This window comes from Anaerobacillus sp. QJM3NY_17 (assembly GCF_056173665.1).
Window position 1 is genome coordinate 3681003 of the sequence record NZ_CM149685.1, and the last position, 115343, is coordinate 3796345.

Sequence of the window (115343 nt, forward strand, 5' to 3'; positions counted from 1 at the left end):
GCTTTAAATATGACATTGGGAAACCTGCTCTACAAAATCTATATTTGATAAAACAAATTAAATGCACTTTCCCAATATACATCGTTTCCAGAATACGCTATACTTGAAACTGTAGTCATTTTTCGACAATTTTTAATTTTTTATGACTTCGTTTTCTTATTTTTATATGCTACTAATCGTACGAGAATGGCAAAATCATTGAAAAATGATGACGCAAAGCTATAGGGACTTCGCGGACTGATTTCCGACAGTCAGCCAGCTGCCGAATACGGCCTCCACTGCGATTGTTGCAAGAACCAAGGGGGATATGAATGATGAGAGAATCATGGCTAACGCCAGAGGAAATCCAGTACAGACGACAACGTAAAGAGAAGATGGTTTATCTTCTTCTACCCGTTTCAGCTATTGTGATTGGAGCAGCTATTGCTTTCCTTACACAAATGACATATTAAAACCGGGGAAGGGGAGCGAATCGTAGCTCTCCTATTTTATTGATCTTTTTTGAACAAAATAAAAAAGACAACCCTCACTTCAGGTCATCTACTTCGCATCGCTCTTATTTGTTACTGATTTACGTAGCTTTTTTATTCCAATTAAAATAAGGCGTATGGCCACATATAGTATAAATAACACAATAAAGCCCTGCAGTCCAACAACAGCGTCTGCAAACTCCATATTTCCTCTTCCGGTGATTTTCTGTTGAATTTCAATGGCAAAAACGACTACAAGCAATACAGTTACCGTATAAATAAACGAAATCGCTGTGATACTCCAATTTGCAAGTATACGGAACAAGAATTGCACAACAATAAATCCTCCCATCCCTAGTAAGCCAATCACCCAAAAGTGTAGTTGTTTATCTGTGACGGAAAAGCCTAGGCTATACATTAACATAATGACAATATCATGAAGCTCATTAACAATGGCAACGATTAACTTGATAAACTCTCCCATATCACACTATCCTTTTAAGTCGAATATTCATTATTCTAGGCGTCTTTCATTCAGGTGACAAGTACCACTAACCATCACCCAGAGCTTTTCACGCAAAGCTCGTCCTAAAGAAAATAAGTAGGTCCATTATAGGTTATTTCTTCTCTACTACTGCCTTATAAAGGTAGTCCTCATTGTTCACTTGAATTTCCGTTAAATCTTTTCCACAATATGGACAAATCCATTCTCCTTGATAATTACTGCTATAAGAAGGTTTTTGACATTTATCACACGTTTTCTCTACCATTTCACCACTCCATTCAATCTTTTTTATTTCATTCAGAAATCCTAGTTGTCTCCATAAAGTGTACTGACAAACATATTTTACCAAAGTGGATGGTTTTTTCAAGTAAAAATATTCTGAACTCGAGATATTTTTGATCTGTTATTAAAATTTCAAGCTATGTTATCTTACAAATTTAGATCTCGATTTTTGCTCATTTGAGTAAAATTTTTGTATAAAGAAGCTTCCTGGAGCGAGCCCCCCTCCCCTCAGTAAGAATGTTTACGTAAATAGCTCAATATAAAAAGTTCAAAAAAAATTCGACGAACAGCTAAGGCTGCTTTGTCGAATTATTAAACCGTTGAAGAGACTTGTAATTGATTAATGGTGGGCCGACCTATAGAGATATAGTGTAGTGGATATTTCGCCGTATCTTCTAATGAATAACAATTCCTTCCGTCTATCACAATGGGAGAAGTCATTCGTTTCACATATACATCTAAATCTAGCTCTTTAATTTCTTTCCATTCTGTTATGATGAGTGCCGCATCTGCTCCAGTTAAAACCTCTATTAAGGATTCTTTAAAGATCACTTCTTTAGGCAAGTGGCCTTTAGCATTCGATATCGCAATGGGATCAAAAGCAAGAACTTCTGCTCCTTCTTCTACTAAAGAGCGAGCAATTGGGATAGAGGCCGCCTCACGCATATCGTCTGTATTAGGTTTGAAAGCTAAACCGAGTAACGCTACTCTTTTCCCTTGAAGTGGTCCAACTACCTCTTTCGCTTTTTGAATAAGCTTATTTTGCTGAGTATTGTTGACCTCGATAACAGATTTCAACAACTGAAAGTTATGTTGGTTATTACCTGCAATTTGTACTAGAGCGTTTGTATCTTTTGGAAAACACGAGCCCCCATAGCCAATCCCAGCTTGTAGGAATTGATCCCCAATTCTCTTATCCTTTCCCATTCCAAGAGCCACATCATCTACATTTGCCCCAACTTTTTCACAAATAGCTGATATTTCATTTATAAAGCTTATCTTCGTTGCTAGAAATGCGTTAGACGCATATTTAATTAGTTCAGCGCTTTTCCGATCCGTATGATAAATTGGAATGCCAAAAGGCTGATTAATGTCTTCTAATACTGCGGCGGCTGTTTTATTCTCTGATCCAATAACAATTCGATCTCCATGAAACGTGTCATATACAGCTGAACCTTCTCGTAAGAATTCTGGATTTGAAACAACTTCTATTTTAATGTTCGACCTTAACGTTTGCTCAATCCACTTTTGTATCAGTTCATTTGTTCCTACGGGGACCGTACTTTTCGTTACAACGATACTATCCTGCTGAAGTGATGTCCCAATATGTCGGGCAGCTTGCTGGATGTATTGAAGGTCGGACGTTCCATCAGATCGTTGTGGTGTACCGACCGCAATATAGATCACGTCCACCGTTGCCAATGCTTCCTGATGAGCTGTTGTAAAGTGAAGCCGATCATCCAATAAATTTCTTTTCATTAACTTCTCTAAATCAGGTTCGAAAATAGGCGAATAGCCGTCAGTCATCATCGCAATTTTCTTGTGGTCGACGTCAACGCACGTTACTTGATGGCCGATTTCAGCTAGGCATACTCCTGTTACTAGACCGACATAACCGGTACCGATGACAGCAATCTTCATCTTATATCTCCTTTCTCTTTCATCTATTTTCTATTATAAGTGAGCAGAAATAATTTCAGATCCCCTTCACTCGATCAACACAAAATCTTAATATTTCTTTGGAAAACCACTCCCTATTATGCACGAAATTCGGTATGATAGGGACTAAACTGCTTAAGAAAGAAAGTGGAAAATGCATGAAATGGTTCGGTAAGCGAAAATGGCTTAGCCTCGCACTCTTAATGATGATCATACTTTTCATCTCCTCTAATACCCCTTATCAAAAACAGGATATGAAACCGTTCTTTAAAGGAATGATTTCGATCCAAGAAGAGGATTTACCCCCAATTGAATTCACCTATGATGGTGCACTTGTTACACCTTCAGCGCCATATCAATATGTTGAATTTTTTCTTAGGAAAGGAGCCCATGTTGCCTCGTTCGGTTTACTAGCTTTTTTATGTATCATGGCATGGAAAGAAAGCAATCGAAAAGCATCCCTTATCCTAGGCTCATTAACAGCTTTTCTCTATGCATTATTTGATGAATACCATCAAAGTCTCGTTGAGGGTAGAACGGGACATTTAATTGATGTGCTTGTACCAGACTCATTAGGTATAGTGCTTACGTTTATGGCCTTTGTCATCATCTCACAAAGAAAAAGTAAAGCTGCACGCTGAAAAGCCCCGCTCAATTTGCGGGGCTTTTCAGCGAAATTATAGAAAGTTAAAGATCCTGTCTCGCCTCAGAGGACTGTGATTTATCGGTCATTTGCTCTTCGTTCTCAATATCTTTCCCCATCCCTTTCAAAAAAGTGATTAGAATGGTTAAAGATCGATTAATCTCCGGATCTTTTAGTGCGCGAAGAAGACTCAGATAACTAGTCTTCTCGTTGTCTTCAGAATGCTCAGCAACATTCTCAATACCTGAGTTTACCTTTAAAAGCAATGGCTCAAGATCCTGAACATTAATCTTTCCTGCTGCTCCAAAGAGAAGCATCAGATTTTTTAACGCCGTTGTATTTTCCGGAACATTTAATAGATCGACGATGACCTTCAGAACGCGGTCGCCTTCTCCAAAAAGACCGTTTAAAAGCGTTAAGATGCCTCGATCTTTCATCCCACCTACAACGCTTAATGTTTCAAGAAGGGCATCTTTATTTTCAATCAAAGCATCTTCAATCTCTCTAAGATCACTCGCGCGTTTCTCTTCTTCAGAAACTTCAATACGTTTGATTTGCTTAATGGCTTTTGCCATAGTTAATGCCCTCCTTTTTCACCATATCTCCAGGGAAGAGATAATCTTTTCTAGCCCATTTCCGCTCAACCATGACCCCTTTTTGAGGCTGTGGATTTCCATAGCGATGATTGATCTTTGGAAGTGGTGAAGTCCCTTTGTCTTTCAAAATTTCCATCTTCGCTTTCACTTCTTTATAAACAGGTGTGTCAGTATCTTTATCCGCCTTGCTACTTGTAAGTAAGTTAATCGCCGCATCATCTTGATCATTTAGCGGAATGTATACTTCTTTTCCTTGCACACGGTCTGTTACAAGACATTTAATCTTAACAGCTCCATATGGTGACACAAGTCTAACTAACGTTCCGTCAGATAACCCTCTTTCTTCTGCTAATTCAGGAGAAACTTCAACGAACGTACTTGGTGTTTTCGATTTAATGCCTTCATTTCGATACGTCATATTTCCTTCATGAAAATGCTCTAGCAAACGCCCATTATTAACATGAAGATCGTACTGCTCATCGTACTCGAGTGGTTTTGTCCATTCGACTGGGAATAGTCTTGCTTTTCCATCCGGAAACGGAAATTCTTCTGTAAAGAGTAGTGGTGAATCCGTGCCATCTGCCGCAACTGGCCACTGCTGACTCTTATATCCTTCAAGACGTTCATAAGAAACCCCAGCAAACATGTCAGCAAGCTGAACAGCCTCAGCCATAATGTCACTCGGACTGTCATAATCCCAACCTGCTCCCATTTCGTTTGCGATTTCCATGATGATTTTCCAGTCGGGTTTCGAATCACCAAGTGGTTCTAGTGCCTGATAGAGACGTTGAAAACGGCGTTCCGTGTTTGTAAACGTTCCTTCTTTTTCAAGGCTTGGACTCGCTGGAAGTACGACATCTGCAAACTGCGCTGTCTTCGTAAGGAAAAGATCTTGCACGACGAAGAAGTCTAGCTTCTCAAATGCAGCGTGAACATGGTTAATGTTAGAATCGACAATTCCCATGTCTTCTCCTTTTAAATACATCGCTTTTAATTTTCCTTCATGAATATGTTCGACCATTTCATGATTATTTAAGCCGACTTCTTCAGGAAGTGGCGTTCCCCATGCTTTTTCATACTTATCACGCACTTTTTGATCGGTCACATTTTCGTAACCAGGCATTTTATCAGGCATGCTTCCAAAGTCACTCGCACCCTGGACATTATTATGACCTCGAAGTGGATAGGCACCTGCTCCTGGTTTGCCATAATTTCCAGTAACAAGAAGTAAATTTGAGATGGCAGTACTCGTATCTGACCCGCCACTATGTTGTGTGACGCCCATTGCCCATAGCGCTACAGTTGTCTTTGCTTCATGGATCATTTCAGCGATTTGGATTAATTCCGCCTCTTTAATCCCTGTTACTTCAGATGCATAGCTCATAGTGTACTTCTCAAGACTGGCGATATAGTCATCAAGACCATTCACGCGATCCTTCAAGAAAGCCTCATCAGCCCACCCCTGATCAATAATATACTTCGTTACGGCAGAGAGCCAAACAAGATCAGAACCTGAAGAAGGACGAATAAATAAATCAGAGCGTTCAGCCATTTCATGTTTTCTCAAATCGGATACGATGAGTTTTTGACCGTTCAATTTATTCGAACGCTTTACCCTTGTTGATAAAACAGGATGAGATTCCGAAGTGTTCGATCCAATAACAATGACAAGCTCAGACATTTCGATATCTTTTATCGATCCAGCATCACCACCGTGGCCTACTGTACGGAATAACCCTACCGTTGCTGGAGTTTGGCAATAGCGAGAGCAGTTATCAATGTTATTTGTTCCAATGACACTTCTTCCTAGCTTCTGCATTAAATACGATTCTTCATTTGTACACTTGGAAGAACTAATAAAGGAAAGAGCATTTGCACCATAATCTTTTTTCACCTCAAAAAACTTTCGGCTAATGAGTTTAAGTGCCTCTTCCCATTCTGCTTCTCTAAATGAATCACCTTCTCGAATAAGTGGTTTTGTTAAACGTTCTTCACTATTTACGTAATCCCAGCCAAATTTCCCTTTTACACAAGTAGAAATCCCGTTCGCTGGAGCTTCTACTTGTGGCTCTACTTTTAAGATATCTCTCCCTTTTGTCCAAATGTCAAAACTACATCCTACACCGCAATACGTACATACGGTTTTTGTTTTTTTAATTTCATTTTCACGCATGGACGATTCCATATCAGATATCGCAAGAATAGAATTATACCCAGTTTCCACGTTTTTTGTTAATTCGATCATAGGGCGAAGCGTATCCTGTTGAATACCAGTTAAAAAGCCAGCCTCACCTTCCATGCCTTTCTCCATCATGGCATTACAAGGACACACGGTTGAGCAATGTCCACAAGAAACACAAGAAGATTCATTAATATCAACGTCATTATCCCAGATGACGCGCGGACGTTCTCTCTCCCAATCAATTGTTAACGTCTCTGTTACCTGCACATCCTGGCAAGCTTCGACGCAGCGTCCGCAAAGAATACACTGATCTGGATCGTATCGATAGAAAGGATTTGAATTATCAACAGGGTCTGGTTTTTGTTCAAAAGGAATCGCCTGATGATTCATCTTCATTTGTTTCACCGTATTATGTACTTCACACGTGCCGTTATTGTAATCACAGACAGTACAATAAAGCTCGTGATTATGAAGAATACGATCCATTGCAATATTCTGAGCTTCCTTTACGTGAGAAGCTGTTGTGTTAATGCTATCTCCATTTGAGAGAGTCGTTGAACAACCTCTTACAACTTCTCCGTTTACTTCCACCATACATGTGTCACAAGTTTCGATAGCTCCAAGACTTGGATGATAACATATGCTCGGCAAGTCTAGATTATGATCATTAAGTGCTTGAAGCACACTTTTCTCACTTGAAATCTGTTCACTTTTACCATTAATCGTTACATGGATGGAATCCGACAAATGACATCACCCTTTATCATAATTTTCAGTATTACTAATTATTTCTTTCCCTACTTATTATTGGTTTAGACAATATTTTCTAAAAAATATTTATTAACCTATTAAAATATTTAAATGCTCTTGCTTTTCGTAAGATATTAAGGCTTCTAGTGTTGATTATCACATTTAAGTAAAATCAAAAAAACACAGCTCATATCGAGCTGTGCTTCAGTTGATTTTTTAAATGATGGAGAAAAGAATCTTTCATTGGTAAATCAACTTTTCCAGTTACGCCATCCACCATATAAACTTCTCTTCTATTTCCTTTGATATAGCCTACCCAATAAGGCAAATACAGTTTGGATGGTTCCTCTAAAGAAATGTTGATCTGTTTTTTCTTTTTTTCTTTTCCAAACGCTTCCCAATATAACGCATGTTTTGCTTTATCTGGATCTGGAGAACAATGGGTAAACATTTCCCCAGGAACCTTCCCTTCTTTAAGAGGGTAGTCCACTGGTAGAATAGCTGCTTGTTCAGAGATTGACTCGATTGCAATTCTTCCGGTAATTCCTTCTTTTAATGAGGTTGTTTTTAGATGATACTCATACATCCAAAAAGGGAGATAAACGAGTTCACTCGATTCAATCCTTTTTTTATTTTCAACGATGCGCAGCAGCAGACTAGAGGTATATTGTTTCATCGCTTTCAAAGCTTTCTGCCGATCAATTGTTGGTTCAATATAATAAGTCATCTTCTATAACCTCCTTTAGATCAGGCCTATGAGATAGAGCACAATCATAACGACAACGAAATACCCAACTAAATAAATCGGCCATCTTGACGTACGGCGTTCTTCTTCAATTTCTTCATCACTTAGAGACGACGCTGCTTCAGAACGTGCTTTTAACACTTCTTGTATATCGTCATCTAAATCAAACAGCGTAAGCCCTGCTAGTTTCTCAGCTTTAGGTTTTGCTCCAATAAAGCTAACAACATATCCAACCCCTACTGAAACAATCGCCCCTACGAAATTATTGTATAACCATGATACTTCAGCAAACTGAGTAACGCCCCAAACAGAAAGCATCCCCGCTATAATACCAGTCACTGCACCTACGCCGTTTGTTCGCTTTGTAAAAATGGCGAGGATAAACACACCCAGAAGTGCACCATAGAAATAGGAGCCTATCTTATTTACAGCTTCAATAACCGGACCAAGATTAGCTGCAAAGAAAGCGAAAATTGTTGCGTAAATTCCCCAAAAAATTGTAGCCCATCGCGATGCTTTTAAATAATGCTGATCCGATGCATTCTTTTTAACGAATTGACCATAGAAATCTCGAATCGACACGGCTGACAATGAATTAAGAGCAGAGTCCAGGCTAGACATAGCGGCTGCAAACACCCCTGCAATAATAAGACCCGAAATTCCTGCTGGTAATTGGTTTACAACGAATAGTGGAAATAGTTCATTCAAGTTATCAACATTTGGGTCACCAAATGTTTGATAGAATGCAAACAAAAGTATACCGATAAAAAGGAAAAGCAGCATTTGCGGGATTAATAGAACTCCACTTAGAACGAGTGAAAGTTTACTTTCGCGTATTGACTTACTTGTTAAAACACGCTGAATTTGACTTTGGTCTGTTCCAAAGTAAGCAGCATGAAGGAAGAAGCCGCCAATCACACCAGCCCATACGCTATATTCAATGGAAAGGTCAAAGGAGAAATTGAGCGATTGGAGCATACCTGCGTCTGAAGCGCTGGCAAGAATACTAGTCATTCCGCCCGGAACTTTCACTAAAATAACTACGATACTAATAGCCGCACCTAACCATAATACGAACATTTGGATTACGTCAGTCCAGATAACGGCACTGATCCCACCAAGCACGGTATATGATACCGCTATCACAGCCATTAAAATAATCGTTATCTTAATATCCCATCCAGTTACAACGGATAGTACTAATGCTGGGGCATAAAGAACGACACCTGTCGCAAGTCCTCGAGCCACTAAGAAGAGGGCGGCGGATAATGTTCGTGTTCCCGTTCCGAAGCGTCTCTCTAAATACTCATAAGCCGTATAAACTTCTGCTCGATAGAAAAAAGGGACAATTGTAGCGATAAGAAAAGCCATTGCAAGCGGCACATTAATAAACGTGTTAATGCGCTCTAGTCCACCTTCATATCCCCAACCAGGTGCACCTATAAATGTGATCGCACTCGCTTGTGTTGCCATAACTGAAAGCCCGATTGCCCACCACGGAATGCTTCTTCCGCCAAGAAAGTAATCCTTTGTCGTGTTTTGATTCTTTCCAAAACGCGCTCCAAACCAAGCAATCCCAAGAATATAAACAACAAGAACCACGTAATCTAGCATTGTGAATTGGCTCATTTTCTATTCTCCCTTCCCCTCATTAATCCATTGATAAAGCGTCATAAAGCGCTTGCTTGCACGGTACAATAACTCTGGTCCTCGAGTCATGGCTTCTTTCAATTCCATTGGCTCATCAATAATAGGTAGAACGGTCATAATGCCCATCTCCCTATCTTCTAGAATCGTAGAAGTACCAGCGAAAGCGATCGCAGGAACATTAACAGATTTAGCTAGCCGAGAAATACCCGAAGGCACTTTACCATATAACGTTTGGGCATCTAGCTTTCCTTCTCCCGTAATCACTAAGTGACTCGACTTCATTTGTTCTTTTAAACAGCTATGCTCAGCAAGTAAAGAGAAGCCGCTCATAAAAATTGGATCTAAGTAGGCTAGTAGGCTAAAACCAAACCCGCCAGCTGCTCCGCTTCCATCGCTGTTCTCCAGATTCATGCCAAATTTTTCACTCACTCTATTCGCATAGTTTTTCATTCCAGCTTCAAATCTACTAATATCGTTTACACCCTTTTGTGGACCGAACACAGAAATAGCGCCTTCCTTCCCAAGTAAAGGATTCGTTACATCAGACGCTACTACAACTTCTACGTCATTCAGACGAGAATCTAATGCTGTAAGGTCGATAGAAGAAATACGAGCAAGAGATGCTCCATCTGCCTTTATTCTTTCACCTTTCTGATCGAGAAACCGAACCCCGAGCGCTTCAAAACAACCAGTTCCTGCATCAACAGTTGCGCTACCACCTAAACCGAGTATGATTTTTCGTGCCTTCTTATTCAGAGCATGCTCAATTAACTGTCCTGTCCCATAAGTAGAGGCTTGATGCGGATCGAGTTCACTTTCTTTAAGAAGAGGGAGACCTGAAGCAGATGCTGTTTCAATAATCGCAGTAGATGTTGATTCTAACCAACTATATGTCGCCCTAATTGGCCGGCCAAGAGGATCACTGATGCCTTCAACGGCGATCTCTTGCCCATTAAGAATAGTAGCTAATGCATCTACTGTTCCTTCTCCACCATCTGCCATTGGTATGAGAATCGTTTCTGCATCAGGAATAACTTCCTTTATCCCACGATTAATGGCGTGGGCGGCATTAAGACTACTCATAGATCCTTTAAAAGAATCAGGAGCTATAACGATTCTCATTCACTCACCTCCGATGTTGCACACACCCAAAGAACTTCATAAGGAGATAACGTTATATTCGAAGAAATTTCACACTCGGAAATGAGATCGAAAGCAGTACCATCAAAATAAAGATCAAGTATTTCTCGTTTGAGCGTAACGGTGTCATCCGAAACATTTGTAATCGCTACAACTCTGTCTCCCGTCTGTTCATTCGTACGAACAACAGAGAAAATGCGCTGATCCATTTCCAACACTTCTTGAGAAGCATTGGGATGAAAAGCTTTAGTTGATTTGCGCGTTCTGATAAGCTTCTTAAGATCATTGAAAACTAGATTCCGTAAGCTTCCTTCCTTTTGAAGTTCATCTTCAAGCGTTGATCGTGTTAGCTTCTCTCGATTAATCGAGCGGTATCGTCCTGTTTCATCGACGCCACTTTGATCATTTTGAGAGCCTAGCAAACTATGAACGTAGATACCAGGTACGCCCATCAATGAAAGCAGGACTGATTGAGCTGCAATAAACCGCTTTGCCTTTTTCTCATTCGATTCTCCATTATTTGAAATCGCATCTAAATAATTAATGTTCAATTCATATGGACTCTTTGTTCCATCACCATTATTTTTATAAGATACGTAACCACCATTCTCTTGAACTTTATCCGCCATTCTCTGCACTTCAGATGCTGATAGGATACCTTCTACAGGTCGAACACCTACTCCATCATGGGAAGCTAAAAAGTTAAAATAAGTGGTTGTTTCCGTAGTAGCTTCAAGGGATTTGGCCCATTTCGTTAACTCCGATGCATCGCCAGTTTGAAAGGAATGGAGCGTCAATGGAGGTAAAGGGAATTGATAAACAAGATGGGCTTCGTTTGAACCGTCCCCAAAATAACTAATGTTATCTTTATGGGGAACGTTGGTTTCTGTAATTACGATCGTTCCCGGTGCTGCTTCTTCAAGTACTTCTCTCATAACCTGCACTAGCAAATGAGTTTCCTCCAGGTGAATCGATGTCGTACCTAGTTTTTTCCACATAAAGCCAATCGCATCTAATCTTAAAAAGCGTGCTCCTTTCTCAACATAAGTGAGAAGAATATCAAGGACTTCAAAGAGCACACGATCACTTTCGTAATTTAAATCAATTTGATCTTCACTAAACGTCGTCCAAATGTGCTTCTCTCCATTGTTCGTTTCAACTTTTGTTAAAAGAGGAAGTGCGCGAGGACGCGTCACTTTGCTATAATCCGCTTCAGGATCAGCTTCAATAAAGTAATCCTGATAAGCCTCGTTTCCTTTCAAATATTCTTTAAACCAATTACTTTCACTTGAAATATGATTTATAACAGCGTCAAACATTAGATCCGTTTGATTAGAAAGCGCTTGAATATCGTCCCAATTACCAAGCTCTTCATTTATTGTTTTATAATCCATTACTGAAAATCCGTCATCGCTCGTATAAGGATAGAAAGGAAGAATATGCACCGCATTGATTTCATTAGTAAGGTGATCAGATAAAAATTCTCGAAGCGTTCTAAGAGGAACTTCCCCCTCTTCTTTTATAGAATCACCATAAGTAATCATCATAATATCTTTTTCATCTACCCATTTTTTCTCAGGCTCTATTTGCTTTCGCTTATATGATTTAATTAGTTCCATTACTTCAGATGTCACAGAAAGCGCTCTTTGTTCTCCGTATAGTCGCTCTAACTTGTTGTATATGCTCCCTTGAATTGATGTTCTCATCTGTTATGCCTCCCGAATTATGTTCTACTATTAGTTTATTAAATCTCACGAAAGCTTTCTATGTTACAGAGAACTAAAAAAATGCGTATTACACATATGTTTTTAGTACACATAATAAAAGACACTTTTTTCAAAGTGTCTTTTACGTAGGGTTGGATTTATAAAAAGCAAGAGCTACTTGCAGAAGAACAGCATCCTCATAATTTCTAGGGTCATATCCAGTAAATTCACTAATTTTCTTTAAGCGGTACTGAAGAGTGTTCTTATGGATATATAAATCACTCGATGCTTTTTGAATGGAGCCATTTGCTTTATAGAAAGCTTCAAGCGTTTCAATCATTTGATCTTTTTTCTCTAATTGTTCTAAAGGGAGAACCCGTTCAACAAAATCTAATCTCACTTCTGGGGCGAGATCATACACAAAAGATTCAATGCCAAGTTGATCATAGAAAAACAAATTACTCTGCTTTCTGGAATGAAGCAAGGCTTTCTCTGCTTCTTGTACAGACCTTGATATTTCTCGTGGCGTTGTATACATCCTTCCAATACCCGCAGCCATTGTGAAGGGGTAAGAAGATTCGATAGCTTGCTGGATTTGTTCCAGTCGAAATTGAATCTTTCCTTTACGATTCACCTCGGCCACTTGATCATTAACGGATAATAAAAGAATATAACGTGTACTTCCTGTTGGTATGATCACATGCTGACTATTGGGTGGAAACCTCGATTGAATCTCTTGAAGAATATCTCGACGAAAACGCTGAATTTCAAGTTCTCCTTTAACATCAGCTTGGTAGCTTGATAATTTATTATAAATAAGATCATTCATCCCGATCATATCAAGAATGACAGCGACTCTCGGAATATGGACATTGATGCCAAGAATCCATCCTCTTGATGCAAATAATTTATCATTTTCCCACTTTCCATCGATCCATTCATCAATAAACGCTTCTTTCGCTCGATCTTCTAGTTCGAGCTGTTCATCAAAGTAAGCTTCCTTTACAAGAATTTCAGTCATTTTTTGGATTACCTCGCCCATCTGTTTGATTTCTTCAGGGGCTCCGGTAATACCGATCACACCAATAATCTGGTCATGCAAAAAAACGGGGAGGTTTATGCCTTTTCTCGTTCCTTCTAACTCATCATCCTCTTCGATCACTAAACTTTGTTGCCGTTGCAGAACATTATAGGCTCCTTCATGGAAGTGCCCGATACGATTTGGATCAGTACTAGCAATAATTTTTCCTTCACTATCCATAAAATTAATATTGCGACTAATGATCCTCTCTGTTTCTTCTACGATTGATTGAGCTAGCGGAGGTGAAATAATCAACCATTGTCGCCTCTTTTCTGTTTGATTAGCGGTAAAGGTATCGCTTAAGAAAAAAATATCTAATAAACAAAACCTTACATGAATGCTACTACTATTTCCATGCTTTCAAGCTGTTTTAGTGATGGAAGAATTTCTAATATAAAAAACGGGCAGCTTCTTACCCGCTGACCCGTTCTTCTAGATTCTTTACACCTACACTAACGTTAAGCGTGTGAGCTCCGCCGATATATACCCCTTTTAGAGGAGAAATATCACGATAGTCTCGGCCTACTGCAATCCGAATGTGCTGTTCGCGAGCTACGGCATTATTCGTTGGATCAAGGCCAATCCAGGCTAGGCCCGGCACTTTTACTTCAAGCCACGCATGAGTTGCCGCGTCCCCACGGTAAGCGGAATTCTCCCCAATATAAATATATCCACTAACATAGCGAGCTGGAATTCCTCGATGCCTACAGAGCGCAAGCATTAGATGAGTATAATCCTGACAAACGCCTGTACGATGAGTGAGAATTTTTTCAGCGGTCGTTTCAACATTTGTGGCTCCTGACACGTACTCCATCGTGTTATAAATATGTTCATTAAGCTTCACTGCGAAGTCAAGTTCATCTCTAGCATTTGCCCAAAGCTCTCGCGTTTCTTCTTCCATCACGTGCTTGGAGATTGTCGTATAATCCGTTTCGATCATATATTCGGCATGTGCTTGCTTAAAAGATTCTGAATGAAGTTCAGCTAGCTGGTTATCCGTAAGTGGTAAAGTAACATCCAGCGCAAGTGGATGAATTTCAATCGTTGAAATCGTTTCAATTTCAAGATCTTGATGTTCACCCCATAGATAGAACGTTTCAACATAGTTGCCCCAATAGTCGGTATGTCCGTAAGTCTTACTTTCAGGTTGGATGCGAACGCGATAGTCATGAAGCGTTTGTTGCACATCATGAAGTGGTCGCAATCTGAACTGATTAATACTCTGCCTTACTGGCAGCTCATAGTGATAAGTGTTCGTTTGGGTAACTTCATATTTCATGGTATCACAACTTCCCCCAGGTAGTAGGTTTTCGTAATGTGCATGCCGATCGTCATACATCTGTGTTGAAAACTCTGAAGAAACGCATGAGCTCCTTGATTCAAAATTTCTTCGATTGAAAAATCATAAAGATCATTGGCAAGGTGCTCGAGCTCTTGTGCAAGTGATTCTGAATAATGTTCGACATGACCATCTTCAAGCGCGACAAATGCATTTCGCACTTTTTGAATACAGTACATCATTGACCTCGGAAACTCAGCATTTAAAATGAAAAACTCAGCGACATTGCGACTTTTAATCAACGGTCGATACGTTTTAATGTAAGCTTCATGTCCACTCACAGATTGAAGAACTGACCACCAGTGATGATACTCCACAATTTCTGTATTCTGGTAGCTCTCTAAATTTTTGTGATAATAAACATCTAATATGCGAGCTGCCTTCTCAGCTCTTTCCAGGTGTTTACCCATCTCCATGAAAAGATAAGCATCTCCTCGCGGCATTGTTGCTTCAACAATCCCCTGAAATAGAAGAGATTCCTTCTTAACAAATTCACAAATATCGCTAACTTCTTCCATCGTCCATGGCGTGTGGCTTTGTTGCTTTAATTTTAAATAAAAAGAATTAATACTTTCCCATAGTTCATTGGGAATAATTTCTCGAACGGCGCGTGCATTTTCCCTAGCAATAGTTATTGTATTGAGTACTGAATTAGGATTTTTTCCTGAAAACAGTAGAAACTCCATCACATTTCGATCCATCGATCGATCATGTTCTTCATCAAAAACTTCTTGAAATCCGCTTATTTCAATCAGTTCATACCAGTTCTGATTCGTCTCTTCGATTGGATTGGCATTCTCAAGACGACTCGTTAACTTAACCGCGATCAATCGCGCATTATTCTCTGCTCGTTCGACATTTCGGGTTAACCAATAAAGCGAATCAGCTACTCTGCTTAGCATGGTTGTCACTCCCCCCCGTTACAATTGGATTCTCTTCTAGTACCCACGTATCTTTCGCTCCGCCTCCTTGTGAAGAATTGACAACAAGAGACCCTTCCTTGAGAGCGACACGTGTTAACCCACCAGGAAATACGTGAGTCTTCTCTCCACCAAATATAAACACGCGAAGATCAACGTGACATGCAGCAAAGCGGTCTTCTTTAAATGCTGGGAGGCGAGATAATTTAATTGTCGGTTGAGCAATAAATTCAGATGGATTTTTTAAAATTTGCGCTCGATAGGCTTCAATCTCCTCTTCCGTAGCATGAGGACCGATGAGCATGTTATAACCGCCTGAAGCGTTCGTGTGTTTGACGACTAACTCTGACAAATGATCAAGAACATATTCCAACTGATCGTCATATCTCAGAAGATATGTATCGACATTTTTCACTAGTGGCTCTTCCTTTAAATAATAGCGAATCATATCAGGAACAAAATGATAGATCGCTTTATCATCGGCAACTCCATTACCAATACCATTTAATATCGAAACATTTCCCGCACGATACACATCAATGAGCCCTGGAACCCCAAGAAGCGAATCTTCACGAAATTCCAGTGGGTCAAGAAACTCGTCGTCTATTCTACGATAGATCACATCTACCTTCTTCAATCCACGAGCAGTTTTCATAAACACCTGTCGCTCCCTCACAACAAGGTCTCTGCCTTCTACGAGTTCAATTCCTGTTCGCTGAGCAATAAAAGAGTGGTCGTAGTATGCTGAATTATGAACACCAGGTGTTAATAATACAATCGTCGGTGATGTGCTATCATCAGGAGCAAGCGAGGCCATTGCTGAGTGAAGATATGAAAATTGCTGTTCAAGAGATTGAACAGAATATTGATTGAAAAATTCAGGGTAAACTTTTCTCATTACATAACGGTTTTGAAAAACATAAGAGAGGCCAGAGGGATTACGAAGATTATCTTCTAGAACGCGATACTCCCCATTATCATCCCGAATTAAATCAATTCCTGCCATAAAAATATGCTGCCTTCTCGGAAGATCAATCCCTGCCACTTGTTCGAAAAAATGCTGGCAATTGACGATCAGATCCCGTGGAATAATGCCGTCTTTAAGAATGTTTTGTTCGTGATAGACGTCATCAAGAAAAGCATTGAGCGCATCAAATCGCTGCATGAGTCCTCGCTCAAGATGTTGCCATTCGTCTGGTGGAATTATTTTGGGAACAAAATCAAATGGCATTGTCCGTTCTGTACCCTCATTGTCACTATAAACGGTAAACGTAATGCCCTGGCGAAGAAAATCGCTTTGCGCTAGTTCATACCTCGACTGTAATTCTTCCGGAGCTACCTCGTTTAATTTCTCATGGAACGGTTTGCAATGTCCCCTTGGTTTCTTGCCTTCTTCAAGCATTTCATCAAAGTAACCATCTACTTTATACGAATGAAACATCAGCACTCCCCCTCCACTATTATAAGATCACTTATTAATTTTACCATTTTTCTAACTATTCTAACAAATTTCAAGATAAAGCATCGAAATCCCTCTATTTAAGACACTCATTCAAATAAAAATAGCAATGTTATCTCATGATGTTGTTTTCTCGATTTTTGAATCATCCATGTGAAAGGTCATCACAGAACGTAAATGAGTAAAAAAAAGAACAGCATGAGCTGCTCTTATCAAAAGTGGATTTCACCCTTTTACTGATCCCGCAAGTAATCCTTTTACAAAAAACTTACCTAAGAAAATATAAACGAGTAGAGTTGGCAGTGCAGCAAGGAGTGCACCTGCCATTTGTACATTCCATTGAACGATTTGACTGCCGGATAAATTCTGAAGAGCAACCATAACAGGTTGTTGATCAGATGTTGTGATCGTGACAGCAAATAAAAATTCATTCCAGATGTTCGTAAACTGCCAGATTGCGACTACAACAAACCCTGTAATTGATAAAGGCATCATGATGAAACGGTAAATTCCGATAAACCCTGCCCCATCTATTTTGGCAGATTCAATCATCGAATCAGGAATGCTAGCATAGAAATTGCGAAACATAAGTGTCGTAATCGGAATCCCATACACAACGTGAACAAAGATAAGCCCTGCAATAGAATTATATAATCCGATTTCTCTAAGAAACTGAATGAGCGGGATAAGGATACTTTGATAGGGTATAAACATTCCGAACAAAATAACCGTAAATAGCGTATTTGCGCCTTTAAACTTCCACTTTGAAAGTACGTAGCCGTTAAGTGATCCTAATAACGCTGATAGCAATGTAGCTGGGATAACAAGATAGAAACTATTTAATAAGTTTGGAGCAAGCTTCGTAAACGCTACTGAATAACTACTAAAATCAAGTGTTGAAGGTAACTGCCACATTTGACTTAAGGTCACTTCTTCAAGAGGCTTCAGGCTCGTTATGATCATGACGTAAACTGGCATTAAATAAAAGCATGATAAAGCAATAAGGAGAGCATAAAGAAGCGGACGGGTGATCGTTCTAATCGCCATCAAGTTTCCCCCTTTCGACTCGACCACAGATATGGAACGATAAAGATAGCAACAGCGAGAAGCATGACCACAGCAATGGCTGCTCCGTTTGCGTAATAATTACCACGGAACGTCGTTTCGTACATATATACACCTGGAACATCGGTTACAAAGTTCGCTCCAGGACCTGTCATTGCGTAAATCAAATCGAAAATTTTAAGTGAAATATGAGCCATAATAATAATGACACTAACCGTAATCGGGCGAAGGATCGGCATGATGATTTTCCAATATACTTGGAATTCATTCGCTCCATCCATTCTCGCTGCTTCTCGCACTTCTTCAGGCACCCCACGTAAACCGGCAAGATACATGGCAACAGAGAAGCCCGTCATTTGCCATACTGCAGCAATCACAACGGCAATCATCGCTACCGGAATCCCGAATTCAATCTTTCCCCATCCAATTGCAGGGAAAATGGTTGTATCCGTGTACCATTTTGAATCAAGACCAATCTTTTCAAGAAATAGGTTAACACCTGTCGAAGGGTTTAATAGCCATTGCCAAACTACACCCGTTACAACAAACGAAAGCGCCATCGGAAAGAAAAAGATATTTCGAAAGAGTGACTCCTGCTGGATTTTTTGATCAAGAAGAATGGCAAGAAACTGCCCCACCACAATCACGACTAGAATGAAGAGAATCGTAAAAAATAGTGTATTTCGTAAGTCAGCTTGAAAACGAAAATCACTAAACAAGTAGATGTAATTTTTCAATCCAACAAATGAAAAGTCTGGTACAAGTGAATTCCAATTACTCAAAGAGACATAGCCAGTCCATCCGATAAAACCATAAACAAAAACACCTACTAATAGGATGGATGGAATAAGGAATGCAATGGCGATTATGTGATCTTTCGTAAGTGAACGTCTTTTTCGAGTTGTTACAGCTTTAACAGATTGGTTTATCATTGTTTCAGTCTTCATCCTCATCCCCCTTACGATAGAAAAAGGGAGAAGAGCAATCCCTCTCCCCCCATCCTCTTTTACTTAAGATCGCCTGAAGCATCTTCTAGCGAACTAATAAATTGATCCACATCCTGCTGTGTAACAAAGATATTAATCGCCTGGTTCACTTTTGTGACAAAGCCTTCAGGTGCAGCCGATCCGTGGGCAAGACTTGGAGCAAGACTAGCATTTTTAAAGTCTTCAATTGTTTCTTTCCCATACTCATCATAGTTCGAGAGATCGGCATCAACACGAGCTGGAATAGAGCCTTTTAATGGGTTGAACGCATCCTGTCCTTCAACAGAACCAAGAACAGATAAGAATTTCTTAACGTCTTCAGGATTTGAAACTCCCTTTGGTAGACCAAATGTATCTGTAATGACCATAAACATACCGTCTGTTCCAGGTGTTGCCACCCAACCAAAGTCTTCTTTCACCTTTAAGTTAAGGTCGTTCACAAAATAACCCTTTGCCCAGTCTCCCATAACGTTCATCGCCGCTTCTCCATCTGCAACAAGCTGGGAAGCATCCTGCCAATTTCGTGAGCTATGGTCTTCATTCACATAGCTGAGCATCTTCTTAAAGTTCTCAGCGGCTTCCTTTACTTTCGGATCACTAAACGACATTTCTCCAGTGAAAAGCTTTTTGTAATCATCTGCTCCAAGCGTTCCTAAGAGCGCAGTCTCAAACAAATGAGTTGCTGTCCAGGGCTCTTTGTCTCCAAGAGCAAGCGGCGTAACACCAGCTTCTTGTAATTGGTCAGCAGCAGCGAAGAATTCATCAAACGTCGCTGGCGGCTCGACACCGTTCTCTTCAAAAATGCTCGTGTTATACCAAAGAACATTTCCGCGATGAATATTCACAGGAACCGAATAGATATCTCCATCTTTACTAACAAGATCAATTAAATCTTCAGGAAACTTATCTCCCCAACCTTCGGATTCATACAGGTCGTTAAGCGTTTCCATTTTGTCAGCCGCAACCCATCCATCATTCAATTCAGAACCACCATGAACCTGGAACGTTGCTGGTGGATCATCACCCTGCATGCGACTTGCAAGCACGGCTTTCGCGTTCGTTCCTGCTCCGCCCGCAACTGCTGCGTTTTCTACTTCAATATCAGGGTATTCTTCTTTAAATAAGTCAATTAGCGCATTCAATCCATCCTCTTCACCAGCACCTGTCCACCAGCTAAAAATATCAAGCGTTTCTTCTTTACTAGCACTTCCTTCACTACTGCTATTCGTTTCCCCAGAGTTTGAACAAGCAGAAAGTGGTACAAGAGCGAGGACAAGAACGAGAATCCATCCCGTAAGTTTTTTCAACGTTCCCTTCATACAATCAATCCCCCCGTTTCTTTTATTACATTTACTTTATCAAATTGAATGGCTCCCAACCCATGTAAGCGCCTTCATATTTTTGTTGTTATCTTCACTTTTTTGTGGTCTTGCTCATAAGCTAGTACAGAACTACGAAAGAAAGGATCTCTTGATTAAAAGGAGAAGAGAGTTACTAAGAAATGTCCTAACGAGGTGAAAGAGAAATGATGTTTTCTGAAGTTAATCTGGACAATCTCTCAAGGCAACAAATTACTTCTTTCATGTTCGATAGCATTGTAGATGATGGAAAAGATGGAGAGTGCATTCTCGTTTTTGGTGCAAAAACGATCCATCGCGTTCAAAAAGCAGCCAGACTATATCATAACGAGCGCGCTCCAAAAATTTTAGTTTCCGGATCTGCAGCAAGATGGGGTAAAGAAGAAGAGTCAGAAGCCATTTGGATGAAAAACCACTTACTTAACTTTGGCGTACCCGAGGAAGATATTCTTCTCGAACTCGAAGCAGCGAATACGACAGAAAACGTCATTGCTTCACTTATGGTACTTCAACGCTCATTTGGGCTGAATCACATCAATAGACTTCTGATTGTGAGCTCCCCCTATCACATGAAAAGGTGTCACTTAACTCTCACCACCTATATGCCGGACTGGATCTCCTATACTCTCTGCCCCGATGACAGAGAATCTGGACAGGGAGACAACTGGTGGAAGAATGATAGAGAAAACGCTAGAGTCATGAAAGAACTTCACTCCATGCAGAAGTATATACAGAAAGGCATTTTGAAGGATCTACCATTCCAATAACAAAAAACCGCTAGTCGGTTTCTTTTTTTGTCATACGTGCAATTGTTCACGGTACTGAGATGGTGAAAAACCTGCTTTTCGTTTAAACACTCGACTAAAATAATTTGGGTCCTTATAACCAACATTGAAACAAATTTCTTTCAAGCTCTTTGAAGGATCAAGCATTTCTCGTTTCGCTGCTGTAATTCTAACTTCTGTAACATAATCTATAAACGTCATACCACTTTTGTCTTTAAATAATTTACTTACATAATAAGGACTAAGATCAACATGCTCAGCTGCTTCTTCGAGTGTTAGCTGCTCATGATAATGTGTGTGAATGTATTGCTTCACCTGTTCAAGACGATCTCCTCCATGAAGCGAACGCCATGTTTGCACACTCTCATTCAATTTCCGAAGCTTTGCTCTGGCTAGATTTCTTGCCTCATTTTCGCTTTCCGCTTGAATGTACTTGTAGGAAGTTAAGAAAATTCCGTTATTTTGTAAAATTCGTTCTGCAACAAGAAAGAGCTCGTTCACCTTTTGAACAAATATAGCAGGCTGTTCACCTGAGATCATACCAAGATACACTTCAAGTTCTTGCATCGCTTTGGTGAAATCACCATTATTAATGGCGTTGATCACGATAGACTCCTGCTCCTGAGTTCCGCTCTGGCGCGGTACGTTAGGAATCTTGCTTTCTTGATAAAAGGCATATGTGACCTCTCGTTGAAAGTCTAGTGTGTTTACAGCATGAAGCGCTTCGCGATAAGATTCAACAAATTGATCAGCTTTCTGATAAGGTCTGCCAACGCCGATACATACGACCTCTCGGAAATCCTGATAAAATTCATGAAGAAGTTGTCTTAACGTAGGCTGTAACTTCGCTTTTAATCGTTTATCCTTCTCCAGAAGATCTTCACTAAAAAGAAAGCAGGGTAAATACGTATCATCCCTCACTCCAATCATCGCCTCACCAGGCACGTTGGATTTCATTTTTTCTTTTACCCACTGAACCATTTCATTGACGATCGCTTTTCTTTCCTCAGGAAATTTAAAGATAACCGCATACCCAACTGTCGTCTGAAAGCCTAACAGCTCACTCCACTCTGAAGGACTAAACTCTGTGACGTGATCCATTAGGATCGCGTTCATCCACTCTCCTTCTAGAAGATGAACAGCTTTTGTCAGCTGTGCTTGTACATGATCTTGCTTCTCAGCTTCTACTCGTTCATTTTCAATTTCGGCTGAGAGACGGGTAATGGCGGAAAAGATCTCTTGCTTTCCCCCTGGCTTTAGTAAATACTCTTTCACTCCCTGCTTCATCACTTCGCGGGCATAGTCAAACGTATCGAACGCGGATAGCATGATAAATTTTATTTCGGGTTGATTTCTCTTTATCGTTTTCACTGCTTCTACCCCATCGATACCTGGCATTTTAATATCCATAAAGACAATCTCGGGCTGAAACTTTTCGGCAAATTCAATGGCTTCTCGTCCATTTTTCGCTTTCTGAATGGTGACTTGATCTCCATATTCTCTTTTAATCATCAATTCGACCGCTTCACGCTCTAACTGCTCGTCATCTACAACCATAATCCTAAGCAAGCTGTTCATCTCCTCTCATCTTCGTATAAGGTAAATTCAGACGAACGGTCGTACCTGAACCTTTTGTGGATTCCACCGTCATCGTGCCTGTTTCCTGATAGTATAATTCAATTCTTTTTTTTACATTTTGCATGCCAAGCCCCGTCGAATGTCCTTGTCTCTTCTCAGAAACCGATCGGCCGTCATTGAAGAGAAGCTGTGTTAGTCTTGCTTTATCAATTCCAACACCATTGTCTGCCACCTCCACAACAACATCATTTTGATCAGAATAGACCCGAATGACGATTTCTCCCCCTTCTTCATACGACTCCACTCCATGTATAAACGCATTTTCCACGATCGGCTGAAGCGTTAAGACAGGGATCATGCAATCAAGAACCTCTTCATCTGCCACTACGTTAAACGTAACCCTTTCACCAAATCGTGACTGCTGGATAAAGAAATATTCTCGAACAATATTCAGTTCTTCTTTTAATGTGACATCCTTCGCTAAATTTCCTAGATTGTAACGAAGAAGTGCGGCAACAGATTCAATGAGCTCACTCGTTTGATCCGCGCCTTCGATATAGGCACGTCTCGAAATCGTATTTAGCGTATTAAAAAGAAAATGTGGGTTGATCTGACTTTGAAGACTTTTGAGCTCCATTTCTTTCAACAGCTGATCTAACTCTGATTTCTGTTTTATCTCTTTAATTAATCCTCGGATGTTCTCTTGCATGCGATAAAAAGTATCCGCTAGTAGCTGTAGCTCATTTCTAGATCTCACAACTACTCTATTCGCCGTAAAGTCCCCTTTCGATAGCTTCTTAGCTGCTGCTGCAAGCTCGTGTATGGGCCTTGTGATACCTCTTGAGAACCAAAATGCCATCAACAAACTAAATAAAATCATCGAAACGAATAATGATATGCCCATCCACTGCAAATACGTACTCTTTTCCTCCATCTGGTTGTAAAACATGCGATAATCCGTTAGCTCAGAATTAATTAATGTTAGCGTCGTTTCTTGGATAAATGCTGAGATTTGGGCTGCTTCATTTAAATGACCTGAATATTGATTAATATCCTGTCGTTGAAAAGCTTGCACTGTAATATCACATTCAAGCAGGAAGCTTTCGATCATCTTTTCATAATTCGTGACGGTTTGATCGTTCGCTTCATTTTTTACCGAGCTAAGAAGCTCGTCTTTTTCTTCAGAGAGAATCTTTCTCTCCATGGCGTATGCTTCTAATTCTTTCTGTGTCCGTTCTGTTAGAAAGGTATTCATCGCCTCATACACTTTATTTGTTTGCTGTGATATTTCGTTCAGCACGATAAAGCGTTCAAAGCTCGTATGGTAATCATCAATAGTTCGTTGACTGCTATGAAACAAATAGAAAGCGACACCATTCATTAAAATGACGAGCATGGTAAAAAAGAGAATAAATTTGCCCTGGATTTTCATGGTAGTTTAATCCCTCCCGGCGTCGTTCTTTCTAGTTGCTTTAAGTCTTTTTTTCTCAATACTTCTGTCATCGTATGATGATACGTTGAAACATCCTTTCCTTCGATAATTTGTATCATTAATTCCACCGCGCTATATCCCATCTCATATGGCTTTTGTTCAACTGTTGCTTCTAACTTTCCATCTTTAAGTAGTTGCATCGTCTCAGGAAGTACATCAAAACCAATAACATAAACCTGGTCGGTCATCCCGATGCTTTCAAGAACCTGCACGATACCGATCGCATCAAGAGCGCTCGTCCCATAAAAAGCATTGATTTCAGGATGTGCTTTTATCATTTCGTACGTTTTCTCCGCTGCTTGTATTCGCGTAATTTGTGAGGCATCGATGGCAACAACATCGACGCGATCGCTATTTTTAATAGCATCTTTAAACCCTTCTACACGAAGCTTTTGATTCGCTGAATCAAACCTTCCCGTAATAATCCCAACCTTTACTTCGTCATTTGTATCTTTAAGAAGCGCCTGACCTGCGAGAAATCCAGCGTAATAATTATCTGTGCCTACATATGCCACACGCTTACTATCAGGAGCATCTGTGTCCACTGTGAGAAAAGGAATTCCTTTCTCTGTGACACTATTGATAATTGTCGCGGATACGTCTTGATTTAATCCCTGTGCCATAATGCCATCAGGTTTAGATGCCGCTGCCATCTCAATCGTTTTGATATGTTCTTCAAGGTTCGCTTGTTTTGGCCCTGTGTATTCAAGTGAAACATTGTAGTTTGTAGCCGCTTCCCGCGCTCCTTCCTCCACAAGTCGCCAGTAATCGTTATCGATCTCCTCCGTTACAAGAACGAAACGATAATCCGGTGCTTTATAGGAGGCAGAAGGGCGATCAGGCGTAATATTGAAAGCCCTTACAGAATAGAAGATAAAAAAAGAAAATGACAAAATCACTAAAAAACCCCCAACAACGTAAATCCAGCGTGCCATCGCTCAACCTCCTTTTTTTGATGGGGGTCAGGTACGTACCTGACCCCCTCAAAAGACACCTGTCCTCGCTCACGAGACTCTCTTACCTTTACGTCATTATATATCGTAGTAGCTTCATAGAATCAACTTGTTTTTCATATAAGATTAGCAGCAAAACAAAAAACTGCCTCTATAAACGGTTCTAAAACACGTTGATAGAAACAGCTTTTGTTCTTTAACGCCATTGCTTCCACTTTTCCATAAACTGTTGTTTTTTTAACTGAAGTAGTGTATTTCCTTCTTTATCTTTATTTTGCTTCTGCCATTCGTAGAAACTTGCAACAGTAATGAGTGTAGCTCCTGCGATTAATAGGTAGGCCCACCATGGCATATTCCCCCAATAAGGTCGCGTTTGCAGAAGAAGGTTCAAAAGAAGAACGCTACATCCGATGACAAAGTATGATTTAATGCGATAGTAAAAACCTGCAAGCACGGAACCAAGGGATAGCCCACCAGCTATGATCGCATCATATATTGTATTACTCATCAAAGCATCACCTACAAGAACTGCTGCTACGATTGAAAGAATGCTCCATTCTATGAAACTCATGATTTGCTTGCTTTGATTCCACGTACGCTTTGATAAATAAATCGTTAACGCAATCCATGGCAATACATAAACTTCTGTCACAATATACTTATTGATTTCAATGTGATGAAGGAGCGTGTAATAAGGGACTAATAATGACAGGGCAGTAATGCTTTTCATTACTTTTGCAGCCAAACCAGTCGGCACTCTCCTTACTTGAAGTGCGAAAAAAACAAAGATAAACAGTGCTCGTAACTCATCAGCCCAGAAAGAGTCGAATGTAAGCTCTTGATAAAGATTAAGTACGGTTAAAAGAGCTGTTACGGAGTACCAATCAATATGCTTTTCCTTCAGTTGCTTTACTCTAAAGGAATAGAGCCTTTTATGAATAAGGAAGCCCGCAGTTAACATCCCTACTGCCACTCCTACAAAAAGAAGCGTTCGCATCTCCATTGTCTCAACGGGGAGAAGAAATACCAGCGTTTGAACGAATAGGAGAGGGATAATCGTGATGATCTGCCAATCAGATTGGTGAATCAAGTAAAGCAGCAGAATCGCATAGAGTAGACCAACACTAAAAGGCACAGAACTGATTTCACTGTATTCGGTTATAAAAGGAAGAAATCCTAAGATAGCAAATGGAACCGCATACCACTTAATCCTCTCTTTCCACCTTCCACCAAGGAAAAACCAAAGCGCAAACATAATGATACTTGATGCAAATCCTGTATACGTGTATGCCTCACCGTCTAAATCAAAAGTATCAACTAACGCCATGTAGAGAAAAGGAAGAACGGTAAAACCTGCATAAAGAAACGTTCGAACCTCCCATTCGATTTTCCTTGTTAGAACGGAATAAGCATAAACGAAAAGGCCAACGATATATAAGACTGGCTCATTCCCCTGCTCTAAAATGGTATAAATGAGAGCGATCGGCAAATAGACATGTCCTAAATAAAAATAACTACGCTGTATAACAACGTCTTTTTTTCCAAGCGTGTCAGCAATCAGGATCAGCAGAACCGCCCCGATAATCCACTGAAACATTCCTTGAATAGGAAATGCTTCCGCAACAGAAAGATAAGCACCCAAAGTAAATACACTGATCACTGGCCATAACGTCTCTTCCTCTGTGCGCTTAAAGATCAGATAGAGTACGCCAATAGCTCCTACCAACAGTCCCGAGCGAACAAATAATTCCTCTACCGTCGCGCCGAACAAGAGAAGCAATGCCAATCCATAGAAGCTGACACCGGTCCAAAAAGCCATTTCCTCCAGGTCTTTTACATTCCTTTTTTGCCAAATAAAATGAGTACCGATAATGAGTAGCGCTGCAATCGCCGTATGGAATGGCGCACCCAAGCTATCTTCATAGAAATCATTTTTCGCCAATAAAGGATAAAGCGCCAACAGCGCAGTTCCCCATGAAATAGAATGCAGTAACGCTCCCGTTTGACGAAGCCATTTCCACTTCCCTTTTCGATAGATCGATAGATGAACAATTCCTAACATGAATAATAGTATACTTTCTAGCCACCATAGCTCGCTAAGAAGACCAAGCAATAGGGAGAGCATCATAGGACCTAAAGAAACGAAGAGCGATCCAGTTTGAATTCTTTTTGTCGCGCTCCATGTATTCAAATAATAGCCACCCACATATATCGTTACGCCAGTAAAAAACAAATGAAGCATCACTGTTTCAACCGATGGATTCGTATAAAGTAAACTTATCGCATACAGTCCTGCAGCAGCTAGAAATAGTGGAGCCAAAAAACCAAAAATTCGATAGCGTGATAGATTAGCAAGGTATATATAATTAAGACTAATGAGCAAGTAACCAAACACAAGCAGCCAGGACGGATCATCAAAGCGCAAAATCAAGCCTTTGTATGTGATAAAAAAGAATGCACATAGTGATACAGCACCACTTGTCAGTTGGAATGCTTTTCTCATATATGGATTTTGAAGACGATCCACCGACTGTAAGCCAATAAAAATAAAGCCGACAAGTGCGTATAACATAACGTCCGCAGCTTCAAGGAACGAGTGCTCAATAAGCTGATAAATGCCATACACAAGTAAGAACGTAAAGACAAAATGATATTCCTTTTGTTTTCCAATAAAAATCATAGAAAGATAAAGAAAAGCCGTCACGATCACATTAAAACTATAAAAAACGTCACTTTCATAAAAGAATAGTAGGAGCAGCGTTGAGAGAATAAGATTCCCCTGCGCATAGATAGGAAGTTCTTTCGTAAAAAGAGCGAAACTCTTTATATTTTTTGTTTGAGCATAGATTAGGAGCAACAGTCCATTAAAGATCACGATTCCAAGATAAAAGAGATCTACATGCGGGTTGAATACCTGGATAAAAAAGGCCGCACCGAAGCTTAACGTCACAAAAGAAAACCAAACAAATAAACGTGATTGTTGCCGATTTGCTTGCAGGAAATAGAGAGGCAAACAAACCAAAACACCAATAAGACCAAGCACTTCATTCCCATCGCCTCTCACAGATAACCAATCTCCAAAAAGTTGAAAATAACCTGCTGAAAATACGACGATAGGCAGAAATAGGCTTCCGAGAACTAAAAAGGAGAAGGCAGTCTTCTCAATGCGAAGCTTATGTCCACTGAGCCAGCTAATCCCAAAGAACACAGCCGCAATTCCGCCAATGAGCGCGGTCTTCATGATCGATGTCATCACATCCCACGTACTAGTGGCAAGTACCAGCGCACCAAGTAACAAGAACACCACACCAATAACCAGAATCCATGTTAAATTTCGATCTCTAAGCTCCTGTGTTGATTTCACTTTCTTTTCTTTTACAGGATTTGGCGCCTCTGACTTAGTTGGAACTATTTCTCGTGGGACAATTACTTCCTCATGCTTTTCCTCCGCTTCTATAGCCTCATCCATCATTTTTTGATACGCGTTCGAAACAGTACCGTATGTCTGCTCTGATATGTAATCTTTCACCCTGAGCTTTTGCAGCTCAGATTGAAATGCTTTTTCCCTCTCTTCCTCATTCATTTTTCACACCTCCAATGATTAACAACATTTTCCTAATTTGTTTCTTGCTCTTAGTTTACTCATACTCATTTCTTTCTTGCAATATGATTCCTTCTATTTTTCTGTTTATTCACAAAACAAAGCGATTGTCCATGTATGGTGGACAATCGCTTTGTTTTATCTTTGAGTGGGGTCAGGTACCGACCTGACCCCACAAATAACCTTTCTGTTCTAACAATTCCTCATGTGTGCCCTTCTCAATGATTTCACCATGATCGAGGGCGATAATTTGATCAGCTCGTTGAATCGTATTCAGGCGATGCGCGATAATGAAGCTCGTTCTACCTTCCATTAACGCCCAGAGCGCCTTTTGAATTTGAATTTCAGTTCGTGTGTCAATGCTGCTCGTGGCTTCATCGAGAATTAAAATCGCTGGATCGGCAAGCACCGCTCTTGCGATGGAGAGAAGCTGTCTTTGACCATGACTAATTCCCCCTCCATCCTGGTTCAATACAGTATCATATCCTTCTGATAACCTGGAAATAAACGTATGAGCATTAGCAACTTGAGCTGCTTTTTCTACTTCTTCATCGCTTGCATCCAGTCTCCCGTAGCGGATGTTTTCGCGAACCGTTCCGTTGAAAAGAAACGTGTCCTGAAGAACGAATCCCATATTTTGCCGCAAGCTTTCTCTTGTCACTTTCGTAACATCATGATCATCTACTTCAATCTTGCCACCATTCAGTTCATAGAAACGCATCAATAAGTTTACGATGGTGGTCTTTCCGGCACCAGTTGGCCCAATAATTGCGATCGATTCACCTGGCTTCGCTTCAAAAGAAATATTCTTAAGCGTCGAACCTTCTTTATCATAGCCAAATGAAACATTTCGAAACGCCACTTTTCCCTTTACCTGTTTCATTACTACTGCATTTTCCTCATCCGGACGCTCTTCTTTCTCATCCAAAATAGTAAAAACACGCTCTGCACCTGCAACCGCGGATAGTATCGTATTAAACTGATTTGCAAGATCGTTTAGCGGTCTCGTGAAAAGTCGAGAGTATTGGATAAAGGCTACAATCACACCGATCGAAACCATCCCTTTAATAGACAGCCAACCGCCTGCCGCTGCTATGAGTAAAAAACTTAAGTTATTTAACACGTTCATCAATTTAGGTATAAAACCAGAATAGGTCATCGCCCAGAATCCTGAAGTACGTAGCGCTTCATTTTTTTGATCTAACTGCTTTAGCACACGCTTTTCTTGAGAAAATGATTTGATAATTTGCTGTCCAGAGAGCGTCTCTTCAATAACACTGTTCATCTCACCTAGATTACGCTGCTGTTCTTTAAAATAATGTCCTGTTCGGTTCGTGATCCACTTCATTCCGAGAAACATAAGAGGAATGATAGTGAACGTAATTAAAGTAAGCAGCGGACTTAACCACAACATCAGCCCTACCGTACCAACAAGAGTGAGCACACTTGAAAAGATCTGGATCACAGAACTATTTAACGTTCGACTCACATTTTCTATGTCATTTGTTAATCGGCTCATTAGCTCTCCGTGCGTCTTCTTATCGAAGAATGGAATCGGCAAACGATGCAGGTGATGAAATAAATCTTTCCGCATTCGATAGACCGTTTCTTGTGCAATCCCAATCATCCAGTAGTTTTGGAGAAAGGTAGCTGCTGATTGTAATACGTACACCCCGACTAATAGTCCGAGAATGAGCAGTAATCCATTTAAATCAGCTGGTACAAGATATTCATCAATTGCAATGCTCGTTAGATAAGGCCCTAGAAGACTAAATCCTGAACTAAAAAGAACCATCACAATGACGAGGAAAAGCAATCCTTTTTGCATCGATAAATAGCGCCAGATGCGCGCAACAGTTCCCTTCAAATCATCTGGTCGCTTTCTCGCTTGTTTATTAGAGGGTTTGTTGTTTGAACTCATTGGACGCCTCCTCTCCGTACTGAGACACATAAATCTCACGATAAACGTCATTGTTCCGAAGAAGTTGCTCGTGAGTCCCTTCTCCAATAATTGCGCCATCTTCAAGCAAAATAATTTTATCCGCCTCTTTAATTGAACTGATTTTCTGAGCAATTAATAAAATCATGCTTTCACGATGCCTTAACGCTTTTTGTAACTCAGCTTCTGTTTTTAGATCAAGTGCACTTGTACTGTCGTCAAGAATAAGGATTTCCGGATTACGGATAAGGGCACGCGCAATCGATAAACGCTGTTTCTGCCCTCCAGAAAGGTTAATTCCTTTTTGTCCAAGTACCGTTTCATATTGATTAGGAAGCGTCTTAATAAACGAATGGATTTGGGCTGCTTTAGCCGCTTCTTCAACCTCTTTTGCGGTAGCATCTTCCTTTCCCCAGCGAATATTCTCAGCAATGGTGCCGCTGAATAACACAACTTCTTGAGGAACCACTCCCATACGGCTCCTTAATTCATCAATACCGATATCCGTCTCATCCTGTCCGTTGAACGTAATGTGACCTTCTACAGGTTCATACAATCTTGGAATAAGCTGAACCATGGATGACTTACCTGAACCTGTCGCACCCATGACACCAATGAATTGTCCTTTCTCTGCAGTGAAATTTATATCTCGCAGCACATCGTCCTCTGAATCGGGATAACGAAAGCTCACATGGTGAAACTGAAGTTTCTCTAACGCTAATGGCTGAACACCTGATGCTTCTTTGGAAGACGTATTTGTATCCAACACTTCCTCCATCCGATAGGCAGAAGCTCTTGCTCGTGAAAGAAGCATCAAAATAAACGAAAACATGGTTAGCGCTACTGTAATCCGTGTGCCATATGTAATGATGGCTGAAATTTCACCAACCTGAGCTGTTCCACCGACCACTTTCACTCCGCCAAACCAGATTACGGCAACAATTGCCACGTTCATAAGAATCAACAGTACCGGCGTAGCAAGTTCAATCAAGCGAAGAGATGTTACCGTTTGATTCATTAAATTCTCGTTCACTTTTTTAAACCTTTGTTGCTCATGCTTACTTCGAAGATAAGCTTTAATGAGTCTAACGCCAACTAGATTTTCTCTCATCACTCCATTAACTCGATCAAGTTTTTCCTGTACTGAGCTGAAAAGCGGAACTCCCTTTTTCATCACAAAATAAAGAAAGACAATGACTAAAGGAATCGCTGCTGTTAAAAGAAGGGCGAGCTGTACATCGACAACAAAGGCCATGATTACCCCACCAACCACAAGCAGCGGGGCTCGAACCATAATACGGAGTCCCATAAATACTACGAGCTGCACCTGATTCACATCATTCGTTAGTCTTGTTAAAAGAGATGAAGTGGGGAAGCGGTTAAAGTCAGCAAAAGCGAAAGACTGTACCTTTTCAAAGAGAGCTTTTCTGAGGTCAAAGCCGAAATGTTGACTAACGTATGAAGCAAGGTAAGTATTAACGATCGAAGCAATAAATGAGACAACCGTTAAAACAAGCATCCAGATCCCCAGTTCAGTAATGACACTAAGGTTTTCCTTCGCAATACCGTTATCAATAATATCCGCCATAAATAGCGGTAGCCAAAGTTCAACGGCTAATTCAACAAGCATTAAAAGGGCCGCTACAATCGCCGCCACCTTGTATGGTTTAATAAAGGATAGTACTTTTTGCATGGCATCCTCCCTCATCCTACATCCTTTTTCTTAATTTTATATTATACAGGATATTTAGGGCCTCGAACAAAAATGAGCTTTTTCATAATCCCTACGAATATTCATCGGAAATAATAAAGGCCAGCTCACTTTCGAGCTGGCTTAGAACTATGCTTTATTACTTTTAGAAACAATCATTTCAAGATCGCCTTCTAGCTTACAATCTTTCATTGTGGCAGGGATGATTAGATGGTCTCCCTGCTTAACAGAGTGAGAGGTTTCTGAAGATATAATCATGCCTTCTCCACTCAGCACACTAACAAGTAAATAAGGATGATCTTGCGAAAGAGAATATTCTCCATCAAGTTCCCATTTATAAACCGTGAAATATTCCGATGATACAAGCTCAACCTGGTTTAATCCTTCTTCTTCCGTTACGACAGGTGAGAACGGCGGATCTTCATGCGGAATCGTGGATACATCAACCGAGCGTTCAATATGAAGCTCACGTGTGTTTCCATTTACGTCTGTACGATCATAGTCGTACACGCGATAAGTTGTGTCAGAGCTTTGCTGAGTCTCAAGAATCATCGTTCCGGCACCGATTGCGTGAATGGTTCCGCTTGGTACAAAATAAAATTCACCTGGCTCAATCGGAACACGACGTAGTAAACTGTCCCATTCACCCTTTGCAATCATTTCTTCAAAAGACTCTTTTGACTGTGCATGATGGCCAAAGATCAGTTCTGAACCTGGATCACAATCAATAATATACCAGCACTCGGTTTTCCCATAGGCTTCACCTTCTACTTCTCTTGCATATGTATCACCAGGGTGAACCTGAACAGAAAGATCACGATCGGCATCCAGAATTTTAATCAAAAGTGGAAAATGCTCTCCGTCTTCATTCCCGAACAATTCACGATGACTATCCCAAACTTCATTTAACTTCTTTCCTGCAAGCGGACCATTTCTTACCTCACTTGGCCCATTCTGATGAGCTGAAATTCCCCAGCATTCTCCAGTCGTTTCTGTTGGAATCGTATAGCCGAATACATCTCTCAGTTTTGTGCCGCCCCAAAGACGATCCTTAAATTCTGGCGTTAGAAAAAGTGGTTCATGTTGGTACATACTATGTGCCCCCTAATTTTCTTTATATTTTTCATTTTCAAAATTCTGCCGGCCATGCATAGCGGCACCAATTATCCCAGCCTTATCATGCAGATGTACTGGTTCAATCTCTATTTTCCCACGTAGTCCTTCGTATACATAAGAATCTACTTTTTCTTTAAGAAGTGGTAGAATCATATCCTTTGCCTGCATCACGCCACCGCCAAGTATAATAACAGATGGATCAATAGAATGAACGATGTTCGCAATGCCTATCGCTAGTGCATCCATAGCTTCGTCAATAATAGCAACAGCTTCCTCATTTTCTTGTTCCGCAAGCTCAAAAACTTCTTCAGCACCATCCGAAATTTCAAGTCGTGCCTTACCTTCTCTTGCAATCGACGTCCCAGAAGCAAGTGCTTCAAGAGATCCTGCGTTCATGTTGGCATGCTTTTGACCTCCAGGCTTAATTATCATATTACCGACCTCAGCACTGTAGCCATGCTCGCCTTGAATAAGGCGATTATTTTGAACGTAACCCCCACCGATCCCCGTACTTACAGTTATGTAAAATGAGCTTTCGCGACCCTTTCCTCCTCCATACAATGCTTCACCAAGAGCAGCAGCGTCAGCATCATTCACAAGATACGTAGGGATACCAATCGCTTCCTCTACCATTACTGTAATCGGAACATCTTGCCAACCTGGAAGATTAGGCGGTGATACAACAACTCCATCAAAAGGATTAAGCGGCCCGGGTGAACCAATCCCAATAGATACAGCTGAATACGCTTTTTTTACTTCTTTTATTAGTTCAACCATTCTAGTTATAATCGATTCGTAACCTAAGCTTGCCTCTGTAGGTATTTGTTTTACTTGTAGTATTCGTCCGCTCTCGTCTACGAGACCGACGCGGAGATTTGTACCGCCAAGGTCAACTCCTATATATACATTTTCCAACATCCTACCTCCCAAACTTTCTTTTCTATATATTATCACGAATTTTCACTTTATAAGAAACGAAACAGAGATTACGATAGAATCTCCAATTTTAGATATGAAAGAACTAGAATGAAGACAAAGTTATAAGATGGCTATATCAATGATCCAAGCATTAAGAAATCAACAATATTAACGCACCTATTCTAACAGATTGGAAATCAATATATTATTTCAGAAAATTCTTCCTAATCATCCAAACCTCTGCTAAACTATTAATAAAACTACACAAATCGGGTGACTCAATGGTTTTTGACGGCATTTTATTATCTATTCTTGTCGGGTACTTACGCAAAGGCAGCTTAAAAGGCTTTGCTTTTCTTTCCTTTAAAGCAGGTTGGATCTTCCCCCTGTTACTTCTTATTGAAATTGGCATTTTCACATTCCAATCTTCCTATTCCTGGCTCGGCACGCTGAGCGCACCACTCTTTATGGTTATTTATATTGTAGGACTCATTTTTCTTTGGTTAAATCGTAAAATGAACATCGGCATTATGCTTCTTTTCATAGGAGTGCTCCTTAACTTTATCGTAATGGCGATCAATGGAGGGCGAATGCCGGTATCACTTGAAGCGGCAAACATACTTGATCCCGCATATGCAGAAGCCATCAAAAATGGTCTCTATGGAAAACATGCAGTCCTAACCGACAGTACTGCCTTTGGGTTTCTCGGTGACATCATTCCTATTACTGATCCTTATCCAAAAGATCAAGTCATTAGTATTGGCGACATCATTATGAACATTGGTATTTTTATTTTCATCCAGCGCGTTATGGTTAAGTCCAAACATCCAGAAGACCTCATCAAATCACCTGCGCCTCAAAAAGGAATATGAAGGGAGGTGACGTTCATGGAACGTAAAGAGGGCATTAAGCTAACAGGCATCCTTGTGAATATCGCTATCATTACTACTGCTGTTATCGCACTAACTTCTGGATTTAAATTGGTTTAATCAAGATGGAGAGGCATTGCTTCTCCTAAAAAACTAAATTTAAATGAGAGTGATCGAGACATGAAGGGCATATTTCAGAAATTCACTAATGTTGTAAGCGTGTATATTACACTGGCATCTATCACAGGGATTTCTTTATTTCTCACTCAGTACTTCTTGACATATACACCTCTTAACTGGAGTCTGGCCTTCACGTTTGTAGCGGCAATTTTACTATTGAATCACTATACAATTCTATTGCCACCAAGCGGCAATTCCCTATCAATGGATTCAGCGATCTATTTGGCAGTCCTATTTGTATTTGGTATTCATATGGCGCTAACCATCTTGTTACTAACCTCGATCATCTATGCTCTTTATAAAAAAAGCGTTGTTTGGTGGAAGCATTTATTTAATTTCTCTATTTATAGCATCATGATTATTGGAACGTATGAAGCTTTCTTTCTATTTGGTGGAACTATCGGAACACTATCATTTTTTAATGTAACTTCGTATATGCTTTCGCTTAGCGTTTATTTTCTGCTGAACGTGTTATTCATTGGGTTTTTCTTTGTTTTAACCGCCACCGAGAATCTTCTTCAAATTGTTAAAGGAATGTTAAAGGAAACCATCTCAAGTTATTTAATCACGTTAATTCTTTCCTTGAATCTTGTCCTACTCATGAAGCAGCAAATTATACTTGGCGTTCTATTATTTCTAACTGTAGCCGTGCTACTCTCCATTTCCTTCAAACAATATTTTGAGCTCTATCAAGAAGTATCCCAAAAAGCGGACATTGATCATCTAACAGAACTATACAATCATGGCTATTTCAAATCTCTTATGGAAGAAGAAATCAAAACAGCAAAACTAGCAAATCAGCCTCTATCAATCGGTTTGATCGACCTTGATGACTTCAAGAAATACAATGATCAGCACGGGCACCTTCAAGGAGATAAGCTTCTTAAACACTTCGGAGCAGAATTGAAAAAGAGTGCGAGCGACGCGTTTACAGCTGCTCGCTATGGAGGAGAAGAGTTTGCACTGCTAATGCCTGGTAAGACGGAACTCGAAGCCTATCAATTCATCAATCATTTTCGAAAAGACATCAATGATCAATATTTCGAAGGAGTCGAAGTGCTTCCACACGGCTGTCTCTCGTTTTCTGCAGGAATCATCCAATACAACCAGGACATGTACGATTCCTCAGAAGTCCTTGAAAAAGCCGATCAAGCGATGTACTATGCCAAGACTAAAGGAAAGAACAACGTTTGTATTTTTGACGCTGATAATGTACCTGCTAAAACCTTTTATAATAACAAAGAAATGGAATTATTGGAGCAGCAGCTAAAAATCTTTCTTTATAAAGATGTGTACACGTACAAACATAGCAGAAGAGTTTATGAATATGCGATTGAGTTCAGCAACAAGCTTAACTTGAATAGCAATGATCAGAAAATACTTGTCATGGGAGCACTCATTCATGACATCGGAAAGCTTGAGATTCCTCGTGACGTTATCAACAAAAAAGGAAAGCTTACGAAGGATGAGTGGGAGATGGTTCAGAAACATGTCATTTGGGGGAGGGAAATTGTATCAACAAACCGCGAGCTAGCTGATCTTCTTCCACTCGTTGAACTTCATCACGAACGTTATGACGGGAAAGGCTATCCGTACGGATTAAGCGGACAAGAAATCCCTCGACTTGTTCGCATGTTAACAATTATCGATTCCTTTGATGCCATGACGACTGAGCGCCCCTATCAAAAAACAAAGTCAATTAGTGAAGCGATAGACGAATTACAAAAATGTGCTGAAACGCAGTTTGATCCCGAACTTGTTCATGCGTTTATTGAGGTGATTCATTCAAGTCCACTGCACAAGCATTCAATTGAACAACCAAACAAAATCAGCATTTAAAAAAGCGAATGTGGCCGCATTCGCTTTTTTGTTTCCGTTAGAAACGCTTCACATTTTATTTTCGCTACCATAACGGCTCATTATGATCAGTTACTTCAAAAAAATATGGAAGAATGAAGACCGTACCAACCGCCATCACGACTTCGATTGGGATAATGACTGAAATGGGAACTTGGAATGCGATCATTGGTAACCATAGAAGCGCAACAATACTTGGAATAACAGATAAGTTATTCCTTGCCCGACGTGTTAAATACTGTTCCCTATCACAATAGGGACAGACAACAGCTTTTTTAAACGAAAACAACATAAGGAACGATTCTTTCCACGTCCACTCCGAATGACATTGCTGACAAGTTGTCATTTTTATGACCCCCATACTACTTATACGAACTCAACGTCATGAGAGTTTCAAAATTCTGTTAATCTCCTTCTAAATCCGATAAAGCATGAATCATAATCTTAATGGCGTCTCGTATGCTAGTGAACGGAAAACCAGTATGTGCTGAATGATGGAGCGTCATCTCGAATGTAGGTGGAACATGAACGAATCCTGCTGGGATATCGATGTCTTTTTGTTCAAGTGCATACAAAACGCTATACATCACGTTGTTACATAAATAAGTTCCAGCTGTATTGGATATTTCTGCAGGTATACCATTTTGTACAAGTGCCTCAGTCATCTTTTTAATAGGAAGAGTTGAGAAATAAGCTGCCGGTCCACCTTCCACGATTGGCTGATCTTCCGGCGCACGCCCCACATTATCTTCTACACTATCATTCACATTAATTGCAATTCGCTCAGGCGTTACTTTTGTTCGGTCAGCGGCAAGTCCAAGCATGATCACAGCAATCGGTTCACATTGTTCAACATACTCAATCAGCATTTCTGATGCTCGCTCATAATCAACAGGAAGAACACGTGAGATAATTTCATAGCCTCCTATCACTTCCTCATCCAATTCCTTGACGATTTGCTCAGTTGGATTATGACGATGTTCAAGAAAAGGCTCAAAACCAGTCAACAATAGCGGTCTCATTCTCTTCTCCCCTTTCGCTTAATAACAAATTACTCCAAATAATCTGAACACTTATCTTTCTATTACCTCTTTCAAACCGGTTTAACCTTCAAATTATAGTCATTTTTTACCACCTTTTCATTTTCTTCACAAGCGTTGAATGATCAATCCTTAATTCCTTAGCTGCAGAACGAAGAGATGGATGTTGTTGAATCGTATCTAATATGATTCTCTTTTCAAAACTTCCTACTCGCTCTTTCAATGAAAGTGGTTCGCTCCCTTTTATACGATAATCCGTAATATGGACTGGTAAATGATGCGGTTCAATAGAGATGGTAGGAACAGATACGACAAGGCTTTCAATCATATTTTTCAGTTCTCGAACGTTTCCAGGCCAGCGATAAGTAAGCAAGGCGCTACGTGTTTCCTTAGTCATCCGTTTTTCAATATGATATTTCGAACAGAAATAAGAAAAGAAATGATCTACCAATACTTCAATATCATGGACACGATCAGCTAACGGAGGAATAGAAATCTCAATAACTTGAAGCCTGTAATAAAAATCTTCGCGAAATGAACCTTTCTCGATTTCTTCTAACAACTGTTTATTTGTAGCAGAGATGATCCGAATATCAAGTTTAATCGGTTTATTTCCACCAATCCGATAAAACTCGCTCTCTTGTAAAACTCTGAGAAGTTTCACTTGGAGTGAAACAGGCATCTCCCCTACTTCATCAAGCATAACCGTCCCACCCTGGGCCAATTCGAGCAAACCGATTTTTCCTTCCTTACGCGCTCCAGTGAACGCGCCTGACTCATAACCAAATAACTCTGATTCTAATAAATGTTCAGGGATAGCTCCACAGTTCACTTTAATAAAAGGCTTGTCCTTCCGATCACTTTCATAGTGAATTAAATTAGCCACAACTTCTTTACCTACGCCTGATTCTCCAGTTAATAATATGCTTGTAGGGTATGGAGCTACCTGTTGTACTTTCTCGTAAATGAGGCCCATTTCTTTACTTCGAAAAACAACCTTGTCAGCTACCCCTTTCAATTGAAGGGAATACCTATTTTGATTCAACTCGGAGAAAGTTTTGGCACGATCAAGCTCAGAGCGCAAACCGTTTAATTGTGTGATATCTCTTACGCTTGTTACCACCAATTCGATCTCGTGATTCTCATCAAAAACCGGACTTCCCGTCACGATAACGTCCTTCTTACCCCCGATTTTTTGTAGAATGGACACCCGCTCTTTTTCTTTTAGTACAAGCAAAGAAACGGACTGATCGATATACCCTTCTTGCATTAAATCTTTCATATGTCGCCCAATTAATTCAGAGCGCGGAAAGCCGGTCATTTCTTCATATGCTGAGTTAACGTAAATCGTCGTTCCCTCTTTATCCACAACATATAATCCGTCTGTCGAAAACTCAATAATTGATTCAAACTGTCGCAGCAAATCGCGGTAGTGTTTCACTTCCGTAATATCCTGAATGATACTAATGACGCCAATAAGCTCTTCGTCCTGATATAGAGGCGTTCGATTGACAACACATTCACGATCAAACAGATGCAGACGTTCACCTATTAAACTATGCTCGTTTTCAAGTACTTCGCTGATTCTTGAATTTGGAACGAAAGCACGAATAGTTGCCCCTTTCCAATGCTGTACACGAAGAAGGTCTTCAGCTGATCCATTCATGTAAATAATTCGTTCTTCTCGATCTATCATAACAACCCCATTGTGTAAGGAAGAAAAGACCTCTTCCCAACCAGTTGTTTTGGCTACATTCAGCATAAAACCCACCTTTCAAATGGTGAAATTTATCAACTTATGGTGAACTACGTCACCACTTTATATTCAATCTATTCAGACAAATACCTGCCTACTGGTGAAAAAAATCACCTAACAATTGATGATTTGTCTAAAAAGGCTATGTTGTCAGCTTTTAAAAGTTGGCACCAAACTTGCATCACTAAAAGTCGTAAGGAAAGAGCTAACTGTGCTATCTGAACGCACCCACACCAGACCATTACTTAAGAAAGAAGTATTCCAAAGATCATCTGTATGGTCTCAATACCCTTAGCGTTAAAAAGCTAGCGTCTCAGCCCTTGAATGAAATTTTTCACAATTTATACCAACATAATAGGAGGAATATGAATGAACATTATTAACAAACACCCGAAATTGTACGTAATGGATAATGGGCGTATGAGTATGGATAAAAACTGGATGATTGCGATGCACAATCCCGCTACGATTACGAATCCCAATGCCCAAACTGAATTTGTTGAATTCCCTATTTACACAGTTCTAATCGATCACCCGGCCGGCAAGATCCTTTTTGATACAGCTTGTAATCCAAATTCGATGGGACCAGAAGGCCGTTGGACAGAAGCGACACAGCAAACTTTCCCCTATAAAGCTAGTGAGGAATGCTACCTTCATAACCGCCTGGAGCAGCTGAATGTACGTCCTGAAGACATTAAATTCGTTGTCGCTTCTCATCTCCACCTTGACCATGCAGGATGTCTTGAGATGTTTACGAACGCTACCATTATTGTTCATGAAGATGAATTGAACGGAACCCTTCAGTCCTATGCGCGTAATCAGAAAGAAGGCGCCTATATTTGGGGGGATATTGATGCATGGATTAAAAACAATCTTCAGTGGCAAACCATTAAGCGAAATGAAGACAATGTGCAACTTGCAGAAGGTATTAAAGTATTAAACTTTGGCAGTGGACACGCCTGGGGAATGATTGGTCTGCATATTCAGATGCCGGAAACCGGTGGAATCATTCTCGCCTCAGATGCCGTCTATACAGCCGAAAGTTTTGGGCCACCTATCAAACCACCTGGCATTATCTATGATTCTCTCGGCTACGCAGCATCAGTAGAAAAAATCCGACGACTCGCAAAGGAAACGAATAGTCAGGTATGGTTCGGTCATGACTCAAACCAGTTTAATAATTTCCGTAAATCAACAGAAGGCTACTACGAATAAAAGGAGGATTTGAATGACTTTTTCCAAACTCGTCTTCACCCCACTAAGCTACACTGGCTGGGGATCACTTGCACAGCTCTTACCTGAAGTTGAAAAGTATGCTGTAAAGCGAATTTTGGTCGTAACTGACCCTGTATTAAATGATATCGGTATCGTAGATCGCGTCAGCATTCCTTTAAAAGAGGCCGGATATTCAGTCGATATATATACTGATATACAGCCAGAGCCACCGCTTGCCATCGGCGAAAGACTCGTCAACTATACGAAAGAAAATGCATTTGACCTCGTTATAGGACTCGGAGGAGGAAGTGCGCTAGATCTCGCGAAATTAACAGCTGTTCTGTCAGTACATGAAGGTTCTGTTTCTGACTACCTCAACTTATCAGGAAGCAGACAGATAACCGATAAAGGTTTGCCAAAAATATTAATTCCAACAACTGCCGGTACCGGGTCAGAGGTTACAAATATATCTGTTCTTTCACTCGAAAGCACAAAAGATGTCGTCACACACGACTATCTTCTAGCTGATGCAGCCATCGTTGATCCCGAGTTAACCGTTTCCGTTCCAGCAAAAGTGACCGCAGCAACCGGTGTCGATGCGCTTACCCATGCGATTGAGGCTTATGTCTCGATTAACGCTAGCCCGACAACGGATGGCCTCGCTCTCCAAGCAATTAGGTTAATTAGTCGCTCGATCAGACGTGCTGTTTCGGATGGAGAAGACCGCGAAGCACGAATCGATATGAGTAACGGAAGTTATATCGCTGGCCTTGCCTTTTTTAATGCTGGCGTAGCAGGAGTTCATGCTCTTGCCTATCCTCTTGGCGGGCAATTTCATATCGCTCATGGTGATTCCAATGCCGTTCTTCTTCCTTACGTGATGGGATATATTCGAAAAAGTTGTACGAAACGAATGGGAGATATTCTGAATGCACTTGGCGGTAACTCACAATTCCTTTCAGAAGAAGAAGCCTCGTATGAGTGCGTACGAATGCTAGAAAGACTCGTTCAAGACGTTGGCATCCCCAGTACTCTTGGTGGATTCGAAATTCCAGCTAACGCCCTGGAGTCCTTAACAGAAGATGGCCTGAAACAAAAAAGACTGCTTGCAAGAAGCCCTCTTCCTCTTCATAAGGATGATATTCGCGCAATCTATCAATCAGCATTTAAGGGAGAAATTGTTGAAGCATCCCCTACTACTATTCAACATCCATAAAGTCATTCAATTATAAAGCCCGCTTACGCAGCGGGCTTTATGATTGATTTCACCTTTCATAGGGAACAACAATTAAAAACGAATTAGGTGGTGTCACTCTTGGGTTACTTTTTACTTCTTATTCTATCAGTTACCATCATGATTTTTCTTATACGAGTACCGCTAACCGATCGCTTCCCTCCTGCTATTCGCAAAATGGGCGTGATCTTTCTTGGATTAATCTCGATTATCTTTCTCGCATTATTGATTGCTTCATTTATTTGATGATCAAAAAGGCGAAAGTGTCCGCTGTGAGTGGACACTTTCGCCTTTTTTGTTTGTAGTGGGGGTCAGGCTCGCGCCTGACCCCCACTTTATACAAACGTCGTCGCTAAATAAATGACCACCGGCATCGTCGCTAAGCTCGACACGGTGGAAACAAGCGTTGCGCTTGAAACGTTTTGGGGTTCAGTATGAAACTGAATCGCGTACATTGTCGTGTTCGCGGCAGTTGGGGTAGCAGCCATTATTATCATAATTTGCTTTGTCAATGGATCAACAGGCATAAGAAGCACAATGCCAGCGGCAATCAGCGGAGCAACCATAAGCTTAAGTGATAATGCCGTTGATAGCTTGCGCCAGTCAATCGCCCGAATACGAATGTTCGCAAGCTGCATACCAAGCGTCACCATAATAACGGGAATAGCCGCATCCGCAATTAAATCCACGCCATCACTTATTGTACCCAAAGGAAGATGTAACCATTGAAACAACAGCCCGACAATGGCGCCGTAAACCATCGGCATTTTCCTAACAGCTTTTAAAGCTGCCTTTATCCCATCGTGGTCCGGACTTCCCTTTGCGGCATAATATACGCCAAGTGTGCTCATTAACAGTTGCTGCAACACCATTAAAACAATCGCTGTTTCCATCCCGACTGCCCCAAACAGAAAGAGAACAAGCGGAGTTCCGTAATTTCCGTTATTCATAAACGCGCTCGATAAAACCAATCCGCATCGTTCTGATTCGGTATAGCCATATAGTTTTGAGAGAATGCTCACGATCCCAATAAGCGCAAAGCAAAGTCCAAGCATGTAGATCGACAAATAACCATAGGAGGAATCAATTTCTTGCTCATAAAATGTTCGAAAAACGAGAAGCGGAACGAGGACATATAAAGCGAGGTTTGAAAGCACCCTTGTCTCCAAGTTAAGAAAACGTTGCGCAATATATCCGACTCCAAATACGAAGAAGATCGGCAGCAATATGGTTATGATCGACATCTTCATTCTCCTTCAGCTTCTTCAAAGGATAGCGTGCCCTGGAATACGAATAAAACAGGATGAAAGGGAACTGATAAAATCAGCCCCCTTTCTTCGCTTATCCGTTAAAAACGATAATTTTTTCTTCTGTCATTTCTTCAATCGCATAGCGTGGACCTTCTTTTCCTGTTCCGCTTTTCTTCACACCACCATATGGCATATGGTCAACGCGATAACCTGACGTATCGTTAATAATCAGTCCACCCACATGTACCTCATTGATCGCTTTTAACGTAAACGCTAGGTCGTTCGTGAATAGGCCAGCTTGAAGGCCATATTCCGAATCATTCACTCTCGCAATCACTTCATCGGTGGAACGGTACGTGCTTACGGCAACGACTGGTCCAAAAACTTCCTGGCGACATACTTTCATATTATCATTTACATTCGAAAGAATAGTAGGTTGGTAGAAGACGCCATTTCTTTCTCCGCCTGTTTCAACAGTAGCTCCCTGCTCAACCGCTTCGTTCACCCAACTTTCTACACGAATGGCTTCACGCTCAGCAATCATCGGCCCAACATCGGTTGCCTGATCCATTGGATCTCCTAAAACAAGGCCTTCTGTTACTTCCTTCATTTTTGCAAGGAACGGCTCATAAACATCTTCATGAACATAAACGCGTTGAACAGAAATACAAACCTGGCCAGCGTTATTAAAACTTTTCTGTGCGGACTGAGTAGCAGCTGTTTCAACATCTGCATCGTGATGCACAATTGTTGCGGAGTTATTTCCTAACTCAAGCGCTACTTTACGTAAACCAGCTTTTTCGCGAATATGCTGACCAACGCGAGGGCTTCCCGTAAATGTAAACATGTTCACGTCCTGGTTAGATAGAAGCCATTCACCTACTGTAGCCCCGTCCCCAGTGACAAGGTTCAGGCGGCCTGCCGGAAGACCTGCTTCTTCCATAATCTCTGTTAACAGAATCGCACAAACCGGCGTAACTTCAGCTGGTTTTAGTACAACGCTATTCCCGGCGGCTAGCGCTGGGCCAATTTTGTGGCAAACAAGATTTAGCGGCACGTTAAACGGCGTAATCGCTGCGACAACACCAATCGGAAATCGTCTCGTGTAAGCTTGACGCTGTTCAGACCCTGGCGCTGACTCCACTGGGATTCCTTCGCCGTGGATCCGTTTGGCTTCCTCTGCTGAAACTTCCAAAGTTAAAGCAGCTCTTCCTACTTCACCCTTACACTCGGCTAATGGCTTACCAACTTCTTTCGCCAGCACTTCACCTAGTTCATCTTGACGAGCTCTGAGCACTGCAGCTGCTTTAATAAGTACCGTATATCGTTCATAAGGAGAAAAAGTGGTTTTCAAAGCTTCTTTGGCAGCTTGGACCGCATCTTTTACATCTTGTTCTTCAGCGGCAGCCGTTTTGGCCGTTATTTCTTGGGTATATTTATTTAGCACATCATCCGTTGTCGTTTTATCTCGCCATTCTCCGTTAATGTATAATCCGTACGTTCGTACTGAAGTTTGCGTTGTCACTTTAACATCATCCTCCCTTTTTATAACGTTACTACCTTTTTCTCTGACAAAAGTTCTTCTGCTTTTCCTTGACTTCCAAATACGCGAATTTTTTCTTGTACTTTTTCCTTCATTCGTAAACGGCCAAGACCAAGTGAGCTCGCGAGCACAATGTCATTTTGATTTTCGCCAAAAGCTTCTTGCACGCCTCTAGTGAAAGCTTGACGTAGCTCAGTATCAACATTGATTTTCGCAATACCTAGAGAGATCGCGCGCTGTACTTGCTCATCTGGCACATCTGAACCGCCGTGAAGAACGACAGGGCGCTCGACTGCCGCCACAATTTCTTTCAGTCGTTCGAACCGAAGATTTGGCGTTTCTTTATAAATACCGTGTGCTGTTCCAATTGATACAGCGAGATAATCAACATCTGTCGCTTCTACAAAAGCAACAGCTTCTTCAGTAGTTGTAATAAGGGCGTCCTTTTCATCAACGGTAATATCATCTTCCGTTCCACCGATTTTACCAATCTCACCTTCAGAACCAATGCCTAGTGCTCTTGCAATGTCGACCACTTTCCTCGTTGTCGCCGTATTTTCTTCAAACGATAAACCTGAACCATCGAACATAACGGATTGGAAGCCCATTTGAACAGCTTGCATCGTTTGTTCGAACTGACGACTATGATCAAGGTGAATCGCAACAGGAACATCAAATTCTTTTTCGTACGTATCAATTAGACCTTTTAATGCTTCCATACCTAGCGTTTGAATCACCTTTTGTCCAACTTGAATCATAATTGGTGCTTTTTCCTCAGCAGCTGCTTCAAAAATTGCTAGCACTGTTTCCGCATTATGGGCGCTAAAAGCACCTACCCCATATCCGTTTTGAAAAGCATGATCCAGCATTGTTTTTCCGTTAATAAATGGCATAACCATTTCTCCCTTCTATCGCTTCAATTCAATATTGTAGTGGTACTGATCACTTCGGTATTTCGTTTTGGTGTATTCTATTAGATGGTCATTCAGTCCATAGCTGAGACGTGTCATTTCCAGTAGCGCTTCACCCGGCCGTATCGCCAAAGAATCCGCTTCATCCAACGTCGCATTAATCGCTGCAATTCGCTCCTGTGCTTTGTTTAAATAAATTTGATAGTTTTCGAGTATTTCATAGTATTTCGCTTCATTTAAATCATGTTGAATTAGTAGCTTGCCAATCGATTCTGGCCAGCATGTGCGTTCAAGCGCAACTGGCGTCTCATCAGCAAATCGTATTCGTTCTACAAGTAGAATCGGTGACCCCTCTGCCACTTGAAGCATTTCACTTTCATGGAAAAGGTTATACTTGAATTCAGCTCGGATAACTTTTGACGAAGGAACTTGACCTTTTTCCATTACTTCTTCCGCAAAACCTTTCAGCTGCCCAAGATTCCCAACCAATTGATGAGGCTTGACTATGGTCCCATGGCCCTGCTTTTTCTCAAGCAGTCCATTCTGAACGAGAATCGTAATCGCCTGACGAATTGTTGTTCGACTCACACCGAATTCCTTAATGAGCGCTTGCTCTGTTGGAATGAGCGTATTCGATTTCCACGCACCAGTCTGAATGCGCTCAATAAGGACATCTTTGATTTGGAGGTAAAGAGCATCCCCATTTGGATCTATCTGATTAATCGACATAGATCTCATTCCCCTTTATAGGTGGTGGATACGTCGCAAGATCTTCTCCAATGAGCGGCTTCAACCATTCATAGTAAGCCTTCTTATTTTGAATGAACGCATCAGGCAACACACGTTCACCAGCTGCGACAACTTTTTCAAGTTCAATCGGAAGCATTCTCACCGAATAACGATGATGAGCATTCCTTTGAATTGAAACCATAACGTTTGATAATCCTTCACGAATCCATTCAGCGCCAACTCTTCCAACCGTATAAGCTTCTTCTCGATCAACATCTGATATGACTGCGGAGAAGCTTCGCTGATTCATTCCTAGGAGTTCAGCCCTTGTCATAACGCTTAGCTCATTTTTTAAAAAGTGAGCCACTTGACTTGAAATGCCACCCAGTATTGTTCTGCCATCCACATTTCCTCTCTCAACCTGACCACTATTCCCAAATAAAACACCTTCACTTACAACGACTGTTGCGTAACCAAACCGGTTCAAAGCCGTATTTACATTCTCAAGAAGGACTTCTTTTTTTATAGGGCGCTCAGGTATAGCGATAAAATGAGGGCCTTCTTCTTCATATTCTTGTAATAACCCTGACGCTGCGGAAAGCCAGCCGGCATTTCTTCCCATCGTTTCAAGAACCCTGACCTTTTCAAAGTTCTGCATCGACGCGAGATCCCGGCTCATATCTCTTGTGGCCTGGGCGACATATCGTGCTGAGCTTCCAAAACCTGGCGCATGATCCGTCCCTCCAAGGTCATTATCAACCGTTTTAGGGAGTCCAAGAACCTGAAGCGAAACGTTTTGCCTTCTCGCTTCGGCTTCTACTTTGGCTAGCGCCTCCATCGTTCCATTACCACCGATAAAAACAAGCACATCGACACCCTGCGCCTGAAGCAAGCGCACACCATTTTCAATATGCTCATCTGTTAACGGAAAGCGTCCAGAACCAAGGCACGCACCCGGGACATCCTGATGTAGATGAACGCGACTAAGCATCGCACTATCTCCGTCAAGATACATTCCGTGCGCCAGTCCTTCATAACCATTTTGAATAAAAAGCAGGGCATGATCTCGTTCGATTTCCTTCACAAACCCTGCGAGGGTAGCATTAATGACGGCCGTAGGTCCCCCGGCCTGGCCAATGGCGACCTTTTTCATGCAACTGTCTCCCTTCAGTTCTTCGTATAGATCGTCGTCTCAAGCCCAAGCTGCTTACCAAGTTCAACAAGCTCATCCGCAACATCATCATAAATAATGGCGTAATGTGGTTCGAAGCCCTCTTCCATTAAGCCGTATAGCGTATCATTTATTTCCGTTTCCAGTTCCACTTCGACAGACGTACCATTGAAGCGCTGCGGCGTATCCAATGCGTTCCCCCTCATAACCAACAAGCGATAACCTTCTGGCGTATAACCAACTCGGAACATCGTTACGCGACCTGGCTTTAAACCGAATTCCATCGTAAAGCCGAGCTTACGGTTTGGATGAACGCCAGGTCGAGCGCCTTGATCAGGATGTGCAAGCGAATACGCGCCTGCGCCGCAATGCCAGAACACAACTGAATTACTCGCCTCGTTCACGTGAACCATATCACCAAGGTATGGGGCGCTTCCTGTTAGCTGCTGAAGAATAAACATCGAAACGGAACCATGAATATCCGATTCACACGATGAAACCACACCGTCTTCTGTAAATTGAGAAAGAGTTGAGCATGCTGCAGCGCCAAGTTCATTGAAAAAGTCAGGCCAACAACGTATCGCAAGCGCCGAAACATCTTCCGCATCAATTTGCTCCTGCACGTACGTTGTAAACTGAGCAAATCGCTGAACGGTTTCTTCGTTACGATTTAGGCCAATCACCTGCTGCTCCGCTCGTTCAATCGCGCCTTCCCATCTTTCCCGAGGGAGCTTCACACATTCCTCAAACGCTTTGTTTAAATCAAAGTTTTTCACTGTCACACCAAGCTGTTTTTGCAAGGCTTCTTCATCCGTTCCTGAAAAGAAAAAGCCTGGAGGATGCTCCCCGATCACACCAATGGTGAGACCTTTGAGATCTTCAATCACCTTTTGAACCTTTAGCTGAATCTTGATTCTCTTTTGCACCTGCGCTTCATCGCCATTCCCAAATACAAAGCTAAATGGATGATTCGCACATCGAAGCACATGACTTGTGCTATTGCCGCCGGTTAAGGAGTTTAAGCGAAGTCTCCCGCCAACACTTGGTTCACGAACGGACCAGACGATCACTGGCGCTTCTACTTTTTTAATGAGGGCCTCAATGAATTCACCGTCCGCAAACGTGACGCTTTGATAAATACTAGCAACAATGTCTTCGCTGTTAACGTTTTCAAGAAAAGCTTCTAGATCTTCAGGTGATGTGATGATCTCTTCAGGCTCAATCACATTTGCCGTCACACTATGAAGAAATTCTGAACTTTTCTTTCTTTGTAGTTCCCCCGCTTCAAGATCAAACGTTTTTCTACCAATTGGTACATATAGAATGCTTGTTTTAGCCACGATTGGTCACAACCTTTCTCCTCTGTTTGTTACAAATACTATATCATACATTATTATGTTTTAAAATAGGTAGTAACCTTTATATTTACTTTCTTATTTTAACTCAAGGGCTGCTTTTTGGAATACGTCTGCATAAGAAGAACCCTTTCGATAGAAAACAGGAGTTTCTCCGATTGGAGCCTTTACTTCAACTTGTCCTCCACCCATCTCTTTGCCACTCCATAAATGAACCCATTCATCTTCAGGTAAGTACACGGACCAGTTTTCTTTTCCTTCTTCATAAACCGGGGCGACAACCATATCTGATCCAAGCATATATTGATATTGAATGTCATAAGAGGCTAGATCATTCTCATATTCCATAAACAATGGACGTTGCATCGGTATTCCTTTTTCAGCATTTTCTTTGCTCAGCTCTTTAAGATAAGGCTTAAGTGCTGTATAAACGTTCGTCATTTTGACAAAATGCTCAAGCGTCTCTTCGTCTTGATCAAACTGGAAGCAATCGTCAGGACGGTTGCCTTCGTGCGTTCGCATGACGGGAGTGAATGCCGCCATATCAACCCAGCGAAGCAACAGTTCTTTGTTCCGCTTGTTCCCATGAAGACTTGTATATCCGCCGATATCACTATGGTGAACGCCATTCCCGCTCATTCCAGCAGATAAAGCGGCTGGAATAACAGATGCAAGACCATCGTCAAGGCTCCAATCGACACTTTGATCACCAGCCCATAGAAGTGGACAATACCCCTGACTTCCTGAGTATCCTGCGCGCATAAAGTAAACAACATCGCCCCATCGTCCAGCTTTCTTTACAGCATTGTGATTCACTTTTGCCCACATCACTGGCCACGCATTGTGCATTTTTGTAGCAGATTCACCATTGTGAAGTTTCAGATCAGTCGGCAAGTACTCACCAAAATCGGCCATCCATCCGTCCATACCAAAATCAATCATGTTCTTTTGAATGACATCTTCGTACCATTCACATGCTGCTTCGTTTGTAAAGTCGACCACGCCGCAATAAAACTCACCAAAGTCAACGATATAATCACCGCCATCTAACGCTGTAGCAAGATAGCCGTTGTCATAAGCTTCACGGTAAAGATCACCTTCCACAGCGACATAGGGGTTAATATAGCCCATAAAACGAATCCCTTTTTGCTTCCATTCTTTTACTTTTTGGTCAAGCTCCGGGTATTCCTCCGGATTCCATTTCCAATTCCACATCAACCGCTTACCGAATGACGTCACACGCTTTCCCTGCCAGTCCTGACACCAAACAGCACCGATTTTCAATCCTTTTTCAATAGCACGATCAAGCTTATTTTGTACTCGTTCTGTTCCTCCTTGCATTCCGAGCCAGATGCCATTATACGTCCACTCGGGAAGCTCGGGCTGTCTACCGAGACGAGAAGTTAGTTTTTCAACGAGATCCTTATATGTTTGTCCCGTTTCAAAAAGAATCGAGGCTGGCGCTTCCCAGATATGCAGCTCATGAAAATCGTCTCTTTGAAAATCAAAGTCTGCAAATGCTGTTGTCTCTACATGGCAATAATATTTATTCGTAGATACATAGGTTGGTTGCGGATAATTCGTATTGTAATAGTCACCACCAGCTTGATCTTTCACGTCGGCCTGCCAAGTTGTATACGTAGATTTATTCCGCCCCACACCAGGTTCAGATGTCCATAAAGGGAAATTCTTTCCCCTTAAATTAAAGTAGGAAAGCTGTTCCCCACAACCATAAATCTTCTCATCTGCATCGGCTACAACGCGAACCCAGAAGCGATTAAAGAGTGGATCGACGAGCTCGAAAGAAACGCGAAGTCCATCTTTGTCCTGCTTTAATACCATTGTTAGTAATTCATGATCATGAGAGAAGTGACGAAAGCCAATTCGACACGTCTCTCCTTCATACCGCACTGTGGCATAACGAAGAGCTACTCGTTCCACTACATAATCCTTTATTTTAAAATTCCCTCTATACATATCAATCGTTTCTTCACCGCTACCAATGAAAATAAACGGGCGGGCAGGTGAATGCCGAAACAATAAGCGACGGTCAAAATAAACTTCGAATTCTTCTCCATTTTGCTTCGCTTCAAAACCAGGTTTAGTCTTTAGTGTATTCAATGTAATTCCCCCTACGTACTTTTTGTTTAAGCACTTCTAAATTTTTTCTCAGCGTTTACCGCTTCTTCATGTTTTCTTGTTACAAAACCTGAGTATTTTTTATTCCAGGATTTTAATGCGAAAAGATAACAAAGCGTTCCGACTACAGCCGCACCTAGTATTGATGGCCAGAACCATGCTGAAACCATTCCACCCGCATAAGCAAGTCCAATAGGTGAGAATAGGATATAAACCATAACAACTAGACTAATCAGAACAACAGAGACTGGAATCGTAAACTTCCATGGAACCATATCAACCTTAGGGTTTGCTCTAAATTCATACGCTTCAGGAAGAGGACTAATGCGACCGACGACCATCATGATAGCGACTTCAATAAGGAAAAGAATCGCCGAGATATGAATAAAGTTCATCGTAATCTCAATGCTAAATAGCTGGTTTAATCCCCATACAAGCATGTAGTACGTAATCACATGGAAGATAATCGCGATTTTTGCACCAAGCGCAGGAATGCGTTTGGAAACTATCCCCACAAGAACAATCGCAATGATCGGTATGTTAAAGAATCCTGTAAAACGGCGAATCAAATCCCATAATCCATCAGGTGCGTTCATCAGCATTGGCGCAATGAAAAAAGAGACAAGTGCGAGAACGCTTCCAAAATACTTACTGACATTGATTAGTTGTCGATCTGTTGCATTTTTATTAATACCTGCTTTGTATACATCAAGCGCAAACATCGTAGCCGCACTATTTAATAGAGAGTTAAAACTTGAGAACACGGCACCAAGAAGCACAGCTAGAAAGAGTCCAGACATAAATGTAGGTAGCAAATTTGATACAACCGTTGGATAAGCTAGATCAACAGGATCCATTGAACTGCCATAAAGGTGAAAGGCAATAACACCTGGAATCATCATCATAAACGGAACAGTTAATTTATAGAATCCTGATAAAAGAACTCCTTTTTGTCCTTCAGCAAGGTTTTTCGCCCCAAGCGTTCGTTGAATCACGTACTGGTTTGTTCCCCAGTAGAACATATTCATAAAAATCATACCGGTAAAAATCGTTGAAAACGGAACAGAATCCGTACTTGAGCCAATTGCATTTAATTTCTCAGGGTTTTCTGTCGTAATGGTTTTTATCCCATCTAACATGTCGCCATTTCCAAGTGCTATAAAACCTAGTACTGGAACAATTAATCCAATAAAGAGAAGACCAATTCCGTTCAGGGTATCGGAGACTGCCACCGCTTTTAATCCTCCGAAGATCGCATAGATGGCACCGATAATACCAATAACCCAAATCACGAGCCAGACAGAGGATTGAAAGGAGATACCGAGTAGCTCTGGTACATCAAAAAGTCGAAGAATAGCAAGCGCTCCTGAATACAGTACTGATGGAATGGTTACAAACATATAACCAAGCATAAACAGAATAACTGTATACCTGCGAACGCTTTCATCGTATCGTTTACTTAAAAACTCAGGTAATGTTGAGAAGGCTCCGCCAAGATAGCGCGGCAGCAAAATTAATGCCATAATGACAATTGCAAAAGCCGCCGTTACTTCCCAGGCCATGTTGGAAAGATTTGTTCTATAGGCCTGTCCATTCAAACCAATTAACTGTTCTGCTGATAAGTTTGTGAGCAAAAGAGATCCTGCAATAAATCCTCCTGTTAACCCACGACCTGCGAGAAAGTAACCATCCGAGTCATTAACTGAATTTCTTGTTTTTAAGTATGAAACCCAAGCAACAAGTGCCATGAAAAAGACGCACGATACTAATGTGAATGTAATACCAGACATGAGCTTGTCCTCCTTTATAGCTTGCTGTAAGCAACTGTTATATTTTCACCGACTATTCCTTCGTGTGCGCCCTGTGCCATAAAACGTTCATGTTCACGATGAGCAAGAAGCCATTTATTTTTCATGAATAGAAGCGGATCGTGCCCTCTTTGCGATTGCGCTAATGGTAAATTTGTGCCTTCAGGTAAGATCACCGTACATTTAAATCCTTCATCACTTACTTTACAAGGAGCAAGGTGAAGCGTCGTTTGGTACATTTCAATCGCGGTGCCCTCTGGAACATAAAATACCTGGATGTTCTTCACATCGTATGTATGATCCACAACGTCATTCATATGTCCTAGTAGGAGCACAAAATCCGTCACTGCCACGTTTATCTCGCTGCCCTTATGAAACTCAAGTCCTCCAAGAGAAGAATTATTCCCGTTGCAGTACCCAATTTGGACCGGCATCCCTCCATAGTAGCTGTTCTCGATGAACTTTTTGATACGATCATCCTCAAGTTCTTCTTTTGAAGGAACGTACTGATTTCCTTGTTCAGGAATAACCGTTTCCCTCATTAACTCCGACATCTGTTCATATGGGAAATCATGAAGAATTCTGCCATACGTCTTAAAAGCTGCCGAGTCAACCGACTGCACATCCAGATTTGGATTCCGTTCCTTTACTATTTCAATCATAGCCGAACCTCCGATATAAGTAGTAATGTTTATTTAAACATCATAACCTTTTATAACATTATATTGTAAACGTATTCATGATTGCAATGGTTTTTTTGAAATTATCAGTAATTTATATCACAGAGGTGGTCAGGTACGCGCCTGACCCCCTCTGCGATACCACTTTAATATACCACAGCATTTGTTAAATCGATGTTATTCACTTCTTCTCGACTATCAATCAACCATTCCCCTCCGCTTTTTACAAGTTTATAATGAAACGCACTTGAGGTTACCTCTGTCTTCACATTGCTCTCGCCTCGGTCATGGTTCGCTGAATCCATCGTAATGAGAACGTCGATTTCTGCTTTCTTTCCGGAAGAATCGATGTAGAGGCTGTCGAGGTCAAAAGCTGCTTCTAACACTTCTCCCGTAAAGGCCGCATTATTTTCTTTCACAGAAATAAAGCGATCTTCAAAATACGAATTTAGCTCAGGTGTTAGATTTGAAAAGTAGCCCGTATCTAAATTCTCATAAGCCATTATCCAGTCATATAAATACGTGTTTACTGCCGCTATTACTGCATTCGACTCATCATGATCAGTCTCTGGAACATCGATTGCCACTTCCTTCTCGATCACTACAGGCTCTTGTTCACTATAATCAATAACGAAATAAACATCATCACCTTCAAATTGAACGGAAGGACTTTTAACTACGCCAGCTTCGAAGTTTTTTTCTGCATGCATCACAACCGAACCGTCTGTTGGATAGGGACCTATTTGACCGGTTTTGCTAATCGTTTCCCCGGTATCTTTCCCATTAATAAACAAGCGAGCATCCTCATAATTGGAATCAGGTGTTAGAAACGCACCGTTTACAGGAAGGTCCACTTCTAAATGTTTGCCCGGTTTAATCAATTCTACTTCCGCTTCTCCCCGCATCTTATAACCTTCATTTTCTAACTTTGTTTCAAAATGATAGTCCCCTGGAAGGAACGGACCCATTTTCTTCCCCTTTTCTCCAATTGTGCCGCTATCTTCTTCGTTAATAAATAGAGCTGTTTTAGAGAATTGTGTATGAAGCTGTACGTAAATAGGTACAGGTGAAATGACATAATCATTGAAAAGATAAAAAGTTTTCCCTTCCTCTACTAATTCCAATTGGATAAGCAAGTCTTCGTTCCGACTCAGGAGTGTATGGTCCTCTATCGCTCTTGCTTGTCGTTCTAAATCTTGAAGCAATAGCGTCCGTTGATCTGGATGATTCTTTAATAACGATACAAAACTCGCAATCTCAGCTTCATGCGAAAGGACAGGATTAACCTTTGGAATAGCTTCCCCGATCGCTTCATAATCCTCTTGCAACAGAGCCTCTCGAAATTGATCAACTGCACGTTCAGGAGAAGATATCCAACTTAATGTAAAAAAACTGCCTATTAGTACGATCATAATTCCTACAACGATTGCTCCCCATAACAGCCACCCATTTTTCTTTACCTGTGCAGGAGCTGTTCTTGTTACCTTTTGTCCACATTTTACACAAAATGCACCGGCCTCTTCCCTGTTGCAGTGATGACACCAATTCATCTTCCCACCTCCACCCATTATTCCAAATCATATGGGAGAGATTTCTAATTATGACCACTTTTCCCTACTATTTTCCTATGCATTTTTTAACATGATTAAGGACTTTGTACATAACTATGAAAAAGTACGTGAAAAGCACAAGCTCCCTGAAAATCCTGACAAGAAACTTTTATTTCACTTAATAAGGAGGAATGATAATGTCAGATTTGCAAACTAAAATAGGCGGAGGACTATCAAAACTTCAAGATGGTCTTCAGCAAGGAAAAAGCAAGCTTCAAACAGCTCAGGAAGTTTCACAACTTAAGAAAAACGCGAGCGATGCTGCCACAAACCGAACAAGAATCATTAGTCAGCTTGGCGAACTCACCTATCGTTTGATCCGTAAAGGGGAGATCCAACAACCCGAATTAAATGAACAAGCTGAGCGCCTTCTTCAATATGATCTAGAACTCTATCAAGCGAACAGAGCTTTAGAGAGTCAATTGCGAAAGGAACCGGGTGGTGACGTATGTGAGTGCGGAGCAGCCGTTAATGAAGAGGATACGTTTTGCGGCAGCTGTGGCAATCGAGTTCAATTATCAGAAGCACCAATACCAGTACCGACAGTTCAATGTACCACCTGCAAGGAAGAAATCCCTGAGACGGCTTTATTTTGTGGGTGTTGTGGTTCGAAAAACGGCTAGGAGGTGATCAAAGTCATGTACTGTACAACGTGTGGTAACGAAGTTCCGTTTGGTGATAATTATTGCCCCTTTGATGGGACATTTCAGCTTCACACAGAACATCACACCGTCACGACTGCATCACCAAAGTTTTGTTCAGATTGTGGTACATCGAATACTTGTGATCATCCCTACTGTATTCAGTGCGGTTCTTTTCAACTCACTCTCATTCCATTTAAAGTAGAACGCGTAAAAGAAAAAGTAGCAGCTCCCTCGCACGCGATACCAGATCTTAGCGCCATTAATAAAAAGCTTGCGATACTATGCGGTTTTCTCGCATTTCTAGTTGTTGGTATTATGTCGTTTATTGTATCGGAGGGATTTCAGCAACAAGCCGCTACTTTTCAGCAAACCCTTGAAGAATTCACTGAGTTAGGTCCAACGGAAGTAATCAATGATTTTTATTATTACTTTGGCAACGAAAATTCCCAGTTAACTGTAGAACCTTTTTATGGAATGACAGACTACTGGATGTCAGCTCACCTTCTCAATTCAACCCTTTCTTTCAACACGCAAGGGGCGGGAAATTTATTGAGCGGAGAGATCGAACTCCATTCAGGAATGCTCATTCTTTTATTACTACCTCTCGTTGCACTACTGCTTGCTGGATATATGTATGGACGAAAAACAACGTGTACCCTCCAGCAATACTGGCTTTCTTCACTTCTTATCGGAATGATTTACGGATTACTGACAGCGATGATCGCTCTTTTCGCTGGATTCAACTTTGAAGCTTCTGCACAAGAGGGTGGAATCGTTTCGAGTTTATCAATTGAAAATAACTATCCGCTTTTGAAAGCTTTATTTGGTGGTTTATTCCTTGGAACAATCTTTTCGTTTATTGGTAGTTTGTACGGCAGTCGTTCAATGAAAGAATTAACTTCTTCTCCCCTTAAAGAAGGAGTGCGCACACTCACACTAGGGGTCTCCATCTCAATCGTCTTGATGATTCTCTTCCTTTATCGCTTTATGTTCGAAGATAACTCACTTATTAGCTTTCAAGATATTCCGGCGAGTTATTTTCTTATCATCGTTTTTCAAGGAGGGTTTCTTCTATGGAACACACTGAACCTTTCTTCCCTTACCTTCGATATAAATATTCCAGGCGAGAAATTTCAAATGATCTATTCAGTACTTGGTGGGATGAAGATCGAAACAAATGAATCTATTTCTATTTTCACCTACTTATTTAGCGACCCAGGTAACACGAAGATCTACATGATGATTGGTTTGCTGATTCCACTATGTTTATTCATTTCGGCAGGTTATCGGATGCACCAGGAAGGAGCGATTCAGTTCCACCGCATGATTATCTTCGGCTTGCTATACGCCTTTATGATGTCGCTATTAGCAGCAGGCTTGAATACAGGATTCACCTTTAATTTGGAGAGCTTCGCCGGAGAAATTAGCGACATAACAGAAGTCCCGTTTCTATTCATTGGTTTCTCGGCAATTGCTACATTTTTTAAGTGCTTTATCTACTCAACTCTCCTAGCCATTTGTGGCGCCTATTGGAAGAGATACCGAACACAATAAAAAGGGACTTTCTTTCGTTCCTATTCAGTCCTCTGAGGGTGGACATTTCCTTCTTTTTGTCTTTTTAGGGGGTCAGGCTCGCGCCTGACCCCCTTACATTTTCCCCTCACTCATATCCATTCGGATTATTTTGATGCCAGCTCCAGGCATGAGATACAATCTGCGCGAGCTCTGGGTATACTGGCTTCCAGCCAAGTGCGCTCATTGCTTTCGACGAAGAGGCTATCAGTGTCGCTGGATCTCCGGCACGGCGTGGCGCTACTTCTGCTTCGATCGTTTTTTCTGTCACGATTCGACACGTATCAATCACTTCTTTAACCGTAAACCCTTTTCCATTTCCAAGATTGTATACGCCGCTCTCATTCGTTTCTTTCATCTTTTTCAAAGCAAGGTAGTGAGCCTGCGCAAGGTCAAGCACATGAATATAATCGCGCACACACGTGCCATCCTTCGTATCATAATCATTACCGAAAATAGATACCTTTTCTCTTTGACCAAGTGCAGCTTGTAGAACAATTGGTATAAGATGAGACTCGGGTTGATGATCTTCCCCAATTCTTCCTTCCGGATCAGCACCAGCAGCATTAAAGTAGCGAAGAGAGGTTGATTTAAGCCCATAAGCATCATCACACCAGCGAAGCATCTTCTCAATCGCTAGCTTTGTTTCGCCATATGGATTTGTTGGATTGGTAGCGTCACTCTCTTGAATCGGCGTACGTTCTGGATTCCCATAGGTGGCCGCTGTCGAAGAGAACACAATGTACTTTACATCGTGTTCAACTAACTTTGAAACAAGCGCCTGAGAACCCGCTACGTTATTTCGATAATATTCAAGCGGATTCGAAACACTTTCTCCAACTAGCGAGCTCGCAGCAAAGTGAATGACAGAATCGATCGAATGATCGGCGAAAATTTGATCAATCACTTTCCCATCTGTTAAGTCCCCTTTATACAAAGGAACGTCAAGCACAGCTTGCTCGTGACCTTTTGTTAGATTATCCAGCACGACTACGTCTTCTTTTTGCTCACGCAAGTACATAACCGTATGGCTACCAATATAACCGGCTCCACCAGTAACTAAAATCGCCATGTTATTCCCTCCATTTAGTAAAACTTCGTCGATATCCATCGTTATTTCCCGGAAAATACTAATTAAGCTTTAGTACAGACGATCCAAGCGGTTTAATAGACATTTCTCCACTAAATTCATCATGAGAAACGGCATCTACCCAGGTTCCTTTCGGCAATGTTAGCGAACCTTTTTCGTCCGTCGAATGATTCACAACACATAAGAATACCGCCCCGTCTTGTCCTGTACGTGTGACAGCTTCTACGTTTTCACTTGAACCGATCGTTGTTACGTCTGTTTCTTGGAAAACTTCTGCATAAAGAGCATCCATTATTTCCTCTTGGAGTGCAGAGCCAATGTAATAGACCGTGCCTTTTCCATATGTGTTTTTTGTAATCGCCGCCGTTTTTTCGTAGAAGCAAGAGCGATATTCAGCAAGTACTTCCGCAGTTGTCGGCTCAACAAGATCACACCAGATGGAAGCAACGGAGCTCATACCTTTCATTGCACCTTGAACGCCTTCAACCTCGTTGTTTTGTCCGAGCTGAAGTGATTCATATTCATTAATTTCTACTCCTGCAAGCTCACGTAATGCGCCTGGCAACGTATCTTCTACAACAAAGTTATTCTGTTCCTTCACACCGGCGCGATAGGATAAGATCACCGTTCCACCTTGCTCAGCAAAACGTGAAATTTTGTCGTTTACAACTGGGTCTGTAAGGAAATAAACCGGTACAACGAGCACTTTGTACCCATCCAGCTTGCTTTCTTTCGTCACAATGTCCGTCATGGCATTCATACGGTGCGCAGGGCTATAGAAGCGGAGGAATTCTCGCTTGTATTCAAATGCATTGCTTTGTGGCTGAATACCCCATGCCCAGGCGTTCTCTACATCATAATACACAGCGACATCCGCCTGGTACTTAGACGCAATCCAATCATCTCCAAACACGCTAAGAGAATCGATTACTTCTTTTACTTCATTATATTTACGCTTTGGCTTACCATCATGATCGAGCACACCATGGCAAAACTCTTCCGTCCCAAAGCGTGCCGCACGCCAGCGGAAATAAACAATTGCTTCCGCTCCACGAGCAATCGCCTGATACGTCCAAAGTTTAATATGACCTGGACGAGGTAAGTAACCGATGCGACTCCACCCTTGCGCTCCTGAAAGTTCTTCCATTACCCAGAAGCCTTTTCCACCCTTTGAAGAGCGACAAAGGTCGTGTTGATGTGCGATCGCAGCAGGCGCAATCGGTTCTGGTAAACCGCCCCATACCGGATAGTTATCAAATGAAATGAAGTCAAGATCCTTTGCCATATCCCATTGATTAATCGCTAAGTCTGTAAATACGAAGTTATGCGTAATCCACTGATCCGAGCGAATATGTTTACGAAGAATGTCAGTTTGAATCTTATTATAAGACGTATACGCATCCGCACAGAAACGATCAAAATCAAGAAGCAAGCTTGGATTATGTTCCTGTAATACTTTACGAGGCACAGGAATTTGTGACCACGCTGTATACGTTTGACTCCAGAAAACCGTACCCCAAGCTTCATTTAAAGCATCAAGCGTTTCGTATTTTTGCTGTAGCCAAATTTGGAATGCTTTTTGATCCACTTCTCCATAGCTTCGATCAGATTTTTCATGACCGTATTCATTGTCTACTTGCCAGCCAATAATTCCTTCGTGCTGACCATAGCGTTTCGCCATTTTCTCAACAATCTTTGCTGTCAATTCTTGATATACTTCACTGTTCACGGTATAGTGACGTCTCGCTCCGAATGAAATGACTGTCCCGTTAGGATCCACAGGTAAAATTTCTGGATACTTTTCAACCATCCACGCAGGCGGCGTGGCCGTTGGTGTCCCAAGAACTACCTCGATGCCGTTACTTGTCATTAGGTCGATCGCTTCATCATAAAGCGAGAAATCAAACGTTCCCTCCTCAGGCTCCATCAGCTGCCAGCCGAATTCAGCAATTCGAACGACATTCACACCGAGTTCTTTCATCAATCGTACATCTTCTGTCCAACGCTCTTTCGGCCATTGTTCCGGGTAATAATCAACACCTACATACATCATGTTAGCTCCTTTTACCGATCTATTTTTTGAGTATTACATCAATGAGAAAAGAAGCCCGCCAGAATCGGCAAGCTCTTATTGGTTTAAATGGTTGTTAAACTCATGTGTAAAGCGGTCAAATGCTTCCTGACCTGAAGCCGTTCGTTTAAAAACGCCTGCATGGCTTAAAATATTGGAGAAGATCAACCCAACCTCATGACGCAATCGTCCCTGTACATTCGATGAATTCAGGTCTGAATACTTCTTAAGAAGAGAATCAGCCCATGTAACATGTTTCTGAATGCGATCATCTTGCTTAATACTTTCTAGCGGATTTTCACTTATAAGAGATTCACCAAGCAAGTGAAGCTCTTCTTGTAATCTACCAGGAAGCACAGCTAGCCCCATTACTTCAATTAAACCGATATTCTCTTTTTTTATATGATGCACTTCTCCATGGGGGTGAAAAAGTCCCATTGGATGCTGTTTCGTTGTTCGATTGTTCCGGAGTACAAGATCAAGCTCATAGCGCTCGCCATTTCGACGAGCTATAGGTGTAATCGTGTTATGAGACTCATTACCTGTAACCGCGCGAACATCAACACTCTCATCACTATATCCCTTCCAGAATTGAAGAATCGCATCAGCCAGTTCACCAAGTTCATCTCGATCGTTGCTTTGAAGTCGTAGCACAGACATCGGCCACTTCACAATGCCTGCCTTCACGTTCGGATAAGCTGATAGAACGACGTTTCGCTCCATCTCTGCTTTCGCCATCGGGAACTCATGCTTCCCTCCCTGGAAATGATCATGACTTAATATCGAACCGCCTACAATTGGTAGATCAGCATTCGAGCCGATAAAATAATGAGGAAACTTGCCAACAAACTCTAGTAGTCTGTCAAACGTACCTCGTGAAATTTTCATCGGCTCGTGTTCACCGTATAACACAATCGCATGTTCGTTATAGTAAACGTAGGGAGAGTACTGCAAATACCACTGTTTCTCTTCAAGGGTTATAGGGATCATCCTAAGATTTTGTCGCGCAGGATGAGTTAATCGTCCCGCATACCCTTCGTTCTCTTTACAAAGCAGACACTCAGGATAGCCGCTTGACTTCATCGTTTTGGCTGCCGCAATCGCTTTCGGATCTTTCTCTGGTTTAGAAAGGTTGATCGTGATTTCCATCTCACCATACTCTGTTTCCGTAAGCCAGTCTTCATTTTTTGCTATGCGATCGGTACGAATGTAATGAACGTCTTTTGAATATTGATAAAAGTTAGCCGTTGCTGCTTCAGGGCCGGCATGTTCATAAGTCGCTTCAAACTTCTCAATCACTTCTGAAGGTCGCTCGGTTAAACACCCCATAATTTTTGTATCGAGCAAGTCACGATAAGTTACCGTATTTTCTATTAGTCGATCATGATCATATGCCCAATTCAGGATGCGATCTAAAATAGAAACAGGGCTATCTGGAATATCCGCAGGAACATCACTTGTATCGATCTCCTCAAGCTGAAGAACTTCTAGAATTTGATTGCGAACATATGATAAATCCCACTCACGAAAAAGATGTTTATTCAATCCGTATTGGAGGAGACGGTTAATCTCTTGATCGATGTTCGTCATGGTTTCTCTCCACTCCTCTCCAGAATTACAGTGCTTCCGAAAGCTGATTTATTTCTCTTGCTCCTGCACCTATTTCCACAACGTAAAATTCAGGTGTTAAGCCCGTTTTCTCTTTATATGTTTTCGCTACATTAGTTTGGAATGATGTTAAAAATTGATCCTCCACAATGCTGATCGTACAGCCACCAAATCCTGCCCCAGTCATCCGAGAGCCAATCACACCTTCTTCTGACCATGCAGCTTCTACTAAAGCATCAAGCTCAAGACCAGTTACTTCATAGTCATCGCGCAAGGAAACATGTGACTCATTCATTAACTGACCAAATGCTCCAATTTCTCCAGCCTTTAAACGTTTAGCCGCTTCAATCGTACGAACGTTTTCATAAACTGCATGTTTCGCACGTTTCTGATCAATCAGATTTGTGATGTGGTGTTTATGCGCTTCAAACGAGTCAATTGTTAAATCACCAAGTGATTGAATCGAAACATGTTCTTGAAGCTCGGCGAGTGCCCGCTCACATTCAGAACGTCGCTCATTATATTTTGAATCAGCAAGCCCTCTTCGTTTATTCGTATTTGCAATAACGAGTGAAGCTTTTTCTAGAACTACCGGGCTGTATCTATAAGCAAGCGTGTTGCAATCAAGAAGAACCGCTGCTTTTTCTTTCCCCATCCCAATGGCAAACTGATCCATGATGCCACAGTTTACGCCTACAAATTCATTTTCAGCACGCTGACTCATCTTCACCATTTCTACCATCTCAAGATGAAGGTGATTTAGTTCATTTAATAGAACAGCCGTCGCAAGTTCGATTGACGCTGAAGACGAAAGTCCCGCTCCATTCGGAATGTTTCCAAAGTAAAGGACATCAAATCCGCTAACGTCATAACCTGACTCCTTAAAGATCGAAACAACGCCTTTCGGGTAATTCGCCCAATCATGTTCAGCATCATACGCAAGACTTGTTGAATCAACTGTCATCACACCTTGCGTTTTGAAGTTCAGCGAATAAAACCGAATAAGATTATCTTTTCTTTTCCTAGCAACGGCATAGGTACCAATACTAAGCGAGCATGGAAAAACATGTCCCCCATTATAATCCGTATGTTCGCCAATTAAATTGACGCGCCCTGGCGAGAAGAAGCTTCTTATCTCGCCACCTTCTCCATACACCTCTCGAAATGTTTCGTATAGGGTTTTCATTAATTTCACCCGGCCTCGTTTATTTACTGCTCTTCCGCAGCTTCAGTTTTGTCGACATCGTCACTTTTTTGGCTACTTTCCTTCTCAATAGACGCTCCATCAAAAGGCCAACAGCCGTTTCACCCATCAGTTCTGTGTACACTTTGACCGTACTCAAAGCAGGATAAACATACTTCGAAACGCTAATGTCATTCACTCCAATTAAGCTAACGCGATCAGGAACAGCTACGCCGTTCTCATGAAGAGCGCGGAGACACCCAATCGCCATTGTGTCATTTCCTACAAAGAACGCAGTCGGTAGCTTCTCTCCAAGCTCTTCGATCGCACGATTCATAAGGGAATAACCATCATCTACCGTAAACGATCCTGTGTACACGTAAGATTCATGATCCTGATCACGTTCCGTCATATAGCGCTTGAACGTGATTTCGCGTTCATCAACAATTTCAGCACTAGCATCTCGAAATGTTTCTCTGCCACCAATGTAGCCAATTCTCTCATGACCTTTACTCGCAAAATAATCGAGCACTTTTTTGGTCGCCTTTTCAAAATCAACGACAACCGCGTCGTACTTTTCATTGTCTGGATCATAGTCAACGAATACGATATTAGGGGTGACTTTATTTAATGAAGCTATTTCTTGACTACTAAATTTACCTACGGCTATCATGCCCTGAATGTTTTCTTTTTCTAATTCATCATAGTTATCTTTAAAAATTTTCACGAGTTCAAGCCGCTCTTCCTGACAGCGCTGCTCGACTCCTAGTCGAATCGACATGTAATACAGGTCATTCAACTCTTCCTTTTCGGTATACCAATGGATAATTGCAATTTTCGGTGTTAGTGATTTTTTTCCGCGTTTTTTACTATAGGAAAGCTCTTCTGCCACTTCGAAAATCCGCTTTTTCGTATCATCTGAAACAGATAACGTTTCATCGTAGTTAAGGACGCGTGAAACAGTCGATGGTGAACATTTCACTTTTTGTGCGATGTCCTTAATCGTTGCCATGGTCATCATCCTTTTTTATTCTGCTTTTAAATAAAACACTTTCGATTGAAAGTCACCACCGCGCTCAGCTTGCTCGCCATTCGCTCCATTGAACTCAACCGGAAGCGGAATGCCGTGCTGCATCAGTTCATCTCCGAAGTATGTCTCCTCATCGACGTTATAATGACGATCAGGAGCTAAACCTTTTAATTTCACAAACTGATTGGTGCGTGGATTCGGAGTGCTTGATGATTTATACCAGCCAACAAGCGCTTCATTTCGATTCGACGAAACGACCATCCAGGCCGTTTCATTGCTTTCAAATGGACTTTGTAAGCGAATGAAATCACCATCACGGACAAGCTGTCGAAATGACTGGTATCGTTTAATTTGTTCTTTTACAATTTCTTTTTCTTCATCAGACAGGGTTGAAGGATCCAATTCATAACCAAAGGTTCCAAAATACGCAACATCTGCCCGCATTGACAGCGGAGTTGAACGAAGCGTTTGGTGGTTTGGTACGGCTGATACGTGAGAACCCATGCTATAGATAGGATAAGCGATAGAGGTACCATATTGGATTTTCAGACGCTCCACCGCGTCTGTATCATCACTCGCCCATGCTTGTGGGGCGTAGTAAAGGAGAGCCGGATCAAAACGACCACCGCCGCCCGCACACGATTCAAACAGTACATTTGGAAACTCTGATGTTAACCGTTCATAAAGATCATAGACACCGAGAATGTAACGATGGAAAAACTCTCCCTGGTGCTCTAAACCTGCAGAGTAGGCCTCCGTAATGTTCCGATTCATATCCCATTTAATATAATCCAGATTCGTCGACTCAATGATCGTTTTCATTCGTCCGAAAATATAGTCCACTACTTCTGTACGCGTATAATCAAGTACGCGCTGATTCCGGCCAAGCGTAAAGTGCTCACCTGGAATACCTACAGCCCATTCAGGATGCTCTCTGTAGAGCTCACTATCAGGACTAATCATTTCAGGCTCAAACCATAAACCAAATTGCAATCCCGTTTCCTTCACTTTTTCAGCTAGAGAGGCAATGCCATCTGGGAGTTTGTTAAGATCAACCGTCCAATCTCCTAGTGAAGATCGGTCATTGTTTCTCTTCCCAAACCAACCATCATCAAGGACGAAAAGTTCAACACCAAGTTCTTTTGCCTCTTTCGCAAAATGAATAAGCTTCTCTTCATTAAAATCAAAGTAAGTAGCTTCCCAGTTATTAATTAAGACAGGACGCTCTTTCTTTTTCCACTGTTCACTAATCAACTGATTGCGGTAAAGATGATGGAACGTTTGGCTCATCCCGTTCAATCCTTGATCAGAGTAAACCATAATCGCTTCTGGTGATTGGAACGATTCACCGGGACTAAGATTCCACTTAAAACCAAGCGGATGAATACCAAGCTGCGCACGTGCCACGCCATAATGATCAACTTCCGTTTGCGCTAGAAAATTCCCGCTATACACGAACTGGAATCCAAACACTTCACCCGTATGTTCTGTTGCATCCATTGTTTTTAGTGCAAGAAATGGATTGTGATGATGAGAGCTTGCTCCACGTATACTCGAAACGGACTGAATGCCCTGCTCTAATTTCCTCGTTTTCACATGACGCTCACGGGCCCATGTTCCTGAGAGGTGCACCATTTCCATATCAGCATAAGGAAGATCAACAGACAGTGACATCATTCGATCAATGGATAGCTCGCTATCTGTGTTGTTAATAAGACGCGCGTTCCTCGCAATCACAGATTCATTTTCAAAAATCGTGTAGCTGAGATGAAGCTCAACCTTCTGATACTTATCCTCCAACACAATAAGTAACGTCTCCGCTTCTTGCGCATTCGCATAAGTGGCCGGCAAACCTTTCAAGCGAGGCTTCCCTTTCACTTGCTCATGTGATCTATAAACAAAGTTCGCTATAGGCTTTTGACCTGCTAACACCATAAAGGCAGGCTCTCGAAAATCTCCTTTTCCATAGGCCGGGTACTCCTGCCTAATCGTTTCAAGCGAAAAAGCCGCGTCGTTCTCATATGAATGACAGCTAGCCGGCGTTGGATTGTTCGTGTTCTGAAAATGACCATAATCACGATCAGGACGAAGCGCTTTTCCGAAATACAAATGACCGAGCTGACCATTTTTTAAAATATGAAAGATGTAGCTGATCTTTCCATTTGTTAGATGAAACTGCTGTTGGTTAATCAGAATGCTCATTGCCATCGATCCTTTATCCGAGTTTAGGTTCGTTCACTAGTTTTACGCTGCTTGCAGTATGTCCTTCTAATTCCAGAACGACAATTTCATTTGTACCTTCATTTAACAGTGGACCTGGCAAGTAAAGGCGCTGCTGTGGTCCCATCGTTTGCCAGTAGCGACCAAGACTAAAGCCATTAATATAAACATTCCCTTTTGTAAACCCTTCCAAATCAACAAATGTATCATAGCATTGATCAGCATGAAATTCGCCTTTGAAATATTTCGGATAACGTTCTCCTGATGAATACGTCTTCGGTAAACGATCTCCTTCAATTTTAATCATTTCCCAGTCAAACCAATACTGGTTGTTTAGCCAGAGATTCTGCACAATCCCCTTCTGGTCAGATAGATGTTTTCCATAATTCACTCTTCCAAGGTTTTCAACAAGTATTTCAAGAGCATTTACTTCATTCGGAAACGGGATCATAACCGATTTTGACTCATCATTTACTGAAATCGTCGCCTCATGTTTCCCATTGACGTAAAGAAAAGCTCGATCATGAATTGGCGTTGTATCAAGCTCAAACGTTCCAGTGTCGTTAATCGACGTTCGATAAAGCGTGTAGCCGAAACTCTGATCAATCTTCTCCATGCTCCGTGGTGCAACGTGCTCTACCCTGGTTCCTACTTCTTGGAGAACATCGAACAGGCTTGCGCTCTCCACTAGCTTCACTTCTCCATAGCTTTTCGTCTCAACTTTAGAAACGTCTTCAATCGAAACGTCTGCTACGCTTTTCAACACCTCCGCCATTGCGAGATACTTGTCTGTCACGTCGCCCCATTCTGTTAAAAGCGAATCGTAGTCATAGCTAGTAATCGTCGGAGCATATTTTTCGTAATGATTCGCACCGTTATAGAAACCAAAATTTGTTCCACCGTGGAACATGTAGAAATTCACAGATGCGCCCATATCCATTAACTTCTGGAACACTTCCGCTGCTTCCTTTGCGTCACGTGTATGATGCTCGCCGCTCCAGTGATCAAACCAGCCGATCCAAAATTCCGCGACCATTTTAGGTGAATCAGGTTTTATCGCTTCAAGTGCCGCAAAGGCTTCTTCTGGCCTTGAGCCAAAATTCAGCGTCGTTATGACATTATCCATTGAACCTTGTTTAATGAAATCCGGTCCGTCTGATGTGAAGTAAAACGTATCAATGCCATGTTTCTCGTACTGTTCTTTATGAAACTCAAGATAGTTCTGATCGTTGCCATATGCGCCATATTCATTTTCAATTTGAAAGGCAATCACCGGACCGCCGTTCTTTTGTAAGAAAGGCTTCAACCGTGGAAGAAGGTCATTAAAGTATTCCTCTACATGTTTTAGAAAAGCAGGATGACTACAGCGAAGTGCCATGTCATCTTCTTTTAGTAGCCAAGAAGGAAGTCCCCCCATTTCCCACTCTGCACAAATATAAGGAGAAGGACGAACAATAACATAAAGCCCAACGTCCTGTGCTTCAGCTATGAACCGCTCCACATCAGCCATTCCTTCAAAATGAAACTGACCCTTCTTCGGTTCATGAAAATTCCATGGTATATACGTTTCTACTGTATTCAGTCCAAGTGCCTTCAGCTTCTGAAGGCGATCTCTCCAATACTCAGGGACAACTCTGAAGTAATGAAGACCTCCTGAAAGAATTTGGAAGGGTTCGTCATTTAAGTAAAAGTGGTTCTTTCTCGCTTCCAGCATAACAGCCTCCTACTATTTCAAGGCGCTTCCGAGCATACCTGAAATAAATTGTTTTTGCAGTGTTAAGAAGAATGCAATGATCGGAACAGTCGCTAACGTAACGCCCATCATCACTTGACCGTAGTCGATATAAGAGAGTCCCATTAAGCTAGATAGCGCAACAGGGAATGTGTACATATCGTTCGTATTCAATACAACGAGCGGCCACATAAAGTTGTTCCACTGCGTCATGAAAAGGAAGATCGAAGCAGCTGCTAAAGCTGGTCGCATCGATGGAATGACGATCGAGATAAAGATACGCGTTTCGCTTGCGCCATCAAGACGTGCTGACTCCATCAACTCTGTAGGGAATGCCAGGAAGTTCTGTCTTAATAAGAAAATCGCAAATGGGAAGCACAATTGCGGTGCGATAACTGCAAAGTACGTGTTTAATAGATTAAAATCAGACATCATTTGGAACAACGGTATCAGTGTTGCCTGGTAAGGAATCATCATGGAAAGCAAGAATGCAGTAAAGATGAACTTTTTCCCTTTGAAGTTGTACTTCGCTAGAACGTAGGCTGCGCTCGCACAAACTGCAAGGGAAATCACTACATAAAGTCCTGAGACGAAGAGAGAATTAAACAGTACTCTGAAAATACCAATTGACTCATTTAGATTGGTTAAGTTCGTCATAAACTGATCGCCAGGTAAAAGCGTTGGCGGGTTCGTAAACATTTTACTAGAGTCGTTCGTCGCCCCGATAAACATCCAGTAGAACGGGAAGATCGAAACAACAAGGAAGATGCTTAGTAGCGTATACATCCAAACGGCTTTTAGCTTATTTTTCTTTTTCTTAGGTTTCTTTTGTTGCCTTTGAGCAAGGGTGAGTTTATTCGTCGACTGTTCAATTACCTCAAGGTTCTTAGCCATTAATCATCACCTGCTATCTTAAATTGGATAATGGAGAGAATACCAACCATCACAACAACCGCGTATGCAATTGCGGAAGCGTAGCCGAAATCAAAGTATTCAAATCCACTCTGGTAAATATAAAGTCCAAGGGTCATCGTTGAATCCGCCGGTCCACCGCCTGTTAAGTTGAATGGCTCGTCGAAAAGCTGAAGCGTTCCGATGGTTGACAGAATACCTGCAAAAAGAATAACGGGTTTTAGTTGTGGAACAGTAATGTAGAAAAATTGCTTAAACTTATTCGCTCCATCAAGAGAAGCGGCTTCGTATAAATCTTCTGGAATGTTTTGAAGAGCTGCTAAGAAAATAACCATGTTATATCCTGTCCATCTCCACGTCATGGCGATAATGATCGAAGCCTTTGCCCAAAACGGATCAGATAACCACGGAATTGCGGTAATCCCAATGTAGCTTAATGCCGTGTTAATAATTCCTTCTTCTTGAAGCATGATCGAAAATAAAATCGAGTAAGCTACAAGCGATGTGACAGCCGGAAGAAAGAATGAGACGCGGAAAAATCCTTTTAGCTTTAACAACTGGTTGTTCAACACGTTGGCTAGTACCATTGCAAGAATGATCATAACTGGGACTTGAACAACAAAGATAATGAATGTGTTCTGCATCGCCGTCCAGAAAATATCATCATTCCAGAGACGCGTATAGTTTTTCAATCCTGCAAAAACGTATTCTCCACCAACTCGTTCCTGAAAACTGAGAACGAAGGAAGCGATAATCGGATAGACGGTAAATGCTAGGAAAAGCAGAATGGCCGGAGCTGCGAATAAATATGGAAAACGTTTCGCTCGATTCATGAATATCCCACCTTAACATGACAGGGGTCGAAATGAATCAACCCCTGATGATTTCTGTAGCTTATTGAATACGGTTTTTCAAACGATCTTCTGAAGCTTTTAATGCTTCTTCAATGCCTTTACCGTTCGCAATTTCAGATTGCGCTTTAACAGCTTCATCCTTCGCTACGGCATAGTCTCCTGTGTAGTTAACAGCAGGAATGCTATCCATTTCGTCAGCAAGTAGACTCCAGATCGGCTGATTGTTAAAGAACTCAACTTCTTTTGTAAATGCCTCGTTACCATAAATCGTGTTTAGTGAAGGGAACAAACCACCTTCCATTGCAGTTAATTGAACATCTTCATCTGTTGAGAAGAATTCCATAAAATCATACGCTAGATCAGCATTGTCGCTTGCACTAGGAATCATGTAGTTACTTCCGCCCAAGTTAGATGCGCGATTGCCACCTTCTTCAAACGCCGGTAGCTCAATTAATCCCCATTTTCCTGAAGTATCCTTGCCCTGCTGAGTGATCGAACCGTACAACCATGCACCCGATGGAGCTGTCGCAACATCTCCACTAGTCATAGCGCTAATCCATGCGTCCCAACCTACTGTTTCTTTAACTAGTCCTTCTTCATTTAGATTCTTTTGTACTTCCATTGCTTTTTTTGACTCTTCTGAAGTGAGGGCTACATTTTTCTCATCGTCAAAGTAGAATGTGCCTTGCTGATTGAGCATCATACGATAAAGACCGTCATCACCGTTCAGATCAAGACCAATCATTGCTTTATCCGTTTTTTCTTTAATTGTTTTACCAGCTTCGATATAGTCATCCCACGTTTTAATATCTTCCGCATTTACGCCAGCTTCTTCAAAAATATCGGTGCGATAGAAAACTCCTGTTGGTCCACCGTCAAACGGGAATCCGTACATGGCGCCGTCTTTTGAAACAAGCTCTGTCTTATAAGACGGGAAGCTCTCTTTCATTTCGTCAAATCCTTTATCGGAAACGTTTACAAATGCGTCCGGAAAAGCACTCATATAACCTTGAACGCGGTCATCTTCCACAAGAACGATATCTGGTAAACCTTTACCTCCTGCTTGAAGACCAGTTGTTAACTTCGAGTAAACATCGTCAGTACCCATTTCAACAACTTCTAGTTCAAAATCCGGATTTTCTTCTTTAAATTTCTCGGCTGCTTCTTCAAGCACCGGTACATTAATATTCCAAGCCCAAGCTGTTACTTTATTGCTATCGCCTGATCCTTCACTATCATCTCCACCATTCCCACACGCCGCAAGAAACAGACTTAAGACAAGCATCATACTTATACTAACTAGACCCGTTACCTTCTTCATCGACTACCCCTCCAATTAATTACTGAAAACTTTCAAAATTCGTAATGAAAGCGTCTACACTTATTAGAATAGTCGAAGAGGTAAACATAGTCAAGTAAACTTTTACTAAAAGTTTACTACTTTATTTACTTAACAATTAATGGAAGTTGTTACACAAGAAGAAAGTGTCCATCTATTACGGACACTTTCTTCTTTTTGTCTTTATAGGGGGTCAGGTGCGTACCTGACCCCCGCACTATTATTGAATCCGATTCCTCAACCGATCTTCAGCCGCTTTATAAGCCTCTTCAATCGATTTCTGACCATTCATCACTTCGGATTGTGCTTTGATTGACTCATCACTTGCAAGCGCATAATTACCTGTATAGTTCACAGAAGGAATATCATTCATCTCGCTTGCAAACAGCTCCCAGATTGACTGATTGCTAAAGAATTCCACATCCTTTGTGAATGCATCATTTTCATAAATCGTGTTCAGCGTTGGAAATAAACCATTGTCCATCGCCGTTAGCTGTACGTCATCACTAGTAGTAAAGAATTCCATGAAATCGTAAGCCATATCCTGATTCTTGCTCGCGCTTGTAATCACATAGTTACTTCCACCAAGGTTCGCTGCACGGTTTCCATCTTCTTCAAACGCCGGAAGCTTAAACACTCCCCAGTTACCTTCTGTGTCTTTAGCTTGCTGTGTAATAGAACCGCTCAACCACGCGCCAGAAGGAGCCGTCGCAACATCACCTTGTGCCATTGCACTAATCCACGCGTCCCAACCCACTGTATCTTTAACTAGTCCAGCTTCTTTCATCATTTGTACTTTTTCTGCCGCCATTTTAGATTCTTCAGAAGTGAAGTTCACATTCTTTTCATCATCAAAATAGAATGTTCCTTGCTGCGTCATCATCATACGATAAAGACCGTCATCACCATTCAAATCAAGGCCAAGCATTGCTTTTCCTGTAGCTTCTTTGATCTTTTTCCCCGCTTCAATAAAGTCATCCCATGTCTTAATATCATCGGGATTTACACCAGCTTCTTCAAAGTAATCTGTTCGATAAAAAACGCCCGTTGGACCACCATCAAATGGGAAACCATACATTGCATCTTCTTTTGAAAGAAGGTCTGTTTTATAAGTAGGAAAGCTATCCTTGCTTTCATCAAACCCCTTATCAGATACATTTACGAACGCATCGGGGAATGTTTCCATATAACCCTGAATACGATCATCCTCGACAAGTACGATATCTGGCAACCCTTTCCCTCCAGCTTGAAGGCCAGTCGTTAATTTCGAATAAACATCTTCACGACCGAGTTCCACAACCTCTAGTTCAAAATCCGGATTTTCTTTTTTAAACTTCTCTGCCGCTTCTTCAAGAACTGGAACATTAATGTTCCATGCCCATGCTGTCACCTTTTTACCATTACTATCTCCGTCTCCCGCCGACCCTTCACTTGAGCTATTATCACTAGAACAAGCACCGAGAACTAACATCAGAATAAGCAAGAAACTAACTCGACCGATTACCTTTCTCAAAATAACCCCTCCTGTTTGTTTACTAAAAAACACCGAACAACATAAATGAAAGCGCATTCATATTTATAGATTAAGGTACAAAAGGACTATAGTCAAGTAAATATTTACTGATTAATTTACTTTTTGACGGCTATATTCTTTTCATTCTGCCTCATGTATTTTAAGTTTTTGTAAAATATTGAAGAAAAGCAAATTTCAAAGGTATAAATGCTATAGTATTAGGTGGATTATATTTAATTATTGGAGGAGCTATATGGTATTTAGTAATCTCGTTTTCTTATTTGCTTTTATGCCGATCGTCTTATTTTCTTATTTTTTTGCTAGAAAAAGTTTTCGAAACATCGTGCTTCTTATTGCTAGTCTTGTTTTCTACGCATGGGGAGAACCACAGTATGTCTTTCTGATGCTCTTCTCTATTATAATGAACTATGGTTTTGGGAGAGGAATTGGCTATTTTCATAATCAGCTCGCAATAAAAAAATTCCTCCTAACGTTATCGATCGTCGGTAACATTGCAATTCTTGGTTACTTTAAGTACGCAGGCTTCGTATTAGCTAATGTTAATGGCTCCTTTGGGACAAGTTTTGAACTTGGAGAGCTGCCTCTTCCAATTGGAATCTCGTTTTTTACATTCCAAGCGATGAGCTATGTCATTGATATTTATCGAAAAGACGCACCCGTTCAGAAAAATGTTTTCTCACTAGCTCTTTATATCTCTCTTTTCCCACAGCTCGTTGCAGGGCCAATTGTTCGATACAACACCGTTGATCAACAAATTCATTCTCGCTCTATAACTGCTGATAAGGTACACGAAGGAATCAAACGATTTATTATTGGTTTATCAAAAAAAGTACTGTTAGCTAATAGTTTCGCAGTTGTTGCGGATCAGGCATTTAACACTCCCGCAGGTGAAATGAGCGTGATGATGGCGTGGATTGGTGTTATTGCTTACACACTACAAATTTACTTTGATTTCTCAGGGTATAGTGACATGGCCATTGGTCTAGGAAAAATGTTTGGCTTTGATTTTCTAGAGAACTTTCGATACCCCTACATATCTAAAAGCATTTCAGAATTCTGGAGAAGATGGCACATTTCTCTTGGGACATGGTTCAAAGATTACGTTTATATCCCACTAGGTGGGAATCGCCATGGAAAGCTTGTGCAGGTACGTAATCTTCTAATCGTGTGGACGATTACTGGGTTCTGGCATGGCGCTAGCTGGACGTTTATGGCCTGGGGATTCTACTACGGGGCAATTATCGTAATTGAAAGCCTCGGATTTGGTAAATGGTTAAGTCGCCTATGGTCGCCTCTTCAACATATCTATGTCCTACTGCTCGTCATGATCGGCTGGGTCTTTTTCCGCGCTGATAACTTTACGTATTCATTTGAATACTTACAAACGATGTTCGGCTTTAATCAGGCTGCTTTCGCAGATTCAATGTTCCTATTGCAGTGGAATGATAACTGGGTGTTATTCCTAGCTGGCGTTATTTTCAGCACACCTTTCATAGCGAATATCGGCAACATTTACAATCGAATGGCGACGAAAGCAAAGGGACTACAGGTCGTCACGCTTTTCTCAGAACCAGCGATTTATATGACGCTAATGATTTTCGCTATGGTTCGATTAGTCAATTCTAGTTACAACCCATTTATTTATTTCAGGTTTTAATGCCAATAAAGGAGCTTTGCTATGATTCAGCGACTTGAAAAGGCAAGGAAGTGGATGCTCATTATCTTATTCTTTGCGTTTATCTTTACCGTTTTCTTCTATCTTACAGTTTCAGCAGATATTGAAGTATCTGACGTAGAAAAAAGAGAACTAGCTCAAAAACCTGACCTTTCGATTGAGAATGTTTCGAACGGAGAATACATGAACGATTTTGAATCGTATTTTCTTGATCAGTTTCCCGGTCGAAATATCTGGTTGAAATCATATCTTCAATATCAGCAAATGACGAACAAAACCTATATTTTTGATTACTATGTATCTGACTCGAATTGGATCATCCCAAAACCGAGTTATAGTAAGCCTTCTACCCCTATTGATGAGGCAGTTGATAACTTAAATGAATTTGCGACAACGATAAAGGATGAGGGTAAGGAAGTTTATTTTGCTTCTCTTCCTCATAAAGTGAATACCATCGACATCCTGCCGTCTTATATTGAAGAGGGAACAGGAATAGAAAAGAAAGATTACTTTTTCTCAAAATTTAACCAAAAGAGCATCCCAACAGTTGATGTTGGGAAAGAATTTAAAGAAGAATATACTGATGATGAATTGAAAGAGCGCTACTTCAAGACAGACCATCACTGGAACATGTTTGGGGCGTTTGAAGGCTATCAAAAAGTAGCAGACCTTCTCTCTGAGAATTCAACTTACTACACAAACATGAACGAAGACGACAGTGACTATGAATTAAAGTGTTATAACGACAAACAATTTATTGGAAGCTATAATAATCAGCTTTATTTAACGGTTGATGCAACAGGTGAAAAGATCTGTCACATGTTACCTAAAGATAATCTATTTGATAACTATCAAATTACCTGGAACGGCAAAGAGCGTACATTTAAACAGGTCTATGGTACAGACATATTTAGAGATAACGATCCTATCGATTTTGGTGGGCTGTACATGAACAATACAGCTGAAATTACAATCGAGAACCCTGCCGTTCAAGAAGAAAGTCGACTATTGATTTTAAAAGATTCCTACGCAAACCCAATTGCGTTCCACATTGCCCAGCATTTCTCCAATACGACTGTTTATGATATCCGTTATAACGATGATCAGATATTAACAGAGTATATGGCGGATAAGGATTTTGATGTAGTCCTGTTCTTGTATAATTACGCCATGCTTCAAGGCGAATCCTTCCGCTTCTCAACACCAATGGAAGACTAAATCGAACGAAGTTTTAGTTGAGCAAAATAAATGAAACCAGCTCTCAATGAAGAGAGTTGGTTTTTTTGTCTTTGTTTTGAGAACAGCTGTCTTTTGTTGGGGACAGGTACGCACCTGACCCTCCCCTCATACTTCCGCAGTTACCCCATATACAGACTCATGAAAATGGTGTATTTGAGGTTCAAGTCCATTCTCTTTAAAAATCTGCATCATCTTCTCAGAAGAAATTCGCTCATGAAGTGGTGGGCCCATATCCATTTCAATGGCTTCCCATTCAAGTACAAGCAATTTCTGTCCCGCCTTAATAATTCGCTTAAATTCTTGGAATGCTCTCGTAAGATCGGGCACTTCATGAATCACAAACGCCGCAATCGCTTTGTCAGCGACGTGATCTGCCAAATTCATCTGCTCTAGGCTACTGACAACGTACTCGATATGTCCAGCTAGATCTTCTTCTGAAACACGCTTCTGAAGAAGATCTAGCATCTGCTTTTCAATATCAACCGCATAAACCTTTTCAGCTGCTTCCGATAACGGCAATGTAAAATACCCATTACCCGCTCCTAAATCAGCTACATGATCGGTTGCCTTTACACCAAGATGAGCGATAACTTGTTCAGGTGAAATAATTTCCTTTCGTTTCGGATCAAGTAGTCGATCCGCATTACCTGGTTTGAATCGTTTACCAGCCACAACGAGAACCTCCTTAGAATTTCTTTCTAATTCTTCACAACCCTACTGGCAGATATACAATATTTAAACACTAAAGCCCACTCATTAATGAGCGGGCTTTAGTGTCCTCTATAGAAAGACAGCTGTCCTCCGTGGGGGTCAGGTACGCACCTGACCCCTCTTATACCCATCAGGATTTTCCGACTGCCAGCGCCACGTGTCGCGGCACATTTCTTCAATGCCTTTTTCCGCTTTCCAGCCAAGCTCAGCTTCAGCTTTCGCCGGATCTGCATAGCATTCTCCAATATCGCCAGGACGGCGCGGAGCAATGGAGTACTTCACTTCTTTCCCAGTCGCTTCTTCAAAAGCCTTCACCATCTGAAGCACGCTATACCCATTTCCCGTGCCAAGGTTATACGCTTCTACTCCCGTTGTACCTAGGATATGCTCTAACGCTTTCAAATGCCCGTTAGCCAGATCCTCCACATGGATATAATCACGAACGCCTGTACCATCTGCTGTATCGTAGTCATCTCCAAACACGCTAAGCTTTTCGAGTTTTCCAACCGCAACCTGACTAATATACGGCATGAGGTTATTTGGAATCCCGTTAGGATCTTCCCCAATTCTTCCGCTCACATGAGCTCCGATTGGATTGAAATAGCGAAGAAGGGCAATGCTCCAGTTTGAATCAGAAACATGAAGATCACGAAGAATCTGTTCAATCATGAGCTTCGTTTGTCCATACGGATTCGTTGCGCTTAAAGGGGCTTCTTCAGTGATTGGCATAAGATCAGGCATACCATAAACGGTTGCAGATGAGCTAAACACAATGTTTCGAACGTTAAATTTCTCCATCACTTCACAAAGAATGAACGTCCCTGTTAAGTTATTATGGTAATAATGAAGTGGCATGGAAACCGATTCGCCAACAGCTTTCAAGCCTGCAAAATGAATGACTGCTTCAATTTCATTTTCTTCAAACACCATTTCTAAAGAAGATCGATCAAGTAGATCCACTTCATAAATCGGAAAATCTCGCTCAGTTAACTCTTTCACACGATCAAGCGATTCCATTTTACTATTCGAAAAGTTATCCACGACAACAATATCGGAACCTTGATTAAGTAACTGAACACACGTATGACTTCCAATATATCCAGCACCGCCTGTTACTAATATAGCCATTCTTACTCCCCCACTTCTTGTTATGTCACCAAAAAATTCCTTCTCATCATATCACATTCATTCCCATAAATTCAGCGCAAATAATGAAAAAATCGCTCTCTATGAGAGCGATTCTGCTATAGAAGGAAGCAAATCATCTAGACAAGAGTCTGGATTTCTTTCGTTTTCCTTTCTCTTCTGAATCAGCAGCTAAAAGACCTTCCTGCTTCTTCATTCCTTCTTCTTTGAAGCGACGCTTTTCTTCTTTCGACCACGATTTATACTCTTTAATAAAAGCTTCATACTTCGGCATGATATCTTTCATTGCGCCATACTCACGGATCGTGCCATGTTCAAGCCAGATTGCTTTATTACAAAACTTCTTCATCTGGCCGTTTGAATGACTAACAAAGAAAATTGTTTTTCCTCGTTCCTTAAACTCCTCCATTTTGACAAGGCACTTATCGGCAAACGTCTTGTCACCTACAGAAAGGGCCTCATCGACGATCAGAACATCTGGGTCAACGCTAATGGATATTGAAAAACCTAGACGTGATTTCATACCACTGGAATATTTTTTAACAGGCATATCGATAAATTTACCGATATCTGCAAAATCAATAATGTCAGGCTTCATCTTTTCAATAACGTCTTTCTTATATCCCATCATAAGCAGCTTCAATTCGATATTCTCGCGCCCTGTTAGCTCTTTATTTAAGCCAGCAGAAACAGCGATAAGGGAAACATCACCTTTTACGTCAATTTCCCCACTAGTTGGTGGCGTGATATTAGCGACAAGGTTTGAGAACGTTGATTTCCCGGACCCGTTCACTCCGATGATACCAACGACATCACCTTCACCTGCTTCAAATGTTAAATCACGAATGGCATAGAAATCCTCCCCGTAGCCACCAGGGAGAAGAATATCCTTGAGCTTATCAGAGTTCTGCCTGTGCATTTTATATTTTTTCGTAATCCCGTTTAATTTAACTGAATAACTCATAAACGACAGTCCTTATTAAATATAGTCTACGAAATGACTCTTGAACTTCATATGCAGGTAGGAACCAATCATCAGTAAGAGCACAACGACTACCCAGTAGTAAAGGGTATATTGCAGTGTCTGATGAACCCAGCCCATGCCGAGAAGTGCATCTCTGTAGCCTTCCACTATATAGTATAGCGGATTAAGTTTCATCCCAATCTGAATAAATCCAGGAAGATCATCAATTGTCCATAAAATTGGTGTTAAATAAAGAAACATCCGAATAAACGACTGAAGCATTTTGTGCACATCTCGAACGATTGTCGATAGCGTCGACGTAATGAGAGAGATGGCAAAAATGAGAATAATTAAAGCAAACATATAATACGGTAGTTGAAGCAAATGCCAGGATACCCCCTGGCCAGTTAATAACACTGCTGCAAAGTATATACCAAGTAAAATCAAATGTTGATAAAAGACTGACATAATCACATAGCTCGGAATCGTACTCATTGGAAAGTTCATTTTGGATACCATTGATATCCTAGTATAAATCGACTTTGATCCTTGAATAACAGCAGGATTAAAGAAGAACCATACAACAAGACCAGCGGACATCCATAGAACAAATGGGACGCCATCAACCGGGTTCCCGTTTCGTATTCCAAAGCCAAATACAAACCAGTAAATACTCATTTGGAAAAGGGGATTTAGAATCTCCCAAACCATACCAAGATAATTATTGCTATTCGTGCTCTTTACCTGATAAACCGAAAGCCGATTAATTAGGTAGAAGTTGCTAACTTGTTCTTTTAAAACTGCAATCATAGAATTCATGCTTATTTTGCCTCACTAACAAAAATTTGGTCAACAACCTTTTTGGTAGCAGACCCTCCTTCAAGGTAACAATAAGTGTTATAGAAATCGTTATACTTTTCTTCAAATACGCCAAATCCTTCATTTTCAAACGTTTGAATGGCGTGTAAAACTTCTTCAGATGTTGTCACGACAGGACCTGGCGCCTCTTCTTCAAGATCAAAGTAAAAGCCACGCAATTTATCACGATATGAAGCAAGATCATAAGCGAAGAAAATAATTGGTCTCCTCAAATTAGCATAATCGAAAAAGACAGATGAATAATCTGTAATCAACACATCAGAAATTAAATAGAGATCATTGACATCGACACCAAGTGATAAATCAAAAACAAATCCTTCATATGGAGAAAGATCAAACTGCTCTGCAATTAAATAGTGCATCCTTAATACAATAACATATTCCTCGCCGATTTCACGTCTCAATAAATCAAGATCTAATTTCAGCTCATGTTTATATTTCCCCGGTTGATAAAATTCATCATCTCTCCAGGTTGGGGCATAAAGAACCACTTTTTTTTCTGTAGGAATGCTATACTCCACTTTCAATGCATCAATTTTTTCTTGATGATTTTCAAGATGAAGACGATCATTACGTGGATAGCCCGATTCTACCATTTTTTTCTTAAAACCAAATGCTCTCTCAAAAATCTCAGATGAGTACCGATTCGGCGAGATTAAGTAATCCCACTTCGCTGCTTCCTTATAGAAATTATCTTTATAGGAAAGCGTGTTTGTTCCAGGCATGTACACTTCTTCCATATCACCTGCAAGCTTCTTAAGCGGCGTTCCATGCCAAGTTTGTACATAGACAGTGTGAGAAGGCTTAGGAATCCAAAGCGACATCCGACTATTAGTCACCCAATAACGAGCACGAGCCATGAGATAAAACCATCTTAGCGAAAAACGCTTTACAGTAGGTATACCCCTTTTACGGAAAGACTCAGCATGAGATTCTTCAACACTCCAAATCATGTCTAAATCATAGTCGTGCTCTAACAGATATTCGTAGATCGCCCTTGGATTACAGCTGTACTGCTTTCCAGAAAAGCTCTCAAAAATAACAAGGCGCTTGTTTGCTGGAAAACGGCCCAACGCCACAAAAAGAAGTCGACTAAACGCCTTCATTAACGGATATATTTTCAACATTCTCAATAGCTTTTTCATGAAATGGACACCATACTCCCGACTAGTAGTAGATTACCTCTATTCGAAATGCGCTGTCGCTTTGAAAAAACAGGATAGTGCCATATCGCCTTCACCAGCGGCAGTACCCTGTTTCTCTAAAGTCTATCTACATTTCAGCTTTCTCGGGCTCAAATACCCTATTAATTACTTTTCTAGAAGCGTGCCCATCATCAAGATGACAATATTTATCATAGAATGCATCAAAATTGCTTTGATAGGTAGCTTCTATTTTATCGATATGCTCAATCGCATCTATGACACCGTCCGACGTTTTAAGAAGCGGACCTGGTGCTTCATTCTCAAAATCCATATAGAATCCGCGAAGAGAATCGCGATATTTTTCAATGTCATAAGTGAAAAATAAAATGGGACGACGTAAATTTGCGAAATCAAAGAATACGGATGAATAATCAGTAATCAGAATATCTGATAATAAATAAAGCTCCGCAATATCTCCGTAGTCAGATAAATTGTATACAAAATCGCTCATTCCAGTCGTATCAATATGCTCTGCAATTAAATAATGCATGCGTAGACCAATCACATATTCGTCACCAAGACGTTCCTGCATTTCGCTAAGGTTCAGCTTTAAATCAAACTTATACTTCCCCTTACCGTGAAACTCGTCATCCCGCCACGTTGGGGCATAAAGAATGACTTTTTTATCAGCAGGAATACCAAGTTTAGCCTTTATTTCCTGCTGACGTCTAGCTTTTTCTTCATCCTCAAGATAGAGGATATCGTTTCTCGGATAGCCCACATCAAGAACTTCTTTCCCGAACTTAAAGGCTCTTCTGAAAATAGAAGTCGAATAATCATTTGGCGAAACGAGATAGTCCCATTTTTGTGCTTCATTGTAAAAGTTCCGCTTATATTTTTCTGTTGTCGTGCCAGGCATACGTACTTCTTTCATATCAGCTGCCAGTTTTTTGAGCGGTGTACCATGCCATGTTTGTAAATAAACTGTCTCAGGACGTTTAATCGCAAAGTTTGGCATTCTGGCATTCGATACCCAGTACTTGGCAGTCGCAAGATGGTAATAGTAAGCGGGGGTTAAGCGTCTCACCTGCTTAGGATTCCCCGGTATATCCTTTTTCTTTTTATCATAAACCCATAAATAATCATACTTATGATCGCTTTTTAACAGTTCTTCATAAATGTAGCGAGGGCTATCTGAATACCCCTTACCACCGAAGCTCTCAAGAAGTACTTTTTTCGGTTTCATTGGCATTTTCACAAGAACCGTTCGGTAAAGCTGACGCATGAGTAAGTGTTTCTTCCTCAATGATCTACGCCACTGCCTTAAGCGTACTCGAAACATCATTGACTTCAGAACGGCTTCTTTTTTCCCCTTTTGTAGAAGACGATGCTCTCTTCGTTCGATGATATTCCGTCTCTTAATCCTTCCAGGTGCTACTAAAGAGAGACTGTTCTTTAAAGCAGTGAAATGATCAAACAAAACGTTAGAGTTCTTCACGGCTTTATTAGTTATGCTCTTTGAATAATAATTTAACAAGAGAAGGTCCAAATAGCGACTAATGCTTTTCGTATCAGCGTACGACATCTTCATTTTATGATAGACATAAAATAAATCAGGCAACTTCTCCTCTACAGAATGGAGCATGAGAGTTGGGTGGTCGATCGGATCATAGCATTCTCCTTTTAAATAAGTGGGAACGCCTGTAATCATCGGAATCTCCTCTGTATTTACTATTGCTGGAATGGAGAAGGTAAGGTCCGTGTAAAAGGTAGCTTGTTCATCAAAACGAAGCTCATGAACATCCACAAAGTCTTTGCGTAGCAACAAGTTAGTAGCACTCCTACGACGAAGTGCTTTGATTTTTCTTCCACCACTTAATCTACGCAAATAGTAGGAATCTTCCCCGATTTCCATTGGAATAGCAATTTTTCCAGCTTTGAAAATAGAACCACCAATGAAGTGATCTTCTCCTATGTTGTTTAGGAGAAGGTCTAGTGTGTATGGCGCCAGGTAATCGTCACCGTCAACAAAATAGATAAACTCGCTTGAAGCGTACTCGATCCCCATGTTGCGCGCTTTTGAGACACCAACATTTTTATCTAGATGATAGCAAGTCATTCTCGAATCGCTGTAACGCTCAATAATCCCCTTACTATTATCAGTTGATGCATCGTTAATCAGAATGATTTCTATATCCTGAAAAGTCTGCTGTAATAGGGAAGCAAGGCATTTTTCGATATAGTCTTCTTTATTATAAACGGTTACTATTACACTAATTTGTCCCATAACAATTCCTAGCACCTCAACTATTTATTCTTTCTTTCTACAATTGCTTATCCGTTAGATACAAGTAGCTCTTTCTTGATTTTCGATGTCGAAATTCCCGCTGTGCGAGGAAGATAAATGACTTCACAATGATCTTTCAAGAAATCAAATTTCCCTTCCCAATCATCACCCATCACAAAGATGTCTACATCGTGATTTTTTACGTCATCTACTTTTTGCTCCCAGTGTTCTTCTGGAATCACTTCATCAACATAGCGAATTGCTTCTAATATCATTTTGCGATTTTCATAGCTATGATATGCTTTTTTATTTTTAATTTCATTAAATTCATCTGTTGAAATAGCTACAATAAGATAATCACCAAGATCTTTCGCTCTCTTCAATATATTAATGTGGCCCCAATGCAATAAATCAAATGTACCGTAAGTCAAAACCTTCTTCATTTCGACCCCTCCAGTTAGTAGTGTTTAATAATTTTTACGAGACGTGAATTAACATACAATTTACAATCTTTAATAACACTTAACATCACGCGAGTTCATTATGATTTATAATGGATTTATATTGAATATTAGCTTTTATCAAATGAACGTGATGTAATGAAGACCCGTAGGCCTGTCTTTAATACAAGCATGGCAAGGAAAAAGGATATATAGTAAAGTAGCAGATCTACTCCTGTTAGTTGTTCAACAATGATGATAACAACGACAGCTACAAAGAAACCAGGTAGACCGAGCAGAACAGCTACAATATCAAAGAATAATGATCCATCTCGAATCGAATTAACAGGATCTTGAGTGGTTGATTGTGACATCGTCAGCTTCGTTAATTGATAAGCAATCGGAACGAGTAATGCCATAATAATCGCAACAAACGTCGCATAAACAAGAACCATTTCGAGAATACTAACATCTAGCATTCCAGCTTGTCTTAATACCGTTAAAACCATCGATAAAAAGACAGGTAGAGCAGCTGCTTGGATAATAATATCAATATAATAACCTTTCGACGACGTTTGCTTCGTAATGCGAGCAACTTCACCATCTACACAATCAAGTAGATAACCGAGATTGTAGAAGAGCGCCGCAAGTATAATGGATAGTGGTGTAGCGATCACAAGTGATAAGCCTGAAATGAGAATGAAGAATACACTCATCCAGCTTATCGTATTTGGTTTTATACGCATCTTACAAAAAAGAATTGTAAGGTAAATCGAAATTCGACGCAGTACGTACCATGACCACAGGTCTTCTTTGTAACTTAATGTTTGAGACTGCTTACGATATGCAAGGATCGTCTCATTATCAAGAAATGTGGTCGGTAGTAATTCTTGCCCATTTTTCATGACCGGTCTTCACCTTCCAGTATTGTTTGCTAAAGTATCCGCCTACTAGTCCAAGTCCTCTCGTAAAGTGAAGCAAAAAGAACTGCATCACAGTTGGGAAATAAGCGCGGAAACCATGTTTTTTAATAACTCCTAGCGAAGAAATGCCGATCATCATCATATAAATAGTAACGAGCGTGATTAAGCTGATTAGAAACCCATTGTTAAATAGCGCTCCAATTCCAAGACCTGTTCCAGTTAGAAATGCTATTAACGGAGCAAGCTGTCGGAATCTCATCACACCTCGAGTACTTCTCGATGCAATAATACCCCATTTTCCATCTGCATAGGATTTCTGAACAAATGCTTTCAGACTATCTCTTGCGTAGTAAGTGGAAGCAATTTCGCTTGATAAATAAAACTTGCCACCCTGATTCCGTACTCTCGCATGAAATTCAATATCTTCACTTCTTCTTAAGTTTTCGTTGAATAATCCGGCTTTCTGGAACACTTCACGTTTGTAAGCGCCATAGGGCACGGTATCTACTCGCCCTTCCCATTTGCTAGAGCTCTTTGTGATGCGGAACATAGAGTTCCCAACGCCCATAGGATGTGAGTAAACATAAGCATTAATCGTTCCCCAGAACCCTTTTCCTTCTGTTCGAATGACTCCACCAACGCAGTCCATATCTGGCTGACGCTGAGTTAAGTCGTAATAACTCGTAAGGAAATTAGTTGGAATCATAGTATGACCATCTACTCGAAGAATGTATTGCCCCTTCGCGTTTTGAATGGCAAGATTCCATCCTGTCGGCAACGTCTCTTTCGGATTTTCAAACAACCGTATTCTTCCCGGGTTCTTACTACTAACATCTTCTATAATATCCTTCGTTCGATCGGACGACATTCCATCTACTACTAGAATTTCATATGAATCTTGAGGAAACTCCTGTTGCAAGACACCTTCCAGCAACTTTCGTATATACCTCTCTTCATTCTTCACGACGAGAAGCACGGAAAAGAACAATTCTTTCATTTCTTTTCATCCCTTCACAACTTCGCCTTATCTCTCTTTTAATCTAAGAGACTTACATAAACCTTTTCAATCTAATATTTAAGTATACATGATACAGGTTAAAGAATCATTGTAAAAATAAGGGAAAAGTAATTTATTTTCTTTCAATTGTGTGAACAATCATTGGCCATTGCTGTCGTTTTCTAAGAATAAACAAAGACTTATCGCAGAAAAGCGAGTTTGAAATGAGCAGTATTTTAATATTTCATAATGCATTTACGTCTTAATTAACATACTGACATCCTTCGTCACTCTCATTAAGATTGTGGCCCTACAATCACTTGCAATAAATGGATGCTTAGTTAGAATCACGTACTTTAGTGACCTATGCAATCTAAATCCGGCACATACTTTTTGATTGCTATGGGAATAGGAGATTCTATCGTTGAAAAAAATGATCCATTTTATGCTTAAACAGACTTATACATAGTTAACCTACATTACCCTTTTAGATGTAATTAAAAACAATGAAGAAATGAGAAGTAAAGGTCAATAAAAGCAAACAAGACCCAATAAATACAAAGGAAAGCGTTATTTCGTTATGCTTTATCATAACATTACCCAAATGAGAAGGATACCGACTATCGCTGTCGAAAAATCTGTTATGGAGGCTAACGATAATGAAGAATGGCTTCTTATTTGGAAAGCTACGTTAGCTTAAATTGTTGATTCTTGATTTTAGGCTAATTCGAGTGAAGTCTTCCTATCGTCATGTCTTTTCATTATGAAAATGCAGGAAAATAGTCATGATATATGTTAATATTAGTAAGCACTTATTGGGATTTTGAAAACAATTAGTTACTGGGAGGATTCAACATGAGAGTTAGAAAGGCGATTATACCTGCCGCTGGTCTTGGAACAAGGTTCTTACCAGCAACTAAGGCACAGCCAAAAGAAATGCTACCAATCGTGGACAAGCCAACGATTCAATATATTGTAGAAGAGGCTGTCGCTGCTGGAATTGAAGACATTATCATCGTTAGCGGTCGCGGAAAGCGTGCTATTGAAGATCATTTCGATAAATCATATGAGCTCGAAGAAACGCTTATCAAGAAGCAAAAAGACAAGATGTTAAAAGAAGTACAACAAATTTCTAATCTCGCTAACATTCACTACATTCGTCAAAAAGAACCTAAAGGACTTGGGCATGCCATTAATTGTGCTAGCCGCTTTATCGGCAATGAACCTTTCGCTGTTCTCCTTGGTGATGACATTGTAAAATCAGACCAACCATGTATCGGCCAGCTAATGGATAGCTACAATCGTTACCGCACTTCAATCGTAGGTGTTCAACAAGTGGCTGACGATGCTGTTTCTAAATACGGAATCATCTCTCCTAAGGGAGAACAAATTGACAACGGCATTATTCCAATTAAGTCACTCGTTGAGAAACCATCCCTTGAAGAGGCACCTTCTAATTATGCCATTCTTGGACGTTATATCTTAACTCCTGAAATCTTCTCCATTCTTGAGAACCTACCTAAAGGTGCAGGCGGAGAAATTCAGCTTACAGATGCGATTAAGGTGCTAAATGAGCAGCAAGCAGTCTTTGCTCATGAGTTCGAAGGTCAGCGTTATGACGTTGGTGATAAATTTGGATTCATAAAAGCAACAGTTGATTTTGCCCTTAATCGTCCAGATCTCCAAAAAGATGTGATGAACTATTTAAAACAAGTTGTGGATCAAGAACTCACAACAAAGAAATAAATAAGTAAGTAAGACAAAAACCGCACTCCTCCCATAATAGAGGAATGCGGTTTTTATTATTTGATTTTCTCTAGCTGTTTCTCTGCAAATTCACCACCAATCGGTAGCTTATACATCTGTCCCTGATAAGCTTTTACCATTAAGACAATCCAAACAATTAAGCTTAGCGGTGGCAATATAAGAAGAGAGACAAGCGATCCTATAATTGGAATCACATTCATAACAAGACTTGCGACAAATAATGTTCCGAACACAACGATCGACTGCATGGCATGAAAACGCACAAACTTGTTTTCCTTTTCAATCAACAAGAAAATAATACCTGTCACGAACCCCAGCACATAGGTCAACAGTCCTGCGACATTTTCCTCCATACCACTCGATGTTTTGCGAGGGGTTTGGCCCATTTTTTCAGGGTTATTCCCTGTTTCCACTGCGATACCTCCCTTATTTTGTAAATTCTGAATATTGTTTAAATTAATTTTATCAAAAGAAGGAATTGGAGGGTAGTATACGAAAGTATACTACTTAGACAAAAATCGAGTACTTTTTCAGTGGAGTGTGATAAGGATGAACCTTCCAGATAACCCCAATCAAGAACAAATTCAGTCGAAGGCTTTTCCGTTTAATATTACGAGAGAAAAAGAGTTAGCCGTATTTTCTCGTTTGCTAGATCAAAACGGTAGCAGCATTCTATCCGTATATGGACAGCCCGGGACAGGAAAAAGTGAGCTAATGACGCATTATCAAAAGGAAGCGTCAGACAGAGATATTGTTTTCTACCTTGTAAACGCACAGTATTCAAAGGCTGAACCATCCGCTTTTCTCCAATTACTATTGGAGCAAATGGGAGCATCTAACCTATACATTTCGCCTCTTGAGGCAATTAATATGCATATTCAACATCTTGAACAACAAGGAATTCGTTTCGTCATAGCCATTGACTCCTATGAACGCTTTGAGAAATTAGATGAATGGTTTAGACAATCTTTCCTTCCATCTCTTCCCTCTTCAAGCATTCTTATTTTTTGCGGACGTAAAAAGCTCAGGGAATCCTGGAGGGCATCGATCTGGTATCCGTTCATTACTTCCATTGAATTAAAAGGTTTCAGCATCGGACAGTATGATTCTGCCTTTCGCACTCTTAAACCAGAGCTCACTAAGTTAGCCTGGCAATTTTCAATTGGTAATCCCTATGCATTATCGCTTTGCGTTCAGAAACTAAACGAGACGCAGGAATGGAATGAAAAGGATGAGCAGAAAATTTATAGAACCGTCGTCCAAGAATGGCTAAGTGAACTTGAAGATGATCGCCTCCTTCCCTACATAGAAGTGGCGTCGATTGGTCACTACATTCAACAGGAAAAGCTTGAAGTAATGCTGGATCAAACGATCTCGCGAAAAGATTTTGAAGCACTCGTATCCCTTTCCTTTTTTGAGGAAACAGAGTCAGGGTGGCAGCTTAACACTCTTTTTCAACGGGCAATGAGAGACGACCTGCGTAGAAGAAAACCCACGTATTATCATCAATTATGGAAACGCGCCCTGCTCTATTGTCGATCCTTTTTAAAGCATGACCGTGTCATGGATTCCACCGAAATTAGCGAATTCTTCTACTTGCTTGGTGAACCAATGATGCGTGCTTCTTTATTTGATCATGACACGCTCTCTACTTATAGCATGACATCTGCTAGCTCAGACGATTGGGACGTGGTCCTACCTTATTTGAAGAGTCCTCCCACGATGAATGAAGCGTTGTTTGATGATGATCAAAGTACCAAGGGTTTTCAGCAACATGTTCCAAAGAGCCGTGATAAGCAATCAGCCTATATAACGAAGGAAATGATTGAGTCTGTAGGGATTCAGCATGTGAAACTGCTACGTCACCGTGGTGGAAAAGTCATTGGAATCGCGTTTCTTATTCCAATCCAGTCCAGCACGCTTAAGAAGCTACAGCAAAGCCCTGTTACAAGAAGTTATTTTAAGAGGCTGTCTTCTGCAGAAGAAAAAAGTATTTTGTCTCAGGATAAGCCGGCAGGGTGGGTCATTCGATACCTCGGTGTTAAAAATGTGAGTCAAATGGAAGATCGCCAGGCACTTTTGTATCATCTTCTGCCTCTTGTTCTAACAGAAGGAATTCTCGTTGCATCGACACCGCTTCCTTTTTATCAAGATTTATTAGAGCAGTTCCGTTTCAGCGAAGTACACGAGGCAATGCATTTTGACTATGGTCCAGACCGACCTTCCAGGACTTATGAACTTGATTTAAGAAACGCTCGTCTTTCCCAGTACCTTGAAACATTCGCCCAGGCGCTCGGCGTAAATCTAACCGAAACACCACACCATCCATTTCAGTTTACTCCGCGTGAAGAAGAAGTTGTTACACTCGTCATCCAAGGATACTCAAATGCTAATCTTGCTGCTGAACTCTCCTTAAGCGAAGTGACTATCAAAAAGCATTTAAGTCGAATTTATGAGAAAACTGGTGTAAAGAACCGCACGCAGCTAACGCGTATTATGCTTGAGAGGAAATAATGGAAGAGCGGGGGTCAGGTGCGGACCTGACCCCCGCTCCTTTAAAGAGGTGAAGCGCTAAATGAATGAAACGAAAATTTATCTTGTACGTCATGCTCATTCTTCTTATACACCTGATGAATACGGACGAGGATTATCACCGAAGGGCAACAGGGATGAAAAGAGCCTTACACATCTAATGAAAGAAAAACAAATTGATGTTGTGCTTTCTAGCCCTTATAATCGAGCGATTCATACAGTTGAAGCCATCGCAAAACATCACTCGATAGACATTAAAGTTATAGAAGCATTTAAAGAGCGAACACTTGCTGGACAACCTGTTGATGATTTTCAATCCGCGATCGACGCTGTTTGGCAAGATGAAACGTTTAGCTACCCTGGTGGTGAATCCAACGAACTCGCTCGTAGCCGAGGAGTGAGCGCCCTACAAAACGTACTAAAAACATACAAAGGAAAAAGCGTAGTGATTGGTACTCATGGGAATTTAATGGTTCTCATGATGAGTCATTTCGATGATCAGTACGATAGACACTTTTGGGAAAATCTCGATATGCCTGATGTCTATTGCCTCACCTTTCAAGGAGAAGAGTTAATGAAGGTGGAGCGTATTTGGGAAAGAACAGCATAAAAAATGACGGCCCTTATGCGCCGTCATTTTTTATGCTGTTCAAGTGTGTGGTTTACTTTCTTGTGAAAAGCTTGAATCCTCGATATGTCTCAATTTAAAGAACCTTACTCTAAAATCCCCTCTTTCTTTAACTTCTCCTCTACGCTAGCGAGAATGTTTCGATTCCCTTCATTTTCAGGACCTTTACCATGAAAATCTTCACTACAGTGTGACTCTGTTAAATAAAAAGCATTATAAAGGAGGCGGCGATCTTCTATAGTGATTCCGCTATTTGGGAACAAATACGTACAGCTTGTATCAATTTCAGTACGTTTGTCTTTTTGATCCACGTAATAAAATTCATCCGTTACTGCCCCGTATTTCATATCTTCCGTTGAAGTTAAATACGTACCGTCTTCGCTATAGGGAATAACTGTAAATCCTTTTTCTTGTTTTAATTTCGGAGCGCCTTCCACGTTGTAAATCACGATCAATTTCCCCTCAAACCCCTCAGGAACTAAATGAACGGTATCTGTTTTTTCATGATGAACGGTTGTAGCCTTAGACGAACATGAAGCGGCCATCAACATTATCAAAACCACGATGAGTAATCTGATCCCATACATACGCTTCTCCCCCTGACCGTTTGTACCTTTATCTTTTTCGACGGTGGTGGTTGCACTTCCTTCACATGGAAAAATTCCTAACAACAAACTGACCGGGTTATGACGATGCACTATGTCAATCGAGTTATTCTTCTCATAAAAAAAAGCCCGCCTTCTATGGAAAGCGGGCTTCATCCGTTAGTTAAACGGCAATATCTTTTTCAACAGCATTTGAATCATTGAACTTATCGTGGTTCAACTTGCCAAGAATTCGTGATGTGAGTGTACCTGAGGTCATCGCACCATTCACATTTAACGCCGTCCGCCCCATATCAATGAGTGGCTCAACAGAAATGAGAAGACCGGCTAAGTAAACGGGTAGGTTCATAGAAGAAAGAACGATTAACGCAGCAAATGTCGCTCCGCCTCCCACTCCAGCCACACCAAACGAACTAATGCCAACGATTAAGACAAGTTGGATTAAAAAGCCAGGACTGAGCGGATCAATACCTACCGTTGGCGCAATCATAACTGCGAGCATCGCTGGATAAATTCCCGCGCAACCATTTTGGCCAATCGTTGCACCAAAGGATGCAGACATGTTCGCTGTTCCTTCATCAACACCAAGGCTATTTTTCTGAGTGGAAATATTCAAAGGAATTGTCCCTGCACTTGAACGAGAAGTGAAGGCAAACGTAAGAACAGGTAATACCTTCTTCAAATATGTTAGTGGATTTAATCCACCTGTCGCAACCAAAATCAAATGAATGATAAACATCACAAGCAGTGCTAAATAGGATGCAAGAACGAATTTCCCGAGTTCGAGAATACCGCCTACGTTCGTTTGAGCGACGGTAGTTGCCATCAAGCCCATAATCCCGAATGGAGTTAACCGAAGAACTAGTGTGACGATTCTCATAACGATCGCATAGACAGCATTCACACCTTTCGTAAAGATGGCTGCTTGCTCTGGATTTTTACGACGTACACCTAGTGCCGCGATTCCAACAATAGCTGAGAATATAACAACGGCAATCGTTGAGGTCGGGCGAGCTCCTGTCATATCTTCAAACGGATTTGCAGGGATAAACGCAAGAATTTTATCTGGCGTACTCATATCTTTCACACTACCAAGCGTTTCTTCTAGATAGCTTCCACGATCCTGTTCCGCTTGCCCTGCTTCAATTTGCTCTGCATTTAAATCAAAGACGAGCGAGCTACCTACACCAACAATCGCTGCAACCATTGCGGTTGATACAAGAATTCCAATAATCCAGCCTGACATTTTGCCAAGCTCTGAAGTCTTCTCAAGGTTCGTAATCGATTGAATGATCGAAACCATGACAAGGGGTATAACAATCATCATTAGAAGGCGTACATATCCGCTCCCTACAATGCTATACCAATCTGATGTTTGACTCACAATCTCTGAGCTAGCTCCGAAGACAGCTTGCAAGTAAACACCTAACACAACCCCAAATCCTAAACCAGCAAACACACGCTTACTAAAAGACACATGTTTCTGTTGCATCTTAATTAAAACACCAATAAGAACAAGTAAAATGGCAATATTCACAATGACTAAAAATGTATCCACGCTATTTCCCCCTTTTATTTTCTCTATAAAACCAAAACTTTATAATCCATATAAGTTTAGTCGGCATTAATCTAAAATACTACCAATTTGTGGCACTGTCAAGCGCTGGTGCCTGTCACTCCCCGCTATTTGTCGAATGGAGGAAAAGGCTTAGGAAATCTCCATCTTAAGTATGAGTTGAAAACCGAACTGGTGACTGGTTTATTTGATAAGCATACGGCGTAGACTGTAATTAACAAGGAAAGAGAGAAACAAGGAGGTGCTGGACATGGAGAACATTTACGTTCTTGAACAGGAAATTATTAATAGGCGCTAACCAACACATTCGTTGAATCGGAGGGGAACATTTCAATGATCTTATTACTCATCAAGAACTATTTTCAACCAGGTGCTGATCAACAATGTCAATGGAAGGAACATCGCAATCGCCATCTTGATCTACTCGCAAAATCCATCTATCATATTTAGCCCCCTAGAAGTTGAACAGTAACTTCCAGGGGACTTTTTTTCTCACTAGATATGCCTAATCAACTTAACGTAACTTGTAATGCTTCTAATCCAAGAATTGCTTCCACTACATCATTTTTCGTCACATGACCTGAAGGGAAATGAATGGACTCCCCATCTCTCGTAGCGTATTCTGCGATAACTTGACCTATGCTCTCCACATTTGTTGGTTCAATGCCAATTGACTCTAACGAGAGGGGCAAACCTATTTCTTTATAATAGGCAAATAAACCTCTCACCTCTTCCCACTCACCTTCTAGTACAAGTTGCACAAGTATGCCATAAGCTACTTTCTCACCGTGAAGAAACGAATGAGCTTCAGATAAGTGTGTTAAACCGTTATGAATGGAGTGTGCCGCTGCAATCCGACCATAGCGATCGCCAAGACCTCCTACCATTCCTCCTGATAAAAGATTTGTTTCAATCACCCGGATAAACGCATCACTCAAACGACCATTCTGTTGATCCCTAACCGCTTTTTCTCCGTCTGCTACAAGGACATCACGGCAGCTTCTTGCTACTTCATACGCTAGTTTTATGGGAATTGGCGTTGAAGGCAGTTCCTCAATGAGTGCTCTCGCTTCATACCATTTGGCCAGCGTATCACCAATACCTGCTTTCAAATAAGCGATTGGTGACTGCACAAGAATTTCAGGCTCTACAAGAACAAGATATGTACTTCTTGGAAAAATAGTATACTCAATAAACTCTCCCTCGTCTGAATACTTCACACTAAGTGGCGTCGTTGCGGCACAAGTAGACGCGAGCGTTGGCACAAGAGCCACATCTTTGTTTACTTCATTACCAACCGCTTTCGCTACATCCAGAACCTTTCCACCACCTACACCGAGTATCAAATCGGCACCGTGAATATTGGCTAATTCAGACTGTCTTTTAATTTCCGTTTCTGAACATTCACCACTGTACGTAGAATAAGCTACATGAAAGGCAGATAGATCTGGAAAATAACCCTGAGCTGCTCCCCAAGATTGATGTCCAGAAATCACAAACACTTTTTGAAACTGCCCATCCTTAAGCAATCGTGGTAATTCTTGAAGGATACCTGATCGACATTCATAATGTCCTGGCGTTGCTCTTACCTGAATTGATTCCATCTTTTCTTCCTCCTAAATCTGATGAACAAACTGATCATGAAGTTCATTTATTGAAGACACACCTGCTAATGACAATGAAATAAAAAGATTTTCTTTTAACTTAATCCTTCTTCAAACGAGCGGAGAGAACATTCCCAAACGATTGGAGTCCCTGAACAAGGACAATAAGGAGAAATACCGTAACGTACATCACATCGACTTCATATCGCAAATGACCGTATCGATAAGCGAGATCACCAAGCCCACCTGCTCCAACGAGCCCAGCCATTGCCGTTGCCCCAATCAGTCCAATTGTCGCAATCGTTAATCCAAGAACGATCGATGAACGAGACTCCCTTACAAGAACATGCCAGATAATGTGTCTGGTTTTTACCCCCATTGCTTCATAGGCTTCTACTACTCCACGATCGACCTCAAGAAGAGCGGACTCCATCAACCTTGCGATATACGGCGCCGTAAAGACAACGAGCGGCACAATCACACCTTTTACTCCAATTGTTGTACCTGCAATCATTTTTGTAAAAGGTAAAATGAAAAACAGTAAAATGATAAATGGAATCGACCTGATCACGTTTATAGCCGCATTTAATATGCGGAAAAGAACTTTATTTTCTAATGCTTTTTCAGGTCTAGTTAAAACAAGTAGCACACCAAGCGGGAGCCCAATCAACACTGAAATCAGTAGTGAGATCCCAACCATTTGAAATGTTTCAATAATCGCGTTCCAAATGTCTGCACCCCAAAGATCAATAAACTCCGATACCTTAGCTGACATGAGCTTCCACCTCCTGAACATAGCCTTCTACTACGACGCCACTTTCCTCTAAAAACGCAACGGCCCGAGCCGTCTCTTCCGCTTCCCCATCTAAATGAACGACTAGCCTACCAAAAGGCTGATCCTTCAGTTGTGTAATGTTCCCTGCTAAAATGGACGGATACACGTCGAACTTCTTACTAACAAGCGCAAGAGCGGGACTACCTGATTTCTCCCCAATAAATGAAAGATTCACGATCTGACCACGCTCTTTCAATCGAGACACAAGCGACTCTGGAAGCTCATCCTGGAATAACGACTGAACAAATCGTTTGGCCGTCGTTGTAGCAGGCTTACTAAAGATATCGATCACTCGCCCCTGTTCAATCACCTTCCCGTTCTCCATCACAGCCACTTCATGACATATTTTCTGGACAACGTGCATTTCATGCGTAATGAGTAAAATCGTGATTCCAAAATCACGATTGATTTGTTCCAATAAAGATAGGATTGATTCTGTCGTATCTGGGTCAAGGGCACTCGTTGCCTCATCGCACAGTAGCACTTCAGGTTCATGAGCAAGCGCACGGGCAATCGCCACACGCTGCTTCTGACCACCTGATAGCTGGGAAGGATAAGCATCCCGCTTATCCGATAACCCAACGATACCTAAATATTTATCAACTCGCGCTTCAATCTCTTTTTTACGAAGACCCGTAAGCTTCAGCGGAATGGCAATGTTTTGATACACAGTGCCTGTTTTCAATAAATTAAAAGACTGAAAAATCATCCCGATGCGCTGTCTTGTTTTTTGAAGCTTTCCAGTAGACAAAGAAGTGAGCTCAATGTCATTGATAAATACCTTTCCATCTGTCGGTCGCTCCAGAAGATTCACCATTCGGACAAGCGTGCTCTTTCCAGCACCACTATAACCGATGACGCCATAGATGCTTCCTTTCTCAACTTCTATGGAAACATCATCAACCGCCTTCGTAATCGTCTCACCGCTTTTATACGTTTTCGTTATATTTTCTAATCGAATCATCGTGCTCACTCCTCTTTCGAATTACCAGGATGCAACAACAGAACCGTTAAATTCGTCCTGGATAAATTGCTTCACTTCATCTGATTGATAATAGTTCACTAGCTTTTGAATACGTTCATCATCTTTGTTCTCTGTTTGTGTTGCAATCACGTTCACCCACGGGGAATCTTCGGGTTCCATTTCAAGAGAATCTTCTTTCGGTACGCGTCCACTTTCCATTGCAAAGTTCGTATTAATTGCTGCAATCGCAAGCTCACCAAGCTGTCTTGGAATTTGTGAAGCTTCTAATGGAACAAATTCGAGATTATAAGGGTTCTTCTCAATATCTTTGATCGTTGCTTTAACACCAACGCCATCTTTCAACTCAATAATGCCAGCTTGCTCAAACAACATTAGCGCTCTAGGTTCACCTGTTGAATGGTTAGGCAAGCCAACTTTGTCGCCTTCTTGCAATTCATCAAGACTCTTATATTTGTCAGAATAAATTCCCATTGGGAAAGTAATCGTAGTTGCTACCTTGGAAAGCTCGAGTCCTCTTTCTTTTACATAATCATTCAAATAAGGTTCATGCTGAAATACGTTCGCATCCAATTCCCCTTCATCAAGGGCTGTATTTGGCATCACATAATCATTAAACGCAATCACTTCAATTTCAAACCCGTCTTCCGCTGCGATTTCCTTCACCTTGTTCATCACATCTTCATGCGGACCAGCCGTTACCCCTACCTTCAGTGGGCCATCTTCTGAATCTCCAGAAGCCTCATTTCCAGAACAACCTGCCAAAAAGACTAAAATAAGTGCACCTAATAAATACAATGATTTCTTCATTTCTCAATCTCCTTTAAAGTTCATATAGTAATGTAAAGCGTTTTAGCGCTAAAATATAAAAGCGCAAAAGTGCTTCGATCTGCTAAAATCCCCTCCCAATAAAAAAACTCCCTCTGTAAAGTACAGAGAGAGTTGTATCATTTCATCATTATCAGCAGCGCTGAACTCTCTCTCATCTTTCAAACGATTGCTCGTCTGCTGGAATTAGCACCTTTCTCACGAACTGAGATGGTTGCTGGGCGTCACAGGGCCAGTCCCTCTGCCACTCTTGATAAGAGTTTTCAATATTATTTAACTATTTTCAATAGTATAGTATCTTTCTCGAAGGGCGTCAAGGGAAGATCTCAAAAAGTGCCTGTCACCGCCCGCTATTTGTCGAAAGATTTCTTATTGTCTTCCTTCTAGGTAATTGTCGAACCAGTTTCCTAGATGCTTAAGTCGTTCCACTCGTAGTTCTGGATGACCGCTTCTTGATAAATTATGATCAGAATCTGGGAATCTTACAAACATCGTTTCCTTCCCACGATGCTTTAAAGCCACATATAACTGTTCTCCTTGCTCTATAGGGCACCTGTAATCATTTTCGCTATGAAGAATTAAAAGTGGGGTTTCGATTTGGTCCACATACTTAAGCGGTGAATGATGCCATAGCTTAGCAGGGTTTTCATCTAAATCACTTCCAACTTCCCACTTTGTGAAAAAGTATCCGATGTCACTAACGCCATAGAAACTCTGCCAATTCGAAATGGAGCGCTGGGTAACCGCTGCTTTGAATCGATCGGTTTTCCCAACAATCCAGTTCGTCATAAAGCCACCGTAGCTTCCTCCCGTCACGAAAAGTTGAGCTTCATCAATAAAGGAATACTTGTTCAAAGCGGCATCAACACCCGCCATCAAATCCTCATAATCACCCCCACCATAATCTCCTCGGCAACCATTCACAAACTCTTGTCCATATCCCTGACTACCACGTGGATTCGTATAAAGGACAACATATCCTTTTGCTGCAAGAAGCTGAAATTCGTGCATAAATGAATTACCATACATCATATGTGGTCCACCGTGAATTTCAAGAATAAGGGGATGTTCCTGATCTTCCTTAAAATCCTTTGGCTTCATGAGCCAGCCCTGAATCTCCAAACCGTCTTTCCCAGCGTATGTAAACATTTCTGGTGTCGAGAGATCCAGGCATTCGAGAACGTCAGCATTTGATTGAGACAAACACAGTTCATTTACCCGATCTCCATGAAACGAAAGCGTATAAATATCGCCAATGTTAAGTGGATCGCTAATTGCAACAGCCGCTTCATTCGCGCCTGGCAAGTAGTGAAATGCATAATGGTGCCTGTCACCACCCGCTATTTGTCGAACCGTGCAATCTTCTCCGACGAAATAAACACCAGTGTTTCCTTCTTTACTAGCAAGGAAATAGAGTCCATCTCCATTTTGGCTCCACATCGCACCAGGAGAAGCGCCTCCCCAGTGCATATCTGAAATCAATACATCCGAACACTCTAAATCAACCTCCTCTGTTAAACAAGTAAACTCTTTCTTCGCTATGTCAACAGTCCAGATTTTATTCAACGTAGCTCCTTCATGCTCAAAGTTATGCCCAATGAATGAGAGCTTCTTCCCATCTGGTGACCAGTTCGGTGTGCTAAAGCTCCCACCCTCACGATTTAACTGATCAGGCTCTGATCCTTCATTCAGACCCTGAATAAAGATGTCGGCTCGCATGTAGGACCCCTGTTCTTCATATCGATCTCTCACATATACAATGGATTGTCCATCCGGTGACCAGTTAGGGCTAGAATGATTAAATGGTGCATCTGTTAGCCATTCTATTCTCTTTTCACCTGAGGTTACCTCGATCAAGACAACTTGCATATGGTGATTGTCAAGCAAACCACTGCTGTCTGCTTTATAGCGTAAGTCAGTCACAACGAGAGGCTTACGTCCTTCTTCTTTCTCTTTTGTATCCTTACTTAAAACAAGTAGCGAAGAACCATCGGGTTTCCAAACAGGAGCGGAAACACCACTTTTAAAATCAGATAGTTGTCGCGCTTCGCCACCATCAGTTGAGATAAGCCATATTTGATTTTCTCCTGATCGATTCGAAACGAAAGCAATCGTCTTCCCATCAGGCGACCAGCGCGGAGAGTGATCTTTTTTCTCCCCAGAAGCATATGTCCAATCATGCTCAATTTCAGTATCGCGATTTACTATGACTAAATTTGAAGTATATTCTTTGTTCTCATTTATTACTTTCTTTACATAAACAACGTAGCTCCCATCCGGTGAAAGTTGGGGATCACCAACAAAAGTAAAATCATAAAGGCTTTCTTCCAATTTCTTTTGTTTCTTGGCACTTCCAATTTCTATTTCCATCATCCACACTCCCTTTCTACATCTTCTCTACTTCCATTGAATAGGAAAAAACTCCTGCAGAGGGAACAAATCTCCTTCTAAATCCATCTCTAATTTTGATTCTAACCATCTCTTCTAGAATAAAGATCACTTCATCCAGTTTGTTTAAAAGGAGGAAACAACCAAAATACACATTTTTTTCAAGCCAAATCCAAAAAACAAGAACATACATTCTCTTTATTACTCTTATTCCCCGAACTTCCGCTCACTTTCATAGCAATTTCACATCGGTTCCCTGCAATATATCTCATTTTGGTATTTGAATCATCTCATTGTGAGATGTATAATAAAATTAACAAATTGAAAGCGGTTACCAAACAGGAATTGCCGCTTAAAATACAGGGAGGATTTACAATGAGCCAGCAAGCACGAAACCAATTTATTGATCTTTTGTGCGACAAAACGACAATGAACAGAGAAGAAGTTCTGAGAATGTCTGATGCGGAAGTAGAATATTTTCACTGGCTCTACTTTGATGACTCACCAGCGGACTTAATGATGTAATAAATATTTACAGCCCCTGCGGTAACTCCGCAGGGGCTGTTTTAATAGAAAGAATGCGATGTGTCTTTGTTGAGAAAACAGATGTATTTAATAGGGGTCAGGTACGTCACCGGTAACGCACCTGACCCCTTACCTATCTTCACCCCTCCATCGCAGCCACAAAATCCCCATCCTTCTCCTCAAGCAGTTGCCTCGCTCGATCCGCATCAACTCTCCGCAAAATCATCAGCACCGCTACCCGCGCATCACCTCCTGCCTGTTCACTGTAGCGTTCAGCTTCTGCTTCACTCACTCTCGTTAACTCCTGAATAATCGAAACTGTTCGCTTCCGTAGCTTTTCATTCGATGCTTGAACGTTCACCATTAAATTACGATAGACCTTCCCAAGCTTGATCATCGATGCTGTCGTAATCATATTTAATACCATCTTCTGTGCTGTTCCTGCTTTTAGTCGAGTTGAACCTGTCACCACTTCGGGACCTACTGGTAATTCAATCGGATATGTAACCATTTTTGAAAGCGATGCGCCTGTATTACACGAAATCCCTGCTGTCACTACACCCATTTTATTCGCTTCTTCGATAGCGCCAAGCACATAAGGGGTTCTTCCGCTTGAAGCAATACCGATAACCAAATCGTGTGCACTTACATGCTTCCTTATATCCTCTCCCCCCGTTTCCCGACTATCTTCGGCCCCCTCGATTGGATACCTGAGCGCTCGGTCTCCTCCAGCAATTACCCCATTCACTAGGTCAGCCGCAACACCAAATGTCGGCGGGCACTCAGAAGCATCTAACACGCCGAGACGCCCGCTCGTACCAGCTCCAAAATAAAAGAGCTTTCCGCCTTTTTTCATCACAGCAATAGCTTGACCAACCACTTTCTCAATCTCGGGAAGGGCAGTTTTTACAATTCCGGCTACGCTCCCATCCTCTTCGTTCATCAGTTCGATTATTTGAAGCGTTGAAAATTGGTGCAGATTTTCCGATTTAGCATTTCGCATTTCTGTCTTCATCTCATTCACATCTGTCAACGTCATCTCTCCCCTAGTTTAGCCGTCCATTACGTGATGAGACGACATCAGATTTACTTTTCGTTCGTCTACGATCGGTACGCCACAACAAAGCAGTGCACAAATGCATGCCCCTACAGCTGGAGATAAGTTAGGGTAATACACATCGCTTACCCCTCTTGTTTTCAATTCTTCAAGAAACCCATTTCGAAAGAAGGAGGATTGCATTAGCCCTCCGCAAATCACAAGTTGATTGCCCCTAATCTCGATAGCACGAACTAATTCACTCAAACTTTCACAAGCTCTCTGAACGATCTTCAACGCCGTTTGATTTTGTCGCTCAGCAAGCTCGATGACGTTCTCAGCAACAGAAGCGATTTTCATACGCGCATAGGAATCCTCATAAATCGCCGTAATTATTTCAGGCGCACCGTTTACCTGTAAGAAGGAAAGGATGTTACTACAAAAAGCTTCGTCCAACATCATTCTTCCATCATGCATCATCGCAACTGTCCGGAGCGCCTTCCGCCCAATATCGTAGCCGCTTCCTTCATCACCAAACAAATAGCCCCAGCCTCCCACACGACGGGAACCATTTGCATCGATCGAATAGGAAATCGAACCAGTACCAGCAATGAGAACGGTCCCTTCCATCGAAAATGTACCGCTTGCAAGTGCACCGTAAGCATCGTTCTTAACTTTGAGAATCCCTTCAAAACTCGGAAGCCTCTCTCTCAGCCATCTTTCCCAGCGCTTCTGATCCTCTTCTCGATCACCACCCGCCGTTGAAACAAAGATTCCTGCAAGCTTTCCATCTTTTAATCCCGACGTTAATTCCGTGATCAAATGATGAATGGCAGATCGCACCTCTTGTTCTGCGCGAGATTTTAGATTAGTCGAACCAGCCGTACTTTTAGCTAAAATCACTCCGTTTTGATTGCACAATAATCCTAGAGTTTTCGTTCCTCCGCCGTCTATGCCAATGTAGAATCGCTTATTTGATTGCACCTTGAGTAAGTCCTTCCATAAATTGTTTTGATGCGATGAAGAAGAGGACAATCATCGGAAGTGACGCAAGGGTCAGACCGGCAAAAAGGGCTCCCCAATCTGCAGAGTATTCGCCAAATAAGGAAAGCATGCCAACTGGGATTGTCTTTTTCATGTCATCGGTAATAAAAATAAGTGGGAAGAAAAAATCGTTCCAGGCTTGGATAAATTGGATGATCATCACGGTTCCAAGCGCCGGTCTCATCAGTGGTAGCACAACACTCCATAAAATACGAAGGTTTCCAGCTCCATCAATACGTGCAGCTTCTTCTAGTTCACGAGGCATCGTTCGAAAGAATCCAGTCAAAATCAAAATCGACAGTGGTATTCCCGTGGCAACATACATAAAGATCAGTGACCAGAGCGAGTTTAGTAGATTAAGATCTTTCATTAAAATAAACAGCGGTACAATGCCTAGTTTGATCGGAAGCATCATTCCCATCAGAAAGAAAAAGAAGATGATGTTATTCCATACAAAAGTGAAGCGTGCGATATAGAAGGCGGCAAGTGACGAGGTAATCAAAATTAATAGAACAGAAACGACGCTCACAAACACGCTATTCATGAAATACGTTGTAAACGGTATAATCTCTAGTAAATTCCGATACGTATCAAGCGTGAACGTCTTCGGGAATGAGAGTGGACTTGTGAAAATCTCTGCGCTTGTTTTAAAGGAAGAGAGGATCATTAATAGAATTGGATAGATGCTAATGGATGCGATGAGAAAAGCAAATACATAGTAAAACGGTCTCGTCCAAATCGTATGGTTCATAGTATCGCCTCCTTACATGTCCACTTGTTTTTTCTGCATATAGCGTAAATAGAGTGCGGTAAAGAATGAGATAAAGAGAAAGAGCACCACCGCAAGTGCTGATCCTAATCCGACTGCCGTTGTCGATCCTCCTGCAGAACCTCCGAATGCGAGACGATAAAAGTAAATCGCAAGCGTATCAGTAGAATGGTAAGGTTCTCCCTGCGATCCCTGCATCGCGTAGACGAGTTCAAACGCTTCAAATGACTGAATAAATGTGAGGACTGTCATAATCATGAACGAAGGAACCATTAACGGAAGCACGATTTTACGTATCATCGACAAACCATCTGCGCCATCAAGCTTGCCTGCTTCGAACAGTTCTTTCGGGATCGACTGAAGACCTGCAAGAAAAATAAGGACACCGAACCCAATACCATACCAGCAGTTAACGAGAATAATAGAAATCAAAGCTGTATCTGGATCACCAAGCCACGCTTTTTGAAGCTGTTCCAAACCGAGCTTTTCAAGAATCACATTCAGTGCACCGTAGTTAGGATTTAGAATCAGCTTCCAGAGAAAACCGACAACGATGACGGATAGAAGTCGCGGCAGGAAATAAGCAATTTTAAGAAATTCCGATCCCTTCACTTTTTTATAAATAATATAGGCAAGTACAAAAGCAAGGCCGTTCTGGAAAATCATCTGTAGTACAAAATAAAGAATGTTATGGCCAAATGCGCCCCAAAACAGTCCCGAAAAAGGCTCCAGCGTAAACAGATCTTTAAAATTTTTCAGCCCCACGAACTCCCCACGTACAATTCCTTTCCAATCAAAAAAGCTGTAGGTTAAGGCTGCAAACAAAGGATAAACAATGAAAAGTCCATATATAATCAGGGCAGGAATCGGGAAAAGGTGAATGGTCCACCTTTTCCAGTTCCTTTCTTTTTTGATTTTCACGATTGAATTTGTAGCTAGTTTCATATTGTCCGCCCCTTATTACTGTAGTGGCTCATACCAGGACTGTGCGCTTTCTTGAATAGTCTTTGCTACTTCCTCTGGTGTACGTTCGCCAAGATACATCCCCTGAAGCTCTGTTTCGATCGTCGCTTTTGTGGAAGGATTTCCACCAGCGAACTGAACGAGCATCATGTACGGTGTTGACTGTTCTTCTGCTGCTTTTCCAAGCGCATTGACAAGTTCATCTTCCGACTCAATACCAGGGATTGCGCTGATCATTTTAAATTCTTCTGTGAACATCGTGCCAAACTCTTCTGTTGTCATAAACTGAAGAAATTTCTTCGCGGCATCTTTATGCTCCGAGCTTGCATTGATTGCATAAGATCCATCTACCCAAGTTGTAATCGTAGGTTCTTTTCCTACAGCAGACGGCATTGGGAAGAAGCCAAGTTCAAGATCAGGATTCATTTCACGTAGCACTTCAATTTCCCAGCTTCCAAGTGGGAACATCGCTGCATCACCTGTAAAGAACATCGTACGAATATCTTCCATTCCAAGACCTTCGTAATTTTCTGGGAAGTATTCTTTCAGTTCATCCATCGCGTCAATCGAACTCTGAAATTCATCACTTGTAAAATCCGTCTCACCAGCTGTAATTTGATCAACAAATTCATTACCACCATAGTGAGCTGGACCAATAATTCCGTGCGATAATGATAAGAGCCACCCTTCCTTTGTTCCAAGAGCGATCGGTGTAGTACCTTCCTTCTTTATTTTTTCATTTAGCGTCATGAACTCTTCCCACGTTTGCGGTTCTTCAAGACCCATTTCTTCAAACATTTTCTTGTTGTAGAACATTTGCGTCGTGCTCATATTTAGCGGCACACCGTACTGCTTATCATCCGATCCTTTCGAAGCAGCAAGGGTTTCCTCTGGATATTGATCTAGTCCTTCCAGATCATCTAGCGGCTCAAGGTATCCAGCATCCGCAAGCTCGATGCCCGGTGTATAAGGGCGAAGGTGAATGATATCAGGACCTTCCCCACTTTGAAGGGCCGTATTTAAGATCGTGTTATACTCCGTATTCTTTGAAGGTTTGAATTCCACGTTAATATCCGGATTTTCTTCATTAAAAGCATCAATCATTTTTTGATAGCTTGCTTTGTCTTCTGTTCTCCAGCTTCCGATCGTTATCGTAACGCTATCTTCACTTGCTTCAGAGTCTCCCGAATTCCCACCACTTTCTGAGCTACACGCAGATAGAACAAGAATCAACGCTAGAAAACCAGAAAAAGTAAACGCTTTCATTTTATCCATAATATTTCCCCCTCATTTAATTAGTAAAAGAGTCATGAATCAAAGAATGAAGATGAGGTCTAATCTGTCTCATGTTGTGGTTTCTTCCGTAATGCACGATATTCGTTAAAAAAGTGACGATCAGCTCTTCTTTAGGATCAATCCATAAACTAGTACCAGTAAACCCCGTGTGGCCGAAGCTTCCTTCTGACCACCCCCTTCCACATGATAATGCCTTTCCTTCTCCGTTCCAAACCTCAAAGCCAAGCCCACGATTTTGTATCACATGCTTTCTAGCATTCCTAATCGTCTCTGGTGACAGCACCTGCTGCGTTTCTGGATACAGAAAATATCGACCGAATTTTCCGACATCTTGAGCTGTAGAAAATACACCTGCACTTCCGCTTGCTCCGCCGAGGTGGAGCGCTTTCTCGTCATGCACCTCCCCCTGAACGTAATGATCGTTATGCCATTCTGTTGAAGCGATTTCTCGGTGTTGCGGAGGATTGAACATCGTTTTCGTTAACCCCCATGGCTTGAAGAGTTTAGTATTCGTGAAGGTAGGTAAATCCACGCCGCTCACTCGCTCTATTACTTCTCCAAGTAAAATCATGCCTAGATCACTATACTGCACAACGCTCCCTGGTTGATGGATAAGATCTGCGTTGACAACTTCTTGCAAAATCAACCGATTATCGACTCGTTGAACAGGCGGATCAATGTCTGCAGGTAAGCCTGTTGTATGTGTAAGTGCTTGGTGAATCGTGATATCTGAATGGTTCAATTCTGGGATGTAGGTTTGAATGGTGTGATTTAATTCAACTGACGTGTTGTCGATCAGCCATAAGATAGAAGGAAGGGTTGCCACCACTTTTGTTAGGGAGGCTATATCAAAAAGCGTTGTGATATTCATGGTGTGAGATTGTTGTATCCTGTCTTGAAAACGACCGTAAGCTTGATGAAAAACAGTGCTCCCTTTATGTTGAACATGAAGAACAGCACCAGGGAGCTCCTTTTCGTCAATTAATATTTTTAAGTAAGTATCAAAGTCATACATGCTTCTTCACAACCTCAACTGCTTTTCGCGTTCGCTCAAGTGCAGCAACGCTCTCATCGTAGTTTCGACTGGTCATGCCAACATACAAAATATCAATGACGTTCAGTTGAGAAATACGTGAGCTCATCGCACCACTTCGAATGCTCTTTTCAAGAGAGCTTGTGAAAAGCTTAATATCAGCGAGGTCAGAAACTGGATTTGTACCGTATTTGGTTAAGGTAATCACAATGGCACCATTGTCTTTTGCGATTTTCAGAGATTCAATAATGTCTCTTGTTTGGCCAGAATAAGAAATGCCGAAAACGACGTCAGCTTCTCCGAGGTTTGCGCTAATCGTCCCTTGTGTATCATAATCGACTGCAGCTTCACACCAGCGATTAATACGAGAAAGTTTTTGTTTGAAATCCTGGGCAATTAATCCTGATGCTCCAATACCATACAGCGCAATTTTCCTCGCACGACTTAAAACAGTGATTGCTTTCTCTACTTCCTCTTTTGATAGAACAGAAATTGTATCATTAATCGATTGAATATTATTGTTTGATACATTTTCAATAAACGAATCCACCGTCCCATCAATCGATATTTCTTGATAAGATTTGCTCGTCTGCTTCGTTGCAAGATCACCCGCGATTCGAAGCTTCAATTCTTGAAACCCTTTGTAGTTCAGCGTTCGAGCAAGGCGGATAATTGTCGCTTCACTCACTTCTGTTCGTTTCGAGAGTTTCTGAATGGAAAGGTTGATTACTTCTTCCGGATAATGAATGATGTATTCCGCTACTTTTCGTTCTGAAGGTTTTAATGAAGTGATTGATTCCTGAATACTGATCAGGCCTCCGTTCATTCCTAGCCCACCTTTACCTGAATAGATTTTCAATCATTTCATTTTAGCATATCTTATTTAGCGATTCTTACCTTAGCTTGTCACAAAAGCAGATTCAATCGCTTTTCGCAAATGCCCATCATACCTTTCTAATGTCGAATGAACGATTTCTCCTTTTAATCCTGTTAGTAACGAAAGAATCGCTCCTTTCGTTGATCCGTATTCTTCAAGAGCTTTCTCCGCCTCCTCAGCAGATACACCTGAAATTTCTGCAACAATGTTCTTACCACGCTGAACAAGTTTACTATTTGTTGGTACAACATCAACCATCAAATTGCTATAAACTTTTCCAATTTTAATCATCGAAGCAGTCGTTAGCATATTTAATACAAGCTTCTGGGCCGTCCCCGCTTTCATCCGCGTCGATCCCGTGACAACTTCTGGGCCGACATTCGCAACGATGCTGTGGTGAGCGACTTCTTCCATCTTTGTATTTTCACTACACGTAATCGCCCCAACCGTTGCACCAATTTCTTTGGCATAAGCCATTGCAGCTACCGTATAAGGTGTGCGTCCACTAGCTGCAATCCCTACGATCACGTCTTCCTTCGTAAGCGACAGCTCTTTCATGTCTAAGACAGCCTGCTCTTCATCATCCTCAGCACCTTCAAGCGCATATTGAAGAGCTTTATCGCCACCCGCGATCACACCAATCACCTGATCTGACGGCGTTCCGAACGTTGGAGGGCATTCAGAGGCATCAAGAACGCCAAGTCTCCCACTCGTCCCTGCCCCAACATAAATTAAGCGACCATTATGTTGAAAGCCATCTACAATTCGATCAACAAGACGTTCAATAACTGGTAGGGTTTCTTTAATAGCGTCTGGTATAACATGATCTTCCTCGTTTATGATGTTAAGAACTTCATATGTTGTCATTTGATCAATGTTCAGTGTGTTTTGATTTCTACGCTCGGTCTGGATGTTATTTAAATTCATTGTCTTAATTCCTTTCATGAGTAGCATCAGTTTTCAAAAGTAATTCAAATGGTTGAGATGCCCCAATGTAATTTAATAGAGGCAAATCTTCTCTAATCACATTTCCAATAACATTCACACGATCGTCCTCCGGAAGATCGTGCTTTACAAGTTGAATTTCACCAGCATAGCGGCCATAGTTCATATTATCAATCGTGATGGCGCCGCGTTTTCTTTTTAATGAAGGTATTGGTACAGGACGATGTTGTAATTGTCTCGACTCTACTGAACGGATCACATCCCGCGCTGGATCGGGACGGTTCTTATGTTTTCCCTTCACATGAAAACTTTCAAACTGATCATCCACTTTCGAAACCTCAAGCGGAATCACTCCTTTTGCAAGGAGTGAAAGCTTTTCTAATTGGTTATCACTGACTGAAATATCTCCTATCAGAACTTTATCAACTTGATAATGATAAAGTAGCTCAGCACAGGCCATATGAGGAGACATAGAACGATGTTTCTCAAGTGTTGGAAGGCCAGAGTAAATCGGTCCTCGAAGGTTTTGATCGCCTGGAATAAATGCCATTGTTTGAATGCCATATTCTCTAAATAAGCGATTTCGTTCTGAAAAAAAATCAACGTCTAATCCAGTTTCTGGTCTTGGGTAGTAGTTATGCCACGCCTCTAGGTTCGAAACGTTTGCACCCAATTCAAGCCACGTCTCAATTTCCTCTCTAGAAACAGTACTTGCATTTAAGCCCACTTTCATCAACTGAGATAAAGAAACAATTAGATCATCAGTATAACCATAGTCCGGACGAACGCCATTCACTCCCCAGTCCAATAACTCTTCATAATGTTGAATATTTAAATGGGTAATGGATTCTGGCGAAATATCTGCAACAAGCTCCACCTCAAATTTCCTTGCTAATTGACCAAGCTCTTTCAAACGAGTTTGATAGAGCGAATGATCATCCTCAGGAATATGGAGGGATGTAAAGATAGCATCGAATCCAATTGATTTAGCTCTTTCTAAGCGTTGCTCAACATCTCCTCCATCACTTCCAAGATAAACAGATATTCCAAGCATGACATCTGACCCTCCATTTTCTTATGCAGCTGTGTTCGTTGAAGCCCCTTTATCAATCGCAACGGTCATTTCTTCTTTAAACCCGAAGAGATACGTGAAGACAAAACCAAAGAAATAAGCAACAACGAGAGAAATAATATAATATAAAATTTGATTCGAATTCACGAGGAAGATCAGCGGTAAGCCAGATACTCCGATCGCAATTGTCGCCACTTTAAAGAATGCGGCAAACGCGCCTCCAATAGCTGCGCCAAGACATGCTGTAATAAATGGACGACCAAGTGGTAGCGTCACACCGAAAATCAGTGGTTCTCCGATCCCTAAAATGCCGACTGGCAAGCCAGCTTTGATCACTTTTCTTAGTTTCTTATTTTTCGTTTTGAAATATATCGCGAAGGCTGCCCCTACTTGACCAGCGCCTCCCATGGCAAGGATCGGAAGCAATGGATCATCACCAATCGTGTTGATTAATTCCATGTGAACAGGCGTAAGCCCTTGATGAAGCCCTGTAACAACTAGAGGAAGGAACGTTCCTGCTAGAATCAATCCGGAGAAAATACCTCCTGCGTCAATCAATCCTAGTAGCCCTTTTGTGATAAGGTCTGATACAAATCCACCAATTGGCTGTAGGACAATTAATGTCGCAAATCCCGTAATCAAAACAGAGATCGTTGGCGTCACGATAATATCAAGAGACGATGGAACAAAACGACGCACGCGGCGCTCGGTCCATGCCATGAAAAACGCTGCAAGCATGACGCCTACTAAGCCGCCTCGACCAGGTACAAGCTGTTCACCAAAAAGCGTAATATCAGCAAGTGCTGGGTTAATGATTAAAATACCAGCGATACCGCCGAGTGCAGGGGTTCCACCAAATTCCTTGGCTGCGTTTATCCCAACGAAAATACCAAGGTAGCTAAACAAGCCCCAACCAATAAAATTTAGAATAGAAACAAGTGACGTTTCCGGATCAACACCTGATCGAATCACAATATTCGTTATTCCAGCAATTAATCCTGACGCAACAATAGCTGGAATAAGTGGAATGAATATACTAGCTATTTTTCGTAAAAATAACTTAAATGGCGTTGCATTCTTTTGCTTAAGATCTGATTTTGTTTGATCTGCGAGTCCTTCAAAAATGTTCTCATCATCTTCCAAATCCTCCGCATCAACACCACTCAGCTTTGAAACTTCTTCAGCTACCTTTGTCACAATGCCAGGACCTAAAATAATTTGGATTGTTTCGGCTTCCACAACGCCAAGCACGCCGTCAATTTCTTTCAATCGATTAAGATCTACTTTTGTTTCATCAATCGGTGTTACCCTGAGTCTTGTCATACAACTTGTTAACGAGTTAATGTTCGATGGTCCACCTAAATGTGGTAGAATCTCCCCTGCTAAGCGTTCTTCTTTTCTCACAAGCCTTCCCCATTTCTTCTTATGATTTCGTGATGTATTCCGTTTCCTCATATTGATGGAGCCTCTGGCTATGTAGTAACTGTCTACAAATGTGCCCTAATCAATCCTGTTTATTTCGTTCGTGATCCGCCCTCCTTTATATCTGTTCATCGAATTGAATTTTCTAATAATTTCAGTTTAACAAGTTTTATTTAATAATGTAAGTGTTTTTGTGAAGTTTTATTACATAAAATAAAAAAAGCACTCGACGCTATGCGAGTGCTTATCAATCTATCTAGTATAGTAAATAGTCTTCTCTTACTTCTTTAAAATCTTTTAAATCATCTTCCCACTGCTTCTCCATCTTTTTCACGCTGTCTCCATTTTCAATGCCTTCTCGAATCCATCCGTTTCCAACGAGAAGGTCAAAGAATGAGACGCCTGCGCTATTTTCTGCGCGAAACTCAAAGTCTTCAGGATAGAGATCGTGAATGGTTTTCACGAGGCTTAATCCTGTTTTGACTGGCTTGAACGCTTCTTTATCAGTCACATGAATTTGAACGCCATGTGTTAACTCTCCCGCATGCTTCGAAAACGAAGGAGTAAAGGAAGCTGCCCTAAAATCAACGCCTGGAAGTTTCAATTCGTTCAGTTCACTGGCAAGTTCTGTTGCGTTAATAAATGGTGCACCAATTAATTCAAATGGCTTTGTGGTGCCTCGACCTTCGGATACGTTTGTTCCTTCGATCAAGGCAGCTCCAGGATAAGCGAGTGCTGTATCGAGCGTTGGCATATTAGGCGAGGGCAATACCCATTCAAGTGGCGTATCATCGTAATACATATCCCTCTTCCACTTATCCATTTCGACGACTGTTAAATCAGCACCGATTTCAAATTCTTCATTGAAAAGTGAAGCAAGCTCACCTACTGTCATGCCATGACGAAGTGGAATTTCATATTTTCCAACGAACGAAGAGTATTCATCATCAAGAACGGGACCTTCCACCGCTTCCCCACCTAGAGGGTTAGGACGATCAAGCACGATAAATTCAATGTCATTCTCGCTGGCAGCTTCCATAGCATAGGCCATCGTATAAATGTACGTATAGAAACGCGTGCCTACATCCTGAATGTCGAAAAGAAGAACATCAATGCCTTCTAGCATTTCTGGCGTCGGCTTTTTAGTAGATCCATAGAGACTGTAAACGGGTAACCCTGTTTCCTCATCCGTATAATACTCGACATATTCTCCTGCCTGTGCGCTTCCACGAACGCCATGTTCCGGTCCATAAAGTGCCTTTAAATCAACATCGGAATCATTGTGAAGCAAGTCAACAATGCTATTAAGCTCCTGATCTACCCCTGTAGGATTTGTAATCAGGCCAACGCTTTTTCCTTCGATAAGCTCTTTTTGATCTTCGAGTAGAACTTCCACACCAAGCTTAAACTTCTTACGCTTATCATGACCGTGTCCTTTCCCATTGTTATCAGCGAATGCCACAGATAATGATGATAAGACAAGCATCGTAGTTAACACCATCACAAGCCACTTTTTCATGTTTAAAACGCCTCCCCATTTTTTAAGAATCGGGAAGAACAAGTCTTCCCGATCACAATTTTAGTACGTTAATCCATGACCAAAGTTATAAAGCACGCCGCCCGTTTCCCCCGGGATCGTTATTGGTAGCTTACCTGACGGGGCATTTTCACCAAAAATGGTAGCTGCTGTTGCTTCAAAGCTAGCTGTTCTAAAACCATACTGAGCAATATAACTGTCAACGTTCGGATAAGCCATAATGTCATATGGATTTCTGATTCCAATCGCAATCACATCCGCATCCGTTTCACTCATAATCGTATCGACCATCATCATCTGTGGATGCTCAGGCGAACGCGTACTCACACTGTACGTATACGTGCCAATGATAATTTGATCAGCGGACGCAAGAGTTTCACGCTGTTCATCTGTTAGTGTGTAGCTTGCATTTACTTCAATAACCGTCGTATTGTCATGCGCTGCTTTTACTGAGTTACCGAGTGATTCAACAAAACTTCGTCCGATAACGACAACGTGATCATCACTGTTCCCGTCAAGAGGAAGGACATTGTCATTCTTTACAAGCGTAATGGATTTATCCGCCGCTTCTTTCTCAACGGCTTTATGCTCGTCTGACCCTACTGTCTCGAGCGCATCTTGAATTTGTTCATTTACGTCACTCGGGTTCTCCGACTTGATGATTCCGCGATTTACTTTTAATGTTAGGATTCGTTTCACTGATGCTTCGATCCGTTCTTCAGATATGTCACCTGATTCAACTGCTCCATATAATCCTTCTGCCACTTCTTGAAGTCCAACTGGCATCAAGACGATATCGGTACCCGCTTTCACTGCGCGAATCGCTGCGTCAACAGATCCGAAGTGATCCTGGATAGCACCCATGTTCATCGCATCCGTTGTAATGACGCCTTCATACCCCATCTCATCACGCATTAATTCTGTTAAAACTTTGTGCGAGAGTGTGGCCGGAAGAGAAATTTCTGTACCATCTTTTTTGGAAATCACTTTCGTATCATCGATTTTAGGGAACGTCACGTGCGCTGTCATAATCGCGTCAATCCCAGCTTCCATTGCCTTCTGAAATGGATAGAGTTCGACTTCCATGAGACGTTCTTTATCATAAGGCACTTCTGGAAGTCCTAGATGTGAATCAACTGCTGTGTCTCCGTGTCCTGGAAAGTGCTTAGCCGTTGCTGCAACGCCAGTTTCCTGAAGACCTTTTGTATACGCAATACCAAGGTCCGCAACAAGCTCTGGATCTTCTCCAAATGAGCGAACACCAATAACAGGATTATCGGGATTGTTGTTCACGTCCATATCAGGTGCGAAGTTCATGTTAATACCGAGGGAGGCAAGCTCCTCCCCAATCGCATGTCCAACTTCCTTCGTCAGATCTTTAGAACGCGTAGCACCGAGCGCCATGTTCCCTGGCATATCTGTGCCCGACTGAAGACGCGTTACAATGCCTCCCTCCTGATCAATTGTCATAAGCAGACCGTACTTCTCGGATGCTTCCTGATAATCAGCAACAAGCTTTGTCGTTTGCTCGGTTGTAACCACGTTTTCTCTGAATAAAATCACGCCTCCAAGATGATATTCTTCAATTTGCGCTTCAATTTCCGGAAGCATCTCTGTTACATTTTCACCGTTCCAATTTCGATAGTCCGGCATCAGCATTTGACCGACTTTTTCTTCCATCGTCATACCGTCAATCGCATTTTCGATAATGTCGTATTGCTGCCCTTTCTGTTTAATCAAAGACGGAGCGGATGATTTTTTATTTGATTTATCCACTTTATAATCAAGGGCAATCCGATCTTTGTTCTTACCATCTGAAACCGTAATGAACGTCCGGCCACGCTTACCTGTCAGCGTTACGTTCCCTTCACGATCTACTTTTGCCACCTTTTTATTGGATGACTTCCACTTCAGATTTTGATCTGTTTTCATAAAGTGACCATCATCGTAAATGTGAAGCGCATGCAATGCAATGCTTTTCCCATCAAATTCTGAACTCACTTCAGGAACATTTTCCATTAAAATCAACTCGGGTGAACCTGCTTTTTTTGCGGAAGCTTTCCCCGGTAACATAACTGCCTGGGAAAAGATCATTAACAATGCAAGAAAAGTGACAATCATCCGTTTCTGTCTCGTTCGCATGCTATCCCTCCTGGTTTTTAATATGATCGCTTCATCCATTCATCACTCGTCAGCGTGACTGTTGAGCCATTCACCTTCAAATCATCAACATACCAACCACGTTTGTTTGTAGAGCCATCTGTCTTATATGTGAAGCGAACGTACTTTGTGTTTGCAGGAAGAGCGACTTCTCTCGCCTCCCATTTCTTACTGCTTCCTGTTAGCTGAAGCGCTTCGGTCCATTCATTCCCATTCTCTGAAACCTCTACTGTTCCCATGTCGTAGCCTTCCTCAATTTGGTACCACGTATCAAAAGTAATAATAGATTCTTTGTGCACGTTAACTTTAGCAGTCAGATACTTCGATTCGTTATCTCCATAGCCGGCAAACCAGGGATCAGCTTTCTTGTTCATCGCAACTGGAATCGCATCGGCTACCTTTCTTGCAAACTTCCGTCTCGTTGGAGAAGTAGATACGGTTTCACGCGTCGGATGAACCCGATTCGTTAATAAGATCGCAATTGTCTGATTCGTTGGACTGACAACGATTGACGTCCCTGTATAACCTGTATGACCGAGCGTTGTGCTTTCAGATAGAGCATCCATGAACCAACCTTGTTGAAGCTCCCAACCGAGGCCATGATCGTCACCTGGAAACTCTGGAATCCGATTTTCTGTTAAAAGTTTCACCGTCTCCGGTTGAAGAATGCGTGTCCCACCATAGCGTCCTTCCATCAGAAACATATGAGCAAATTTAGCGAGATCGGATGCTGTCGAGAAAACACCTG

Annotated in this window: 93 protein-coding genes, 1 pseudogene and 2 riboswitches (1 of these 96 only partly in view); of the genes and pseudogenes, 16 read left to right on the forward strand and 78 right to left on the reverse strand. The window is 41.3% G+C overall.

Annotation, left to right across the window (positions count from 1 at the left end):
* Positions 1-178: 178 nt before the first annotated feature.
* Positions 179-267: riboswitch (cyclic di-GMP riboswitch) on the forward strand.
* 44 nt (positions 268-311) lie between these two features.
* The gene (locus tag AC0VYV_RS19060) at positions 312-452 is read left to right on the forward strand and encodes a hypothetical protein (protein WP_404683357.1); all 141 of its coding nucleotides are present in this window, start codon (positions 312-314) and stop codon (positions 450-452) included.
* A gap of 88 nt (positions 453-540) precedes the next feature.
* Here AC0VYV_RS19060 and AC0VYV_RS19065 read toward each other — a convergent pair whose 3' ends face one another.
* The 3 genes from AC0VYV_RS19065 to AC0VYV_RS19075 form a co-directional block, all read right to left on the reverse strand.
* Positions 541-954 carry a hypothetical protein gene (locus AC0VYV_RS19065; protein WP_430245802.1) on the reverse strand — a complete coding sequence of 138 codons (414 nt, stop codon included), beginning with the start codon at positions 952-954 and terminating at the stop codon, positions 541-543.
* A 133-nt stretch (positions 955-1087) separates the two neighbouring features.
* Entirely contained in the window at positions 1088-1240 is a 153-nt protein-coding gene (locus tag AC0VYV_RS19070) for a hypothetical protein (RefSeq protein ID WP_303534131.1), read from the reverse strand.
* A gap of 329 nt (positions 1241-1569) precedes the next feature.
* Positions 1570-2898, reverse strand: coding sequence for a UDP-glucose dehydrogenase family protein (locus AC0VYV_RS19075; RefSeq protein WP_475374120.1), 1329 nt, complete (start codon positions 2896-2898; stop codon positions 1570-1572).
* 176 nt (positions 2899-3074) lie between these two features.
* On the opposite strand from AC0VYV_RS19075, the gene AC0VYV_RS19080 reads away from it, so the two are divergent.
* The gene (locus tag AC0VYV_RS19080) at positions 3075-3557 is read left to right on the forward strand and encodes a VanZ family protein (protein ID WP_475372936.1); all 483 of its coding nucleotides are present in this window, start codon (positions 3075-3077) and stop codon (positions 3555-3557) included.
* Positions 3558-3603: 46 nt separating this feature from the next.
* On the opposite strand, the gene AC0VYV_RS19085 is transcribed toward AC0VYV_RS19080, so the two are convergent.
* From AC0VYV_RS19085 to AC0VYV_RS19145, 13 genes are all read right to left on the reverse strand, one after another.
* Positions 3604-4134: a helical membrane plugin domain-containing protein gene (locus AC0VYV_RS19085; RefSeq protein ID WP_430245797.1), complete on the reverse strand. Its 531-nt coding sequence runs from the start codon at positions 4132-4134 to the stop codon at positions 3604-3606.
* Entirely contained in the window at positions 4118-7084 is a 2967-nt protein-coding gene (gene fdhF / locus AC0VYV_RS19090; protein WP_430245796.1) for a formate dehydrogenase subunit alpha, read from the reverse strand. The genes AC0VYV_RS19085 and fdhF overlap by 17 nt, the downstream gene beginning before the upstream one ends.
* A 190-nt stretch (positions 7085-7274) precedes the next feature.
* The gene (locus AC0VYV_RS19095) at positions 7275-7814 is read right to left on the reverse strand and encodes a hypothetical protein (RefSeq protein WP_430245794.1); all 540 of its coding nucleotides are present in this window, start codon (positions 7812-7814) and stop codon (positions 7275-7277) included.
* A 15-nt stretch (positions 7815-7829) separates the two neighbouring features.
* Entirely contained in the window at positions 7830-9461 is a 1632-nt protein-coding gene (locus tag AC0VYV_RS19100) for a sodium:solute symporter family protein (RefSeq protein WP_430245793.1), read from the reverse strand.
* Positions 9462-9464: 3 nt separating this feature from the next.
* Positions 9465-10604, reverse strand: coding sequence for a glycerate kinase family protein (locus AC0VYV_RS19105; RefSeq protein WP_475367992.1), 1140 nt, complete (start codon positions 10602-10604; stop codon positions 9465-9467).
* Positions 10601-12328 (reverse strand): sugar phosphorylase, encoded by a 1728-nt coding sequence (locus tag AC0VYV_RS19110; RefSeq protein WP_475365884.1) that lies wholly within the window; start codon positions 12326-12328, stop codon positions 10601-10603. Before AC0VYV_RS19110 ends, AC0VYV_RS19105 begins: the two co-directional genes overlap by 4 nt.
* A 142-nt stretch (positions 12329-12470) precedes the next feature.
* Positions 12471-13664 carry a CdaR family transcriptional regulator gene (locus AC0VYV_RS19115; protein WP_430245788.1) on the reverse strand — a complete coding sequence of 398 codons (1194 nt, stop codon included), beginning with the start codon at positions 13662-13664 and terminating at the stop codon, positions 12471-12473.
* Positions 13665-13821: 157 nt separating this feature from the next.
* Positions 13822-14688 (reverse strand): transglutaminase family protein, encoded by an 867-nt coding sequence (locus AC0VYV_RS19120; RefSeq protein ID WP_303534152.1) that lies wholly within the window; start codon positions 14686-14688, stop codon positions 13822-13824.
* Positions 14685-15650, reverse strand: a complete 966-nt coding sequence (locus tag AC0VYV_RS19125) for an alpha-E domain-containing protein (RefSeq protein WP_475365885.1) — start codon at positions 15648-15650, stop codon at positions 14685-14687. The genes AC0VYV_RS19120 and AC0VYV_RS19125 overlap by 4 nt, the downstream gene beginning before the upstream one ends.
* Positions 15631-17109, reverse strand: a complete 1479-nt coding sequence (locus AC0VYV_RS19130) for a circularly permuted type 2 ATP-grasp protein (RefSeq protein WP_475365886.1) — start codon at positions 17107-17109, stop codon at positions 15631-15633. The genes AC0VYV_RS19125 and AC0VYV_RS19130 overlap by 20 nt, the downstream gene beginning before the upstream one ends.
* A 243-nt stretch (positions 17110-17352) precedes the next feature.
* On the reverse strand, positions 17353-18174 hold the full coding sequence (locus AC0VYV_RS19135; protein ID WP_475365887.1) for a carbohydrate ABC transporter permease: 822 nt from the start codon (positions 18172-18174) through the stop codon (positions 17353-17355).
* A complete protein-coding gene (locus tag AC0VYV_RS19140) occupies positions 18174-19139 on the reverse strand; it encodes a carbohydrate ABC transporter permease (RefSeq protein WP_475365888.1) in 966 nt (321 codons plus the stop codon). Before AC0VYV_RS19140 ends, AC0VYV_RS19135 begins: the two co-directional genes overlap by 1 nt.
* A 59-nt stretch (positions 19140-19198) precedes the next feature.
* Positions 19199-20497: an ABC transporter substrate-binding protein gene (locus tag AC0VYV_RS19145; RefSeq protein ID WP_475365889.1), complete on the reverse strand. Its 1299-nt coding sequence runs from the start codon at positions 20495-20497 to the stop codon at positions 19199-19201.
* Between the two features lie 206 nt (positions 20498-20703).
* Between AC0VYV_RS19145 and AC0VYV_RS19150 the strand changes: the two genes are divergently transcribed.
* Positions 20704-21303 (forward strand): YdcF family protein, encoded by a 600-nt coding sequence (locus tag AC0VYV_RS19150; protein ID WP_475372941.1) that lies wholly within the window; start codon positions 20704-20706, stop codon positions 21301-21303.
* A gap of 30 nt (positions 21304-21333) precedes the next feature.
* On the opposite strand, the gene AC0VYV_RS19155 is transcribed toward AC0VYV_RS19150, so the two are convergent.
* The 8 genes from AC0VYV_RS19155 to AC0VYV_RS19190 form a co-directional block, all read right to left on the reverse strand.
* Positions 21334-22890 (reverse strand): response regulator, encoded by a 1557-nt coding sequence (locus AC0VYV_RS19155; protein WP_475365891.1) that lies wholly within the window; start codon positions 22888-22890, stop codon positions 21334-21336.
* The gene (locus AC0VYV_RS19160; protein WP_430245774.1) at positions 22883-24331 is read right to left on the reverse strand and encodes a sensor histidine kinase; all 1449 of its coding nucleotides are present in this window, start codon (positions 24329-24331) and stop codon (positions 22883-22885) included. The genes AC0VYV_RS19155 and AC0VYV_RS19160 overlap by 8 nt, the downstream gene beginning before the upstream one ends.
* Positions 24328-25326 (reverse strand): sugar-binding protein, encoded by a 999-nt coding sequence (locus AC0VYV_RS19165; RefSeq protein ID WP_475374121.1) that lies wholly within the window; start codon positions 25324-25326, stop codon positions 24328-24330. Before AC0VYV_RS19165 ends, AC0VYV_RS19160 begins: the two co-directional genes overlap by 4 nt.
* Before the next feature lie 214 nt (positions 25327-25540).
* Positions 25541-28927, reverse strand: coding sequence for a hypothetical protein (locus AC0VYV_RS19170; RefSeq protein WP_475374122.1), 3387 nt, complete (start codon positions 28925-28927; stop codon positions 25541-25543).
* A 172-nt stretch (positions 28928-29099) separates the two neighbouring features.
* Positions 29100-30866, reverse strand: a complete 1767-nt coding sequence (locus tag AC0VYV_RS19175; protein ID WP_475374123.1) for an ABC transporter ATP-binding protein — start codon at positions 30864-30866, stop codon at positions 29100-29102.
* Positions 30841-32577 (reverse strand): ABC transporter ATP-binding protein, encoded by a 1737-nt coding sequence (locus tag AC0VYV_RS19180; RefSeq protein WP_475365895.1) that lies wholly within the window; start codon positions 32575-32577, stop codon positions 30841-30843. Before AC0VYV_RS19180 ends, AC0VYV_RS19175 begins: the two co-directional genes overlap by 26 nt.
* 147 nt (positions 32578-32724) lie before the next feature.
* Complete coding sequence (manA, locus tag AC0VYV_RS19185; protein ID WP_475372946.1) at positions 32725-33687, reverse strand: mannose-6-phosphate isomerase, class I; 963 nt, start codon at positions 33685-33687, stop codon at positions 32725-32727.
* 12 nt (positions 33688-33699) lie between these two features.
* Positions 33700-34626, reverse strand: a complete 927-nt coding sequence (locus AC0VYV_RS19190) for an ROK family protein (RefSeq protein ID WP_475374124.1) — start codon at positions 34624-34626, stop codon at positions 33700-33702.
* 284 nt (positions 34627-34910) lie between these two features.
* Here AC0VYV_RS19190 and AC0VYV_RS19195 point away from each other — a divergent pair, with 284 nt between their 5' ends.
* On the forward strand, positions 34911-35501 hold the full coding sequence (locus AC0VYV_RS19195; protein WP_430243444.1) for a DUF5317 domain-containing protein: 591 nt from the start codon (positions 34911-34913) through the stop codon (positions 35499-35501).
* 177 nt (positions 35502-35678) lie between these two features.
* Positions 35679-37517 (forward strand): diguanylate cyclase, encoded by a 1839-nt coding sequence (locus tag AC0VYV_RS19200; protein WP_475374125.1) that lies wholly within the window; start codon positions 35679-35681, stop codon positions 37515-37517.
* A 64-nt stretch (positions 37518-37581) separates the two neighbouring features.
* On the opposite strand, the gene AC0VYV_RS19205 is transcribed toward AC0VYV_RS19200, so the two are convergent.
* From AC0VYV_RS19205 to AC0VYV_RS19215, 3 genes are all read right to left on the reverse strand, one after another.
* Positions 37582-37881 carry a TIGR04104 family putative zinc finger protein gene (locus tag AC0VYV_RS19205; RefSeq protein WP_475367998.1) on the reverse strand — a complete coding sequence of 100 codons (300 nt, stop codon included), beginning with the start codon at positions 37879-37881 and terminating at the stop codon, positions 37582-37584.
* 58 nt (positions 37882-37939) lie between these two features.
* Positions 37940-38557, reverse strand: coding sequence for a pyroglutamyl-peptidase I (pcp, locus tag AC0VYV_RS19210; protein ID WP_194218684.1), 618 nt, complete (start codon positions 38555-38557; stop codon positions 37940-37942).
* A 106-nt stretch (positions 38558-38663) separates the two neighbouring features.
* On the reverse strand, positions 38664-40337 hold the full coding sequence (locus tag AC0VYV_RS19215; protein WP_430243437.1) for a sigma-54 interaction domain-containing protein: 1674 nt from the start codon (positions 40335-40337) through the stop codon (positions 38664-38666).
* A 363-nt stretch (positions 40338-40700) separates the two neighbouring features.
* On the opposite strand from AC0VYV_RS19215, the gene ahlS reads away from it, so the two are divergent.
* The 3 genes from ahlS (at position 40701) to AC0VYV_RS19230 (ending at position 43026) form a co-directional block, all read left to right on the forward strand.
* Positions 40701-41546: an AhlS family quorum-quenching N-acyl homoserine lactonase gene (ahlS, locus tag AC0VYV_RS19220; RefSeq protein ID WP_194218682.1), complete on the forward strand. Its 846-nt coding sequence runs from the start codon at positions 40701-40703 to the stop codon at positions 41544-41546.
* A 13-nt stretch (positions 41547-41559) separates the two neighbouring features.
* Complete coding sequence (locus tag AC0VYV_RS19225) at positions 41560-42762, forward strand: iron-containing alcohol dehydrogenase (protein WP_475374126.1); 1203 nt, start codon at positions 41560-41562, stop codon at positions 42760-42762.
* Between the two features lie 99 nt (positions 42763-42861).
* Positions 42862-43026 carry a hypothetical protein gene (locus AC0VYV_RS19230; RefSeq protein ID WP_475365900.1) on the forward strand — a complete coding sequence of 55 codons (165 nt, stop codon included), beginning with the start codon at positions 42862-42864 and terminating at the stop codon, positions 43024-43026.
* A gap of 89 nt (positions 43027-43115) precedes the next feature.
* On the opposite strand, the gene AC0VYV_RS19235 is transcribed toward AC0VYV_RS19230, so the two are convergent.
* The 10 genes from AC0VYV_RS19235 to AC0VYV_RS19280 all read right to left on the reverse strand — a co-directional run bounded on the left by AC0VYV_RS19235 (position 43116) and on the right by AC0VYV_RS19280 (position 55916).
* Complete coding sequence (locus tag AC0VYV_RS19235; protein ID WP_283153556.1) at positions 43116-44024, reverse strand: AEC family transporter; 909 nt, start codon at positions 44022-44024, stop codon at positions 43116-43118.
* 97 nt (positions 44025-44121) lie between these two features.
* Complete coding sequence (locus tag AC0VYV_RS19240; RefSeq protein WP_475365901.1) at positions 44122-45555, reverse strand: aldehyde dehydrogenase family protein; 1434 nt, start codon at positions 45553-45555, stop codon at positions 44122-44124.
* Positions 45556-45575: 20 nt separating this feature from the next.
* Positions 45576-46466, reverse strand: a complete 891-nt coding sequence (locus AC0VYV_RS19245) for a class II fructose-bisphosphate aldolase (RefSeq protein WP_475365902.1) — start codon at positions 46464-46466, stop codon at positions 45576-45578.
* 15 nt (positions 46467-46481) lie between these two features.
* On the reverse strand, positions 46482-47213 hold the full coding sequence (locus AC0VYV_RS19250) for a GntR family transcriptional regulator (protein ID WP_283153553.1): 732 nt from the start codon (positions 47211-47213) through the stop codon (positions 46482-46484).
* Positions 47203-48366: a diphosphate--fructose-6-phosphate 1-phosphotransferase gene (locus AC0VYV_RS19255; RefSeq protein ID WP_475368002.1), complete on the reverse strand. Its 1164-nt coding sequence runs from the start codon at positions 48364-48366 to the stop codon at positions 47203-47205. The genes AC0VYV_RS19250 and AC0VYV_RS19255 overlap by 11 nt, the downstream gene beginning before the upstream one ends.
* A gap of 14 nt (positions 48367-48380) precedes the next feature.
* On the reverse strand, positions 48381-49724 hold the full coding sequence (gene sftI / locus AC0VYV_RS19260) for a sulfoquinovose isomerase (protein WP_475368003.1): 1344 nt from the start codon (positions 49722-49724) through the stop codon (positions 48381-48383).
* Positions 49725-49817: 93 nt separating this feature from the next.
* The gene (locus AC0VYV_RS19265; RefSeq protein ID WP_475368004.1) at positions 49818-51860 is read right to left on the reverse strand and encodes an alpha-glucosidase; all 2043 of its coding nucleotides are present in this window, start codon (positions 51858-51860) and stop codon (positions 49818-49820) included.
* Positions 51861-51886: 26 nt separating this feature from the next.
* Entirely contained in the window at positions 51887-53668 is a 1782-nt protein-coding gene (locus AC0VYV_RS19270) for a solute:sodium symporter family transporter (RefSeq protein ID WP_475365906.1), read from the reverse strand.
* A gap of 14 nt (positions 53669-53682) precedes the next feature.
* Entirely contained in the window at positions 53683-54348 is a 666-nt protein-coding gene (locus tag AC0VYV_RS19275; protein WP_475368005.1) for a DUF4867 family protein, read from the reverse strand.
* A gap of 164 nt (positions 54349-54512) precedes the next feature.
* Complete coding sequence (locus AC0VYV_RS19280; protein ID WP_475372957.1) at positions 54513-55916, reverse strand: zinc ribbon domain-containing protein; 1404 nt, start codon at positions 55914-55916, stop codon at positions 54513-54515.
* Positions 55917-56113: 197 nt separating this feature from the next.
* Between AC0VYV_RS19280 and AC0VYV_RS19285 the strand changes: the two genes are divergently transcribed.
* Together AC0VYV_RS19285 and AC0VYV_RS19290 are read left to right on the forward strand one after the other, a co-directional pair.
* Complete coding sequence (locus AC0VYV_RS19285; RefSeq protein ID WP_430243409.1) at positions 56114-56599, forward strand: zinc ribbon domain-containing protein; 486 nt, start codon at positions 56114-56116, stop codon at positions 56597-56599.
* 15 nt (positions 56600-56614) lie between these two features.
* Entirely contained in the window at positions 56615-58174 is a 1560-nt protein-coding gene (locus tag AC0VYV_RS19290) for a zinc ribbon domain-containing protein (protein ID WP_475368007.1), read from the forward strand.
* A gap of 106 nt (positions 58175-58280) precedes the next feature.
* On the opposite strand, the gene galE (AC0VYV_RS19295) is transcribed toward AC0VYV_RS19290, so the two are convergent.
* The 11 genes from galE (AC0VYV_RS19295) to AC0VYV_RS19345 form a co-directional block, all read right to left on the reverse strand.
* Positions 58281-59264 (reverse strand): UDP-glucose 4-epimerase GalE, encoded by a 984-nt coding sequence (gene galE, locus AC0VYV_RS19295; protein WP_475365910.1) that lies wholly within the window; start codon positions 59262-59264, stop codon positions 58281-58283.
* Positions 59265-59322: 58 nt separating this feature from the next.
* Positions 59323-61335 (reverse strand): beta-galactosidase, encoded by a 2013-nt coding sequence (locus tag AC0VYV_RS19300; protein ID WP_475368008.1) that lies wholly within the window; start codon positions 61333-61335, stop codon positions 59323-59325.
* A gap of 75 nt (positions 61336-61410) precedes the next feature.
* On the reverse strand, positions 61411-62943 hold the full coding sequence (gene galT, locus AC0VYV_RS19305) for a UDP-glucose--hexose-1-phosphate uridylyltransferase (RefSeq protein ID WP_475368009.1): 1533 nt from the start codon (positions 62941-62943) through the stop codon (positions 61411-61413).
* A 25-nt stretch (positions 62944-62968) separates the two neighbouring features.
* A complete protein-coding gene (locus AC0VYV_RS19310) occupies positions 62969-64147 on the reverse strand; it encodes a galactokinase (protein WP_475368010.1) in 1179 nt (392 codons plus the stop codon).
* Between the two features lie 19 nt (positions 64148-64166).
* Positions 64167-65156, reverse strand: coding sequence for a LacI family DNA-binding transcriptional regulator (locus tag AC0VYV_RS19315; protein ID WP_283153541.1), 990 nt, complete (start codon positions 65154-65156; stop codon positions 64167-64169).
* 15 nt (positions 65157-65171) lie between these two features.
* Complete coding sequence (locus AC0VYV_RS19320; RefSeq protein WP_475368011.1) at positions 65172-67376, reverse strand: alpha-galactosidase; 2205 nt, start codon at positions 67374-67376, stop codon at positions 65172-65174.
* Positions 67377-67389: 13 nt separating this feature from the next.
* Entirely contained in the window at positions 67390-69108 is a 1719-nt protein-coding gene (locus AC0VYV_RS19325) for a glycoside hydrolase family 35 protein (protein ID WP_475365915.1), read from the reverse strand.
* A gap of 12 nt (positions 69109-69120) precedes the next feature.
* Positions 69121-69912 (reverse strand): carbohydrate ABC transporter permease, encoded by a 792-nt coding sequence (locus AC0VYV_RS19330; RefSeq protein WP_475367522.1) that lies wholly within the window; start codon positions 69910-69912, stop codon positions 69121-69123.
* A gap of 107 nt (positions 69913-70019) precedes the next feature.
* On the reverse strand, positions 70020-70871 hold the full coding sequence (locus tag AC0VYV_RS19335) for a carbohydrate ABC transporter permease (protein ID WP_159785293.1): 852 nt from the start codon (positions 70869-70871) through the stop codon (positions 70020-70022).
* Positions 70872-70932: 61 nt separating this feature from the next.
* Positions 70933-72213 (reverse strand): ABC transporter substrate-binding protein, encoded by a 1281-nt coding sequence (locus tag AC0VYV_RS19340; protein ID WP_430243389.1) that lies wholly within the window; start codon positions 72211-72213, stop codon positions 70933-70935.
* 238 nt (positions 72214-72451) lie between these two features.
* Positions 72452-73744, reverse strand: coding sequence for an ABC transporter substrate-binding protein (locus AC0VYV_RS19345; protein ID WP_475365916.1), 1293 nt, complete (start codon positions 73742-73744; stop codon positions 72452-72454).
* Between the two features lie 253 nt (positions 73745-73997).
* Between AC0VYV_RS19345 and AC0VYV_RS19350 the strand changes: the two genes are divergently transcribed.
* Together AC0VYV_RS19350 and AC0VYV_RS19355 are read left to right on the forward strand one after the other, a co-directional pair.
* Complete coding sequence (locus AC0VYV_RS19350; protein WP_475365917.1) at positions 73998-75422, forward strand: MBOAT family O-acyltransferase; 1425 nt, start codon at positions 73998-74000, stop codon at positions 75420-75422.
* 21 nt (positions 75423-75443) lie between these two features.
* A complete protein-coding gene (locus AC0VYV_RS19355) occupies positions 75444-76658 on the forward strand; it encodes a DHHW family protein (protein ID WP_475374127.1) in 1215 nt (404 codons plus the stop codon).
* A gap of 126 nt (positions 76659-76784) precedes the next feature.
* On the opposite strand, the gene AC0VYV_RS19360 is transcribed toward AC0VYV_RS19355, so the two are convergent.
* The 9 genes and pseudogenes from AC0VYV_RS19360 to AC0VYV_RS19400 all read right to left on the reverse strand — a co-directional run bounded on the left by AC0VYV_RS19360 (position 76785) and on the right by AC0VYV_RS19400 (position 86171).
* Entirely contained in the window at positions 76785-77351 is a 567-nt protein-coding gene (locus tag AC0VYV_RS19360) for a class I SAM-dependent methyltransferase (protein WP_475365919.1), read from the reverse strand.
* A 138-nt stretch (positions 77352-77489) separates the two neighbouring features.
* The gene (gene galE, locus AC0VYV_RS19365) at positions 77490-78518 is read right to left on the reverse strand and encodes a UDP-glucose 4-epimerase GalE (RefSeq protein ID WP_430243381.1); all 1029 of its coding nucleotides are present in this window, start codon (positions 78516-78518) and stop codon (positions 77490-77492) included.
* Positions 78519-78714: 196 nt separating this feature from the next.
* Positions 78715-79500, reverse strand: a pseudogene (tagH, locus tag AC0VYV_RS19370) (teichoic acids export ABC transporter ATP-binding subunit TagH); the annotation flags it as partial.
* Positions 79501-79515: 15 nt separating this feature from the next.
* Positions 79516-80319: an ABC transporter permease gene (locus tag AC0VYV_RS19375; protein WP_226615391.1), complete on the reverse strand. Its 804-nt coding sequence runs from the start codon at positions 80317-80319 to the stop codon at positions 79516-79518.
* Positions 80320-80321: 2 nt separating this feature from the next.
* Positions 80322-81524 (reverse strand): CDP-glycerol glycerophosphotransferase family protein, encoded by a 1203-nt coding sequence (locus AC0VYV_RS19380; RefSeq protein ID WP_475365920.1) that lies wholly within the window; start codon positions 81522-81524, stop codon positions 80322-80324.
* Positions 81525-81651: 127 nt separating this feature from the next.
* Positions 81652-83811, reverse strand: coding sequence for a bifunctional glycosyltransferase/CDP-glycerol:glycerophosphate glycerophosphotransferase (locus AC0VYV_RS19385; RefSeq protein WP_475374128.1), 2160 nt, complete (start codon positions 83809-83811; stop codon positions 81652-81654).
* A 47-nt stretch (positions 83812-83858) separates the two neighbouring features.
* Positions 83859-84254, reverse strand: a complete 396-nt coding sequence (gene tagD / locus AC0VYV_RS19390) for a glycerol-3-phosphate cytidylyltransferase (RefSeq protein WP_194218652.1) — start codon at positions 84252-84254, stop codon at positions 83859-83861.
* Positions 84255-84382: 128 nt separating this feature from the next.
* On the reverse strand, positions 84383-85156 hold the full coding sequence (locus AC0VYV_RS19395) for a CDP-alcohol phosphatidyltransferase family protein (protein ID WP_475365922.1): 774 nt from the start codon (positions 85154-85156) through the stop codon (positions 84383-84385).
* Positions 85116-86171, reverse strand: a complete 1056-nt coding sequence (locus tag AC0VYV_RS19400; protein WP_430243374.1) for a glycosyltransferase family 2 protein — start codon at positions 86169-86171, stop codon at positions 85116-85118. Before AC0VYV_RS19400 ends, AC0VYV_RS19395 begins: the two co-directional genes overlap by 41 nt.
* 855 nt (positions 86172-87026) lie before the next feature.
* On the opposite strand from AC0VYV_RS19400, the gene galU reads away from it, so the two are divergent.
* On the forward strand, positions 87027-87917 hold the full coding sequence (gene galU / locus AC0VYV_RS19405) for a UTP--glucose-1-phosphate uridylyltransferase GalU (protein WP_303534280.1): 891 nt from the start codon (positions 87027-87029) through the stop codon (positions 87915-87917).
* Between the two features lie 56 nt (positions 87918-87973).
* On the opposite strand, the gene AC0VYV_RS19410 is transcribed toward galU, so the two are convergent.
* Positions 87974-88351 (reverse strand): DUF4870 domain-containing protein, encoded by a 378-nt coding sequence (locus AC0VYV_RS19410; protein ID WP_430243373.1) that lies wholly within the window; start codon positions 88349-88351, stop codon positions 87974-87976.
* Positions 88352-88487: 136 nt separating this feature from the next.
* On the opposite strand from AC0VYV_RS19410, the gene AC0VYV_RS19415 reads away from it, so the two are divergent.
* A complete protein-coding gene (locus AC0VYV_RS19415; RefSeq protein WP_475374129.1) occupies positions 88488-90452 on the forward strand; it encodes a LuxR C-terminal-related transcriptional regulator in 1965 nt (654 codons plus the stop codon).
* Between the two features lie 61 nt (positions 90453-90513).
* Positions 90514-91080: a histidine phosphatase family protein gene (locus tag AC0VYV_RS19420; RefSeq protein ID WP_475374130.1), complete on the forward strand. Its 567-nt coding sequence runs from the start codon at positions 90514-90516 to the stop codon at positions 91078-91080.
* 104 nt (positions 91081-91184) lie between these two features.
* Here AC0VYV_RS19420 and AC0VYV_RS19425 read toward each other — a convergent pair whose 3' ends face one another.
* The 7 genes from AC0VYV_RS19425 to AC0VYV_RS19455 all read right to left on the reverse strand — a co-directional run bounded on the left by AC0VYV_RS19425 (position 91185) and on the right by AC0VYV_RS19455 (position 99898).
* On the reverse strand, positions 91185-91685 hold the full coding sequence (locus AC0VYV_RS19425) for a DUF6843 domain-containing protein (protein ID WP_475368017.1): 501 nt from the start codon (positions 91683-91685) through the stop codon (positions 91185-91187).
* A gap of 181 nt (positions 91686-91866) precedes the next feature.
* Entirely contained in the window at positions 91867-93261 is a 1395-nt protein-coding gene (locus tag AC0VYV_RS19430; RefSeq protein WP_475368018.1) for an L-cystine transporter, read from the reverse strand.
* Between the two features lie 527 nt (positions 93262-93788).
* Positions 93789-94883, reverse strand: coding sequence for an iron-containing alcohol dehydrogenase family protein (locus tag AC0VYV_RS19435; protein WP_475368019.1), 1095 nt, complete (start codon positions 94881-94883; stop codon positions 93789-93791).
* A 100-nt stretch (positions 94884-94983) separates the two neighbouring features.
* Positions 94984-95658: a methionine ABC transporter permease gene (locus AC0VYV_RS19440; RefSeq protein ID WP_194218643.1), complete on the reverse strand. Its 675-nt coding sequence runs from the start codon at positions 95656-95658 to the stop codon at positions 94984-94986.
* Positions 95648-96682 (reverse strand): methionine ABC transporter ATP-binding protein, encoded by a 1035-nt coding sequence (locus AC0VYV_RS19445; RefSeq protein WP_194218642.1) that lies wholly within the window; start codon positions 96680-96682, stop codon positions 95648-95650. The genes AC0VYV_RS19440 and AC0VYV_RS19445 overlap by 11 nt, the downstream gene beginning before the upstream one ends.
* Before the next feature lie 21 nt (positions 96683-96703).
* Positions 96704-97510: a MetQ/NlpA family ABC transporter substrate-binding protein gene (locus AC0VYV_RS19450; RefSeq protein ID WP_475365927.1), complete on the reverse strand. Its 807-nt coding sequence runs from the start codon at positions 97508-97510 to the stop codon at positions 96704-96706.
* Positions 97511-97679: 169 nt separating this feature from the next.
* Positions 97680-97788, reverse strand: a riboswitch (SAM riboswitch).
* 109 nt (positions 97789-97897) lie between these two features.
* Positions 97898-99898, reverse strand: a complete 2001-nt coding sequence (locus AC0VYV_RS19455; RefSeq protein WP_475365928.1) for an alpha/beta hydrolase family protein — start codon at positions 99896-99898, stop codon at positions 97898-97900.
* A gap of 393 nt (positions 99899-100291) precedes the next feature.
* Here AC0VYV_RS19455 and AC0VYV_RS19460 point away from each other — a divergent pair, with 393 nt between their 5' ends.
* Positions 100292-100441, forward strand: coding sequence for a BH0509 family protein (locus tag AC0VYV_RS19460; protein ID WP_159785356.1), 150 nt, complete (start codon positions 100292-100294; stop codon positions 100439-100441).
* A gap of 139 nt (positions 100442-100580) precedes the next feature.
* Here AC0VYV_RS19460 and murQ (AC0VYV_RS19465) read toward each other — a convergent pair whose 3' ends face one another.
* From murQ (AC0VYV_RS19465) to AC0VYV_RS19525, 13 genes are all read right to left on the reverse strand, one after another.
* Positions 100581-101480 (reverse strand): N-acetylmuramic acid 6-phosphate etherase, encoded by a 900-nt coding sequence (murQ, locus tag AC0VYV_RS19465; RefSeq protein WP_475368020.1) that lies wholly within the window; start codon positions 101478-101480, stop codon positions 100581-100583.
* A 12-nt stretch (positions 101481-101492) separates the two neighbouring features.
* Positions 101493-102461 (reverse strand): N-acetylglucosamine kinase, encoded by a 969-nt coding sequence (locus tag AC0VYV_RS19470; protein WP_475374131.1) that lies wholly within the window; start codon positions 102459-102461, stop codon positions 101493-101495.
* Positions 102448-103272, reverse strand: a complete 825-nt coding sequence (locus AC0VYV_RS19475; RefSeq protein WP_226615406.1) for a carbohydrate ABC transporter permease — start codon at positions 103270-103272, stop codon at positions 102448-102450. The genes AC0VYV_RS19470 and AC0VYV_RS19475 overlap by 14 nt, the downstream gene beginning before the upstream one ends.
* 12 nt (positions 103273-103284) lie before the next feature.
* Positions 103285-104235 carry a carbohydrate ABC transporter permease gene (locus tag AC0VYV_RS19480; protein WP_475365932.1) on the reverse strand — a complete coding sequence of 317 codons (951 nt, stop codon included), beginning with the start codon at positions 104233-104235 and terminating at the stop codon, positions 103285-103287.
* A 15-nt stretch (positions 104236-104250) separates the two neighbouring features.
* On the reverse strand, positions 104251-105519 hold the full coding sequence (locus AC0VYV_RS19485; protein ID WP_475367523.1) for an ABC transporter substrate-binding protein: 1269 nt from the start codon (positions 105517-105519) through the stop codon (positions 104251-104253).
* Positions 105520-105544: 25 nt separating this feature from the next.
* Positions 105545-106564, reverse strand: a complete 1020-nt coding sequence (locus AC0VYV_RS19490; protein ID WP_475365933.1) for a serine hydrolase domain-containing protein — start codon at positions 106562-106564, stop codon at positions 105545-105547.
* A complete protein-coding gene (locus tag AC0VYV_RS19495) occupies positions 106557-107408 on the reverse strand; it encodes a MurR/RpiR family transcriptional regulator (protein ID WP_475365934.1) in 852 nt (283 codons plus the stop codon). The genes AC0VYV_RS19490 and AC0VYV_RS19495 overlap by 8 nt, the downstream gene beginning before the upstream one ends.
* A gap of 72 nt (positions 107409-107480) precedes the next feature.
* Complete coding sequence (gene murQ, locus AC0VYV_RS19500; RefSeq protein WP_475365935.1) at positions 107481-108386, reverse strand: N-acetylmuramic acid 6-phosphate etherase; 906 nt, start codon at positions 108384-108386, stop codon at positions 107481-107483.
* A gap of 4 nt (positions 108387-108390) precedes the next feature.
* A complete protein-coding gene (locus AC0VYV_RS19505) occupies positions 108391-109458 on the reverse strand; it encodes a DUF871 domain-containing protein (protein WP_475365936.1) in 1068 nt (355 codons plus the stop codon).
* Between the two features lie 21 nt (positions 109459-109479).
* Positions 109480-110880 carry a PTS transporter subunit EIIC gene (locus AC0VYV_RS19510; protein WP_475365937.1) on the reverse strand — a complete coding sequence of 467 codons (1401 nt, stop codon included), beginning with the start codon at positions 110878-110880 and terminating at the stop codon, positions 109480-109482.
* Positions 110881-111154: 274 nt separating this feature from the next.
* Positions 111155-112417, reverse strand: a complete 1263-nt coding sequence (locus AC0VYV_RS19515) for an exo-beta-N-acetylmuramidase NamZ family protein (RefSeq protein ID WP_475365938.1) — start codon at positions 112415-112417, stop codon at positions 111155-111157.
* 60 nt (positions 112418-112477) lie between these two features.
* Positions 112478-114577 (reverse strand): glycoside hydrolase family 3 protein, encoded by a 2100-nt coding sequence (locus tag AC0VYV_RS19520; RefSeq protein ID WP_475365939.1) that lies wholly within the window; start codon positions 114575-114577, stop codon positions 112478-112480.
* A 17-nt stretch (positions 114578-114594) separates the two neighbouring features.
* A protein-coding gene (locus AC0VYV_RS19525) for a serine hydrolase domain-containing protein (RefSeq protein WP_475374132.1) crosses the window boundary here: on the reverse strand, positions 114595-115343 show its final stretch. Its footprint extends 928 nt past the window's final position; 749 of the gene's 1677 nt are visible here — the last part of the coding sequence; its start codon lies beyond the right edge, outside the window; it ends in the stop codon at positions 114595-114597.

Excerpts from the sequence above, each read along its gene's own strand:
- AC0VYV_RS19460 (WP_159785356.1), top strand. The coding sequence starts at position 100,292 with ATGAGCCAGCAAGCACGAAACCAATTTATTGATCTTTTGTGCGACAAA.
- AC0VYV_RS19170 (WP_475374122.1), bottom strand. The coding sequence starts at position 28,927 with ATGAATGAGGAAGAGAGGGAAAAAGCATTTCAATCTGAGCTGCAAAAG.
- AC0VYV_RS19485 (WP_475367523.1), bottom strand. The coding sequence starts at position 105,519 with ATGAAAGCGTTTACTTTTTCTGGTTTTCTAGCGTTGATTCTTGTTCTA.
- AC0VYV_RS19140 (WP_475365888.1), bottom strand. The coding sequence starts at position 19,139 with ATGAAGACTGAAACAATGATAAACCAATCTGTTAAAGCTGTAACAACT.
- AC0VYV_RS19110 (WP_475365884.1), bottom strand. The coding sequence starts at position 12,328 with ATGAGAACATCAATTCAAGGGAGCATATACAACAAGTTAGAGCGACTA.
- AC0VYV_RS19385 (WP_475374128.1), bottom strand. The coding sequence starts at position 83,811 with ATGGGACAAATTAGTGTAATAGTAACCGTTTATAATAAAGAAGACTAT.
- AC0VYV_RS19270 (WP_475365906.1), bottom strand. The coding sequence starts at position 53,668 with ATGTCTGGTATTACATTCACATTAGTATCGTGCGTCTTTTTCATGGCA.
- AC0VYV_RS19435 (WP_475368019.1), bottom strand. The coding sequence starts at position 94,883 with ATGGAATCAATTCAGGTAAGAGCAACGCCAGGACATTATGAATGTCGA.
- AC0VYV_RS19200 (WP_475374125.1), top strand. The coding sequence starts at position 35,679 with ATGAAGGGCATATTTCAGAAATTCACTAATGTTGTAAGCGTGTATATT.
- AC0VYV_RS19150 (WP_475372941.1), top strand. The coding sequence starts at position 20,704 with ATGATGTTTTCTGAAGTTAATCTGGACAATCTCTCAAGGCAACAAATT.
- AC0VYV_RS19255 (WP_475368002.1), bottom strand. The coding sequence starts at position 48,366 with ATGAAAAAGGTCGCCATTGGCCAGGCCGGGGGACCTACGGCCGTCATT.
- AC0VYV_RS19440 (WP_194218643.1), bottom strand. The coding sequence starts at position 95,658 with ATGTCAGCTAAGGTATCGGAGTTTATTGATCTTTGGGGTGCAGACATT.
- AC0VYV_RS19445 (WP_194218642.1), bottom strand. The coding sequence starts at position 96,682 with ATGATTCGATTAGAAAATATAACGAAAACGTATAAAAGCGGTGAGACG.
- AC0VYV_RS19480 (WP_475365932.1), bottom strand. The coding sequence starts at position 104,235 with ATGAAACTAGCTACAAATTCAATCGTGAAAATCAAAAAAGAAAGGAAC.
- AC0VYV_RS19380 (WP_475365920.1), bottom strand. The coding sequence starts at position 81,524 with ATGAAAAAGCTATTGAGAATGTTGAAAATATATCCGTTAATGAAGGCG.
- galE (WP_430243381.1), bottom strand. The coding sequence starts at position 78,518 with ATGGCTATATTAGTAACAGGCGGTGCTGGATATATTGGAAGTCATACG.
- AC0VYV_RS19225 (WP_475374126.1), top strand. The coding sequence starts at position 41,560 with ATGACTTTTTCCAAACTCGTCTTCACCCCACTAAGCTACACTGGCTGG.
- AC0VYV_RS19095 (WP_430245794.1), bottom strand. The coding sequence starts at position 7,814 with ATGACTTATTATATTGAACCAACAATTGATCGGCAGAAAGCTTTGAAA.
- AC0VYV_RS19175 (WP_475374123.1), bottom strand. The coding sequence starts at position 30,866 with ATGAGTTCAAACAACAAACCCTCTAATAAACAAGCGAGAAAGCGACCA.
- AC0VYV_RS19300 (WP_475368008.1), bottom strand. The coding sequence starts at position 61,335 with ATGATGTATGTAGGTGTTGATTATTACCCGGAACAATGGCCGAAAGAG.
- AC0VYV_RS19075 (WP_475374120.1), bottom strand. The coding sequence starts at position 2,898 with ATGAAGATTGCTGTCATCGGTACCGGTTATGTCGGTCTAGTAACAGGA.
- AC0VYV_RS19350 (WP_475365917.1), top strand. The coding sequence starts at position 73,998 with ATGGTATTTAGTAATCTCGTTTTCTTATTTGCTTTTATGCCGATCGTC.
- AC0VYV_RS19135 (WP_475365887.1), bottom strand. The coding sequence starts at position 18,174 with ATGGCGATTAGAACGATCACCCGTCCGCTTCTTTATGCTCTCCTTATT.
- AC0VYV_RS19325 (WP_475365915.1), bottom strand. The coding sequence starts at position 69,108 with ATGCTGGAAGCGAGAAAGAACCACTTTTACTTAAATGACGAACCCTTC.
- AC0VYV_RS19340 (WP_430243389.1), bottom strand. The coding sequence starts at position 72,213 with ATGAAGAAGGTAACGGGTCTAGTTAGTATAAGTATGATGCTTGTCTTA.
- AC0VYV_RS19355 (WP_475374127.1), top strand. The coding sequence starts at position 75,444 with ATGATTCAGCGACTTGAAAAGGCAAGGAAGTGGATGCTCATTATCTTA.
- AC0VYV_RS19285 (WP_430243409.1), top strand. The coding sequence starts at position 56,114 with ATGTCAGATTTGCAAACTAAAATAGGCGGAGGACTATCAAAACTTCAA.
- AC0VYV_RS19085 (WP_430245797.1), bottom strand. The coding sequence starts at position 4,134 with ATGGCAAAAGCCATTAAGCAAATCAAACGTATTGAAGTTTCTGAAGAA.
- murQ (WP_475368020.1), bottom strand. The coding sequence starts at position 101,480 with ATGACGTTGACAGATGTGAATGAGATGAAGACAGAAATGCGAAATGCT.
- AC0VYV_RS19235 (WP_283153556.1), bottom strand. The coding sequence starts at position 44,024 with ATGTCGATCATAACCATATTGCTGCCGATCTTCTTCGTATTTGGAGTC.
- AC0VYV_RS19245 (WP_475365902.1), bottom strand. The coding sequence starts at position 46,466 with ATGCCATTTATTAACGGAAAAACAATGCTGGATCATGCTTTTCAAAAC.
- AC0VYV_RS19215 (WP_430243437.1), bottom strand. The coding sequence starts at position 40,337 with ATGCTGAATGTAGCCAAAACAACTGGTTGGGAAGAGGTCTTTTCTTCC.
- AC0VYV_RS19290 (WP_475368007.1), top strand. The coding sequence starts at position 56,615 with ATGTACTGTACAACGTGTGGTAACGAAGTTCCGTTTGGTGATAATTAT.
- AC0VYV_RS19520 (WP_475365939.1), bottom strand. The coding sequence starts at position 114,577 with ATGCGAACGAGACAGAAACGGATGATTGTCACTTTTCTTGCATTGTTA.
- AC0VYV_RS19160 (WP_430245774.1), bottom strand. The coding sequence starts at position 24,331 with ATGAAAATCCAGGGCAAATTTATTCTCTTTTTTACCATGCTCGTCATT.
- pcp (WP_194218684.1), bottom strand. The coding sequence starts at position 38,557 with ATGAGACCGCTATTGTTGACTGGTTTTGAGCCTTTTCTTGAACATCGT.
- AC0VYV_RS19455 (WP_475365928.1), bottom strand. The coding sequence starts at position 99,898 with ATGGAAATAGAAATTGGAAGTGCCAAGAAACAAAAGAAATTGGAAGAA.
- AC0VYV_RS19425 (WP_475368017.1), bottom strand. The coding sequence starts at position 91,685 with ATGTATGGGATCAGATTACTCATCGTGGTTTTGATAATGTTGATGGCC.
- AC0VYV_RS19495 (WP_475365934.1), bottom strand. The coding sequence starts at position 107,408 with ATGAACGGAGGCCTGATCAGTATTCAGGAATCAATCACTTCATTAAAA.
- AC0VYV_RS19330 (WP_475367522.1), bottom strand. The coding sequence starts at position 69,912 with ATGTATACGCTACTAAGCATCTTCCTTGTTGTTTCGATCTTCCCGTTC.
- galU (WP_303534280.1), top strand. The coding sequence starts at position 87,027 with ATGAGAGTTAGAAAGGCGATTATACCTGCCGCTGGTCTTGGAACAAGG.
- AC0VYV_RS19395 (WP_475365922.1), bottom strand. The coding sequence starts at position 85,156 with ATGAAAAATGGGCAAGAATTACTACCGACCACATTTCTTGATAATGAG.
- AC0VYV_RS19490 (WP_475365933.1), bottom strand. The coding sequence starts at position 106,564 with ATGTATGACTTTGATACTTACTTAAAAATATTAATTGACGAAAAGGAG.
- AC0VYV_RS19375 (WP_226615391.1), bottom strand. The coding sequence starts at position 80,319 with ATGAATTCTATGATTGCAGTTTTAAAAGAACAAGTTAGCAACTTCTAC.
- AC0VYV_RS19275 (WP_475368005.1), bottom strand. The coding sequence starts at position 54,348 with ATGATTGAAATAGTAAAGGAACGGAATCCAAATCTGGATGTGCAGTCG.
- AC0VYV_RS19320 (WP_475368011.1), bottom strand. The coding sequence starts at position 67,376 with ATGAGCATTCTGATTAACCAACAGCAGTTTCATCTAACAAATGGAAAG.
- AC0VYV_RS19450 (WP_475365927.1), bottom strand. The coding sequence starts at position 97,510 with ATGAAGAAATCATTGTATTTATTAGGTGCACTTATTTTAGTCTTTTTG.
- AC0VYV_RS19280 (WP_475372957.1), bottom strand. The coding sequence starts at position 55,916 with ATGAATTGGTGTCATCACTGCAACAGGGAAGAGGCCGGTGCATTTTGT.
- AC0VYV_RS19145 (WP_475365889.1), bottom strand. The coding sequence starts at position 20,497 with ATGAAGGGAACGTTGAAAAAACTTACGGGATGGATTCTCGTTCTTGTC.
- galE (WP_475365910.1), bottom strand. The coding sequence starts at position 59,264 with ATGGCGATTTTAGTTACTGGTGGAGCCGGTTATATTGGTAGCCATACG.
- AC0VYV_RS19415 (WP_475374129.1), top strand. The coding sequence starts at position 88,488 with ATGAACCTTCCAGATAACCCCAATCAAGAACAAATTCAGTCGAAGGCT.
- AC0VYV_RS19475 (WP_226615406.1), bottom strand. The coding sequence starts at position 103,272 with ATGAACCATACGATTTGGACGAGACCGTTTTACTATGTATTTGCTTTT.
- AC0VYV_RS19060 (WP_404683357.1), top strand. The coding sequence starts at position 312 with ATGATGAGAGAATCATGGCTAACGCCAGAGGAAATCCAGTACAGACGA.
- murQ (WP_475365935.1), bottom strand. The coding sequence starts at position 108,386 with ATGAATTTAAATAACATCCAGACCGAGCGTAGAAATCAAAACACACTG.
- AC0VYV_RS19105 (WP_475367992.1), bottom strand. The coding sequence starts at position 10,604 with ATGAGAATCGTTATAGCTCCTGATTCTTTTAAAGGATCTATGAGTAGT.
- AC0VYV_RS19400 (WP_430243374.1), bottom strand. The coding sequence starts at position 86,171 with ATGAAAGAATTGTTCTTTTCCGTGCTTCTCGTCGTGAAGAATGAAGAG.
- AC0VYV_RS19205 (WP_475367998.1), bottom strand. The coding sequence starts at position 37,881 with ATGACAACTTGTCAGCAATGTCATTCGGAGTGGACGTGGAAAGAATCG.
- AC0VYV_RS19420 (WP_475374130.1), top strand. The coding sequence starts at position 90,514 with ATGAATGAAACGAAAATTTATCTTGTACGTCATGCTCATTCTTCTTAT.
- AC0VYV_RS19125 (WP_475365885.1), bottom strand. The coding sequence starts at position 15,650 with ATGCTAAGCAGAGTAGCTGATTCGCTTTATTGGTTAACCCGAAATGTC.
- ahlS (WP_194218682.1), top strand. The coding sequence starts at position 40,701 with ATGAACATTATTAACAAACACCCGAAATTGTACGTAATGGATAATGGG.
- AC0VYV_RS19065 (WP_430245802.1), bottom strand. The coding sequence starts at position 954 with ATGGGAGAGTTTATCAAGTTAATCGTTGCCATTGTTAATGAGCTTCAT.
- AC0VYV_RS19310 (WP_475368010.1), bottom strand. The coding sequence starts at position 64,147 with ATGAAAACCCTATACGAAACATTTCGAGAGGTGTATGGAGAAGGTGGC.
- AC0VYV_RS19505 (WP_475365936.1), bottom strand. The coding sequence starts at position 109,458 with ATGCTTGGAATATCTGTTTATCTTGGAAGTGATGGAGGAGATGTTGAG.
- AC0VYV_RS19120 (WP_303534152.1), bottom strand. The coding sequence starts at position 14,688 with ATGAAATATGAAGTTACCCAAACGAACACTTATCACTATGAGCTGCCA.
- AC0VYV_RS19070 (WP_303534131.1), bottom strand. The coding sequence starts at position 1,240 with ATGGTAGAGAAAACGTGTGATAAATGTCAAAAACCTTCTTATAGCAGT.
- AC0VYV_RS19515 (WP_475365938.1), bottom strand. The coding sequence starts at position 112,417 with ATGAAAAAGTGGCTTGTGATGGTGTTAACTACGATGCTTGTCTTATCA.
- manA (WP_475372946.1), bottom strand. The coding sequence starts at position 33,687 with ATGTACCAACATGAACCACTTTTTCTAACGCCAGAATTTAAGGATCGT.
- AC0VYV_RS19180 (WP_475365895.1), bottom strand. The coding sequence starts at position 32,577 with ATGCAAAAAGTACTATCCTTTATTAAACCATACAAGGTGGCGGCGATT.
- AC0VYV_RS19165 (WP_475374121.1), bottom strand. The coding sequence starts at position 25,326 with ATGGCACGCTGGATTTACGTTGTTGGGGGTTTTTTAGTGATTTTGTCA.
- AC0VYV_RS19100 (WP_430245793.1), bottom strand. The coding sequence starts at position 9,461 with ATGAGCCAATTCACAATGCTAGATTACGTGGTTCTTGTTGTTTATATT.
- AC0VYV_RS19315 (WP_283153541.1), bottom strand. The coding sequence starts at position 65,156 with ATGGCAACGATTAAGGACATCGCACAAAAAGTGAAATGTTCACCATCG.
- tagD (WP_194218652.1), bottom strand. The coding sequence starts at position 84,254 with ATGAAGAAGGTTTTGACTTACGGTACATTTGATTTATTGCATTGGGGC.
- AC0VYV_RS19335 (WP_159785293.1), bottom strand. The coding sequence starts at position 70,871 with ATGAATCGAGCGAAACGTTTTCCATATTTATTCGCAGCTCCGGCCATT.
- galT (WP_475368009.1), bottom strand. The coding sequence starts at position 62,943 with ATGACGAACATCGATCAAGAGATTAACCGTCTCCTCCAATACGGATTG.
- AC0VYV_RS19195 (WP_430243444.1), top strand. The coding sequence starts at position 34,911 with ATGGTTTTTGACGGCATTTTATTATCTATTCTTGTCGGGTACTTACGC.
- AC0VYV_RS19250 (WP_283153553.1), bottom strand. The coding sequence starts at position 47,213 with ATGTCGATTAATCAGATAGATCCAAATGGGGATGCTCTTTACCTCCAA.
- AC0VYV_RS19130 (WP_475365886.1), bottom strand. The coding sequence starts at position 17,109 with ATGTTTCATTCGTATAAAGTAGATGGTTACTTTGATGAAATGCTTGAA.
- AC0VYV_RS19080 (WP_475372936.1), top strand. The coding sequence starts at position 3,075 with ATGAAATGGTTCGGTAAGCGAAAATGGCTTAGCCTCGCACTCTTAATG.